92 protein-coding genes and 2 tRNA genes (1 of these 94 running past the window's edge) are annotated in these 115,343 nt (G+C 41.6%); 51 read left to right on the forward strand and 43 right to left on the reverse strand.

Annotation, left to right across the window (positions count from 1 at the left end; all coding sequences use genetic code 11):
- The first annotated feature begins 371 nt into the window (after nucleotides 1-371).
- The 5 genes from BM375_RS09060 to BM375_RS09080 all read left to right on the forward strand — a co-directional run bounded on the left by BM375_RS09060 (nucleotide 372) and on the right by BM375_RS09080 (nucleotide 8,690).
- Entirely contained in the window at nucleotides 372-1,439 is a 1,068-nt protein-coding gene (locus BM375_RS09060) for an efflux RND transporter periplasmic adaptor subunit (RefSeq protein ID WP_093365426.1), read from the forward strand.
- 14 nt (nucleotides 1,440-1,453) lie between these two features.
- Entirely contained in the window at nucleotides 1,454-4,531 is a 3,078-nt protein-coding gene (locus tag BM375_RS09065; RefSeq protein ID WP_093365428.1) for an efflux RND transporter permease subunit, read from the forward strand.
- 1 nt (nucleotide 4,532) lies between these two features.
- Complete coding sequence (locus tag BM375_RS09070) at nucleotides 4,533-5,837, forward strand: TolC family protein (protein ID WP_093365429.1); 1,305 nt, start codon at nucleotides 4,533-4,535, stop codon at nucleotides 5,835-5,837.
- A 278-nt stretch (nucleotides 5,838-6,115) separates the two neighbouring features.
- Nucleotides 6,116-7,531, forward strand: coding sequence for a Gfo/Idh/MocA family protein (locus BM375_RS09075; protein WP_093365431.1), 1,416 nt, complete (start codon nucleotides 6,116-6,118; stop codon nucleotides 7,529-7,531).
- An 82-nt stretch (nucleotides 7,532-7,613) separates the two neighbouring features.
- Nucleotides 7,614-8,690 (forward strand): formylglycine-generating enzyme family protein, encoded by a 1,077-nt coding sequence (locus BM375_RS09080; RefSeq protein WP_093365433.1) that lies wholly within the window; start codon nucleotides 7,614-7,616, stop codon nucleotides 8,688-8,690.
- A gap of 37 nt (nucleotides 8,691-8,727) precedes the next feature.
- On the opposite strand, the gene carB is transcribed toward BM375_RS09080, so the two are convergent.
- Nucleotides 8,728-11,547: a carbamoyl-phosphate synthase large subunit gene (gene carB / locus BM375_RS09085; protein ID WP_093365435.1), complete on the reverse strand. Its 2,820-nt coding sequence runs from the start codon at nucleotides 11,545-11,547 to the stop codon at nucleotides 8,728-8,730.
- A gap of 318 nt (nucleotides 11,548-11,865) precedes the next feature.
- Between carB and BM375_RS09090 the strand changes: the two genes are divergently transcribed.
- A complete protein-coding gene (locus BM375_RS09090; protein WP_093365437.1) occupies nucleotides 11,866-12,363 on the forward strand; it encodes a hypothetical protein in 498 nt (165 codons plus the stop codon).
- A gap of 63 nt (nucleotides 12,364-12,426) precedes the next feature.
- Here the strand turns inward: BM375_RS09090 and BM375_RS09095 are convergent, their stop codons facing one another.
- Nucleotides 12,427-14,676: a glycoside hydrolase family 20 protein gene (locus BM375_RS09095; RefSeq protein ID WP_093365439.1), complete on the reverse strand. Its 2,250-nt coding sequence runs from the start codon at nucleotides 14,674-14,676 to the stop codon at nucleotides 12,427-12,429.
- A gap of 181 nt (nucleotides 14,677-14,857) precedes the next feature.
- On the opposite strand from BM375_RS09095, the gene lipA reads away from it, so the two are divergent.
- Both lipA and BM375_RS09105 read left to right on the forward strand, forming a co-directional pair.
- The gene (gene lipA / locus BM375_RS09100; protein ID WP_093365441.1) at nucleotides 14,858-15,739 is read left to right on the forward strand and encodes a lipoyl synthase; all 882 of its coding nucleotides are present in this window, start codon (nucleotides 14,858-14,860) and stop codon (nucleotides 15,737-15,739) included.
- A gap of 120 nt (nucleotides 15,740-15,859) precedes the next feature.
- Nucleotides 15,860-16,753 carry a hypothetical protein gene (locus tag BM375_RS09105; RefSeq protein WP_093365443.1) on the forward strand — a complete coding sequence of 298 codons (894 nt, stop codon included), beginning with the start codon at nucleotides 15,860-15,862 and terminating at the stop codon, nucleotides 16,751-16,753.
- Nucleotide 16,754: 1 nt separating this feature from the next.
- On the opposite strand, the gene BM375_RS09110 is transcribed toward BM375_RS09105, so the two are convergent.
- Both BM375_RS09110 and BM375_RS09115 read right to left on the reverse strand, forming a co-directional pair.
- Nucleotides 16,755-18,404 (reverse strand): amidohydrolase, encoded by a 1,650-nt coding sequence (locus BM375_RS09110; RefSeq protein WP_093365445.1) that lies wholly within the window; start codon nucleotides 18,402-18,404, stop codon nucleotides 16,755-16,757.
- A 99-nt stretch (nucleotides 18,405-18,503) separates the two neighbouring features.
- Nucleotides 18,504-18,914 (reverse strand): BrxA/BrxB family bacilliredoxin, encoded by a 411-nt coding sequence (locus BM375_RS09115; RefSeq protein ID WP_093365447.1) that lies wholly within the window; start codon nucleotides 18,912-18,914, stop codon nucleotides 18,504-18,506.
- Between the two features lie 173 nt (nucleotides 18,915-19,087).
- Here BM375_RS09115 and ahcY point away from each other — a divergent pair, with 173 nt between their 5' ends.
- The gene (gene ahcY, locus BM375_RS09120) at nucleotides 19,088-20,404 is read left to right on the forward strand and encodes an adenosylhomocysteinase (protein WP_093365449.1); all 1,317 of its coding nucleotides are present in this window, start codon (nucleotides 19,088-19,090) and stop codon (nucleotides 20,402-20,404) included.
- A 32-nt stretch (nucleotides 20,405-20,436) separates the two neighbouring features.
- Here ahcY and BM375_RS09125 read toward each other — a convergent pair whose 3' ends face one another.
- From BM375_RS09125 to upp, 3 genes are all read right to left on the reverse strand, one after another.
- The gene (locus tag BM375_RS09125; protein ID WP_093365791.1) at nucleotides 20,437-20,958 is read right to left on the reverse strand and encodes an AAA family ATPase; all 522 of its coding nucleotides are present in this window, start codon (nucleotides 20,956-20,958) and stop codon (nucleotides 20,437-20,439) included.
- Nucleotides 20,959-21,147: 189 nt separating this feature from the next.
- Nucleotides 21,148-21,621 carry a ribonuclease H-like YkuK family protein gene (locus BM375_RS09130; protein ID WP_093365451.1) on the reverse strand — a complete coding sequence of 158 codons (474 nt, stop codon included), beginning with the start codon at nucleotides 21,619-21,621 and terminating at the stop codon, nucleotides 21,148-21,150.
- Between the two features lie 219 nt (nucleotides 21,622-21,840).
- Nucleotides 21,841-22,485: a uracil phosphoribosyltransferase gene (gene upp / locus BM375_RS09135; protein ID WP_093365453.1), complete on the reverse strand. Its 645-nt coding sequence runs from the start codon at nucleotides 22,483-22,485 to the stop codon at nucleotides 21,841-21,843.
- Between the two features lie 898 nt (nucleotides 22,486-23,383).
- Between upp and uvrB the strand changes: the two genes are divergently transcribed.
- The 5 genes from uvrB to BM375_RS09160 all read left to right on the forward strand — a co-directional run bounded on the left by uvrB (nucleotide 23,384) and on the right by BM375_RS09160 (nucleotide 29,360).
- Nucleotides 23,384-25,414 (forward strand): excinuclease ABC subunit UvrB, encoded by a 2,031-nt coding sequence (gene uvrB, locus BM375_RS09140; protein ID WP_093365455.1) that lies wholly within the window; start codon nucleotides 23,384-23,386, stop codon nucleotides 25,412-25,414.
- A 316-nt stretch (nucleotides 25,415-25,730) separates the two neighbouring features.
- Nucleotides 25,731-26,765, forward strand: a complete 1,035-nt coding sequence (gene proB / locus BM375_RS09145) for a glutamate 5-kinase (protein WP_093365457.1) — start codon at nucleotides 25,731-25,733, stop codon at nucleotides 26,763-26,765.
- 15 nt (nucleotides 26,766-26,780) lie between these two features.
- A complete protein-coding gene (locus tag BM375_RS09150; protein WP_093365459.1) occupies nucleotides 26,781-28,028 on the forward strand; it encodes a glutamate-5-semialdehyde dehydrogenase in 1,248 nt (415 codons plus the stop codon).
- 4 nt (nucleotides 28,029-28,032) lie between these two features.
- On the forward strand, nucleotides 28,033-28,437 hold the full coding sequence (locus BM375_RS09155) for a hypothetical protein (protein ID WP_093365461.1): 405 nt from the start codon (nucleotides 28,033-28,035) through the stop codon (nucleotides 28,435-28,437).
- 287 nt (nucleotides 28,438-28,724) lie between these two features.
- Nucleotides 28,725-29,360, forward strand: coding sequence for a peroxiredoxin (locus BM375_RS09160; protein ID WP_093365463.1), 636 nt, complete (start codon nucleotides 28,725-28,727; stop codon nucleotides 29,358-29,360).
- Nucleotides 29,361-29,398: 38 nt separating this feature from the next.
- Here the strand turns inward: BM375_RS09160 and BM375_RS09165 are convergent, their stop codons facing one another.
- The 3 genes from BM375_RS09165 to BM375_RS09175 all read right to left on the reverse strand — a co-directional run bounded on the left by BM375_RS09165 (nucleotide 29,399) and on the right by BM375_RS09175 (nucleotide 32,769).
- Nucleotides 29,399-30,496 carry a S1C family serine protease gene (locus BM375_RS09165; RefSeq protein WP_093365465.1) on the reverse strand — a complete coding sequence of 366 codons (1,098 nt, stop codon included), beginning with the start codon at nucleotides 30,494-30,496 and terminating at the stop codon, nucleotides 29,399-29,401.
- Between the two features lie 15 nt (nucleotides 30,497-30,511).
- Nucleotides 30,512-31,081: an RNA polymerase sigma factor gene (locus BM375_RS09170; protein WP_093365466.1), complete on the reverse strand. Its 570-nt coding sequence runs from the start codon at nucleotides 31,079-31,081 to the stop codon at nucleotides 30,512-30,514.
- Between the two features lie 125 nt (nucleotides 31,082-31,206).
- The gene (locus BM375_RS09175) at nucleotides 31,207-32,769 is read right to left on the reverse strand and encodes an SUMF1/EgtB/PvdO family nonheme iron enzyme (protein ID WP_093365468.1); all 1,563 of its coding nucleotides are present in this window, start codon (nucleotides 32,767-32,769) and stop codon (nucleotides 31,207-31,209) included.
- 189 nt (nucleotides 32,770-32,958) lie between these two features.
- On the opposite strand from BM375_RS09175, the gene ispF reads away from it, so the two are divergent.
- The 4 genes from ispF (at nucleotide 32,959) to uvrC (ending at nucleotide 40,918) form a co-directional block, all read left to right on the forward strand.
- Nucleotides 32,959-33,435, forward strand: coding sequence for a 2-C-methyl-D-erythritol 2,4-cyclodiphosphate synthase (gene ispF, locus BM375_RS09180; protein WP_093365469.1), 477 nt, complete (start codon nucleotides 32,959-32,961; stop codon nucleotides 33,433-33,435).
- 66 nt (nucleotides 33,436-33,501) lie between these two features.
- Nucleotides 33,502-36,687 (forward strand): type IX secretion system periplasmic lipoprotein PorW/SprE, encoded by a 3,186-nt coding sequence (gene porW / locus BM375_RS09185; protein WP_093365471.1) that lies wholly within the window; start codon nucleotides 33,502-33,504, stop codon nucleotides 36,685-36,687.
- A 19-nt stretch (nucleotides 36,688-36,706) separates the two neighbouring features.
- Nucleotides 36,707-38,953: a penicillin-binding protein 1A gene (locus tag BM375_RS09190; protein ID WP_093365473.1), complete on the forward strand. Its 2,247-nt coding sequence runs from the start codon at nucleotides 36,707-36,709 to the stop codon at nucleotides 38,951-38,953.
- Nucleotides 38,954-39,112: 159 nt separating this feature from the next.
- Nucleotides 39,113-40,918, forward strand: coding sequence for an excinuclease ABC subunit UvrC (gene uvrC / locus BM375_RS09195; RefSeq protein WP_093365474.1), 1,806 nt, complete (start codon nucleotides 39,113-39,115; stop codon nucleotides 40,916-40,918).
- A gap of 38 nt (nucleotides 40,919-40,956) precedes the next feature.
- On the opposite strand, the gene era is transcribed toward uvrC, so the two are convergent.
- On the reverse strand, nucleotides 40,957-41,835 hold the full coding sequence (gene era / locus BM375_RS09200) for a GTPase Era (RefSeq protein WP_093365476.1): 879 nt from the start codon (nucleotides 41,833-41,835) through the stop codon (nucleotides 40,957-40,959).
- Between the two features lie 950 nt (nucleotides 41,836-42,785).
- Between era and BM375_RS09205 the strand changes: the two genes are divergently transcribed.
- The 8 genes from BM375_RS09205 (at nucleotide 42,786) to BM375_RS09240 (ending at nucleotide 52,739) form a co-directional block, all read left to right on the forward strand.
- Nucleotides 42,786-42,858: transfer RNA gene (locus BM375_RS09205), tRNA-Met, on the forward strand.
- Nucleotides 42,859-42,901: 43 nt separating this feature from the next.
- Nucleotides 42,902-42,974, forward strand: a tRNA-Met gene (locus tag BM375_RS09210).
- A gap of 66 nt (nucleotides 42,975-43,040) precedes the next feature.
- Nucleotides 43,041-43,817, forward strand: coding sequence for a RagB/SusD family nutrient uptake outer membrane protein (locus BM375_RS09215; RefSeq protein ID WP_093365478.1), 777 nt, complete (start codon nucleotides 43,041-43,043; stop codon nucleotides 43,815-43,817).
- 259 nt (nucleotides 43,818-44,076) lie between these two features.
- On the forward strand, nucleotides 44,077-47,145 hold the full coding sequence (locus BM375_RS09220) for a SusC/RagA family TonB-linked outer membrane protein (RefSeq protein ID WP_093365479.1): 3,069 nt from the start codon (nucleotides 44,077-44,079) through the stop codon (nucleotides 47,143-47,145).
- Nucleotides 47,146-47,160: 15 nt separating this feature from the next.
- Complete coding sequence (locus BM375_RS09225; protein WP_093365481.1) at nucleotides 47,161-48,870, forward strand: RagB/SusD family nutrient uptake outer membrane protein; 1,710 nt, start codon at nucleotides 47,161-47,163, stop codon at nucleotides 48,868-48,870.
- Between the two features lie 182 nt (nucleotides 48,871-49,052).
- Nucleotides 49,053-50,357, forward strand: a complete 1,305-nt coding sequence (gene der, locus BM375_RS09230) for a ribosome biogenesis GTPase Der (RefSeq protein WP_093365482.1) — start codon at nucleotides 49,053-49,055, stop codon at nucleotides 50,355-50,357.
- 21 nt (nucleotides 50,358-50,378) lie between these two features.
- Entirely contained in the window at nucleotides 50,379-51,848 is a 1,470-nt protein-coding gene (cysS, locus tag BM375_RS09235; protein WP_093365483.1) for a cysteine--tRNA ligase, read from the forward strand.
- Nucleotides 51,849-51,872: 24 nt separating this feature from the next.
- Nucleotides 51,873-52,739, forward strand: a complete 867-nt coding sequence (locus tag BM375_RS09240) for a DUF4440 domain-containing protein (RefSeq protein ID WP_093365484.1) — start codon at nucleotides 51,873-51,875, stop codon at nucleotides 52,737-52,739.
- 91 nt (nucleotides 52,740-52,830) lie between these two features.
- Here the strand turns inward: BM375_RS09240 and BM375_RS09245 are convergent, their stop codons facing one another.
- Nucleotides 52,831-54,198 carry a peptidylprolyl isomerase gene (locus BM375_RS09245; protein ID WP_093365793.1) on the reverse strand — a complete coding sequence of 456 codons (1,368 nt, stop codon included), beginning with the start codon at nucleotides 54,196-54,198 and terminating at the stop codon, nucleotides 52,831-52,833.
- A 501-nt stretch (nucleotides 54,199-54,699) separates the two neighbouring features.
- Here BM375_RS09245 and BM375_RS09250 point away from each other — a divergent pair.
- Complete coding sequence (locus tag BM375_RS09250) at nucleotides 54,700-55,791, forward strand: lactonase family protein (protein WP_093365485.1); 1,092 nt, start codon at nucleotides 54,700-54,702, stop codon at nucleotides 55,789-55,791.
- 43 nt (nucleotides 55,792-55,834) lie between these two features.
- Here the strand turns inward: BM375_RS09250 and mnhG are convergent, their stop codons facing one another.
- From mnhG to acs, 8 genes are all read right to left on the reverse strand, one after another.
- Nucleotides 55,835-56,263 carry a monovalent cation/H(+) antiporter subunit G gene (gene mnhG / locus BM375_RS09255; protein ID WP_093365486.1) on the reverse strand — a complete coding sequence of 143 codons (429 nt, stop codon included), beginning with the start codon at nucleotides 56,261-56,263 and terminating at the stop codon, nucleotides 55,835-55,837.
- Complete coding sequence (locus BM375_RS09260) at nucleotides 56,256-56,531, reverse strand: monovalent cation/H+ antiporter complex subunit F (RefSeq protein ID WP_093365488.1); 276 nt, start codon at nucleotides 56,529-56,531, stop codon at nucleotides 56,256-56,258. Before BM375_RS09260 ends, mnhG begins: the two co-directional genes overlap by 8 nt.
- Entirely contained in the window at nucleotides 56,528-57,004 is a 477-nt protein-coding gene (locus BM375_RS09265; RefSeq protein ID WP_093365489.1) for a Na+/H+ antiporter subunit E, read from the reverse strand. The genes BM375_RS09260 and BM375_RS09265 overlap by 4 nt, the downstream gene beginning before the upstream one ends.
- Nucleotides 57,005-57,018: 14 nt before the next feature.
- Nucleotides 57,019-58,521 carry a proton-conducting transporter transmembrane domain-containing protein gene (locus BM375_RS09270; RefSeq protein WP_093365491.1) on the reverse strand — a complete coding sequence of 501 codons (1,503 nt, stop codon included), beginning with the start codon at nucleotides 58,519-58,521 and terminating at the stop codon, nucleotides 57,019-57,021.
- Entirely contained in the window at nucleotides 58,518-58,874 is a 357-nt protein-coding gene (locus tag BM375_RS09275) for a Na+/H+ antiporter subunit C (protein WP_093365492.1), read from the reverse strand. The genes BM375_RS09270 and BM375_RS09275 overlap by 4 nt, the downstream gene beginning before the upstream one ends.
- Before the next feature lies 1 nt (nucleotide 58,875).
- On the reverse strand, nucleotides 58,876-59,286 hold the full coding sequence (locus tag BM375_RS09280) for a Na+/H+ antiporter subunit B (protein ID WP_093365494.1): 411 nt from the start codon (nucleotides 59,284-59,286) through the stop codon (nucleotides 58,876-58,878).
- Nucleotides 59,287-59,496: 210 nt separating this feature from the next.
- Nucleotides 59,497-61,806 (reverse strand): putative monovalent cation/H+ antiporter subunit A, encoded by a 2,310-nt coding sequence (locus BM375_RS09285; RefSeq protein ID WP_093365495.1) that lies wholly within the window; start codon nucleotides 61,804-61,806, stop codon nucleotides 59,497-59,499.
- Between the two features lie 133 nt (nucleotides 61,807-61,939).
- Nucleotides 61,940-63,856 carry an acetate--CoA ligase gene (gene acs / locus BM375_RS09290; protein ID WP_093365496.1) on the reverse strand — a complete coding sequence of 639 codons (1,917 nt, stop codon included), beginning with the start codon at nucleotides 63,854-63,856 and terminating at the stop codon, nucleotides 61,940-61,942.
- A 186-nt stretch (nucleotides 63,857-64,042) separates the two neighbouring features.
- Here acs and BM375_RS09295 point away from each other — a divergent pair, with 186 nt between their 5' ends.
- Nucleotides 64,043-64,903 (forward strand): UbiA prenyltransferase family protein, encoded by an 861-nt coding sequence (locus BM375_RS09295; RefSeq protein WP_093365497.1) that lies wholly within the window; start codon nucleotides 64,043-64,045, stop codon nucleotides 64,901-64,903.
- On the opposite strand, the gene BM375_RS09300 is transcribed toward BM375_RS09295, so the two are convergent.
- The 3 genes from BM375_RS09300 to rsmA are packed head-to-tail and all read right to left on the reverse strand — an operon-like array spanning nucleotide 64,887 to nucleotide 67,762.
- The gene (locus BM375_RS09300; protein WP_093365499.1) at nucleotides 64,887-65,810 is read right to left on the reverse strand and encodes an NAD(P)-dependent oxidoreductase; all 924 of its coding nucleotides are present in this window, start codon (nucleotides 65,808-65,810) and stop codon (nucleotides 64,887-64,889) included. The two genes, BM375_RS09295 and BM375_RS09300, sit on opposite strands and share 17 nt — an antisense overlap.
- A 7-nt stretch (nucleotides 65,811-65,817) precedes the next feature.
- Nucleotides 65,818-66,993 (reverse strand): FAD-dependent monooxygenase, encoded by a 1,176-nt coding sequence (locus BM375_RS09305; RefSeq protein WP_093365500.1) that lies wholly within the window; start codon nucleotides 66,991-66,993, stop codon nucleotides 65,818-65,820.
- Nucleotides 66,959-67,762, reverse strand: coding sequence for a 16S rRNA (adenine(1518)-N(6)/adenine(1519)-N(6))-dimethyltransferase RsmA (gene rsmA / locus BM375_RS09310; RefSeq protein ID WP_093365501.1), 804 nt, complete (start codon nucleotides 67,760-67,762; stop codon nucleotides 66,959-66,961). Before rsmA ends, BM375_RS09305 begins: the two co-directional genes overlap by 35 nt.
- 648 nt (nucleotides 67,763-68,410) lie before the next feature.
- On the opposite strand from rsmA, the gene pdxA reads away from it, so the two are divergent.
- The 4 genes from pdxA (at nucleotide 68,411) to miaA (ending at nucleotide 72,562) form a co-directional block, all read left to right on the forward strand.
- Entirely contained in the window at nucleotides 68,411-69,466 is a 1,056-nt protein-coding gene (gene pdxA, locus BM375_RS09320; RefSeq protein ID WP_093365505.1) for a 4-hydroxythreonine-4-phosphate dehydrogenase PdxA, read from the forward strand.
- A gap of 103 nt (nucleotides 69,467-69,569) precedes the next feature.
- Nucleotides 69,570-70,988, forward strand: a complete 1,419-nt coding sequence (locus BM375_RS09325; RefSeq protein WP_093365508.1) for a CCA tRNA nucleotidyltransferase — start codon at nucleotides 69,570-69,572, stop codon at nucleotides 70,986-70,988.
- A gap of 57 nt (nucleotides 70,989-71,045) precedes the next feature.
- Nucleotides 71,046-71,630, forward strand: a complete 585-nt coding sequence (locus BM375_RS09330) for an IS1096 element passenger TnpR family protein (RefSeq protein ID WP_093365510.1) — start codon at nucleotides 71,046-71,048, stop codon at nucleotides 71,628-71,630.
- Between the two features lie 20 nt (nucleotides 71,631-71,650).
- Nucleotides 71,651-72,562, forward strand: coding sequence for a tRNA (adenosine(37)-N6)-dimethylallyltransferase MiaA (gene miaA, locus BM375_RS09335; protein WP_093365512.1), 912 nt, complete (start codon nucleotides 71,651-71,653; stop codon nucleotides 72,560-72,562).
- Between the two features lie 72 nt (nucleotides 72,563-72,634).
- On the opposite strand, the gene BM375_RS09340 is transcribed toward miaA, so the two are convergent.
- From BM375_RS09340 to recJ, 4 genes are all read right to left on the reverse strand, one after another.
- Entirely contained in the window at nucleotides 72,635-73,702 is a 1,068-nt protein-coding gene (locus BM375_RS09340) for a branched-chain amino acid aminotransferase (RefSeq protein ID WP_093365514.1), read from the reverse strand.
- A gap of 75 nt (nucleotides 73,703-73,777) precedes the next feature.
- Nucleotides 73,778-75,292 (reverse strand): GH3 auxin-responsive promoter family protein, encoded by a 1,515-nt coding sequence (locus BM375_RS09345; protein ID WP_093365516.1) that lies wholly within the window; start codon nucleotides 75,290-75,292, stop codon nucleotides 73,778-73,780.
- 24 nt (nucleotides 75,293-75,316) lie between these two features.
- Complete coding sequence (lptB, locus tag BM375_RS09350; protein WP_093365518.1) at nucleotides 75,317-76,051, reverse strand: LPS export ABC transporter ATP-binding protein; 735 nt, start codon at nucleotides 76,049-76,051, stop codon at nucleotides 75,317-75,319.
- Nucleotides 76,052-76,154: 103 nt separating this feature from the next.
- A complete protein-coding gene (gene recJ / locus BM375_RS09355) occupies nucleotides 76,155-77,849 on the reverse strand; it encodes a single-stranded-DNA-specific exonuclease RecJ (protein WP_093365520.1) in 1,695 nt (564 codons plus the stop codon).
- A gap of 116 nt (nucleotides 77,850-77,965) precedes the next feature.
- On the opposite strand from recJ, the gene BM375_RS09360 reads away from it, so the two are divergent.
- The gene (locus BM375_RS09360) at nucleotides 77,966-78,748 is read left to right on the forward strand and encodes an MBL fold metallo-hydrolase (protein ID WP_093365522.1); all 783 of its coding nucleotides are present in this window, start codon (nucleotides 77,966-77,968) and stop codon (nucleotides 78,746-78,748) included.
- Nucleotides 78,749-78,783: 35 nt separating this feature from the next.
- On the opposite strand, the gene BM375_RS09365 is transcribed toward BM375_RS09360, so the two are convergent.
- The 5 genes from BM375_RS09365 to BM375_RS09385 form a co-directional block, all read right to left on the reverse strand.
- Nucleotides 78,784-79,527, reverse strand: coding sequence for an SDR family NAD(P)-dependent oxidoreductase (locus BM375_RS09365; RefSeq protein ID WP_093365524.1), 744 nt, complete (start codon nucleotides 79,525-79,527; stop codon nucleotides 78,784-78,786).
- 135 nt (nucleotides 79,528-79,662) lie between these two features.
- Complete coding sequence (locus BM375_RS09370) at nucleotides 79,663-80,274, reverse strand: alpha-ketoglutarate-dependent dioxygenase AlkB family protein (RefSeq protein ID WP_093365526.1); 612 nt, start codon at nucleotides 80,272-80,274, stop codon at nucleotides 79,663-79,665.
- Nucleotides 80,261-81,124, reverse strand: coding sequence for a methylated-DNA--[protein]-cysteine S-methyltransferase (locus BM375_RS09375; protein WP_093365528.1), 864 nt, complete (start codon nucleotides 81,122-81,124; stop codon nucleotides 80,261-80,263). The genes BM375_RS09370 and BM375_RS09375 overlap by 14 nt, the downstream gene beginning before the upstream one ends.
- A 45-nt stretch (nucleotides 81,125-81,169) precedes the next feature.
- The gene (locus BM375_RS09380; protein WP_093365530.1) at nucleotides 81,170-82,282 is read right to left on the reverse strand and encodes an AI-2E family transporter; all 1,113 of its coding nucleotides are present in this window, start codon (nucleotides 82,280-82,282) and stop codon (nucleotides 81,170-81,172) included.
- 88 nt (nucleotides 82,283-82,370) lie between these two features.
- The gene (locus BM375_RS09385; RefSeq protein WP_093365533.1) at nucleotides 82,371-84,746 is read right to left on the reverse strand and encodes a S9 family peptidase; all 2,376 of its coding nucleotides are present in this window, start codon (nucleotides 84,744-84,746) and stop codon (nucleotides 82,371-82,373) included.
- Nucleotides 84,747-85,370: 624 nt separating this feature from the next.
- Between BM375_RS09385 and BM375_RS09390 the strand changes: the two genes are divergently transcribed.
- The 11 genes from BM375_RS09390 (at nucleotide 85,371) to BM375_RS09440 (ending at nucleotide 96,998) form a co-directional block, all read left to right on the forward strand.
- Nucleotides 85,371-86,477: a hypothetical protein gene (locus BM375_RS09390; RefSeq protein WP_093365535.1), complete on the forward strand. Its 1,107-nt coding sequence runs from the start codon at nucleotides 85,371-85,373 to the stop codon at nucleotides 86,475-86,477.
- Nucleotides 86,478-87,021: 544 nt separating this feature from the next.
- Nucleotides 87,022-87,465 carry a 50S ribosomal protein L13 gene (rplM, locus tag BM375_RS09395; RefSeq protein WP_093365537.1) on the forward strand — a complete coding sequence of 148 codons (444 nt, stop codon included), beginning with the start codon at nucleotides 87,022-87,024 and terminating at the stop codon, nucleotides 87,463-87,465.
- A gap of 11 nt (nucleotides 87,466-87,476) precedes the next feature.
- Nucleotides 87,477-87,863 (forward strand): 30S ribosomal protein S9, encoded by a 387-nt coding sequence (rpsI, locus tag BM375_RS09400; protein WP_093365539.1) that lies wholly within the window; start codon nucleotides 87,477-87,479, stop codon nucleotides 87,861-87,863.
- Between the two features lie 18 nt (nucleotides 87,864-87,881).
- Nucleotides 87,882-88,679, forward strand: a complete 798-nt coding sequence (gene rpsB / locus BM375_RS09405; RefSeq protein WP_093365541.1) for a 30S ribosomal protein S2 — start codon at nucleotides 87,882-87,884, stop codon at nucleotides 88,677-88,679.
- Nucleotides 88,680-88,844: 165 nt separating this feature from the next.
- Nucleotides 88,845-89,681: a translation elongation factor Ts gene (gene tsf / locus BM375_RS09410; protein ID WP_093365543.1), complete on the forward strand. Its 837-nt coding sequence runs from the start codon at nucleotides 88,845-88,847 to the stop codon at nucleotides 89,679-89,681.
- 321 nt (nucleotides 89,682-90,002) lie between these two features.
- Nucleotides 90,003-91,214: an exo-beta-N-acetylmuramidase NamZ family protein gene (locus tag BM375_RS09415; protein ID WP_093365545.1), complete on the forward strand. Its 1,212-nt coding sequence runs from the start codon at nucleotides 90,003-90,005 to the stop codon at nucleotides 91,212-91,214.
- A gap of 119 nt (nucleotides 91,215-91,333) precedes the next feature.
- The gene (locus BM375_RS09420; protein ID WP_244525862.1) at nucleotides 91,334-93,040 is read left to right on the forward strand and encodes a tetratricopeptide repeat protein; all 1,707 of its coding nucleotides are present in this window, start codon (nucleotides 91,334-91,336) and stop codon (nucleotides 93,038-93,040) included.
- Nucleotides 93,030-93,809, forward strand: coding sequence for a lipoprotein insertase outer membrane protein LolB1 (locus tag BM375_RS09425; RefSeq protein WP_093365549.1), 780 nt, complete (start codon nucleotides 93,030-93,032; stop codon nucleotides 93,807-93,809). The genes BM375_RS09420 and BM375_RS09425 overlap by 11 nt, the downstream gene beginning before the upstream one ends.
- Before the next feature lie 101 nt (nucleotides 93,810-93,910).
- Complete coding sequence (locus tag BM375_RS09430; RefSeq protein WP_093365550.1) at nucleotides 93,911-95,185, forward strand: murein hydrolase activator EnvC family protein; 1,275 nt, start codon at nucleotides 93,911-93,913, stop codon at nucleotides 95,183-95,185.
- A 73-nt stretch (nucleotides 95,186-95,258) separates the two neighbouring features.
- Complete coding sequence (locus BM375_RS09435; protein ID WP_093365552.1) at nucleotides 95,259-95,477, forward strand: twin-arginine translocase TatA/TatE family subunit; 219 nt, start codon at nucleotides 95,259-95,261, stop codon at nucleotides 95,475-95,477.
- A gap of 81 nt (nucleotides 95,478-95,558) precedes the next feature.
- Nucleotides 95,559-96,998 carry a lytic transglycosylase domain-containing protein gene (locus BM375_RS09440; protein WP_093365553.1) on the forward strand — a complete coding sequence of 480 codons (1,440 nt, stop codon included), beginning with the start codon at nucleotides 95,559-95,561 and terminating at the stop codon, nucleotides 96,996-96,998.
- A gap of 17 nt (nucleotides 96,999-97,015) precedes the next feature.
- Here BM375_RS09440 and BM375_RS09445 read toward each other — a convergent pair whose 3' ends face one another.
- Together BM375_RS09445 and BM375_RS09450 are read right to left on the reverse strand one after the other, a co-directional pair.
- Nucleotides 97,016-97,531 (reverse strand): phosphoribosyltransferase family protein, encoded by a 516-nt coding sequence (locus BM375_RS09445; protein WP_093365555.1) that lies wholly within the window; start codon nucleotides 97,529-97,531, stop codon nucleotides 97,016-97,018.
- A 107-nt stretch (nucleotides 97,532-97,638) separates the two neighbouring features.
- The gene (locus BM375_RS09450; protein WP_093365556.1) at nucleotides 97,639-98,220 is read right to left on the reverse strand and encodes a C40 family peptidase; all 582 of its coding nucleotides are present in this window, start codon (nucleotides 98,218-98,220) and stop codon (nucleotides 97,639-97,641) included.
- 485 nt (nucleotides 98,221-98,705) lie between these two features.
- Here BM375_RS09450 and thrA point away from each other — a divergent pair, with 485 nt between their 5' ends.
- From thrA to BM375_RS09475, 5 genes are all read left to right on the forward strand, one after another.
- On the forward strand, nucleotides 98,706-101,153 hold the full coding sequence (gene thrA / locus BM375_RS09455) for a bifunctional aspartate kinase/homoserine dehydrogenase I (protein WP_093365558.1): 2,448 nt from the start codon (nucleotides 98,706-98,708) through the stop codon (nucleotides 101,151-101,153).
- 138 nt (nucleotides 101,154-101,291) lie between these two features.
- Entirely contained in the window at nucleotides 101,292-102,257 is a 966-nt protein-coding gene (locus BM375_RS09460; protein WP_093365559.1) for a homoserine kinase, read from the forward strand.
- Nucleotides 102,258-102,401: 144 nt separating this feature from the next.
- Entirely contained in the window at nucleotides 102,402-103,709 is a 1,308-nt protein-coding gene (gene thrC / locus BM375_RS09465; RefSeq protein WP_093365561.1) for a threonine synthase, read from the forward strand.
- A 31-nt stretch (nucleotides 103,710-103,740) separates the two neighbouring features.
- Nucleotides 103,741-104,250 (forward strand): GNAT family N-acetyltransferase, encoded by a 510-nt coding sequence (locus BM375_RS09470; RefSeq protein WP_093365562.1) that lies wholly within the window; start codon nucleotides 103,741-103,743, stop codon nucleotides 104,248-104,250.
- A gap of 508 nt (nucleotides 104,251-104,758) precedes the next feature.
- Entirely contained in the window at nucleotides 104,759-105,943 is a 1,185-nt protein-coding gene (locus tag BM375_RS09475; protein ID WP_093365564.1) for a class I SAM-dependent rRNA methyltransferase, read from the forward strand.
- 196 nt (nucleotides 105,944-106,139) lie between these two features.
- Here the strand turns inward: BM375_RS09475 and BM375_RS09480 are convergent, their stop codons facing one another.
- The 7 genes from BM375_RS09480 to BM375_RS09510 form a co-directional block, all read right to left on the reverse strand.
- Complete coding sequence (locus BM375_RS09480) at nucleotides 106,140-106,895, reverse strand: SGNH/GDSL hydrolase family protein (protein WP_093365566.1); 756 nt, start codon at nucleotides 106,893-106,895, stop codon at nucleotides 106,140-106,142.
- A gap of 36 nt (nucleotides 106,896-106,931) precedes the next feature.
- A complete protein-coding gene (locus tag BM375_RS09485; protein WP_093365567.1) occupies nucleotides 106,932-108,119 on the reverse strand; it encodes an aspartate aminotransferase family protein in 1,188 nt (395 codons plus the stop codon).
- A gap of 20 nt (nucleotides 108,120-108,139) precedes the next feature.
- Nucleotides 108,140-108,589, reverse strand: coding sequence for a hypothetical protein (locus BM375_RS09490; RefSeq protein ID WP_093365569.1), 450 nt, complete (start codon nucleotides 108,587-108,589; stop codon nucleotides 108,140-108,142).
- Nucleotides 108,589-109,389: a hypothetical protein gene (locus tag BM375_RS09495; protein ID WP_093365570.1), complete on the reverse strand. Its 801-nt coding sequence runs from the start codon at nucleotides 109,387-109,389 to the stop codon at nucleotides 108,589-108,591. Before BM375_RS09495 ends, BM375_RS09490 begins: the two co-directional genes overlap by 1 nt.
- A 34-nt stretch (nucleotides 109,390-109,423) precedes the next feature.
- The gene (locus BM375_RS09500; protein WP_093365572.1) at nucleotides 109,424-109,969 is read right to left on the reverse strand and encodes an RNA polymerase sigma factor; all 546 of its coding nucleotides are present in this window, start codon (nucleotides 109,967-109,969) and stop codon (nucleotides 109,424-109,426) included.
- Between the two features lie 14 nt (nucleotides 109,970-109,983).
- A complete protein-coding gene (locus tag BM375_RS09505) occupies nucleotides 109,984-110,937 on the reverse strand; it encodes a transketolase family protein (protein ID WP_093365573.1) in 954 nt (317 codons plus the stop codon).
- A gap of 68 nt (nucleotides 110,938-111,005) precedes the next feature.
- Complete coding sequence (locus tag BM375_RS09510; protein WP_093365575.1) at nucleotides 111,006-111,854, reverse strand: transketolase; 849 nt, start codon at nucleotides 111,852-111,854, stop codon at nucleotides 111,006-111,008.
- Between the two features lie 148 nt (nucleotides 111,855-112,002).
- On the opposite strand from BM375_RS09510, the gene BM375_RS17470 reads away from it, so the two are divergent.
- Nucleotides 112,003-112,320 (forward strand): hypothetical protein, encoded by a 318-nt coding sequence (locus BM375_RS17470; RefSeq protein WP_244525863.1) that lies wholly within the window; start codon nucleotides 112,003-112,005, stop codon nucleotides 112,318-112,320.
- Nucleotides 112,254-113,792: a glycoside hydrolase family 3 protein gene (locus BM375_RS09515; RefSeq protein ID WP_244525864.1), complete on the forward strand. Its 1,539-nt coding sequence runs from the start codon at nucleotides 112,254-112,256 to the stop codon at nucleotides 113,790-113,792. The genes BM375_RS17470 and BM375_RS09515 overlap by 67 nt, the downstream gene beginning before the upstream one ends.
- Before the next feature lie 119 nt (nucleotides 113,793-113,911).
- Here the strand turns inward: BM375_RS09515 and BM375_RS09520 are convergent, their stop codons facing one another.
- Both BM375_RS09520 and purB read right to left on the reverse strand, forming a co-directional pair.
- Nucleotides 113,912-114,466: a NifU family protein gene (locus BM375_RS09520; RefSeq protein WP_093365576.1), complete on the reverse strand. Its 555-nt coding sequence runs from the start codon at nucleotides 114,464-114,466 to the stop codon at nucleotides 113,912-113,914.
- 57 nt (nucleotides 114,467-114,523) lie between these two features.
- On the reverse strand, nucleotides 114,524-115,343 hold the 3' portion of the coding sequence (gene purB, locus BM375_RS09525) for an adenylosuccinate lyase (protein WP_093365578.1). Its footprint extends 536 nt past the window's final position; only the last 820 of its 1,356 coding nucleotides appear in the window; the start codon falls outside the window, past its right edge; its stop codon occupies nucleotides 114,524-114,526.

Below are 115,343 nucleotides of genomic sequence, written 5' to 3' on the forward strand. Positions count from 1 at the left end.
GTCGGTGCCTAATTTTACACGGAGGGACGTTCATTCATTTGGACGTCCCTTTTTTGTTTCCCCCGCTGCCGGGCCGATGGTACTGTCCGCCGCTGAGGATGGGAGAGTGATCCGCCGTCTGGCTGGATAATCTTACACGAAAGCCCCTTACAGTTTCCTGAAAGGGGCTGTTTTTTGTTTTTAGGGCTACTTACTGTGGTACATTTTATCTATAAGCTATATTGTCTTTTGTGTGGTTCGAAAAATAGGTCTGCCGATACTGGAATAATCTCAATACGTAATACGCTCTACTCAATACTATATTAAGATTATTACAAATTCCCCGTGGAATAATTGTTAATTTTATTGACTAAATCCATTTTTCTCAATATATGAAAAAGAAATCTATAATTGCCTTATCCTTATTACTTCTGGGAGTGATTGCATTGGTATTTTATCGTATCGACCAGAATAAGAAAAAAGAAGAGAAAAATTCAGGAGGCTTTGCTTCAGGTAATCGGTCTGGAGCAAAAGTTTTTGGAAAAGTTATTTTTGGACAACCATTTTCTGATTATATATCCCTTTCCGGTTCGATTGAGGCCAATGAACAAGTTGATATTCATCCTGAGATAGGAGGAATTATAGAATCGATTAATTTTAATGAAGGTTCACAGGTTTCTCAAGGGCAGGTCTTGGTTCGGATAAACGATGCTGAATTGCGTGCGCAATTGGCACAAGCTAAAACAAGAAACGAGCTCTCTGCTGAGAATGAACGTAGGGCGAAACTTTTGTTAGAGAAAGAAGCAATTAGCCAAGAAGAATATGATATAGCAAGTGCTGATTATCGTACAGCGCAATCTCAAATTCAGCTAATACAAGCACAATTAGATAAGACAGTGGTTAAAGCTCCTTTTTCGGGTGTTATAGGTCTTCGTAATATTTCAAAAGGAAGCTATATTTCATCTACAATTAGCATCGCCCGTTTGGTAAACACTGCCCAGGTTAAGCTCCTCTTTGCAATTCCTGAGAAGTACGCCTATATGGTTGCTAAAAATAAGCCTGTACATTTTACGGTACAAGGTTATGATGTAGCTTATACAGCCAAAATTTATGCGACAGAACCTTCTATAGAGGCGAATACACGAACCCTTTTAGTTCGTGCTATTGCGGAGAATCCTTCAAATAATTTAATACCGGGAGCTTTTGCTAATGTAACTTTTCCTTTGGAGGATGTAGAGAAGGGTTTACTGGTTCCTGCTGAGGCTTTGATTCCGATCCAAAATGGAAAGAAATTATTTGTTGTGAAAAATGGTAAGGCGAAAGAAGTCCTTGTTGAGACAGGAGGAAGAACAGCTGCGGATGTATTGGTGACGAAAGGTATCTACGAAGGTGATACTGTATTAACATCTGGAGTAATGTCATTACGGGATGGATCTGCCGTTGAAGTTAATTTACGCTAAAGCATCGGCTAATTATGAGTTTATCTACACTAAGCATTAAGAGACCTGTTCTTACAATTGTGATGAACGTGATGCTGATTCTATTCGGTATCATAGGTTATACTTTTTTAGGCGTAAGAGAGTTTCCTTCAATTGACCCTGCACAGATTTCGGTACGTACAAGTTATGCGGGCGCGAATCCAGATATTATTGAATCGCAGATTACAGAGCCTTTGGAGAAATCCTTGAATTCTATAGACGGTATTCGCAATATATCGTCTACAAGTAGTCAAGGAAGCAGTAATATTAATATCGAGTTTCATTTAGGAAAAAACTTAGAGGAGGCTGCCAATGATGTTCGTGATAAAGTTTCCCAAGCCATGCGTAGCCTTCCGCAAGATATTGATGCTGCTCCGGTGGTTTCTAAAGCAGATGCAGATTCCGAACCTATAATTACAATGACGTTGCAAAGTTCAGTAAGGAATGTTTTGGAGTTATCAGACTATGCAGAAAATGTTGTTGCTCAACGTTTACAAACTATCCCTGGAGTGAGTTCAGTTCAAATCTGGGGGCAGAGGAAATACGCTATGCGTCTTTGGATAGATCCTGCGAAATTGTCTTCTTATGGATTGACCGTACTGGATGTTCGTTCAGCCCTAAATGCGCAGAATGTCGAATTGCCTTCGGGTAAATTGACTGGGGATAATACGGAATTAACGGTAAAGACGATTGGTAATCTTTCTACAGAAGAGCAGTTTAATAATATCATTATTCGATCTGATCTCACTAAAACTGTAAAATTGGGTGATATAGGTAATGCGGCCTTGGAAGCAGAGAATTTCGAAACGAAGATGTCGGATTCTGGATATCCTATGGTGAGTTTAGCCATTATCCCTCAACCTGGAACAAACTACCTTAATATCGCTAAGAGTTTTTATCAAGAATATGATAAGCTGAAAAGTGATCTGCCGGAAGGCTTTAATATGGATATTGCTATTGATAATACTGTTTTTGTGAAGAAATCAGTCTTGGAGGTTGTGGAGACACTTATTATAGCCGTGGTATTGGTTGTACTCATTATCTTCCTATTCTTCCGTAATTGGTCTATTGCTTTCCGACCTTTGATCGATATCCCAGTTTCCTTGATAGCCACTTTTTTCATTATGTACTTGTGTGGTTTTTCCATCAATGTCCTAACATTGTTAGCTATTGTTTTGGCAACAGGTTTGGTAGTGGATGATGGGATCGTAGTGACGGAGAATATTTTTAAGAAAGTAGAGGAGGGGATGTCGCCGATAGAAGCTGCTGTGAAAGGTTCTAACGAGATTTTCTTTGCGGTGATCTCAATTTCTGTAACCTTAGCAGCCGTATTTTTACCGGTAATTTTTTTAGAAGGTTTTGTAGGGAGGTTGTTCCGGGAATTTGGAGTCGTCATTGGTGCGGCTGTATTGATTTCTGCTTTTGTTTCGTTGACATTGACTCCGATGCTTAACGCCTATCTTATGAAGGGGGGCGAGCAGAAGAGGAGTAAGTTCTATACAAAGACAGAGCGTTATTTTGAAGCAATGAACGCAAGTTATGGTGGAATGTTGAAGGGATTCCTACGATTTAAGTGGTTAAGTTTTGTCGTCTTGATCGTTTGTTTTGGCTTGATTTATTTGTTTTTCCAGTTATTACCCAAGGAAACAGCCCCCTATGATGACCGTAGTTATATCAGTCTTCGTGTTACAGCACCAGAAGGGGTTTCCTATGATTATATGGATCGATTCATGACTGATTTAACGATGCTCATTAACGATTCTGTGCCGGAGAAAAAAGTTAGTTTGGTGATTACTTCCCCAGGATTTGGCTCGTCTTCTGTGAACAGTGGTTTCGTACGTTTAGGCTTAGTGGGGCCAGAAGAGAGAACACGCACACAAGGTGAAATATCGGATCATTTATCGGGTCTGGTACGACAATATTCAGAAGCCCGTGTGGTCGTATCGCAACAACCAACGATAGCGGTAAACCGGAGAGGAGGGATGCCTATTCAGTACATTATTCAGGCTCCTAATTTTGCAAAGCTGGAAGAAAAGATACCAGAATTTATGGAAGAGCTTTCCCATGATCGTACTTTTTCAGTAACAGATGTGAACCTGAAATTCAATAAACCGGAAATATACGTTACCATTGACCGGGAGAAAGCACAAGCGTTGGGGGTATCGGTATTGGATGTTGCCCAAACGCTGAAAATGTCTTTGTCGGGACAGCGTTTTGGGTATTTCATGATGAATGGGAAGCAGTATCAGGTAATGGGCCAGTTTGATAAAAAAGACCGTGCTACACCCATGGATTTAGCGGCTATTTATGTAAAAAATAACCGTGGGGAATTGATACAATTGGATAATATTGTGGAAATGGAAGAACGGAGTAACCCACCTCAGCTTTACCATAATAATCGTTATATGGCTGCTACCGTCTCGGCAAGTTTAGCTCCGGGTAGAAGTATGGGGGAGGGGATTGAGGCTATGGAGCGAATTCGTGAGAAGGTTTTGGATGAAACTTTCACAACCGATTTAGGGGGGGAATCCCGTGATTTTGTCGAAAGCGGTTCAAATACAATGTTTGCTTTTGGTTTAGCTGTTTTGTTAATTTTTCTGATTTTGGCAGCCCAGTTTGAGAGTTTTATCGACCCTATTATCATTATTATTACTGTACCTTTAGCAGTTGCCGGTGCCTTATTTTCTTTATGGCTTTTCGGTCAATCGTGGAATATTTTCAGCCAGATAGGTACCATTATGTTGATTGGCTTGGTAACTAAGAACGGGATTTTAATAGTAGAATTTGCTAATCAGCTGAGAGAACAAGGTTATGATAAATATCGTGCTGTATTGGAAGCTTCAGAAGCGCGTTTACGCCCTATTCTGATGACATCCTTAGCTATTGCTTTTGGAGCTTTGCCTATTGCCATGTCCTTAGGAGCAGCTTCTACAAGTAGAATAGGTATGGGTGTTGTGATTGTTGGAGGAACGGTGTTTTCTTTGATACTGACTTTGTTTGTTATTCCAGGATTTTATTTAATGATGTCAAGAAAAAAAGTACATCGGCCAGAGTTTGATAATATTGAAGATTAAGATGAAAAGACGGATTGTTACTTTTTGCTTGTTGTGTTTTACGATAAGTGTTTCTGTCGGGCAAACATTGCTAACAGCCCAAGAAGCTGTTGAAATTGCGTTGGAAAATAATTATGCGATCAAGCTGTCCGCCAATGATTTGATGGTCGCGAAAGAAAATGTTACTTATGGTAATGCCGGCATATTGCCTTCTGTCACTGCTAATTTTAGCCAGAATAATAGTGTGCAAAACTCGACTCAGGTACAAAATAATGGTGTAGAACGTTCCCTGGATAATGCAAAGAACAACAATATGAGTTATGGTGTTAGTTTAGGCTGGACTGTCTTTGATGGTTTGGGCATGTTTGCTAGGTATGAAAAGCTACAGGAATTACAGAAGCAAGGCGATGTAGCTTTTAAACGGACCGTATTAACGACCATCGGCGATGTCATTGCGCTGTATTATACGATTGTGGAGCAACAGAACCTTTTAGCAGCTTTGGACTCTAATATCGTGATTTCAACCGAACGGTTGCAGACAGCTGAAAATCGTTTTTCCATTGGAAAAGCGTCCAAGTTGGAAGTCTTAAATGTGCAGGTTAATCTCAATGCGGACGTATCGGCTCATTTAAAACAAAAAGAGATTGTCCGTAATCTGAAAACGAATCTTAATAGCCTGTTGGTTCGTGATCTGGATACCGATTTTGAGGTGATTAGCGAGGTGGAAATTGATGAAAGTTTAACGTACCAAGATCTGCTCGACCGAGCCAAACGATATAATCCGGATTTACAGCTTATCTCGATTAACAAGCGGTTAGCTGAATTAGATCTTAAAAATGTGAAATCGGCACGTTATCCTACTGTAAGGCTTAATGGTGGATATAATTTTTCACAATCAGAATCCAGTTTAGGATTCGTTGCCAGTTCAAATTCTCGAGGTTTGACATATGGCGTAACGGCCTCGCTCAATATTTTTGATGGATTTAATCAAAGGAGAAATGAACGGGTTGCAAAATTGCAGATTGATAATGCAGATTTGCAGATGGAGCAACAAAATCTATTGATAACAACGAATATCAAAACGGCCTACGAAACTTATCTAACAACGATAGAGTTAGTTAAGTTGGAAGAACGCAATGAAGATATCGCTAGACAGAATTTACAGATTACTCTGGCAAAATATACCATAGGATCGATTAGTGCTGTGGAGTTCAGGGATGCGCAGGAGAATTTTATCAATGCTATTTCCCGGTATAATTCGGCATTATTGCAGGCGAAATTGTCCGAAGTACAGCTGAAAGAATTGGTTGGTCAAATGGATTTTTAAGGGTGTGTAAATAGTACACAAAGCCCTTAAAATGAGAATGTATCATTTTTGTTAACTAAAAATTGAGCAAACGTTTGCTTTGTTTTTTTGTTTTTTTTTCCATCCGAATACTATTATACTTGTATAAGCAAAAGGCAAATGCCTCTGCTGATAACCATTTGTATCTGCTATAAATAGGTTATGTTGAATGGACTGTTTAGTTTGTTTTAAAATAGGTGATTTTAGAGGGGACGCTTATTTGTCCCCTTTAATTTAAGAAAGAATTTATCTAAACTTTTATGAGCTCTAATAGACGAGAATTTTTAAAGAAGGCTACACTTTTATCGAGTGCTGCTATTGCGTTGCCAGCGATTAACAATACTGCTATGGCAGCTGCACCAGGTTTTAACATGTGGGGATATGCAGCTCCAAAAATCGATAAAGTTCGTATCGCGGTTATCGGTTTGGGAATGCGTGGTCCGGGGGCGGTTGACCGTTTGTCGTATATCGAAGGTACAGAGATTGTAGCCTTGTGTGACCGCCATGCAGAAAGAGTAACTAAAGCTCAAAAAATACTGACCAATAAAGGACTGAAAGAAGCTAAATCTTACTCTGGTGATAACGGTTGGCAACAATTGTTGAAGGACGAGGAAGTCGATTTAGTTTATATCTGTACGCCTTGGGAATTCCATGCGCCGATGAGTATTGCCGCAATGAAAGCTGGTGCTCACGTAGCTTGTGAGGTGCCTATTGGTTTGACAGTGAAGGAATGTTGGGAAGTTGTACGTGTTTCCGAGCAGACAAAAAAACACTGTATGATGTTGGAGAACTGTTGTTATGACTTCTTCGAGATGTTAACTTTGAACATGACTCGCCAGGGTATGTTCGGCGAGTTGGTACATGCCGAAGGAGCCTATATTCATGATTTGTTGGGTTTGAACTTCAACAAAAATGGGTATGACAATATGTGGCGCCTGCGTGAAAACATCAAAATGAACGGGAACCTTTACCCAACACATGGTATTGGACCAATTGCACAGTGTATGAACATTAATGCTGGCGACCGGATGACACATTTGGTGGCTATGCAGACTGCCGATTTTATGATGGGCGATAAAGCGCGTGAGTTGGCTGCTGAGGATTCTTTCTTCCAAGAGTTTGTTGGTAAAAAATACCGTGGTAACATGGATACGACATTGATTAAAACCGAAAAAGGAAAAACCTTAATGGTTCAACATGATGTTACTTCGCCAAGACCATATTCACGTTTGCACTTATTGAGTGGAACAAAAGGCTTTGCACAGAAATATCCTAAAGAAGGTATTGCTTTTGGCCACAGCTTTGTGAAAGAAGACGAATTGAAAGGTCTGTATGAGAAATATACACCTGAATTGATTAAATACATTGGAGAACAAGCTAAACAAGTCGGTGGACATGGTGGTATGGACTTTATGATGGACTGGCGACTTATCGACTGTCTGCGTAACGGATTGCCAATCGATCAACCTATTTACGAAGGAGCAACATGGAGTGTGATTGTACCTTTGAGCTGTGAGTCGGTTGCTAAAAACAGTAAAACGGTAAATATTCCGGACTTTACAAACGGCGCATGGAGAAATAACCAGCCGCATGATATGACACTGAACGGTGGAGGTAATACAGGTATTAGACCAAAAGTTTCCAAAGACCAAAAAAATCAACTGAAAGTTGATTAGTCGATCATAAGATGAGAGATTTCAGAGGCCCAATTTCGATTGGGCTTTTGTTTTTTATGGGGTTTAAAAGTATATTCGTTGTATGGAAATCATATCTAAGCTATCTATCCTTATTGTTATCTTGTTCATAAGCTGTCATTCCGGAAGGGGAAATGTCGATGTTCAGCAGTCTGCAGATTCCATAGCTGTATGTCATATTGGTGCTATCCCTTCGCGTTTTACCGCTTTGCATAAAGACACATTGAGTTATGAAAAAGGAGAAGACAACGTCCGGATGGTTTTCATTCGAGGAGGAAAGTTCAAAATGGGCTCAACGGATTTTGTAGATGCCCAACCTGTACATGCAGTGGAAGTTAATTCATTTTATATGGATGAGCATGAAGTCACTAATGCTCAGTTTGAGGCATTTGTGAAAGCAACGGATTATGTTACTGTAGCAGAAAGGCCATTAGATCCGAAAGAATTTCCTGGCGTGGATCCTGCGATGTTGGTGCCGGGTTCTGCTGTATTCACTAATCCCAGTAAGGTTGATGGCATGGATAATTTTTTGCAATGGTGGCAGTATGTTCCGGGAGCAAACTGGCGTTATCCCGAAGGTCCAAATAGCTCTATTAGAGGCAAGGAAGATCACCCGGTTACGCAACTAGCTTATGAGGATGCCGAAGCTTATGCTAAATGGGCGGGAAAGCGACTCCCCACGGAAGCGGAGTGGGAGTATGCGGCTAAGGCAGGAAACCATACCAGTGAAACGTATTATTGGGGAAGCGAGAAGAAAGAAAATGGGAAATGGTTAGCCAATATTTTTCAAGGCGATTTTCCTATGAAGAATACCAAGGAGGATGGGTTTGAAACAACTTCTCCTGTCAAATCTTTTCCGGCTAATGCCTATGGATTATATGACATGGAAGGTAATGTATGGGAATGGTGTTCGGATTTTTACAGACCTGATTATTATATGCAAAGTCCGAAATCAAATCCGAAAGGCCCCTCCTCTTCACATGACCCTCAGGAACCTGGACTTGTCAAACGTGTACAACGTGGCGGATCTTTTCTGTGCAACGATGAATATTGTGAGCGCTATAAAGCCGGAAGCCGAGGAAAAGGAGAGGTAAATAGTCCGACAAATAATGTGGGGTTCCGATGCGTAAAGGATATATAAAAAGACAGCCCGGCATTTGCTGGGCTGTCTTTTTATATTACTGTGCATTCAAGAACATCGATTTCTTGCTGTACAATTCCCTAAAGTACGGATCCTGTAAATCTTTGATGAAGCGGATAGCTTCACCGGTAGACTTCATCTCCGGCCCTAACTGTTTATCAACTTCTGGGAATTTTGAGAAAGAGAATACTGGTTCTTTAATAGCGTATCCCTTTAGTTTACGCTCAATGGTAAAGTCTTTCAGCTTATTCACGCCCAACATCACTTTTGTTGCAATGTTGATGTATGGCACATCGTATGCTTTTGCGATGAAAGGAACGGTGCGTGATGCACGAGGATTAGCCTCGATTACATAAACATTCTCACCTTTAACAGCAAACTGTATGTTAAGCAGACCTTTTACATTCAGCGCTTTAGCAAGTTTGATAGAATACTCTTCCATTTTCTGTTGTACTGCCTCTGACAAGCTGAACGGAGGTAATACTGCGGAAGAATCGCCCGAGTGAATACCAGCAGGCTCGATATGCTCCATCATACCGATGATATGCACGTCTTCACCATCACAGATAGAATCTGATTCTGCTTCCTCTGCACGGTCTAAGAAGTGGTCAATCAGTATTTGATTACCCGGTAAGGTTTTCAAAAGATTAACTACTGCTTTTTCTAAGTCCTCATCATTGATGACGATACTCATTCCTTGTCCACCCAAGACATATGAAGGGCGCACCAACACGGGATAACCTACTTCATTGGCAACTTTTAAAGCTTCTTCGGCCGAAGTCGCTACACCATATTTTGGATAAGGGATATTTAATTCTTTCAATAAATCAGAGAAGCGGCCGCGATCTTCTGCCAAATCCATGTCCTTAAAAGAAGTTCCGATAATTTTTACACCCAACGCCTCTAAACGTTCAGCCATCTTAAGTGCCGTTTGTCCACCCAACTGTACAATAACCCCTTCAGGTTTTTCCAACTCGATGATTTCGCGAACATGTTCCCAGAATACTGGTTCAAAGTAAAGCTTGTCCGCCATATTAAAGTCTGTTGAAACCGTTTCCGGGTTACAGTTGACCATGATGGCCTCGTAACCAGCTTCCTTAGCTGCGATAAGACCATGTACACATGAATAGTCAAACTCGATACCCTGCCCGATACGGTTTGGCCCTGAACCCAACACGATGATTTTCTTTTTGTCGGACACGATGGATTCGTTTTCGTCTTCGAAAGTAGAGTAGTAGTAAGGTGTTTGAGCCGGGAATTCAGCAGCACAGGTATCCACCATTTTGTAAACACGATTGATGCCTAATTCTTTACGACGTGCATAAACATCATCTTCACTGACGTTGCCCAATAACCATGAAATCTGCGTATCTGAATACCCTTTTTGTTTCAATGTCATAAAGAAATCGCGAGGAATATTGTTCAATTGGTAGCGACGCAATTCAGTTTCCAATTGTACCAATTCCTGAATTTGTACCAAGAACCATTTATCAATACGCGTAACCTTACGGACAGATTCCAAAGGTACGCCTAGCTCGAAAGCATCTTTGATATGGAAAACACGGTCAGCACTTGGATGCTCCAGGCTCTCCATGATTTCTTCCAGATTACGTAGCTGACGACCATCTGCACCTAATCCTGCACGGTTGGTTTCCAAGGATTGACAAGCCTTTTGCAAAGCTTCGATAAAGGTACGTCCGATAGACATGACCTCACCAACGGCTTTCATCTGTAAGCCCAATTCTTTGTTTGCTCCTTTGAATTTGTCAAAGTTGAAACGTGGGATTTTAACGATAACGTAGTCCAACGTTGGTTCAAAGTATGCCGATGTTGTTTTTGTAATCTGATTTTGCAGTTCATCCAGGTTGTAGCCGATAGCCAATTTCGCTGCAATTTTCGCAATAGGATAACCAGTCGCTTTAGAAGCCAAAGCAGAAGAGCGAGACACACGTGGATTGATTTCAATAGCGATAATATCCTCGTTTTCGGGATTTACAGAGAACTGAACGTTACATCCTCCGGCAAAGTTACCAATCGAGCGCATCATGCGGATAGCTTGGTTGCGCATATCTTGATAACATTTATCGGATAAGGTCATGCCTGGAGCTACTGTAATTGAATCTCCCGTATGGATACCCATCGGGTCAAAGTTTTCAATTGTACAGATAATAATGACATTATCATTCGTATCACGCAACAATTCCAGCTCAAACTCTTTCCAGCCTAATACCGCTTGTTCTACCAATACTTCATGGGTTGGAGAAGCGTGTAGTCCTCTGTTTAAAGCAGCATCAAAATCTTCTTTTTTATGTACAAATCCCCCACCTGTACCAGCTAAGGTGTATGATGGACGAATAACCAATGGGTACCCAATTTCTTGTGCAGCTTCTTTTCCTTCAAGGAAAGAATTCGCAATTTTGGATTTAGCGACTCCAACACCAATATCAACCATTAATTGGCGGAATTCCTCTCGGTTTTCGGTTTTCTCGATTGCGGCAACATCCACACCGATCACTTTTACATCATATTTTTCCCATAGACCTAAGTTAGAAGCTTCTATACATAGGTTCAAAGCGGTCTGTCCTCCCATGGTTGGAAGCACAGCGTCGATTTGCTGCTCTTGAAGAATCTGTTCGATACTTTCGCAGGTAAGTGGCAACAGGTAAACATGGTCTGCAATAACCTTGTCTGTCATGATGGTTGCCGGGTTCGAGTTGATAATTGAAACCGTAATGCCTTCTTCTTTTAAAGAAAGGGCTGCTTGAGAACCGGAGTAATCAAACTCACAGGCTTGACCGATAACGATAGGTCCCGAACCGATAATCAAAACGGAATTGATGGAGGTGTTTCTGGGCATTATTTGTTTTTATTCAAAAAATTAACAATCAATGTGTTGTGCGGACAAAAGCAAGGAGATGCCTTTTGTAAAGAAGAGTATTCCGACTGCTTTGTCGGAGTACAAAGTTACATATTTTTTGGTAAATGTATACTTTTTTTGAAAACTAATGTTTCAATCTGAGAACATCGGTTTTCTATTCTTCTTTTGTCAGTAGTGTTTTATACTTTGTCGAAATCGCAGGTCATCGTTTTTTATTGAGAAAGCCTAAATGGAACGGTTTTTGATATTTGAAGGAAAAATAGAATATTTTATAAATTAATTTAAAGAAAAGTAATTATGAAAAAATTTACATTACTATTTGTGGGCGTTCTTTTTGCAGCAGCATCTTTTGCACAGGATTATAAGAACTCTATCGGTATCCGTTTGGGAGAAAGCTATTACGATGTAATCGGTGCGGCTTTTAAAACATTTATCTCTCAACCAGCAGCATTGGAATTTGATTTAGGCATCAGACCTCGTTCAGTCGCTGGGGTAAAATGGACGAACCTATCTTTCTCAGGAGCTTATCAACATCATTTCCCGATTGGTAACATTGATGGGTTTAAATGGTTTGTTGGTGGTGGTGCCGTTTTGGCTAACACATTTTCCGATGAAGATTATTACAAAGGATTTAGTGCAGGTCTATTCCCAACAGGTGGTGTAGATTATAAATTGAAAAATGCACCATTTGCATTTTCAGCTGATGTACGTCCTACTATTCACGTAGTAAAAGCTTCAGGTTATTATGATGGCTTTTACTTTAACGGAGGTGTAACGGCTCGTTATACTTTCTAAGAGGAAAATCATTAAGGTTAAAAGAAGAGCCTGCTGCACAATGTGCAGCAGGCTCTTCTTTCTTTAATACACAATAATTTCGTCAGCAAACAAATAACCTCGCATTGGATTCGTAGCGACAACCTTTACATACCGCGCCATTTGTGGTTTTTCCAATCTCACTTCAAAGGTTTTGAATTTCAGTTGAGGATCTGTCGTATTTTCTGTATTCACGATAGTTCCGACCTCTCTATAATTCTGCCCATTATCGGATAGGAGAACTTTAAATTCTCCCGGATAGTAAACGCCAGGAGCTGGAATTTGCATAAAACGCATGGCGACAGACTTGATTTCTTCTCTTCGCTCGAAATCGATATATACATCCACTCCCTTAGTAAAACCTTGCCATTGCTGATCATGGTAACTTAGCCCTCCTTTGATTCCATTGGTCAAGGAAAGCTCTTTTTGTGCAGGGTAACCCTCCCAAGGTGTATTGTAGAATACTTTTTTGCCAATCGCTTTGTGTATATCCAGTTCCGTTGTCTCAACAGGGCTTACACGAGTAGAATCAAGAAATGACGCGGCTTTTATTACGGTAGAGCTACTAAGTTCGATAGGGGCGGTATATGGTGTTGATTTACTGGTAGGTTCAGAACCATCAATGGTATAGAAAATATTCGGATACATCTGTTCAGACGTCAACGTCACGGTATTTCTCATTTTCTCTTGTTGGAAATCTACTTCGGCTAATACATTGTACGATGGACGGTAATAATTCACATCCATTTGTTGCAGTATTTTATAATGGCTTTGCAATCTCTTTTTGAAATCTGGGAAGCTGCGGGCTTCCTGTGCCGTCCAGTTCACTTCGGATAATGCCAATGCTCTCGGAAAAGCCATGTATTCTACATGTTGGAAAGTCGGGATATATTCTGTCCACAGGTTAGCCTGTGCACCCAGAATATGTTTGGCTTTATCTTTTTCAATTTCTTGGGGAACAGGGTTGTAGGAGTAGACCTTGTCTATAGGAAGGAATCCGCCTAAGGTCTCCGGTTGCGTACGTGGGTCGGTCTGGTAGCTGTCAAAATAGAGGTGACTTCCGGGCGTCATGATGACATCATGCCCCATGTTTGCCGCTTTGATACCACCAGCTTCGCCACGCCAACTCATGACTGTCGCTCCGGCTGTCAATCCGCCTTCAAGAATCTCATCCCATCCAATCAGCTTACGGCCTTTGGATTGCAGGTACTCATCCATCTGCTGTATCGCATAGCTTTGTAGCTCGTCTTCATCTTTTAGTCCTAATTCTGATTTTAACGCTTGGCACTTAGCACAGGTTTTCCAATGCTTTTTCTCTGCTTCATCACCCCCGATGTGGATGTATTCTGAAGGGAAAATCTCCAGCACCTCATCCAATACATTCTTTAAAAATACGAAGGTGCCTTCGTTTCCTATGCAAAATTCTCCTTGTGTATAAGGCTTTCCTGAGCAGGATAACTCCGGGTAAACGGCTAATACTTCTTCGGAATGTCCTGGCATCTCAATTTCGGGAATGATAGTTATTCCCTTACGGGCAGCATAGGTGACCAACTCACGGGCTTGTTCCTGTGTGTAGAAACCTCCACTCGCATTGGGCGTCCCCTGTTCGATATATTGTGTTCCATTATTTGCCCAATCTTTCCAACTGGTGTGTGTACGCCATGCCGCTTTCTGAGTGAGTTCAGGATACTGTTTTATCTCCAAACGCCATCCAGCACCATCGGTAATATGCCAATGAAAATGATTGAACTTGTACAGCGCCATGATGTCGATATATTTTTTCAAAAAATCGAAAGGCATAAAGTGCCTGGACACATCCAAGTGTAACCCGCGATAGTCAAACCGGGGTTCGTCATATATAGTTAATTGCGGGAGCTCTGTTGGGTTTTCTTGCAAAAGGCCTAATTGTATCAACGTATGTATACCTGAAATCATTGCATTTACATTATGCGCTTTAATGAGGATACCGTTGTCATCTATGTCGATCTTGTAGCCATTAGTCGCGATTTTGTCAACAGCTTCTGCGGGAAAAAGTCGAATACCCTGACCATGTTTCTTGCCTATTTTCTTCACGACTTCAATTGGTAGTGCATTGAAGTAAGCATAGGAAGTGAGTAGTTCAGTCGCCAAGGAAAAATCTTCTGTTGTATATATCGAAGAGGTATTGGAAATAGAGTAACGACCTTCGGCTAAAGTTACTTTTTGTGGTTTAGGGATCAATGGAGGTTCACTAAGCTGGGCATAAGCAGATAGGGATAACAACGTAAGAATAAGGGTAAATAATCTTCTGTACATGAGGGATAAGTTTGCTATGGACAAATATCTGAAAAAAAAATGGATATGTGATTGAGGCTCTAGGGAGGAATAAAAACAAAATCTTAGTTTCGCCAGCCTATGCAGGTAAAACGGAGAATATGAGATTTTGACTACAATTGCGGTATAGCTTTTTTAGCGGAATAATGCTTACCTTTGCAGTATGATTGAACTTCCAGTAATTCCGGCTACACAGACTCAGCGTAAACCAGATTGGTTGCGTGTCAAATTACCTGTAGGTAAAGAATATCGTCATGTTAGAAGCTTAGTGGATGAGCATAAGTTGCACACTATCTGCGAAAGTGGAAACTGTCCGAATATGGGCGAGTGTTGGGGAGCTGGAACGGCCACATTCATGATTTTGGGGAATATCTGTACCCGCTCGTGTTCTTTCTGCGCCGTAGCTACAGGTCGTCCGTTAGCTGTAGATATGGATGAGCCTAACCGAGTTGCCAATTCTGTGAAATTGATGCAAGTAAAGCACTGTGTGATTACTTCGGTTGATCGTGATGATTTGAAGGATGGTGGTTCTACTATTTGGGCAGAAACGATTAACGCTATTCGTCGAGAAAGCCCTGAAACAACATTGGAAACTTTAATCCCGGATTTCAAAGGACAATGGGATAATTTGGATCGGGTGCTTGCTGTACGTCCGGAAGTGGTTTCCCATAACCTGGAAACCGTGCGCCGACTAACACGTGAAGTGCGTATTCAGGCGAAATATGATCGATCACTGGAATGCTTACGTCGTATTTCGGAAGCGGGTTTACGTACAAAATCCGGTATTATGTTGGGTTTTGGAGAGACGGAAGAAGATGTAATTGAGGCAATGCAGGATTTATACAATGTTGGTGTGCATATTTTGACACTGGGACAATATCTCCAGCCGACAAAAGCGCACCACCCTGTTGTGGAATGGATTACGCCTGAGCAGTTTGAGAAATATAAGCAAATTGGTTTGGAAATGGGCTTTAAGTATGTAGAGTCTGGGCCGTTGGTTCGTTCTTCTTACCATGCGGAAAAGCATCTTTTCGATATGCAGTAAAATAATGAAGGGGCATCGCCTATATATTTGAAGAAAAATGTAGGCGATTGTTCTCAACTTCTAAGGAAAATACTTCCTTTTATACCCCAAAGGGTTTATTGCAAGCCAATCTTTAAACCCATGATAAAGTTTCAGACATATCGATTACGTCATTTTGCCTTCCCATTGCTGTTGGCAATTCTTCTTATCATAGCAATCTCTACATTTCTTTATGGCATCATAGTGCATTTGAATATCCAGTCAATACCTGATTGGTTGATGCAGATCATTATTCCTTGTATATTGGGAGGGATAGCAATTCAAAGAGTTTATCCACGTTTGTTGAATCGTTTTGAATTTCGTCTTCCTTCATATTTTTCTACTCTTCCTAAGCTCGTGCTGTACTTACTGATGATGGGAATGAGCCTTGTTGTGATACATTATTCCGCTAAAAGTATCCGTTATAATTTTGGGAAAACATTATATGTAAAGTCTGTTAATGATTTGCAGCCTCATGAACAGCCTTATTTCTTAGAAATGGGCGATTGGTATGCGGATCGTCTTCGGGTGATTCCCTTAAACACTTATGAGATGACGGGGCTGTTTACTAAAAAAGTACAGCTGAGAAGTTTGTTCGTCATGCCTGTATTCTCCCGAAATACAGCCTATCGTACTAAGGCAAAGGCGTGGTTGGCTGTAGATTATAAGAAGATTGTCTCCGAAACAGAATTTAAGTCTAATCAAGGAAGGGATTTTTACGAGGAATCGTTGAGCCATTTCAGAAAGATAAATGTGCGGGAGTATTTGTATCTGGAGCAGTATCCGAACAATAAATTTTATCGTATTTACTTAAATCTCGTGCAGACTCATTCCTATTTTCAATCTGGGTATGCTTACATATACAAAGGACAAAATATCCACCGTGATACCTTGTCCCTTTACTATGCTACAGTAACTTCTGTTATTTTGTTGTTGGCGTGTTTTCCTGTCTCGTTACTGATTAGTTTGCTATTTCAGCCTCTGAAAGAGAAATAGCCTACAGTCTAAGAAATACAGTTTCACCAGCGATAACCGTGCGTAACGTTTTGATATTGCGGAGCTTTTGCTCAGGAGCGATCATGATATCGTCCTCTAAAATAACGAAATCCGCATCTTTTCCCTTTTCAATGCTACCTCGTTTTTTCTCCTGGAAGCACGAATACGCAGCCCAAATCGTCATTCCTCGAAGGGCTTCCTCACGAGAAATGGCATTTTCCATCTGAAAGCCTCCTTGCGGAAACCCAGATTTATCTACCCGTGCCACAGCGGCATGAAATCCATATAGCGGATTAAAATGTTCCACCGGAAAATCACTGCCTAGCGCCAACATACCATATTGTTGCAACAGCTGCTTGTATGCATAGGCATGTTTTATCCGGTTATTGCCCAACCGTTCTTCTGCCCAGTACATATCCGAAGTAGCGTGGGTAGGCTGTACCGAAGGAATGATATGAAACTGTGCGAACTTAGAGAAATCAGCCGAATCGATAATTTGCGCATGCTCTATCCGCCATCTTCTTTTTTTCGGGTCTTTTAAATATTTACCGTAGGTATCCAACATAATTCTGTTCGCAGAATCGCCGATAGCATGCGTGTTGACCTGAAAATTCGTGTTGGCTAATTTCTTAATCATCTGTTCAAACTCCTGCGGACTGTGTAGCAGAAAGCCTTTAGTGGGAGAGTCATGATAATGATCCAATAGGCATGCGCCTCGTGAACCTAAAGCGCCATCAGCCATGATTTTAAAGGAACGGATGGTTAGCCGGTCACCTTCATGAAAACCTTCCCTGATTTGCTTGTCAATCTGATGCGGGTCGGCGGCTATCATTGCATAGTCCCGTATTTTTAAAGAATCATGTTGATAGAATTTTTTGAGTAAATCCAATTGTTCGATGGCTAATCCGGCATCAACAATAGAGGTGAGTCCAACGGATAATAAAGAATCCTGCGCTTTTCGTAAAGCAGCCAGCAGTTCATGTTCCTCACTCTCGGGAATATGCTTGGCAACGATGTTCATGGCATTGTCTACGAGAATTCCTGTAGGGTGGTTTAAGCTATCAACGAAAATCAATCCTCCTTCTACGGTTTCAGTGTGGGTGCTATCCAAGCGAGCTGTTTTCATCGCTTTGGAGTTGACCCATGCCGCATGGTAATCCACGCGGGAGAGGTAAATGGGTGTTTCGGGGAAATACTTATCCAAGCTATCCTTTGTCGGAAATTCTTTCTCTGACCAGAGGTTCTGATCCCAACCGCCGCCTACGATCCATTTTTTTTCAGGATGGGAGGCATGGTATACCTGTAGTCGCAGAATAATATCGGCTATCGATTTGCTGCCGCTTAGGTCAACTTGCTCCAATAGGTCTGCCAACATGAAAAAATGAGCATGAGCATCGTAGAACCCTGGATACACAGCTTTGCCCTGTGCGTCTATCGTCTCTTTTGCAATGTATTTCTTTTTGATTTCTGCGGTAGTTCCTATATCTATGAAAATGCCGTTTTTGACTGCAAAAGCCTCCGTTTGAGAAAATGCAGAATCTACAGTATAGACCTTGGCATTGTATACAATCAGGTCCACCTCTTTGTTGGTCGTACAGCTGCTCAGACCTATAAGAAGGATAGCAAAAGTCACAAAATATAGAAGCTTCATGGTGTAGTTGAACTAATTTTTGGTCTACAAGATACTAAAAAAGCCCGTCCAAAGGAAGTTGGGCGGGCTTTTTAATTCAAAAAATTAAAAAATACTTGCTTAACAATATTCTTCGAAGGCAGCAACCAAGTTGTCTGCAATCATTTGAGCAGGACGGCCTTCAATCATGTGTCTTTCGATGATATGTACTAATTTACCATCTTTGAAAAGTGCCATTGCCGGAGAAGAAGGAGGATAAGGAAGCATGTATTCACGTGCTTTGTCTACAGCTTCTTTTTCCATACCGGCAAAAACGGTCACTAATTTGGCTGGTTTTTTTCCGTTCTCTACTGCGAAGCGTGCTGCTGGTCTTGCATTGGCCGCTGCACAACCGCAAACAGAGTTTACCACCACAAAAACGGTTCCTTCTGAAGGAATGGCTGCATCTACGTCAGCAGCAGTTTTTAATTCTTGAAAGCCAGCGTCTACCAATTCTTGACGCATTGGGGCTACTAAATATTCTGGATACATTTCTTTATATTAAAAAGTCAAAAAATTACACTACTCAATAAGGTACAAATATAATCCTCTCGTCGTGTAAAATCAACCCTGCACTCTTAAATGAATGTCACAATATAACAGTCTGGTTTTGATTTACGTTGTTTATCAGCTATTTTTGCAATTCGATTTAAAAAAGAAATACTATGTCGTCAGTAGAAACTACTTATGTCCCTTACCGTGTTAAAGACATCTCTTTGGCCGAGTGGGGTAGAAAAGAAATAGAATTGGCAGAAGCTGAAATGCCGGGTTTGATGAGTTTGCGTAAAGAATACGGTGCTTCAAAACCATTGAAAGGGGCGAGAATTGCAGGTTGTTTGCACATGACCATTCAAACGGCAGTTTTGATTGAAACATTGGTAGAGTTGGGAGCAGAAGTAAGTTGGTCTTCTTGTAATATTTTTTCTACGCAAGACCATGCCGCTGCTGCGATAGCTGCTGCTGGTATTCCGGTTTACGCATGGAAAGGATTGACCGAGGAGGAATTTAACTGGTGTATTGAACAAACGTTGTTCTTTGGAGAGGAGCGCCAGCCGTTGAATATGATTTTGGATGATGGTGGCGATCTGACGAATATGGTTTTTGATAAATTCCCTGAGCTCATTGATGGTATCAAAGGTCTTTCTGAAGAAACGACAACTGGTGTGCACCGTCTTTATGAGCGTATGAAAAACGGTACGTTGCATTTGCCTGCCATTAATGTGAATGACTCGGTTACAAAATCCAAGTTTGATAACAAATATGGTTGTCGCGAATCATTGGTGGATGCTATCCGCCGTGCTACGGACCTGATGTTGGCAGGTAAAGTTGCTGTGGTAGCGGGTTATGGCGATGTGGGTAAAGGTTCGGCAGAGTCTTTGCGTTCTGCCGGTGTGCGTGTTATCGTGACCGAAATCGATCCTATCTGTGCTTTGCAGGCTGCTATGGAAGGCTATGAAGTGAAGAAAATGGCGGATGCAGTGAAAGAAGCAAATATTGTTGTGACAACAACTGGAAACTTTAATATTATTCGTCCGGAGCATTTCTTGGCAATGAAGGATAAAACTGTTGTTTGTAATATCGGACACTTCGACAATGAAATTGATGTGGCTTGGTTGAACACAAACTACGGTTCGACAAAAGTAGAGATCAAACCGCAAGTAGATAAATACACTATCGATGGTAAAGATGTTATCTTGTTGGCTGAAGGACGTTTAGTCAACTTGGGATGTGCGACTGGTCATCCATCCTTTGTGATGTCTAACTCGTTCACTAACCAAACTCTGGCACAGATTGAGCTATGGGTGCATTCGGACAAATACGAGAAGCAAGTTTATACTTTGCCGAAACATTTAGATGAAAAAGTAGCACGTTTACACTTGGCGCATATTGGCGTAGAATTGGAAACGTTGACAGAAGAGCAAGCTGCTTATATCGGTGTGACGGTAGATGGACCTTATAAACCGGAAGCTTACCGATATTAATTATTGCTGTAGAGACGTAGCATGCTACGTCTCTACATTTTAATAGCACCTAAAGCATTACTAAACCTTTCCTCTCCTTGTCCTGAGATTACAGTGTAATTCGCATTCAGGGCATTTAATTCTTTTTCCCACACCTGCATAAAATGTTCGCGTTGTTCGGGGAAATCACGTAATGGGTCATCCTGCCAAGGCAGATCAATATCCATTAGGAGATAATGGTCATATTTTCTGGTCATAATTTCCTGTTTGACCTCCTGTGGAGTATCACCAAAAAGATGGTCACACCATATTTTAACCGTGAGGATAGTGGTGTCGCAAACCAAAATCCCATTCTGGGCCAATGGTGTCAATGCGTGCTCCAGTGCCAATTGCCCATAAAACATATTCACTTCATCCTGTAATGTGTATTGCTTGTTTAGGTTGGCACAGTAATATCTGGCGTATTCCGGTACACAAACGGTGTGGAGGGTTTGGGCAAGATATTTTGCCATGGTTGACTTACCTGTTGACTCCGGGCCGACTACGGCTATTTTTTTTAAAGAAGTGTTCACTATTTCTGAAGGCTCTACTTGCAATTACAATAATACTAAAAGTGGTGGAAAGAAAGTTTATTCCTGTAAAGAAAATGGGAATGTGCCGTAAAAAAGCATGTTGAAGAAGAGGTGAAAAAGCCATTTATATCTTTAAAAGGGATTTAAAGATACATTCCCGATATCGGTATAGTTGCGTTAGCCTAGATGTGCCTATTGCACGATGCGGTCTGCGCAGCTGGTGCTGGCAAAAGACTCGGGCTTCGCTTTAAACTGAAATCCCATTCCCAAAATATAGCCCATGGCTTCTTTCAAAGCGATATTGGATTCAAAATGAGGATTGGTGTTAATGTCTGCGTGGACTTCTAAATCGATATGGTATTGGTCTAATAAGGGACAAAGCTGATAAGCTATGTCAATGGATTTTTGTACTTCGTACAGCATCCGTTCTTTGAGGCTCATTTTGTGTTCTTTTTTATCACGGTGGATGAACATAAAACCGCCTCGGTGTTCACGTAGGAAAACGATAACAGTTGCAAACTCGATTATTCCTCTTTTTACCTGAGAGTCCGTTCCGATATACACTTTTAGTTTGTTCCCTAAGTGTGCTTCCGTGCGGATGATTTCCTCAACGGCTTCGGTAATGGGCTTGTGGATGGTTTCGCCATTGTATTTTTGCCAGTTCATAATGGATGTAATTTTGTAGTGAAGTTAATATTATGTTGTTCATTTTCTGTTAATTTCGTTTTAAGTTTTTGTGTCCTCTCCCTCAGTCCCTCCCCAAAGGAGAGGGAAGCTAAATTAGTTACCTGTATAGTTTATCTGCAATCGCAAAGCATTTTCCACTTTCAATTGATCATTTTCCACTCTCAAATCTTCTCATTTCCAAATTCCCTCATTTCCAAATTATTCCTTATTGCCATATGCCAAATCCCCAGCATCTCCTAAGCCCGGCACAATATAGGCTTTGGAGGTTAGTTCATTGTCGACTGCTCCAATCCAAAGATGTACTTCGGGCAAGAACGCACGAACATGTTGCAGGCCTTCCTCAGAGGCAATGACGGATGCAATGTGCATTTCCTTGATATTGTAATCGGCTAGTAAATCCTTGCAGCATAGCACTAAACTTTTCCCCGTAGCCAGCATTGGGTCAGCTATGATAACGATTTTATCATCCAGATTGGGCGTATTACAGTATTTTTTGTGGATTTCCATTTCGCCACTTTTCTTGGTGTGTCGATAGGCTGCAATAAAAGCATTATCAGCTTTGTCAAAAACGTTCAACATACCTTGGTGAAATGGCAATCCTGCGCGGATAATGGTAGCTAAAACAGGTTGTTCTTCCAATAAATTGTGTTCTGCGACACCCAATGGTGTTTCAACGGATTCTGGATGATAGGTTAAAGTCTTGCTGATTTCGTAGGCCATAACTTCGCCCAGCCGCTCCAAATTTCTCCGAAACCGCATACGGTCTTGTTGTATCTGAATGTCTCGCAGCTCTGCTAGATAATGGTTGGCAATGCTGTTCTCTTTGGTCAAAATAGTTACCATAGCAGTTAGATTTAGTACTACTAATTTAATAAAAAAAAACTGAATTATTGTTTTTATACGGTATATGGACACAGGGAAAACGCATCTTAATTTTTATACTTAAAAAATATGGACGTTTTATTTAATCAATGTTTTGTCGCTCAAGCTCCCGAAAGCATTCGGGACACGGCACGACTGGCTCATACTTTTGTCTTGCCAAAAGTATGCAAAAGCGTGTCGCTGAAAAGCTTTGACCAAATGGATAGTGCAAAAAGTATCTTTCTACATGGTCAAAACGTTTGATGCGTCCCACATCCCCGCACTTATCCCGCATCGAGAATAGTTTAAGGCGACATTTATTGTTAAGGAGGGATTGGTGCGAGTAGAGGAAGACGATTCTCATCGCCTCTTATACTAAGCAACGCGAATTCGGTATCTGTCTCATCCCAGTGGCGGAAAAACCAAGGAAATCGCGATGGGATGTGGAGGAGGGAAAGGCATGGAACTATTGTACGAAGCTAACTAAAGAGCTTCGGGCAGTTGTTTCAGCTTTGGGAGGGATTTCCTTTGTGAGCGTTGGGATTGTGTGCCGTGTCTCGGCTCTGACGAGGACAAGCCATCCGCCGACCGGCGGAGACAAAGGGTTTTGATTACTTTTGGCCTCAAAATTGCAAAGCAATCATCCATTCCCTTGAAAATAAACACGAATGGATAACTAATGCCTTGTCCCGGCGAGGGACGGAAAGGTTGTGAGGTGGGAAAAATCGACAATTGTCGAATGAAGACGTCCGTTTTCATCCAATACAACTCGCTATAAAAAACTATTTTTGATACGTTTAGCCTTTCTTCATGACAATCTTTCGATAAACTATGTCGGATTTTTGAGTAACTTTATATTTCGTTCAGTGAGATCAGATAAATGAAATTTAATTTAACTTCCGAATATCGGCCGACAGGCGACCAACCACAAGCTATTAAACAGTTAGTTGAAGGTGTGGATCAAGGTGAAGAATACCAAACACTATTGGGCGTAACAGGATCAGGTAAGACTTTTACTATTGCCAATGTTATTCAAGAGACACAGCGACCTACATTGATATTGAGTCATAATAAGACCTTAGCTGCACAACTTTACGGAGAGTTCAAACAGTTTTTCCCCGACAATGCCGTCAACTATTTTGTGTCATATTACGATTATTACCAGCCCGAGGCATTTATAGCTTCTTCCAATACCTATATCGAAAAGGATTTACAGATTAACGAGGAAATTGAGAAGCTCCGATTGGCAACGACTTCATCGTTGATGTCCGGTCGTCGTGACATTGTGGTCGTTTCGTCTGTCTCCTGTATCTACGGTATGGGTAACCCGGAGGATTTTTCCCGTTCGATTTTCCGCTTTGCAGTCGGTATGACCATTAGCCGAAATGCGTTCCTACATCGCCTGGTGGAAATTCTGTACGCACGGACGACCGCTGATTTCAAGCGGGGGACTTTCCGGGTGAAAGGCGATATTGTTGATGTGTATCCAGCCTATTTGGACAATGCCTTCCGTATTTCGTTTTTTGGAGACGAGATTGATGAAATCAGCGAAATTGACCCAATTTCAGGGAAGACTATTTCGCGTATGGAGGACATCGCTTTATTCCCTGCGAATCTATTCGTTACACCTAAAGAAAAATTCACGCAGTCCATTTGGGCAATACAGGAAGAATTGGTGCAGCGCAAAGCACAATTAGAGGATGAGGGGAGGATGTTGGAGGCAAAACGTCTGGAAGAACGCGTGAATTATGATTTAGAGATGATGCGGGAATTGGGTTATTGTTCGGGTATTGAGAACTATTCACGTTTCTTCGACGGACGGAAACCAGGGATGCGTCCTTTCTGTTTGTTGGATTATTTTCCGGAGGATTATCTGTTGGTTATCGATGAGAGCCATGTAACCTTGCCGCAATTGCGGGCGATGTATGGAGGGGACCGTTCTAGAAAAATTTCTTTGGTCGAACATGGGTTCCGTCTGCCTGCTGCTTTGGATAACAGGCCGCTGAACTTTCCGGAATTTGAATCGTTGACGAATCAGACGATCTATGTTTCTGCTACGCCCGGAGATTATGAGCTCCAGCAGACTGAAGGTGTGGTTGTGGAACAGGTTATTCGACCGACAGGTCTTTTGGACCCTGTTATTGAGGTTCATCCTGCCATCAACCAAGTGGATGATTTTCTGGAAGAGGTTGATAAAACGATAAAAGAAGGAGGTCGTATATTAGCGACTACACTGACCAAGCGGATGGCAGAGGAACTCACCAAGTATATGAGTCGGTTGAATATCAAGGTGCGTTATATACACTCCGAAATTAAGACATTGGAGCGTGTGGAAATTCTCCGGGGTTTGCGTTTGGGTGAATTTGATGTATTGGTAGGTGTAAATCTGTTGCGTGAAGGACTGGATTTGCCAGAAGTAACATTGGTGGCTATTTTGGATGCAGATAAGGAAGGGTTTTTGCGCTCGGAGCGTTCGCTGATACAGACTATTGGGCGGGCGGCCCGTAATGAAAAAGGGCGTGTTATTATGTATGCGGATCACATGACAGATAGCATGCGTGTCACGATAGAGGAGACCAACAGGAGGAGAGAAAAGCAGATTGCTTATAATACGGAGCATGGTATCGTACCGCGTACTGTCGGTAAGACCAGAGAGGAGATCCTAGAACAAACTTCCGTAGCTGACTTTAAGCCCGGAGAACCAAAAGCTTATGTTGAACCGGATGCTGCGGCAGCTATTGCAGCAGACCCAGTGATGGAATATATGGGTAAAAATGATATGAAAAAGGCTCTTGATAACGTTCGGAAGAAAATGGAAAAAGCAGCAAAAGAAATGGATTTTCTGGAAGCAGCAAAATTGCGGGATGAGATGTTTGCTATGGAGAAACTTTTCGAAGAGCGTTTTGGGTAAAAGTGTATTCGTTTGAGCTTCTTTCTCGTACTCGTTTGAGCGTAGCGGTAACGAGTATGGAAAAAACAACACCCTCGTTTCAAAAACGAGGATGAGATGAGGGGGGTAGAAGACCGAAAGACAACTCTATCCTTAGTCTGTCGCGATGGACTGTTGCGTAGGGGACTCAGGACTTTTATATCCGGTAGTCTGAGACTACCCTTATTTCGTATCCTTAGAATGCTTCGCTAATTCTAAGGATAGTGGCGGATTTTGTTAAAAACATTCTTATATTTAGATTTTTGTAATAATTTAAAGTTTTTGTTAAGGATTTTTAATGAAAAAACCTGTTTTAGTTATAAAATTTGGTTCGGCAGCTATCACCACCAAAGAGGGCGAAATTGATGAGCGTACCGTGTTGGAAATAGCACGACAAACGGCTCAATTGCAGTCAAGGTATAATATTGTATTGGTTTCTTCAGGAGCGGTAGCAGCGGGAAAACGCTATCTGAAAAGTTATTCGGGTACTTTATCCGAGAAAAAAGCAGCAGCGGCTATAGGTAACCCTTTGCTCATTCGGACGTATAATACTTATTTCAAGCCTTTTAAAATCTCGCTTGCACAGAGTCTATGCGAGCGGCAGCACTTTGCTAACAGAGGTCAGTTTCTGCAATTGAAGAGCACCTATGAAGAGCTTTGGAAAAATAATATCATTCCAATCGCAAATGAGAATGATGTGGTGAGTAACAAAGAGTTGAAATTTTCGGATAATGATGAACTTGCGACTTTGATTGCGGTGGGATTTGGTGCAGAACAGGTACTGTTTACGACCTCCGTAGCCGGGTTATTGGATAGTAAGGGGAATGTTGTCCGAGAAATTCAAAAAATAGATAAAGAGGCTTTTGGTTTAGTGCGTAAGGATAAATCTTCTGTGGGTTTGGGAGGTATGGTATCCAAGTTAAATTTTGCCCATTTGGCGAATCAGATGGGTATAAAAGCTGTGATTTTCAGTATGCAAGAGCCTGATGGACTCCTAAAAGCGGTGAAAGGGGAGATAGGAACGGTTTGTTTGCCTGCGGAGAAGAAAGTGTCATCCCGTAAAAAATGGCTTGCCAGCGGTAGCCTGATTAAAGCGATGGTGAAAATTGATGCCGGAGCAGAACAAGCGCTCCAAAGCCGGAAAAGCTTATTGGCAGTTGGTGTTGTGGCAATCAATCAATCTTTCGATGCCGGCGAAGTTTTTCAGATAGCCAATGATGCTGGGGAAGTGTTGGCAGTAGCAAAAGCGAAGGTGGATGTATTGGATTTGGCTTCTATCCAAAAGAAAAAGAATATGGCGATAGCACATGCGGATGATATTGTCTTGTTGTAAAATAAAAAAATCAAAATGCAAACTCTGGAAAATCAATTGCGATATGCGCAAAAAGCAACAGGAGCATTGAAACGTTTGTCGGATAAGGATAAACAAGATGTGCTGGAAATATTCGCGGATACATTGGCAGTAAATGTGGATACTATTTTGGCTGAAAATATGAAAGATTTACAGCGAATGGACCCAAAGGACGCTCGATATGATAGGTTGTTGCTCAACCGGGAACGCATTTTGGCACTGGCGCAGAGCGTTCGGGATGTTGCTCTTCTAACCGATCCAACCAATGTCTTGTTATCTTCGAAAACGCTTCCGAATGGATTGCTGGTAGAGAAGAAAACCGTGGCACTGGGCGTGGTGGGCGTGATCTACGAATCGCGTCCGAATGTTACCGTTGATGTAGCAGCACTTTGTATCCGTTCGGGGAATGTATGTGTCTTGCGCGGTGGTTCCGATGCTTGGTTCACCAATACAGTATTGGTACAGTTGATACAGGAAGTGCTGGAACGACAGTCCTTGGATGTGCATATTGTTCAGTTGCTTCCTACAGACCGGGCGCTTGTTGCTGAACTGCTGACCGCAACAAAGTATGTGGATATTATCATTCCGCGAGGTTCGCAAGCCTTGATTGACTTTGTACGGGAAAACGCAAAAGTTCCGGTTATTGAGACAGGAGCGGGAGTTTGTCATACTTACGTAGAAGCTACAGCAGACTTAGATAAAGCAGCCAAGATTGTTGCTAACGCGAAGATATCGCGACCATCTGTTTGCAATGCTTTGGATACTGTATTACTGGATCGTGCGATTGCAGCGGACTTGTTAACGAAACTAATGCCTTATTTTAACGAAGCAGAAGTGAAAGTCTTTGCGGATGCGGATAGCTATTCGATATTAGAACAAGTGGAGTATCCCTATCTGGCACAAGCGGATGCAGAAGATTTCGGAAGAGAATTTTTGTCTTTACAATGTTCGTTAAAGGTTGTAGACTCTTTTGAGGAGGCGCTGGAACATATCGCACGCTACTCATCGAAACATTCAGAGTGTATCGTCACGGAAGATGCGGAAAAAGCAGCTATCTTTATGGATACCGTTGATGCGGCGGCAGTATATGTGAATGCGTCAACACGATTTACGGATGGAGGAGAATTTGGATTAGGAGCAGAAATCGGTATTTCCACGCAGAAATTACATGCACGGGGTCCTTTTGCTCTAGAAAAGCTGGTTACGGAGAAGTGGTTTGTTACGGGAAACGGACAGGTGAGATAGTGTTATGGGAATACGATTCGAAAAGGGAACTTTGATGCAATGGCAAAACGAAATGGCGAAGTATTTAAGGCTGTTGACGGATAAATACGATGCTTTTGATAATGATTGGGATTTAACTTTGTTGGAAGAAGGCTATCGAGAATTTTTTCATCAGCAACGTTCCTGGATGCTGGGACTGTCAAATGAAGCATTGCAGAAATATGTAGAGACGGAATTGGAAGAAGAGCAGATTCGTCCCTTAGCTTTGCTTTTTCTGCGTGACGCGGTGTTGCTGGAAGAAGGAGAGGAACAACAAAATTTATTGAAAAAATCCAAATTCTTATTGGAGTATGTATCTATTAAATTAGGTAGCTTTTCCTTTGAGGATTACGGTAACTTGTCATTAATCGATAGCAAGCTTAAAAAGTAATGGGAGTTGTTCGTAAAGGTTCAACTACTTAAAAACGCGTTCCCGAAAGCATTCGGGACGAGGAAGTATGACGACCGCGAAGCAGCTCCGAAGGAAAGCAATCTGCGTGTTCGTCTCACCAGATTGCTTCGTTGACTCGCAATGACGGTGACGACGAACTTTTCGAATACTTGGATTACCTATTATCACATTTTTGTTAAAAACAGGCATCGATTTTTGTTACTCATTAAAATCTACTATCTTAGTAGAGTAAATCAACTAAGTGTTTAATTTAATTCTAAAATAGTATGAGTTTAAGATTAGGAGATGATGCGCCAAATTTTCAAGCGCAGACTTCAATAGGAGAAATTGATTTCTATGAATATATCGATGGTAAATGGGTGGTTTTATATTCCCATCCTTCGGATTTCACCCCTGTTTGTACAACGGAATTGGGACGTACAGCACAGTTGAAGTCTGAATTTGAAAAGCGAAATGTTAAAGTGTTGGCATTAAGTGTGGATCCTGTAGAAGACCATCTTAATTGGATAAAAGATATCAACGAAACGCAAAACTGTGAGGTTGACTTCCCGATTATTGCAGATAGCGACCGTAAGGTAGCAGAATTATACGATATGATCCACCCGAATGCGTCAGCTACAGCGACTGTACGTTCTGTGTTTGTCATCGGTCCAGATAAAAAGGTGAAGCTTACGTTAACCTATCCCGCATCTACAGGACGGAATTTCTACGAAATCCTGCGTGTTATAGATTCTTTGCAGTTGACAGCTGACTATTCTGTAGCTACGCCTGCAGATTGGAAAGATGGTGAGGATGTTATCGTGGTGCCTGCTATCAAAACGGAGGATATACCTGCTAAATTCCCGAAAGGATATACAGAAATTAAACCTTATCTGCGTGTAACACCACAACCGAATAAGTAGTTAAAAGAAATGGCGCCACAATTGCGGCGCCATTTCTTTTAATATACTTTTACGATGTAGATGTAATCCTGCAAACGCTTAATCTGTTCTGTTCTTGAAAATCCACTAAGATTGTTTTTGTTATTTAGGATAATGTTTCCGCGCAAAGAATCGGCAGGGATACTATTTAGTGTTTCTACCAATGCTTTGGCTTTGATGGCAAATGCTGCTCCATCCAATCCTTTTTGTTTCCCACTGATGATTCCAATGACATTTCCTTCTTTATCCAAGACAGGGCCACCACTGTTTCCGGGATTTACCGGAATAGAAATCTGATAGGCTAGCGTATCGCCGGAGTAGCCCGTAGAAGAGCTAAGGTAGCCCTGGCCGTAAACAGCTTCATCACGAGGGAAACCAATCGTATAGATGTCTTCACCCAAATCAGAATCCGATTTTTTGAAAGTATAAGGGATGTTCTTGCTCGATTTGAAGGTCGAGTCGCTGATATGCAAAATTGCCAAATCTTTATCAGGATTCGTAAAGATAATATCTGCCTTGAAAGACTGCCCCTTGCTGTTCTGCAGATGTACAGAATCCGCTCCGTGGACTACGTGATAGTTAGTAACAACATAACCATTCCTAGTAATCATAAACCCTGTAGCACCGTAATGTGTAGCCTCTTTAGTTCCAGAGTTGCTATTGATGTTATTGATAGCCGCTTTTTGAGCATTCACGTTGCGTTTTACATTGTTCATCTCTCTCCGCAATTCACTATAACCAGAAGTTGTTTTCTTGAGATTGGAATAGTAGCCCGATAGCCATAGTGTAGAAAATACCGAAACAATGGCAATAGCTGCAGCCATACCCGCCGTAAACTTCAATTTATCCCAAAGTTGGATTACACGACCTTTTGGTGCGGCAGCAGGATGTGCTTTATGGTAAGTAGATGCTGTTTGATTTAAAGCGCTTTTAAACTGACTTCTGGCATCTGCTTGTTTGAAATTCTGGATAAATTGTTGATGTTGTTGAAAAAGGATGTCAAAACTGGGATACTCCTTACAAAAAGCCTCGAAACGCAAACGATCTGTTGCGGTCAATTCATCTTGCAGGTATAAATCTGCCCACTCTATAAACTCCTGTTGACTTAAACTCTTCATGCGTTGCTTAATGACTCACGATTTAAAAAATATTTTTTTTAGACGTTGAAGGCATTTGTATTTCTGTGTTTTAGCATTATCTGTATTGGTGTACCCAAATCGCTCGCAGATATCTGCCATAGACCTGTTCAAGATATAAAAATCCTGTAGAATAGTTTTGCAAGGCTCGCCGAGCCCCTCCAAAGCCTCTTCCATGTGAAGCAGGTTGTTTTCCAACACTTCATGCTCTTCTATTGCCTCGTCAGCTATCAAACGATCTTCATGATCGTCGATCAAATCGGTGTGATAACGTGACTTCCCTCGAGTAAGCTGTTTCAGCCACAAACGTTTCGAAACAGCATATAAGAATGTTTTGAGCTTGCTTGATAATTGAAAATTTCCCTGAGCGACTTTATCGTATAACACCATAACCGTCTCCTGAAAAATATCTTGTGCCTCCTCGTGGCTACCTTGATTATTGATAATCATCTTTGACACCACTGGGTAATAAGCTGTATACAGCTTTTGTATAGCTATGCTATCACCCGATTGGATACCAGTGATGATTTCTTCATCAGCTATGCTATCATTTTTCTCCTTACTCACTTATTAATACCTTAAAAGACAAATAGTAACCTTTGTATGATGAGAAACTTTTTTAAGTAGATGAAGCAGTATGGTGTACCGCTTAAAAAAAGCTCTCCATTTATTTGGAGAGCTTTAAGTATTCGCTAATGTTTAGAACCTGCGCGGCCTCCTGAGCTCTTGCCTTTAGTCGGGCCGAATATGTTGCCAACCATGGTCATCGCACAGCGGAAGCCTGTCATTGCACTAGATTCATCCTGTTGCATAAATCTTCTGGTTGCTGGATTTAACCAATAAGCACGATCATTCCATGAGCCTCCTTTATATACGCGACTTTTATCATTGACCAATGTCGTTTTGCCATAAAGTTCTTTCATCTCTTCATCGTCAAAGCCTCGCGCATCATATTGATAAGATGACGTCGTAGATTCATCGGCATTGGCAGCTTGAGCCTGCAGTTCTTCCCAAGTCTGTTTGCGTGGAGCTTTCGCAGGAACCTTTATAGGACGACCGTATTTATCTTTAGCTAAGACTCTTCCTTCCGTGTTTTCGTATTTGTTGTCCATGAAAACATTTCCGCGAAAAGGATTGAAATCTTCAAAATCTTCGAATGAGAGTTGGCGATATACGTCATTTACCCATTCATTTACATTGCCCGCCATGTTGTAAAGACCGAAATCGTTTGGTGCATAGCTGGTCACTGGTACAGTAATATCCCCACCATCGTTCAAATCGCCGGCTACGCCCATGTTATTACCGCTTGAAATCTTGAAGTTTGCCAACATGCGACCCTGGTTTTTGCGTCTGTCAGAGCGTACACCCAATCCACTCCATGGATAGATACGGCTGTTTTCGATATTTCCTTCCACGGTATTACCTATCAATCCCAAAGCGGCATACTCCCATTCTGCTTCTGTCGGCAAGCGGTAAGGTTGCTTCAATACACCATCCTCCATGCGCACAGTGCGTTTGGCTTCAGCCTCCGCTCCCGGCCGGTTGTCCTTCGGCATATTAGGTCCATCGATACCTTCGCCTTTCAATTGACCATTCAGGTAAATTTCCGTATTGAATGCATCGCCACTTGTTTTATTTTCCGAACGTGTTTTATAGTCTACCAAAACACCGGATTGTCTCAATATATTTTCATTTACACGGTCCGTACGCCATTGACAGTAGGCTGTAGCCTGTTCCCATGAAACACCCACTACAGGGTAATCCTGGAAAGATGGGTGACGGAGATATAGATTGACGTAGGGTTCATTATAAGAAAGGGGATGGCGCCAAACAAGAGAATCCGGTAGGGCATCGTAATAAAGTTTACCATCGTCCGGGAAATTTTGTGCTATCCAGTGGAGATACTCCAACCAATCTGCATTGGAAACCTCGGTTTCGTCAATATAAAAGGAAGCGACTGTAACCCGACGTCTTAGATTGTCATGTGAATAGCCCAAATCTTCATTTAAGCTACCGCCCATGACAAATGTGCCACCTTCGATGGCGACAAGTCCTGGTCCCGGAGTTTCCTTTATCTTTCTATTGATATGTAGACCACCATTATGAGGGTCATTATAAGTTACGCCTGTTTTACTCGATACATCACCACCTCGTCCGGAGCGTTTACTGCTGCAGGAAGATAGCGCTATGACCGTTGATAAGGCAACGGTTAGTGGGATAATCCCCTTGATCGAAAAATATTTCTTCAACATCATAAAATGTAATTATGCATTGTACGCTCCAAAAATAAGAAATAAAACTATATCCTTTTTATTTAAAAAGCTGTAAACCGTAGTAATTTAGCTACTTTAAATCTTAAAATTTGTTAAAATTAAGATTCGTGCAAAGGATGGAGGGATTTTTATGTTGAGTTCGTCAGGAATTGCATATTTTAGCCTGTAATTATGAAGATAAAGGTAGGTTTTGGTTTTGATGTTCACCAGATGAAGGAGGGGCATCCGTTTATTGTTGGAGGGGTACAGCTTAATCACCATGCTGGGGCATTTGGTCATTCGGATGCTGACGTTTTGGTGCATGCAATCTGTGATGCTATATTAGGGGCTGCAAATCTGGAGGATATTGGTTATCATTTTCCCAATACAGATCCAAAATGGAAGGGCGTGAGCAGCTTGATACTATTGGAAGAATGTGTGAGGTTGATTAAGGAAAAAGGGTTTTCATTAGGGAATATTGATGGAATGCTTTGTCTAGAAGCTCCCAAGATTAAACCTTATATTCCGGCGATGAAGGAGAATATTGCAAAGGCTGCCGGAATCGATATGGAAGATGTATCGATTAAAGCGACCACAAACGAGACTATGGGGTTTATCGGAAGAGAAGAGGGAGTGGTTGCTTACGCCGTTTGTCTACTGGAAAAATAATGCGGAGAGTTTAAAATTTTTAGCAGTGATATTACCGCGATTTGTGGTATTTTTGCAAATAGTATATTGGCTTTAAAATTCAGTAAGCCACTACAGTTAGTTGTCGCACACATGGTCACGAACCCACGTTATAGCAGGTCGAAACGTTTTCCCTTATACATAATAGGGATGCTGTTTTTAATGGTTTTTGTTTCTGCTTGCCAGACTTTTAAAAGCAAAGGTGGACGAAGACCATCTCAAGAAACAGATAGTACAAAGACGGATTTCGTTCAGAATTTCACTTCCAAATATAACATTCTTTACAATGCTAACCTCATGTTGGAGGGGGAGCGTAAAGGGATTTATAACGCTGCAAATAAGAATTATCAGGTTCGGCTGACCGTTTTTGACGAGCCCACGGCTAATGGTGATCCACATAAGGCAATGGACTCTCTTATACAGAAAGCCTATAAAATCGTTAATACGAAACAGGAAAGTAAGTATATTAATGAAGCCTACTATATTATAGGTCGAGCTTATTACCTCAAAGGAGCCTATTATACTGCTGCAGAATTTTTTGATAAGCTCATCAAAGACGCAGATGACGAACCGAAATATAAACCATTGGCTTACGCTTGGAAATCACGAACACTTTTGCAGATTAACAAACTGGAAGCGGCTGGAAAGGTAATCGATTCCGCATTTATGTTCTTGGATGGTAATGAAAAAAGCCGCACGTTTGTCAATGCCGCTATGGCTAATTATTTGGTTCGAGTAGGAAGAGTAGGAGAAGCTATACCTTTTCTAGAATATGCCTTGGAATCAAATAAAGACAGGTATGATAGAGGGCGCTGGCGTTTTTTGCTGGCACAATTGTACCGTGATAATGGACAAAAAGATAAAGCTTATCAATTGTTCAATAAATTAGCTAAGAGCAATGTGCCATTTGATATGTCGTTTGAAGCGGATCTGCAGGCAGCTTTTCTTGTCGGTGACCGTGGAGGATCGGGAATTGAGGGACGGGTAAAACCTTTGCGAGCAATGCTGAAAGAGGGAAAGAACATGGATTATAAAGATCAGATTCTTTACCAGATAGGCAGGATATACCTAGAGGAAGATGATGAGGAAAATGCTTTTAAGTTTTTCAATCTATCACTAGCCGAACCCAACGGAAGTGCGTACCAGACCACGGAAACATATTTGACTATTGCGGATTATCGTTTCGCACAAGAAAAATACCGCCAAGCTCAAAATTACTATGACAGTACCGCAACCGTTTTGCCGGCAGATTATACCGATGTGAACAAGGTGCGCCGAAAGTTGGTGTATATGACTGAATTGACTAATCTATATGAAGAAAACCTCTGGTTGGATACCTTGATTAGCTTAGGTAAGCTTAGTGAAGTCGATAGAACGGAACAAGCTTTGAAATATGCAGGTGCTAGTTTAATAGAGAAACAAAAGGAACTGGATAGACAAACGTATTTGGCGAAAAAAGGAAAAAAAGTTCAAGGAAATTCCAATAGTGTAAATTTTAATAATGCCTTTGCGACTCAACAAAATACGACGATGAATACCGGGATATCCAGTAATCAGTTTTATTTTAATAACCAGGATGCTTTGCTTTTGGGCGCATCCGAGTTTAAGCGCAAATGGGGAAATCGACAGCTGAAAGATGATTGGCGCTTTTCGGCTGACAATACGCAGCCTTTGGCCGCACAAAGTGGACAAGTACAAGATGATCAAGCGAAGCTTGCACCAAAGGACAGTTTTGATGCTGTTGGTTTTGTAGAGGCAGAAAAAGCACGCTACTTAAGTGCAGTACCAACTACGCAGGAAGGATTCGACACAACCTTGAAAACGATCCATGATAATATGGTGGTTATCGGGAATATATATCGAGATTATACACGAGATAATCAGGATGCGATTTTGGCTTACGAGGCTTTCTTAGCACGTTTTCCAAATACAGAAGCCGGAGCAGAAGTGTATTATTCCCTTTATCGTATGTATGACGGTATTGACCAAACGAAAAGTTTAGTTTATAAAAACCGTCTATTGGAGCTATTCCCGAATTCACTGCATGCCATGGTTGCTAAGGATCCATATTACATGGATAAAATCAATCGGGATAAACGAATTCTCGATCGCACATTTGAAAAACTGTTTGCGCTCTATACTGCAGGAGACCATGTGGCAGTGATTAGACAAGCGAATGAAGAGTTAGAAGGTGTTTTTCAAACCTCTGGTATGGTTGCTCAGATTGAGTACTTGAAAGCATTGGCTATAGGTCGGGTGGGGCGAGTGTCGGATTTTACCAATGCGTTGGAAAAAATCATCGAAAAATACCCAACGGATAGTTTGGTTGTACCTTTAGCTCAGGAAAACATTGCCTTTATCGAGAAAAATCCGGGGTTGTTTGTTAATCGGGTAAATGCTTTGCAGGATATTGATAAAAGTAGGATTGCATTTGTCGATGAACCGGATATGACGCCTTGGCCGGCTTTGCGTATCGATGGAGACTATCGTACGGGAGTAGCGATAGCACAGGTAAAGCCAAAGGAAGAGCCTGTTGTTGTTCCAGAAGAGGTTAAACAACCAGAACTCACGGAAGAAAAACGGCAGGAGATAGAGATGCTGTTGGCAGGCGAAATGGCTACCAAGCCGAAAGAAGTGAAATCAGGAACAAATATCGATGTGACAGGAGTATCTGGACCGCAGAAGAAAGCGGACGTGATTGTGGCAGATTTAGGAACGATTGAAGAAGAAAAAGTCGCTGCCCAATTGGAAACAGGAAATATCGCATCATCCAATGTTAATGGGGCTGGAATCAATGCCAACAAGAAGCTGGATGCCGGTGCGATGAATATCGGCAATATTCAGATAAATTATGGCCCTAATGAATACCGTGATAAAAAACTATTTCCAGACACGGCAACTTATTTCTTTACCGTCAATGTGATGGATCCTAAAGTAAATTTAGCACCAAGCCGATACGGAATCGGGCAATTTAACCGTTCTCGTTATGCACGGACGAACATCAACCACCAATTGCGTTTGGTTAATGCAGAAAACCAGTTGCTTTTTGTCGGCCCGTTCGAAACATACGAAGAAGTGAAGACTTATGAATCCAGAATCTTACCTTTGCTTCTGGAAATCATGAAAGTGCCAGAGGAAGATTATAATACATTTATCATCACGAGAGAAACAATCGGCACATTAACGGATGGTATACAGATTAAAAATTACCATCAAGTATATACAGAGCAATAATAGTTGTATTTAGCGTTCCATGAAGAGAGAATCAAAAAAAAATAAATTAACAGAAGAAGATGTAAAACGATATAACCGTACCTTTTGGGGGGTGTTGTTAGGTTTTGTAGTGTTTGGGGCTTTATTTATATTGAGTGTAAGGATTGGTGTGTTCGGGAAGTTACCATCCTTTCAAGAACTGGAAAATCCTAAGAGCAATCTGGCATCGGAAATATTGTCGGATGACTTAAAGGTATTGGGAACATATTACAAACATAATCGTTCGAATGTAAAATATAGCGAGCTGTCTCCGCATTTGATCCATGCATTGATTTCTACAGAAGATAAGCGTTTTTACGATCATTCAGGGATTGATTATTCCCGTATGATAACCTCGGTTTTCTACACGTTGATGGGAAATAAGCAGGGAGGGAGTACGATTACGCAACAGTTGGCACTTAACCTGTTTTCCGAGAAAAGGGAACGTAGTACCTTGAAACGTATCAAGCAAAAATTTCAGGAGTGGATTACAGCTGTGCGTTTAGAGCGTAGCTATACCAAAGAAGAGATTATCACGATGTATTTCAACACGGTTGATTTCGGTGCGTATAATACATTTGGTATCAAGTCGGCAGCGCGTACATATTTCAATACCACACCAGACTTACTTACGCCAGAGCAAGCAGCTCTTTTGGTCGGTATGCTCAAAGGGACATATATCTATTCGCCGGTTAAATTCCCTGAAAATGCAAAATCCAGAAGGAATACCGTATTGAATAATATGGCTGGACAAAAATTCCTGACCAAAGAAGAGTCCGAGAAAGCAAAGGCTACCCCTATTGATCTGCAATTGCGGATTTCTAATTATGGTGAAGGCTTGGCACCTTATTTTCGTGCGGTGTTAAAAGAGGAGATTAAGAAAGAGTTTCAACGTCTATCCATTACGAAAGCAGATGGTACACCATATGATCTGGATAAGGACGGTTTGAAAGTTTATACGCCGATTAATTACGCGATGCAGCAATATGCGGAAGAGTCGCAAAAGGAATGGATGAAAAAGCTGCAAAAGGATTTTGATAGGCAATATCGGAATTCAGATCCGTTCAAAGGTGATAATGCGCGGTTGTTGGTTAGCGGTATGCGCCGTTCTGATCGTTATCGTGTGTTGAAAGAGGCAGGTTTATCGCAGGAGGAAATCGAAAAAGAATTCAACAAGAAAGTGCCGATGAGCTTGTTTACTTATGAAGGCAACGTTGATACGGTGATGACACCCATGGACTCCATCCGCTACAATAAACTGTTCCTTCGCAATGCTGTAATGTCCATGGAACCGAAAACCGGTCATATTAAGGCCTGGGTTGGAGGGACGAGCTTTGAGCATTTTAAATTCGACCATGTGAAATTGGCTGAAAGACAGGTTGGTTCTACGGCGAAGCCATTTGTGTATGCATATGCTATAGATAATGGTTTTTCACCTTGTAACTCTGTTCCTAACCACATGCAGACATACGGGAACTGGACACCGCGAGGTACGGTACAAGGTGGTGATCCCATTACGCTGAAGAACGCTTTGAAATTCTCGCAAAACTTTGCGACCGCTTATATTATCAATGAGGTGGGGGCTGCCAATGTTGCGTCGCTTACCAAAAAAATGGGAATAACATCTAATGTGCCTAATTATCCGTCTATTGCTCTAGGCGCTTATGAAGCTTCGGTATATGATATGGTAGGCGCTTATTCGGCGTTGGTTAATCATGGAACGTGGATTGAACCTACCATGATTTTACGGATAGAGGATAAAAATGGAACCCCTATATACGATAAAGCACCGAAAGTAGTCAAAGCGTTGAATAGCGAAACGGCTTATATCATGGTGGACATGTTGAAAGGCGTAGTTGATGGAGGTACAGGGTCTCGTTTGAGACGTGCTGAATATGGTGGCTTGACCAATCCTATCGGTGGTAAAACCGGTACGACAAATGATAACTCGGATGCTTGGTTTATCGGCATCACCCCAGAATTAGTGACTGGTGTCTGGACAGGGGCTGAAGATAGAGGTATCCGCTTTTACAGCATGGCTTCAGGACAAGGTGCATCGGCTGCATTGCCAATCTTCGGTTTGTATATGAAGAAAGTATACAACGATAAGGAGCTGCATTATACGAAAGATGATTTTCCTTTGCCTCCTGGGGGGGTGACCCGAGAAGTAGACTGTAGCAAGTTTGTGCCTTTTCATGGTACTCCACAGGATGATGGACCATTGAATGATGACAGATTAGGTTTTTAAATAAGTGTGATGGGTACTGGCCTCGTCCATGTCCTCGTTCTCGTTTGTAACGAGGGTGTCTAGAGCACCATATTTAATAATCAAACTCATATATAACTTATGGGTCAACAGTAGGTCCCGGGGAGGGACGAAAAGAGATTGCAGGGATAAGGAAGGATAATGTCTACATTCGATTATAGAGAAGAGCTAAAGAAAATACCCCATAAGCCCGGTGTATATCAATATTTTGATAAGAATAACGAACTGATTTATATTGGTAAGGCAAAAGACCTTCGTAATCGTGTAGGTTCGTATTTTGTCAATGATCATCAGTTAAACGGTAAAACACGTGTCTTGGTGCGGAAAATAAACCGTATCGCTTTTACCATTGTGGATACCGAGATCGATGCTTGGCTTCTGGAGAATAACTTGATAAAGAAGCATAAGCCTCGCTATAATGTCTTGTTGAAGGATGATAAGACCTATCCTTGGATTGTCATTAAACAGGAGCATTTTCCCCGTGTATTCTGGACTCGAAAATATATTAAAGACGGTTCTCGCTATTATGGTCCCTATGCTTCCGTAGGTATGATGCATATCATTCTGGACATGATTCGGGAACTGTTCCCTCTAAGAACCTGTAATCTGAACTTATCTCCAGAAAATATTGCCAAAGGAAAATATAAGATATGTTTGGAATATCAGATTGGGAACTGTAAGGGGCCTTGTGAGGGTTATCAATCAGAAGAAGATTACGAGCAAAATTTAGCTGACATTAAAGATATCTTGAACGGGAAGATTTCCGTGGTCACCAATAGACTGAAAAGTCAGATGCAGGCTGCGGTAGAAGAACTCGATTTTGAAGGAGCTCATCGTTTGAAAGTGAAGTTAGATAAACTGTCCAATTATCAAAGTAAATCCACCGTGGTAAGCTCATCCATTACCAATGTCGATGTATTCAGTATAGCATCAGATGAAAGCTATGCGTTTGTCAATTATTTGAAAGTGGTACATGGAGTCGTCATACAGACTCAGACTGTGGAGATGAAAAAACGATTGGATGAAACCGAACAGGAATTGCTGTCTTTGGCAATCCCTGAAATCCGTAACCGATTTAAAAGTACCTCTCGGGAGATTATTATCCCTTTTGAAATGGATATTGAAACGGATAGTAGCCTAAAATTTACTATTCCAAGAGCAGGAGAGAAAAAAAATCTACTCGATTTATCGCTTAAAAATGTCGCTTATTTCAAGAAGGAACGTATGCTACAATACGAAAAGTTGAATCCGGAAATCAAAACCGAACGCATTCTCCAACAGATGCAAAAGGATTTACGAATGAATGTGCTTCCTCGTCATATCGAATGTTTTGATAATTCCAATATACAAGGGAATTACCCTGTGTCGGCCATCGTTGTGTTCAAAGATGCAAAACCCTCTAAAAAGGATTATAGGCATTTTAATGTGAAAACGGTTGTGGGACCCAATGATTTTGCAACAATGGAGGAAGCTGTATTCCGGCGTTATCGTCGTCTGTTGGATGAAGACCAAGAGCTACCCCAGTTGATTATTATTGATGGTGGAAAGGGACAGCTTGGCGCGGCGTTGAAAAGTCTCAAACTATTGGGTATTGAAAAGAAAGTGACTGTTATTGGTATAGCAAAACGTTTGGAAGAGCTGTACTATCCTGGGGATCAGTATCCGCTTTATCTGGACAAAAAATCAGAGACGTTGAAGATCATACAACATCTTCGAGACGAAGCCCACCGTTTCGGGATTACCTTTCACCGCAATCAACGTAGTCGAAAGACTTTTGTTTCCGAATTGGAGAATATCCCAGGGGTAGGGAAGACTTCTGTCGAAAAATTGTTGAAGACATTTAAGTCTGCAAAGAAAGTTAAGGAAGCTTCAGATGAGGAGCTAAAAAAAGTGCTTAACCTTAAACAGGTTAAAGCACTTCGTGAATATTTTAGCGATAAGCAGTAAGCTTTAAGCAAATGGCTTATAGCCTATAGCTTAAGGTCTTAGTCCTCATACCCAAATCTTTTGAGCATATTCTTTTTGGCTCTCCAGTCTGGGATAACTTTTACGAAGAGTTCTAAGAAAACCTTTCCTCCAATAAACTCTTCAATGTCCTGACGAGCGTATGTTCCTACTTTTTTAATCATAGACCCAGCCTTTCCAACGATGATATTTTTCTGTGAATCCCGCTCTACATATATTTCGGCCGCTATACGGGTAATATTAGCTTCCTCTTTATAGGATGTAACGGCAACTTCTGTACTGTAGGGAATTTCTTTGTCGTAAAGTTTGAAAATCTTTTCTCGGATCATCTCCGACACAAAGAAGCGCATATTTTTGTCCGTCAACTCATCTTTTTCATAATAAGGCGGATGTACAGGCATCTTTTCTTTGATGTAGTCCATAATATTGGCTACTCCATACTCATGCAGTGCGGAGATAGCGAAAATAGTATCGGGGTTGATCTTTTCTTTCCAGAACTCAATTTTTGCCTTTACCTCTTCTTCCGAAGATTTATCAATTTTGTTGATCAATACGGCAACAGGAGAGGAAGTCTTGCGCAATCTTTCGATGACATCGTTTTCGTCATACTTTTCATGAATATCGGTAACGAAAAGAATCACATCGGCATCAATAAGTGAGCCTTGAACAAAGTTCATCATGGATTCCTGTAGCGAGTAATTGGGCTTGATGACGCCAGGAGTGTCGGAAAAAACGATTTGATAATCTTCCTCATTGACGATACCAATGATGCGGTGACGCGTAGTCTGCGCTTTGGGAGTGATAATAGACATCTTCTCACCAACTAAGGAGTTCATTAACGTGGATTTCCCGGCATTGGGTTTTCCGATAATACTTACAAATCCTGCTTTATGCGTCATATATTTATTTTTTACCAGTACAAAGAAACGAAAAATATGTGAATCATTAAGAAGATAACAAAGTTCACACTTGCTATTAGAGTCTGTCAAAAAGAATCCAATACATGGTGATGTGTCTATCTCAGAGCCAAATTTAATGCATATGGATTGGGAAAATTGGGGCCTGGTGTCTAAATTGATTCATCAAAAAGGCCAAATAATTCCATGTCTAGTTCTTTCAATATAGACCTATAAGGTTTCCAAAACCTTATAGGTCTTTTTCGCTTTTAAGGTCAATTTCTGAGGTTTGAACCAATTATATTTAAGCTATTATAAAGCTATGTCAGTACGCTATTGTATGAAATCAGGGTGCTGATGACTCAATAGCGGATAATACATTCCCATAACTTACTGACCAAGAATCGGGACATAGCTTTGCTTAATGTCGACGAGACCACATATAAACGAGATGTTGAATAGGGATCACCCAGCCTGATGAAACGGTCCGGTATCGTTATGTATCGAGGGGAGAACCTGTTTAAAAAGTCTGGAAAGAGCGATGGAAAAAGACGATGTTAAATGACAAAATAGAAAAACATGCTCATTCGCAGCACACACATAGTGATGATGTCATGTGCATGAACCATCATGTAGGTATACATAAGCATGATGTATGCTTACAGGGGTATGTTGCCTACGGACAACATATCCATGTCACGAGACACTGTATCCATGTCAGCTGACTATATAACCAAGTCTCGTTACACTACGGTAAAGTAACGGGACTTGGTTATGTTGATGACTTACATCGTCTTATTGTCATTATACTTTATGGTATTGTCAAGAGACCTGACGTCCATGTATTGAGACGCCAAGTCTATGTATAGACTGGAAATGGTGCTTTTTTACAATTTTTGATTTTATATTTTGTTTATAACTTAAAAAGTCCTACCTTTGTGCCACCAAAACATTGCGGGGTGGAGCAGTTGGTAGCTCGTCGGGCTCATAACCCGAAGGTCATCAGTTCGAGTCTGGTCCCCGCTACTAAAAAGTCTAAGCAGTGTAGACTTATCACAAAAAGAAACATTGCGGGGTGGAGCAGTTGGTAGCTCGTCGGGCTCATAACCCGAAGGTCATCAGTTCGAGTCTGGTCCCCGCTACTAAAAGCTCTAAGTTAACTTAGGGCTTTTCTTTTAATACTACCATGATTATATTGTAATCGGATCATGTTGCCTAACTCCTTAGGAGGCTGGAGTTCTATTGTACCTACGCAAAGTTTAGTGGATGCATATGAAACCAAAGACGGAGAGGAAATAACAGCTTCGTCTGCATATAACCCCGCGAAACCATTCGAAAATAGGGATCCGCGTTTTGAAGCAACAGTCATTTATCCAGGAGCTTTGTATACAGGCAAATATTTTGATCCCCTGAATCCCAACTCTATTGATTACCCTTCGGGACCAGACAATGCGTCAAGTACAGGTTATAACTATCGTAAATATATCCAGGAACCTTCATCCTATGCCAATGTATGGAATGTAGGAACAAATATTATTGTTCAGCGCTATGCAGAGATTTTGCTTTTGAATGCTGAAGCAAAGATTGAATTGAACCAAATTGATAATAGTGTTTATGACAATATTGATCTGGTGAGAGAAAGAGCGGGTATGGGTAAAGTCAATAAAGCTGTTTATAGCGGACAGGCAAAACTAAGGGAATTAGTTCGTCGTGAACTGCGTGTAGAATTGGCAGGAGAAGGGCGTAGAAGATTTGATATCATCCGTTGGGGAATAGCAAAAGAGGTGATGAGTGGTCCAGTATATGGCTCTTTGTCAAAAGGTACAGTTAATTCTGCTACTGGAGAGGTAACATTTACTTCTTTGACAGACAGATTTTTTGTGGAAAACAGGACTTTTGTTGATGGGAGAGATAATTTGTGGCCAATTCCGCAAAATGTCATTGATCGCGGTAAAGGTACGTTGGATCAAAATCCAAATTACTAAGCATTTGTTGCTTTTTATCTTGAAAAAAGGGCAATCGTTATTCGATTGCTCTTTTTTTGTTTGCTTCTTCTTTTCTTGGAGAAACAATAAGGTAGAAAACAGAAGCGTTACATCTTTTTATTGGTACAAACGATTGCGTTATTTTACGCAATCGTTTTCGTTTAATGTAAAATTCTCATTTGCATAACATTTCCTTAGCTTGCAAAAGCTAAATAATCATAGCTAACTAAATTTTTTTGAAAACCTTAAAAATTGTTTTATGATAAAGAGATTTACAAAACCTTTCTTTATTGGTAAAAACGTTCGATTGGCATCTGTCTTGATGCTGGGTGTTATCGCTCATACAGAGTTGGCATTCGGTAGCGGATCGATCGCTTACGAACATGTATTTTACCAGCAAACAGTAACAGGCCGTGTTACCTCATCGACAGGTGCTGTAGCAGGTGTTACAGTAAGTGTAAAAGAAAATCCATTTGTATCGACTTCTACCGACGATCAGGGAAACTTTACTATTTCTGCTAATCGCGGACAAACCTTAGTCTTTACTGCTGTAGGCTACAACCGTATAGAACAGGCTGTTACGGGTAACGTTCTTTCGGTTATTCTACAGGAAAGTGACCAATCTTTGGAAGAGGTTGTGGTCGTAGGTTATGGTGTGCAACGTAAGGAGAGCTTAACTGGTGCGATGCAGGTAGTAAAAGGCGATGAGTTGCGTGATATTACCAACCCATCTGTGGAGAACATGCTAAACGGTAAAGTTGCCGGAGCTTTTGTTTCTCCAGGTTCAGGACGTCCAGGTTCTGGCGGTGCGGTTGTTATCCGTGGGCAAGCGACCCTGAATGGTACAACAAGTCCATTGTGGGTTATTGATGGTGTTATCGTTGGATCGGGAGCAGGTGATCTGAATCCGGATGATATCGAGACGATGACTGTATTAAAAGATGCGGCTTCAACCGCTATCTACGGTTCACAAGGTGCAAATGGAGTAGTCGTTGTAACGACCAAAAGAGCCAAAGCTGGTGTTACCAATATCAACGTGTCTACACGGATGGGTTTCAATCAGTTGACAAACGGTAACCTGAAGGTGATGAACGGAGAAGAGCTGTATGATTATTATGCAGCCTTTGCCAATGCCAATGAAATTTCTTTTCCGCGTTGGAAACCAGAGTTGCGGAATAGCAACTTCGACTGGTGGGATCTGGCTACACAAAGTGGATTTGTCCAGAACCACAATGTGTCCATTTCCAGCGGTACGGAAAAATTACGTTCTTTCTTGTCTGTAGGTATGTACGATGAGAAGGGAGCAGTCAAAGGTTATGATTACAGACGTTACAATGTACGATTGAATCAAGAATATAAACCCTTTGAATGGTTAACAATTAAGCCATCTATCGTAGGTGCACGTCGAGGTATTGAAGATCGTGAGTATTCGGTGACAGCGATGTATTCGAACCTTCCTTGGGATAGCCCGTTTGATCCTGATGGTAATTTAGTAGGGCACCGTTCCAGTTCTTGGGTAAATAGTGCCAGTACAAATTACTTGTATGATTTGCAGTGGAATAAATCTGCCGCAACTAACTATGAATTGATGGGTAACTTGGATTTTGTGGTACAATTGACAGATTGGCTAACATTCAATTCCGTGAATAACTACCGTTATATTAACTACGGGAGTAGTGGGTATACTGATCCACGTTCGAATGGTGGTTTAAGTGTTCAAGGACGTATTTCAGACTATCGCTCTGAAGTTGCCAGACGTTATACCAACCAAATGTTGACGGTGAATAAAACTTGGGGTGCGCATGCTTTATATGCTGTAGGAGGATATGAGTTTAATGATTATCAGTCTAAAAATCTTGATGTCTACGGTACAGGCTTTGTACCAGGTTTTGAGATATTAGACGTGGTTGCCAAGCCTGAGCGTACAAAGGGAGGTATTAGTGAATGGGCTGTACAGTCCCTTCTATCTAAAGTAAACTATACTTATGATAACCGCTATATGGTAGAAGCTTCCTTGCGTAGAGATGGTGCTTCAAACTTTGGCGATAATGCGAAGTATGGTAATTTCTTCTCTATCAGTGGAGGTTGGAATATCCATAACGAAAGCTGGTTCAAGGCTGACTATGTAGATGCCTTGAAACTTCGTGCGTCTTATGGTTCTTCTGGTAACAGACCAAGTTCGCTATATCCACAATATGACTTATATGCCATTTCAGCGGCGGCTAGTTATGACGGTGATCCCGGAGCATTAATTAGTCAAATTGGTAACAGAAATTTGACTTGGGAAAAAACGATGACTACAGGTATCGGGGTAGATGCTGCATTCTTGAATAACCGCATCCGCACTACAGTAGATTTCTATAGCAAAGATACTGATAACGTCCTATATCATGTGCCAATCAGTGGTCTGTCAGGAGTGACAAGAATCTGGCAGAACATTGGTGAAATGAATAACAAAGGAATTGAGGTCTCTATTGGAGGTGATATCATTCGTACTAATGATTGGTTGTGGAGCTTAGATGTGAACTTAGGGCATAATGTGAATAAATTAACCAATTTGTTCCCAACACGGAATGCAGATGGTTCTTATTCGGTAAAACCTGTGTATATCGGTACGGGGATGAATATAGCGGGGTCTGCACAATATGTTTTAGAACCGGGTAGACCTGTCGATACATATTACGTGAAAGAATGGGCAGGCGTAAACCCTGATAATGGAGCGCCAATGTGGTATAAAGTAGCGAGAGATGCCGATGGTAATGAAACCTCCCGCGAGACAACCTCTAAATATGCGGATGCTACATTCGAAAAATTAGGTCGTGCTGCACCTAAACTATTTGGTGGTTTTGCAACTGCATTACAGTATAAGCAATTTGATTTAGGTGCTACTTTTAGTTATTCTCTAGGAGGAAAATTGTACAACTACTCTCGTCAAGAGTATGATTCAGACGGTACATATACCGATAGAAACCAAATGAAGCTGATGCCAGGATGGAGCCGTTGGGAAAAACCGGGTGACAATGCTACACATCCTATCGCCAAATACAACAACAAAGATCAAGGGAACTTAGCTTCTTCTCGTTATATAGAGAAAAATGACTTCTTGAGATTGCGTTCTTTGAGTCTGGGATACAATCTGAAACTAAACCAATATGGCGTGAAAAATCTACGTGTATTTTTTACCGGTGAAAATCTATGTGTAATCACCAACTATTCAGGGGTAGATCCAGAGATTCCGGCTAATGATGGGGCGGTTCTATTATCTACAGGGCCAGGAGTATATCCGGCTACGCGTAAATATATGTTTGGCTTGAATGTTTCATTTTAAAACGAAGAAAACTACATGAAAAAGAAAATATTAATAGCATTACTGGCTTCGGCTACTCTTGCTTCTTGTGATTTGGATCGTTTACCCTATGGATCAATGGATTCTGGAAGTATAACAAATGATCCAGCAAGCTCCTTAGATGCCTTGCTTAACGGGACTTATGCGCAATTGAAGGCATGGTCCGACCCTATGCACCGTGCGGGTGAATATGCAGGTGACAACATGATGATTCGTGGCTCGTCTACGGATGCTTTTTATGAATTTATCTCTTTCTCACGTTCTCCAAATAATTACCGTTTGGCTCAGTTTTGGGATTCTGGATATAAAGCTATTGCCCAAGCTTCTAACATCATCAAGATGGTGGAAGAAGGACAAAACGCCGAAATAGACAGTCAATTGGGTGAGTGTTATTATATCCGAGGAATGATGTACTTCTATCTGGTTCGTGCGTATGGACGCCCATATTATCAAACTCCGGAGACAAATTTAGGGGTGCCTATCGTAAACGGTACACCGGAAGATGTCATCAATATGACGTTACCTGATCGAGCCACGGTAAAAGAGACCTATGAACAGGTTGTTGCAGATTTGAAAAAGGCGGAGGAATTGTTGGCTGGAACAAGTCATATTCGTGCGTCGAAAGGGGCTGCGCAGGCAATGTTATCCCGTGTATATCTATATATGAGCGGTACGTATGAATCTCCTAACCGGGAGTATGCGCAACTATCTGTAGATTATGCAAATAAAGTGATTAACTCTGGAGAGTATGCTTTGCTACCTCGTGAACAATTTATGAAGTATAATACCTTAACGCCAGAAAACAATCCGGAAACCATCTTTGCAGTGAAACGTGTTGCAGCAGAGTTTTCTGGCTATGATCATTATTACGGTGTGGGAGGTATGTATGCAAACATTGGAGGCATGGGCTGGGGAGAGATGTATGCAAGTGCGAAATACATTGATTTGTTGAATGAAACAGGTCGTAATGACTGGCGTCCAGATAACTATAAAATAGTAGATGCGCGTGCCGCTTTTATCGAACCGACTTATTCTAAAAATGATGCGGGAGCATACACAGAAGTATTCCGTTTTATCAAAGAAGATGGGACAAATATTGTGAACTATGTTCAGGCTAATATCACACGTAGTGGCAGTACAATCACCGCTAAGGATGGTGATGATACTTATACATTGACACCAGTAGATGTTGCGCAGGAAATCTATAGTATTCAATACAAAGATGGCAAGACCTATACTGGGGTGGTTGATAATTTCATCTCCTTGAATCGTGTATATCCACAATTTTATATTACAAAATGTTCACGTGAAGGAGAAGATTCTCATCTGCATTCACCAATTATTAGTCGTTTGGGAGAAGTCTATTTGAATCGTGCTGAAGCTTATGCTAAATTAGGCGATTATCCGTCTGCTTTGAAAGATTTGAACGAAATCAGAACGCGTTCTATCGTAAATGGTGCATACGCTTCTTTGGATGCATCTAATGCGGGAAGCCGAATTGATAAAGAACGTCAATTAGAATTGGCTTATCAAGCTGAGCGTAGTTATGACGTATTCCGTAACGGCAAAGCTTTAACCCGTCAATATCCGGGTCCGCACGCACAATTCGAAACGATTCCGGCTACGGATTATCGTGTGATATATTATATTCCACAAGATGCTATTAACTCATATCCGGGTACGTTAACCCAAAATCCAACAAATTAAAGAATAAACGTATCTTTTCGGGGAAATGATTTTCCGAAAAATTCTAAAATGGCTTTGCAACATCGCAAAGCCATTTTTGTTGATAGACCTGCATAATCCTTTAATTTATTGTAACTTTGTAACCTTAGTAAAAAAAGCATAATTTTAAAGTTGCCGTGAGGTAACAGATATATCAAATATATATGGCAAATATTGTTGCAATTGTTGGTCGGCCGAATGTAGGCAAATCAACCTTATTTAATCGATTGACAGAGAGTAGAAAGGCCATTGTCGATGACTTTAGCGGTGTAACCCGCGACCGTCACTACGAAACGGCCGAGTGGATAGGAAAGAAATTTACAGTAATCGATACCGGTGGTTTTGTGCATGGATCGGATGATGTCTTCGAGGAGGCTATCCGAGATCAGGTACATATTGCTATTGATGAGGCATCGGTTATTATTTTTATGGTGGATGTAACTACCGGTATTACAGATTTGGACGATGAAATCGCTGATATGTTGCGCCGTACGTCCAAACCGGTATATGTTGTGGCGAATAAAGTTGACCATGCTAAGTTGCACCATGATTCGGCGGAATTCTATGCTTTTGGTCTTGGAGAAATCTATAATGTATCTTCAGCTACAGGATCTGGTACAGGTGAGTTATTGGATGCTGTGGTATCTCATTTCCCGGCACAGGAAGAGGAAGAGGAGGACAGCTTGCCAAGGATTACCATTGTTGGACGGCCGAATGTCGGCAAGTCTTCTTTGACCAATGCGCTGCTTGGGGTAGATAGAAATATTGTGACTGATATTGCCGGAACAACACGTGATTCTATTCGCATTCATTATAATCAATTTGGGCATGAATTCCTATTGGTCGATACGGCAGGACTTCGTCGCAAAAACCGTGTAAATGAAGATATTGAATTTTATTCTGTCATGCGTACAATCAAGGCGCTGGAAGATTCTGATGTCATCATCTTGATGTTGGATGCCAAAGATGGTATTGAGTCACAGGATATCAACATCTTTCACTTGGCGGAGAAAAATAAAAAAGGTATTGTCGTGGTTGTCAATAAATGGGATACTATAGAAAAAGACAATAAGACGATGAAGGAGTTCGAAACCCGTATCAAGGAAAAGATAGCTCCTTTCACGGATGTGCCGCTTATTTTTACTTCCGTTACGGAAAAACAGCGTATTTTTAAGGTGGTAGAAACTGCGATGGAAGTTTATGAGAATAAAACGAAAAAAATCCCGACATCGAAGTTAAATGAGGTGATGCTCGATATTATCGAAAACTATCCGCCACCATCGACTAAAGGAAAGTATATCAAGATTAAATATGTTACCCAGATTCAGGGGAGATCCCCGATGTTTGCATTCTTCTGTAACCTTCCGCAATATATCAAAGACCCTTACAAGCGATTTATAGAGAACAAATTACGCGATAATTTCGACTTCAAGGGGGTACCTATCCAAATATTTTTTAGACAAAAATAATAATCGGCTATTCAAGATTTTATGAGCAGTAACCTGGTTCTTTACAATACTTTAACAAGGACAAAAGAAAAGTTTGACCCTTTGAATCCACCTTTTGTGGGCATGTACGTATGCGGCCCTACGGTCTATAGCGATGTGCATTTAGGAAACTGTCGTACTTTTGTTTCTTTCGACTTGATTTTCCGCTATTTGTTGCATTTAGGCTATAAAGTGCGCTATGTGCGTAATATCACGGATGCCGGGCATTTGGAAGGGGACCGCGATGAGGGGGATGATAAGTTTGCAAAGAAAGCCCGTCTGGAACAGGTAGAACCCATGGAAATTGTGCAAAGATATACTATCGGTTTTCACGATGTGCTTCGGTTGTTCAATACTTTGCCACCGAGCATTGAGCCGACGGCAACGGGACATATCTCCGAGCAGATTGAGATGGTGAAGCAGATCATTGATAACGGTTATGCTTATGAAGTGAACGGAACAGTCTACTTTGATGTAGAGAAATATGTCAAAGAGCACGATTATACGATGCTGACCAACCGCAAACTGGAAGATATGCTCAATAACACTCGCGAATTGGGTGGACAGGACGAGAAACGTGGACGTTTAGATTTTGCTTTATGGATAAAAGCAAAACCTGAACATATTATGCGTTGGCCGGCTCCTTGGAGTGTTGGTTTTCCAGGTTGGCATATCGAGTGTTCCGCAATGAGCAGCAAATATTTAGGGGCAGAATTTGATATTCATGGCGGGGGAATGGATTTGGCGGCAACGCACCATACCAACGAGATTGCCCAGTCGCAAGCTTGCCATCATGTGCAACCCGCTAAGTATTGGATGCATACGAATATGTTGACAGTCAACGGTGCGCGTATGTCTAAATCTGCCGGCAATGGGTTTTTACCGCACGAGCTTTTCACGGGAAACCATCCTTTGTTAAAACGTGGTTACTCTCCAATGGCCGTACGTTTCTTCATGATGCAGGCCCACTACCGCAGTACATTGGACTTTTCCAATGAAGCGTTGGAAGCTGCGGATAAAGGTTACAAAAGGCTGATGGCTGCCATTGCGCTTTTGGACAAAATACAGCCTTCTTCTAAAACATCGGACTTTGATTTGCAGGCTGTCCGTGAGCGTTCGTATGCTGCAATGAACGATGATTTCAATAGCCCTGTGCTGATTGCCGAATTATTCGAAGTTGTGCGTTTTATTAACGCAACTTACGATGGCAAAGCCACGATGGATGCTGCTACTTTAGAAGGTATACGCAAATATCTACAGGTTTTTGTACAGGATATTCTTGGCCTTCGCGACGATACAGCTGGAGCGGATGGTGATAATATGGACGATCTAATGCAGATTATCATCAAAATACGCAACGAAGCTAAGAAAAATAAAGACTTTACGACCTCTGATCGTATCCGTGAAGAGCTTGCTGCTATTGGGGTACAACTGAAAGATAGCAAGGACGGCACACTTTGGAATAAGATTTGATTAGTAAGAGGCAAAGTAATCTGAATGAAGTTTAAAAAAATCTATACGGTAGTTGCGGTGGCTTTATGTGCCTCTACGCTGACCGTGAAGGCACAACTCCCTGATAAGGTAGGAAGCGTGATATCAGCGGATAGGGCCGCGGGAAGTATTTCTAAAAATAGTGGGCCGCATCAGGCGCTAACCTCTATCGTGGATAAGGAATCGACATTGTACGTTCCATCTCCTGTCAACGCCTTGAATTACCTGAACAACCGTCCGAATATTCCCGATGTGATGTCGTGGGAGCCAAATTTTGCTTTGGTGTCTAAAAGTCTGGATTGGGGCGTAACTTCCGGCTCTGTACAGTTTCAAAAGGTAGGTTCTATTAAGCGTTATGGACAATACCTAACTGTTTGGCGTAGGGATAAGAAAGGGAATTGGAAAGTGCATCTGCGGGCGGAAGTAGAGAATTATGGTAAAGGGAAAAAGTCAGATTTGGTTTATCACGAACCTGATGACTCTTGGTATCTGAAACACCGTTCGAAAGTACGTTTGCAGCAAAGGGAAGAAGTGGTGCTACAAAGTGATGAGCTCTTTTCAACTATCCTGAAGGCAAACAATGATGCAGCTTTTAAAGAGTTTCTTGCAGAAGATGTTCGCTACTATTATCCTTGGGAAGAGGAAATGGAAGGGAAAAAGACAGTGATGGCCTTCATGAAAAAGAAAGGTATTGAAATTACTACTGAACCAGCTAACGTTGGGAGGGCTTATAGCGGAGAATATGCTTACACTTCCGGTACAGCTACCGTACGCACAAAAGAGAAAGTGGTTAAGTTCAATTATGTAAGAATATGGCAGCTCAATGAAGATTATCAATGGCGCGTGATGATCGAAATGATGTTTGAGCGTTAATAATATTAAAAAAAGGCAATCGATTCGATTGCCTTTTTTAATGATGATAGGAGACTTCTGAAGTTTTTAAAACTTCGGAAGTCTAATGCTTTTATTTCGTTTGCGCCAATTGCTCAACACTAATCCAAGGTTTTAGCTCATCGCATTTGAGAAAATCTGGATTGATATCGATGAATGTATTTTCCTTACGGTCTTGGAACCATTCACTCAATTTACGGTTCACCTTGTCCTGTCGGGCAGCTTCCTGTATTTTAGCAAAATCCTGATCTAGATTTGCTTTATGTGGAGCGATGCGGGACTTTAAGAATACAAATTTATAAACAGGTCTTCCCATTCTATCCTTGGAAACGAATGATTTAGAGTATTGTCCAACTTCCAACGGATCGATAGCTGTAAAGGTTTCCCTATCCAATTGGTCTACCGGAATTAAGCTGGAACGATCTTCTTGATTGGTCAACATACCTCCGGTATATTTGGATTCGTCACTATCCGAATAAATAGAGGCCGCCGTGTTGAAGGTCATTTTTCCCTGCGTGACTTTGTCGTAAATACTGTCAATCTTTGCTTTGGTACGATTCAAGCTGGCATCCGTAGGTTTCGGGATAACAACGATATAGCGCACATTAACTTCTTCGCCGCGGCGTTGGAGTACCTGTAAAATATGAAAACCAAATTGGGTCTCGAACACAGGGGATACTTCACCTTCTTTTAGTTTAAAAGCCATAGCCGAAAATTCCTTTGCCCAATAATCTCTGGTTTGGAAGCCTGATTCACCTCCAAATGGAGCCGCGCCATCTTCTGAATATAAGCGAGCAATTGTTGCAAAGTCTGAACCGTTTAAGACCTGCTGTCTGTAACCCTCTACTCTCTTGCGATAAATATCCTTTTCTTCCTTCGTCAGAACAGGGTTAATCACGATTTCACCGATTTCCACTTCCGTGTTAAAGTAAGGCAAGCTATCTTGGTTAAGTGCATCGAAATAACGCTTTACCTCCTGTGGTGTTACATCGATTGCTGATACGATATTGCCACGCATTTTCCGAGCCTTAAGCTGTTCATGTACGTTGCTACGCATTTCTTCTTTATATTGCAGTAAAGAACGGTTCAAGAATTCTTCCAAACGCTCCTTCCCTCCGGCCTGGCGTACCATCATCTGCATACGTCCGTTGAGTTCGTCGTCCACTTCTGCTTCCGATACTTCCACGGAGTCGATAACCGCCTGCTGCGAGAGCAATTTTTGTGTGAGCAATTGCTGAAGAATGACACATTTCATATTCTCGTCGGGTTTCATACCCTGCGCTAGGCTTTGTGCATATTCCATTTCCAGATCGGACTGCAAAATAATGCTTGAGCCCACAGTAGCTGCAACCCTATCAATCAATTTGTTTTGCGCCAAAATATTTTGTGTCGTTAAGACGCTGATAAACAGTATGAATAAACTGATGTATTTCTTCATCATAAATGTGTTTCTCTCTTTTAATCTTCTTGCTCGTTTTGAAGCAAGAAACATACTTTTCAAAGTTACTAAATCTTGCGCGCTAAGCTATCAAAATTCCTGAAATTATATTTTTTATTAACCATATTTAACAGGCATTCGGTTTAACAAATTAATGTCACTCTTTCAGGGTTTCTGTTGTAATTTATCAGAGTCTTAAATAATTTCACCACTTCGTGGTTTAGCTTTAGGCATGAAAGACTGATGTTATTATAGACAAAGTTAAGTTAATGACTCTCGTTGTCGTCATTGTGAGGAACGAACCCCTTACTGTCCTTAGACTTCCGAAGGGCGTCTAAGGACTTTACTATGATGGTAGTCTCAGACTACCTGTTATTTATTCCATCCGTAGTGCGCTTCGCTCAACACTACGGATAGTAAGGGAGTGTTGTTTGCGAGTAGTGAGCGGAGGGGAATTTTCGAAAAAATACTTATCTTGTATCCCCACAAGAAAAATAAAATGATATGAAATCTATTTTCGCCGTATTACTCAGTCTGTCGGTCGGGGTGCTTTCAGCACAACAGCGACCTATGTTTATCGGTACGTATACCAATGAAGGTAGCCAGGGTATTTATCAATATACTTTTGACACCAAAACAGGAGAAGCCGAACTCTACAGTACGACAAATGCTGAACACCCTTCTTTTTTGGCCCTTGCTAAAGGAGATAAAATGTTATATGCCGTCAATGAGACCGGAGATAATACAGCTGCTTTATCAGCCTTTACCTTTGATGGAGAGATTCTTTCTTTTGTGAATACTGTTCCTACGCATGGGACTTACCCCTGCCATGTGGCAGTTAGTCGTAAATACCCACTTGCTGTAGTCGCAAATTATGGTGGAGGTTCATTGACTGTTTATCGTTTAGAACCGAATGGTGCAATAGGGGAAGTTATTCAGCAGATTAAGCAGGAGGGAGTTGGCCCAAATAAGGATAGACAAAATGCTTCCCATGTACATTCTGCATTTTTCAGTCCTGATGAAAAACAGGTATATGTACAAAATTTGGGTACAGATGAGATAAGCATTTATAAGATACAGAAAGATAAGGATGATTATCAACTGATTGAAGAGGTTGTGTTAAAAGCACCAGCTGGTGGAGGCCCACGACACTTGGCGATAGATAAAAAAGAGAAAAATCTTTATGTGCTGATGGAATTGACCGGTGAAGTTGCCCATTATCAAAATAAGGGTGGAAAATGGGAGCTGCAGCAAAGCCTATCGATGAATGAAGATGGGTTTGCAGGAGAAAATGGTGCCGCGGAGATTAAACTGTCTGCTGATGGAAAATTTGTTTATGCTACAAATAGGGGGGACGCGAATAGTATTACGGTGTTTGAAGTCTTGAAAGGAGGGGCTTTGCAGAAAAAAGTGGTGTATTCAACAAAAGGAGAAGGTCCGCGTAACTTCAACTTTTCGCCGGATGGAAAATATATATTGGTCGCTAATCAGGGAAGTCATAATATTGTGGTGTTTGAACGCGATGCGAAAACAGGAGAGTTAAGGGATATAGAAAAGGAAATCCAGGTGCCTACCCCAGTTTGTATTGTGTTTTAAAAAACGGTCATGCTGAGTTTGTCGAAGCATGACCGTTTTTTATCTACTCCGTTTCTTCCTCTGTCGTGGCAATATTTCCCCTATCTGAACTCTCCCCTTTATTCTCCGCTGTCTCATTCGGTTCGCTTTCCAATGTATGTGTCTCCTCATCGTACATTCCGGCAAGTTCATCGATGACAGTACCTTTCCATAGTGGCGTTCCGATAAAATAAGCCGCACGACCAATCATGTGTGCACCAATTGGAGCGGTGATAATCAAGAAGAATATAATAGCAATAACCTTCGTCGTTACCGATACGTCCGGGAACATGATTGCCGCGCATATTAACAATAACCCTACACCCAATGTGGAAGCTTTGACCGTGACAGAAAGCCGCAAGTAAAAGTCGGGCATCCGGAGGATGCCTATGGAGGCGAAAAGGATAGACAGTGCACCTACAGTGCTGAATAATGCTAAAATAATATCAATCATCTTTCTGTTTTTCTATATAATAAGCAAAAGCCACTGTGCCTAAGAAAGCAATCAGCGCCAAGATAATAGCGACATCCAGAAATACCTTTTGGTTAGTACGAATACTATAAACAGTGATAATACCAATACCTATTGTGATAATCAAATCGAGTGCCACAACCCGGTCTACAACAGCTGGTCCCCTAAACAACCGGATAAAAACCAATATGACCGAAATGGCTAATATGGGTAATATGAAATAATCAAAATATGCCTCTAGTGTTATCATCTTAAAATCTCCAATAATCTACGTTCCAATCCCAATTTTGTTTCCCGCACGAACGTTTCCGGATCCGTTAAATACATCACGTGGATATATATAGTCTTTTTGTCTTCGCTAATATCCAAGATAAGTGTTCCGGGGGTTAGCGAAATCATCGTTGTTAGCAAGTTAATCTCAAAATCCGTTTTGGCATTCATTGGGTAACGTACAATGCCGGGTTTGAAAAAATAACGAGGTGTAACCACATCGAATGCGACCTGAATATTAGACTTTATCATTTGATACAAGAAGTAGAAGATAAAACTAATGACTTTGGGTACACGGTAAAAGTAACGCTGATCGGTTTCATTGCGGTTCATTATCCAGAGGACGAAAAAACCCAGCATAAAACCAAAAACGAAGTTGGTGTAATACATAGAACCTGTCAAGGCGACCCAAATGCCTGACAGTAACAGGTTCATTAAAAAATTCTTTATCATATCAACCTTCCTGTTTAATTGCCCAATACCGCTTCAACATACGGTCTTGTATCTATCAATTGTGTTGCTATCTGTTCTGATATTTTAACAATGCTTTCCGCATTCAATCCTATATATAAGGTGGCCGCCGCTAAGATACCAACAGGCAGCACCATCATGATCTTTCTGTAAAGTTCCATGGAAGCGAACTTGTCTTCTATTTCCACATTTTCAGGAACATCCTTCCAAAATACCTTTGACCACATTTTGGCAATAACAAACAGGGTAATGAAACTTCCGAATATAAGAACGCCGACGAAGAAATACTGATGCTGTGTGAAAGCTTCCTGAAAGAGAAATATCTTCGGCCAAAATCCAGATAAGGGAGGGATGCCCACTAAAGAGAATAATACCAAAGCGATTAACAAGGAAATCTTAGGATACTCTTTGTACAATCCACCCAATTTTTCCATATCCATGGTGCCGCGTAATTGACGAATGACACCTGCAATCAGGAACATATTAGTCTTCACCATAATGTCGTGGATGAGGTAAAATACAGCTCCCATCAAGGCAATTTTACTAAACATCGCAATACCTCCCATCATGAAACCGATATGACAGACAATCAGGTAAGAAAACAATCTGCGGATATTGGTTTTTATCAATGCACCAAATGCGCCGGTCAGAATGGTGAGAACCGCCAATACCATCAATAACGTACAGATAAAGTCGTCAGGGATAAAGATCAGGCTGAACACGCGTAGCATAGCATAGATACCCACTTTTGTCAGTAAGCCGCCAAATGTAGCTGCCACCGCTGATGGAGGAGTATGATAGGAAGAAGGAAGCCAATAGTACAGAGGGAATACCGCCGATTTAATTCCAAAGCCTATGATAAAGAAGCAGGAGGTGATTCCAACTAAAGTCTGATTCTGCACATCCTTAATCTTGAAGGAAAGATCCGCCATATTTAAGGTGCCCGTAATGCCATAGAGAATGCCAATTCCTGTCAGGAAAAAAGTAGAGGCAAGGATATTCATCGCCATGTATTTTACGGCACCCTCCAATTGTGCTTTGCGTCCTCCCAAGGTCATCAGCACAAAAGAAGAGATAATGATAACCTCAAAGTATACGTATAAATTGAAGATGTCTCCTGTTAAAAATGCGCCGTGCAGGCCCATAATTAAGAAATGGAAAATAGGAAAATAACCATACAGCATGCGTTGCCGGCTAAGCCCTACAGAAGAAAAGATGGACACAGCAAAAGCGGCTATGGATGTCAGTACGACCAAAGTCACACTCAGTAGATCGGCGACAAAGACAATTCCGAAAGGGGCATCCCAATCGGATGCATTCATCGTTAATATGCCTTCCTGATGCACCTTGCTGAACAGTCGCATCGCCACCAATAAACCAATAAGGCTGCCTCCCACGCTGATAAAGCGTTGGGTGATGGTCTTTCGCCAAAAGATGAGCTGGACGATAGCTGCAAACAGGTGGACAAAAACAGGTGCTAAAATATGGTTGTCTATCATAAATCTTCTTCTTCAGGGGTATTTAAGTCATCCAAATCATCAGAATCTACCAATGCGTAGACCCGCTTTAAAAGTACGATGGCAAATGATGTCAAGCCAAAGCTGATGACAATGGCGGTCAATATCAATGCTTGTGGAATAGGATCGGCATATATTTCTTGGAATACCTTGTAGGCTTCGTCGATAACAGGAGGTTTTCCTTTGGTGATCGTACCCAACAGGAAAATCAGAATATTTGTTCCATTCCCCAATAACATAATCCCTAACAGCAACTTCACCATACTCCGTCGGAGAATAAGGTAAACACCTGCTGCGTATAATAACCCGATAACAAATACTAACAGTAATTCCATTTTAGTCGTTTAAAGAAATGGTAAATAAAATGGTTAAGACTACGCCAATTACGACCAGATAGACCCCAATGTCAAAGAAAAGAGCCGAGCCAATCATTCCGATAACTGGGATAGGCTCTTCAAACCAAAGTCCAGTCATCGGTGGCAATCCCGCAATCATCGGTGCCACCACACTCAATGCTGAAATTCCCAGTCCTATCGGAATAAGCGATAGGGGCTTGTAGCGTAGGATTTTCATGGTGTTTTCCGTCCCGTGGGCAAAACTATGTAACACGAATGCAATGGAAGCTACCAGCCCCCCGACAAATCCACCTCCGGGATAATAATGCCCTCTTAACAGAAGAAAAAAGGAGAATAACAATAATATGGGAAGTAAATAGCGTGAAGCTGTTTGTAATATCGCACTTTTCATTTTCTTATAGTTATGAGTGGGGGTGCCTAAAAAGGTTCTCGAAACTTAAAAACGCGTCATTGCGAGAAGCGCAGCGACGAAGCAATCTGCGTTTTTAACATCATTCCCGCCTCAGGCGGGACTTCGTTGCCTCGCAATGACGATGATGTTGAGCCTTTTAGATACCCTCAGTTGTTTTCAAATTCTTTATTTTTCAAATTTCCAAATTATTTATTCCTTCTCCGATGACTTTAACCGTAACTTAATCAAACTATATACCCCCAATGCTGCAATGGATAGTACCACGGTTTCAAACATGGTGTCAATACCCCGGAAATCTACCAGAATCACGTTGACCACATTTTTTCCCTTGGCTAATAGATAAGAGTTCTCCCCATAAAAATCACTGATTTCCGTTGTCGTTGGTTCGTAAAGTACCTTTAGCATAATCAGTGAAATAATGACCCCAAAACCAAGAGCTACAATCGCATCTCGAATCTGTACACCCTTCTTTGCAAAGTTGATAAAGCCAGGAAGTTTATAAAGAACAAGAACAAAAAGTACAGTTGTTAAGGTGTCAATCGTAAATTGTGTCATCGCCAAATCCGGAGCGCTGTAGAACACAAAAATCAAACAGATACAATAGCCGATGACACTTGTCGAGACTACGGAGGTTAACCGGGATTTAGTCGTTACAATAAGGTAGACAGCTCCGATTAAAATCAGTACAAAGGCAATCTCATACCAAGTAATGGGCGTTAATTTTTCAAAATCAATCTGTATAGGGCCACTTAACCAAAGCTTATAAGCCAACAAGAGTTCTGCAAAAACAATGATTTTAAAATGATAGGATCTCAAGAAGCCATCATGTACATTATTGGTATATGCTGTAGAAAAGCGCTCGACGAGAGAAGCTAATTTTAGAATAATATGCTGTGGAGAAATATTGTTGAGTCTTTCTACAGCGTTTAATTTCGCTGCACTTGGCTTATTAAATAGGTAAAGTAGCGTTCCTGCGGCTAAAGTGCACAAGCTTAAAATCAGCACCGTATTAAATCCGTGCCATATTTTGAGATGCATTTCCGTCTCTGCTCCGAATATGCTATCGGCAGCGCGGTGATTAAAAATATCACCTATCATGCCCGGCATACATCCGAATACGATACCCAGTACACCCAGGATTAGTGGAGGAAGCCACATGGATGAATAGGGTAGGTGTATTTTTTCAAACTGTGTAGGCAACTTGCCTACAAAAGGCTTAACCCCGGCCATAAAACCTGCCGCGACCAAGGCTGTATTTGTCGCTACGGCTAGAATCGTTAACCATAATGCCCAATTATTCGCGTAGTGGAGTGTGGCTTCGTATATCAAGTCTTTCCCGATGAAACCGAAAGTTAATGGCAGTCCAGCACTTGATAAAGCCGCTAATAGTGCAGCAATAAAAACGGGAAAGAGTACTTTGCGTAAGCCGGCAAGCTGGGTGATGTCGCGTGTATGCGTTTCATGGTCAATAATCCCCGTCACCATAAATAGGGTAGCCTTGTAGAGCGCATGCACTAAGATAAATACACTGGCCGCAATGATGGCATCTTTTGTGCCCAGCCCCAACAAGAACGTCAGGATACCCAATGCGGAAATGGTCGAATAGGCTAGGATACCCTTTAAGTCAATCCGAAATAGAGAATGTACCGCGGCATAAATCATGGTAATGCCTCCGACAATCATTAAGGTGTAATTCCAAAAGTCCGTGTTGCCCAAGATGGGGGTGAAGCGTGCTAGTAAGTAAATACCCGCTTTTACCATCGTTGCAGAATGCAGATACGCAGATACCGGCGTAGGTGCTTTCATTGCTCCTGGAAGCCAGAAATGGAAAGGGAACTGTGCTGATTTGGTAAATGCCCCGAGAAAAATCAACCCGACAAACAATGGATACAAAGAGTGGTTAATGATAATATCTCGACGATCTATCAATTCGCTGATGATGAATGTTTCCGCAATATTGCCTAATAATAGCAATCCGGCTAAAAGGAAAAATCCGCCTATACCGGTGATGCTCAACGCGGTAATGGCGCTCTTTCGTGAATCTTTGTTGTCGTTGTTGAAGCCAATCAGAAAGAAAGAACTGATACTGGTCAATTCCCAAAAAATAAACAGTGTAATGATATTATTTGCCAGCACAACCCCTAACATCGCACTCATAAAGAGCAGCAGATAACCGAAGAAACGGTCAAAGTAAGGATGACCTTTCAGGTACGTACGTCCGTAAAAAAATATCCCTGAACCTATTCCTGTAATCAATAGCGCAAACAACAAGGACAACCCATCAAGCCGAAAGTCGAAATTGACACCTAAAGACGGAACCCAGCTGATGTGCTGGACAAAATTAATTCCACTGGCTACAGATGATACCTGTAGAAGATAGAAAATAAATAGAAAGACAGGTATAAATGGAAGCACAATGCTCCACTTGGTTTTAATAAATTTGCCAAATGGAATTAAAAGGCTTGATGTTATTAACCCTGTTAAAACAGTAAATAGCATGCAGTCTTAATGTTTAATAGTGTTGGAAACGCTATAAAATTAAGAAAAAATGTGGTTTTTTTAGGACGTTATCCCAATAATATTAAAATTTATGGCAGGGATTAAGCAATCCCTGCCATATTAAAACTGTCATCTATTTTTTAAATGCTTTTGCACCTTCAATGATCGCATCGACTACAGTAGGATCCTGTAACGTTGATATGTCACCTAATCTGGATAAATCATCCTCTGCGACTTTTCGTAGAATACGGCGCATGATTTTACCTGATCGTGTTTTCGGTAAGTCATCAACAAATTGGATGATATCCGGTTTGGCAATTGCGCCAATCAAGCGGGATACCGTTTGCAAGATATCACGACGTGTACTTTCCTCATCGATATGGTGATTCGCTATGACATAAGCATATATTCCTTGTCCTTTTACAGGGTGAGGATAGCCTACGATAGCAGATTCCACAACGTCCGAGTGCATGTTGATGGCGTTTTCTACTTCAGCCGTTCCGATCCGGTGGCCAGAAACATTCAATACGTCATCCACACGACCCGTGATGCGGTAATAGCCCTCTGGACTACGGTAACAGCCGTCGCCTGTGAAATACATATTTTCGTAGGTAGCGAAGTAAGTTTGCCTACAACGTTCATGGTCTCCCCAGGTTGTGCGCAACATGCCAGGCCAAGGGAACTTAATACATAAGTTACCAGAAACATCGTTGCCTTCGATTTCCTTACCATTTTCGTCCATTAAGCAAGGCTGTACACCCGGCAAAGGTAGCATCGCGTAACCTGGAATTTCCGGTGTTACACCAGCGATAGGCGTCATTAAGTGTCCACCATTTTCTGTTTGCCACCAGGTATCAGCAATCGGACAGCGTCCTTTACCTACTTTTTCATGATACCAGTTCCAAGCTTCTTCGTTGATGGGCTCACCTACTGAACCTAAAACTCGTAAAGAAGATAAATCCTTATTGTCTACATATTCATCGCCAAAAGCCATCAATGAACGAATAGCTGTAGGTGCTGTGTAGATGATATTAACTTTATATTTATCAACTATATCCCAATAACGACCAGCATCGGGGAAGGTAGGGATACCTTCAAACATTAATGAGGTTGCACCTTGTGAAAGTGGGCCGTAAACGATATAACTGTGTCCGGTAATCCACCCGATGTCAGCGGTACAAAAATAAACTTCACCAGGTTTGTACTGGAAAGTGTTGGCAAAGGTATAGCCTGTGTAGACCATGTAACCGGCAGTGGTATGCACCACTCCTTTAGGTTTGCCAGTAGAGCCTGAGGTATATAGAATAAATAGGGTGTCTTCTGCATCCATTTCCTCTGCAGGACAAGCTGGATTCCCTTGTGTTTCCACCTTTCTGATCTCATCTTCCCACCAAACATCACGTCCCTTGATCATGGATACGGGAGTCCGTGAACGTGTCAACACGATGACCTTCTCTACAGATTTGCATTGCATTAAAGCATCATCAACAATGGTTTTCAGTTCCAATACCTTTGTTCCGCGGAAACCTCCATCAGCGGTGATGACTAATTTGCACTCAGCATCGTTGATACGGTCGGCAATGGATTGTGCCGAGAAACCGCCAAATACCACTGAGTGGATAGCGCCGATACGAGCACAGGCCAACACTGCGATGACTAGCTCAGGTACCATCGGTAAGTAGATACAGACACGATCACCTTTACGGATACCGTTGTTTTTTAGAACATTGGCAAACTGCTCTACTTTACCCAATAATTGCTTGTAGGTCAAAATACGGTGAGCTTCATTAGGGTCGTTGGGCTCCCAGATAATAGCAGGGGTGTCACCATTCTGATAGATATGACGATCCAAACAGTTCTCTGTGATATTCAGTTTACCACCTTCAAACCACTTTATATTAGGCTCTTTGAAATTCCATTGCAAAACGTTATTCCACTTCCTTTTCCAGAAAAACTGGTCTGCAACCTCTCCCCAGAATTGCTCAGGGTTTTCGACGCTTTTCTTGTAGGCGTCTTGATACTCCTCAAAAGTTTTGATTTGAAAACTCATCTCTTGCTACTTAAATTTTATTATAGGTCTATATTTTTATTCAAATCAGCCAACTATTTATCTATCGCAGAAAAATGGCTGACTGTTAGTCTAATTTATATTTTTTATCCAAGAAATGCTAATTTTTATCGGGATAAGCTTTTAATTTGTTTTCTTAATAAGGATTGACAAAGTTTTTTAACAGACATGCAACAGCTCTATCGGTTTTTGGTTTATAGTAACCTGTTGATTGCCTTGGCAGCAGTTGCACAGTGTCTGCTGACCTATCTGATCTTGGATAGGAGTCCGCATGTTGCTATTCTAGCCATAGAGTTCGCGTCAACCTTATTGTTGTATAATGTAAGCCTGTACATTTCCAAACCAAAAAATCCCGAAACGTCACCTTTTGAGCGAACACGATGGTTTTTTCAACATATTTGGTTGTTTTGGCTGACGTCTTCTATTGCGTTTTTTGGTTTGTTATTTTCATTGTTTTATGTTCATTGGACTACAGTTGCTTTTTTAGGCGGAGTAGGGTTGGTTAGTTTGGCTTATGGTTTTCCACTGTTTGGTTTTCGAGGGAGAAAGGTGGGACTACGGCAAATTCCTGGTTTAAAAGTATTTCATATTGCTGTGATATGGTCGCTGAGTGGGGTAGGGTTACCGGTCGTGGAAATGTGGGCAAATGGGGATAGTATAGATTGGTATGTGGCAAATTACTTAGGGGTTATTAAAATAGTGTTTTTGTTGATCTGCACACTGCCTTTTGATATTCGTGATATGAAGCAAGATGCCCTGTATGGATTGAAAACATTACCCAATATGTTGGGGGAATTTCGGGCAAAACAAATGTGTTATCTCTTGTTGGGCTTGCATGCCATTTTAGTGATTTTTGCACCTTATGTCCTGATGATTAAAATCGGATTGCTCTTGACGAACTTCTTCGTATTGTTGATTTACGGTAAGCTCTTTCGTGCGACAGTAAGCTCCTATGAATCTGTTTACCTGCTAGATGCGGTATTGGTTTTGCAGTATGTGGTTGTTGCCGTCATTATCCAAATTTATTGATAATCTTATCTGCCAGTACATCAGAAAGCTTGTAGTAACTCTCAAAAGTCCAACCGGCAACATGTGGACTAAGGAGGGCATTGTCGCGGGAAATGAGATCTTCGTACCAGTTTTGTTCGCCTAATACCGGGAATTTCTCCACAGGCAAGACATCAAAAGCAGCACCCAGAATACGTCCTTGATCCATATACTTTAGTACAGATGGAATATTGACAATGCCGCCACGCGCACCCATCAGCAGGAAAATCGGTTTGCGGAAGTGAAAGAGGTATTCATCATCTACAAGCCCCTTAGTCTCTCGTGTCAGGGGAATATGAAAACTCAGTACGTCAGCATGTTTGACAACCTCTTCCATGGAGACCTCCCGCACATAATTATCTGAAAAACCTGTTTTGTATTTGTCGTATGCAATGACATTGACATCAAAGCCCGATAGTTTTTTTGCCATAGCCTGGCCATTATGTCCATAGCCAATCAAAGCTACAGTGCGACCTTTAAGCTCATAACCACGATTTTCCTCCCTAAACCATTTTCCTGCACAGATTTCCCTATGTCCACGATTGAGGTTGTTCATTAAACTCAGTAACATCCCTATCATGTGTTCCCCGACTGCATCACAATTCCCTTCATTTGCCGGGATTAAGGTAATGCCTTTACTTTGGGCATATTGCTCATCGATGTTATCCATGCCGGCACCAGCTCGGGCAATAAATTTTAGATTTGCACCCAGATCAATGAAGTTTTGATCTACCTGGAATTTGGAACGGATAATTAAGCCCTCATAATCGGAGATAACGTTCTCTGCATCTGTTTTTACAAAGTCGGGTTGATAGTCAAATGCAATATCGGCTTTCTGCAGCTTCTGCAATAGAATCTCGTGTATATCGTCAACAATTAATATCTTCATATGAGCATTAAATTTTCATGAAATCTTCAGATAATAACTTATTTAAGTTCTTTTGTGCAAATTGTGCAGGCATAAATTGCATTAGTGTATTGCGTACGGCGACTAATAGGCTATTATCCCATTGTGCGATTTCGCCAATCAATTTAGAAGTATTTGTAATATATTTTGTTCGGGACAACCTTCTCTGTTCAAAAGAGGAAAAAGCCTCTTTAACTTTTGTTCTTAACCGCAATTCATCCAGTAATACCGCCACATCTTCTAAAGCCTGACAGGCTCCCTGTCCCATATTAGGGGTGGTGGCATGCCCCGCATCACCAATAAGAAGGATATTGTCATAAGCCAATTGTTTGAGGGGCTGAATGTCCATGATGTCATTCCAGATCAAATCCTCATCTTTGGTATGTGCTAAAATAGTGGGGATAGGGTTATGATAAGATCGGAAGTGTCTGAGCAAATCGTTGACTTTATATGCTTTATATATCGGATTATTTGGAATAGAATTTATACAGGCATACCAATAAATACGGTTGTTGATTAAAGGAGTCATCCCAAACCGACCTAATTTCCCCCAGGTTTCAGTTCCCTTTTCTAATTTTGTCTCCGCATTCCCGATAGTCGCACGCCAGCAGGTATACCCTGAATAACGAGGAAGTGATGAAGGTATAAGTTGTTGTCGAAGCGGGGATTTTATACCGTCGGCAATAATTAAAAATCGGGAGGTATGCTGTGTGCCATCTTCGAAAAATAAAGTGACATGATCTGTGTGCCGCTCTAACCGAATAGCCCTCTTATTTAATTGTAGTTTTTCAGATTTTATTTTTGATAAAAAAAAGAGGTGTAAATCTGCACGATGAATGGCAAAATTTTGTTGTTGGTATTTTTTATGAATAGCACTTGTATCGGGAGAGACCAACACGTGCCCTTTTTGATCAAGAATATTGTAACTATCCAGATAAAATCCAATCTTTTCTACTTCACTTCTTATGTCAAGTAACTCTAAAGCATACATCGCATTTGCAGCTAAACCAAAACCGGCACCTATCCCTTTGATTTCCTTTGTTTGTTCAAAAAGTACGAAGTCCTTGTCTATCTGTTGGAATGCTATGGACATAGCAAGCCCTGCTACGCCACCACCGACAATGGCAAATTCACTGTTTATCGTTTGTGGACGTATGTAAGGCATGAGTTATCTCGTTCGTTAATTCCACAAAATCAGCAACGCTTAGGCGTTCTGCCCGAAGCTCGTATAATTTGTTGTCGCTCATTTTATCCTTGGGCACAACTGCTGATAATGCATTTCGAAGGGTTTTGCGACGTTGGTTGAACCCAGCTTTCACCACGCGCCAGAATAATTTCTCATCACAGTCAAGCTCCTCTACTGTGTTGCGGTTCATACGCATAACGCCAGATAATACCTTTGGAGGTGGGTTGAATGCTCCAGCTTTTACCGTAAAGAGGTATTCTACATCGTAATAGGCTTGTAAGAACACACTTAAAATGCCGTATTCCTTGCTTCCAGGTTTGGCCACACAGCGTTCAGCTACTTCTTTTTGGAACATGCCTACCATTTGCACTACCCGTTGGCGTTCATCCAGGATTTTGAAAAGGATCTGCGAGGAAATGTTGTAGGGGAAATTCCCGATAACAGCCATTTTTCCATCAAAAACGGTAGAAAAATCCAATGCGAGAAAATCGCCATGTACCAAGCGGTTTCCCAACTGCGGATATTGATCGGCCAGAAATTCTATCGACTCGTCATCAATATCAATGAGCCAGGTTTCGTAGGCTTCTTGTTGTAAAAGAAAATCAGACAATACACCCATTCCAGGCCCCACCTCCAATACTTGTTTGAACCCTAACGAAGGGGTTAGCGCATCCACAATTTTCTGTGCTGCGTTTTTGTCGTTAAGAAAGTGTTGTCCTAAATGTTTTTTTGCGCGTACTGTACTCATGTTCTCGATTTATGCAAACTTAAATAAAAAATGTAAGTCGTATTGATATATTGTTTTTTTAGTGATAAAAGTGGAGGTTTTATTAGACATTTCTTTATGTCGCTCGCCCTCTCCCCGAAAGCTTTCGCTTTGGTGTCAAGAGTAAGTTTCCTGCATTGTTATCCTCTCCCCAACCCTCTCCGAAGGAGAGGGAGCGTATAGTCTGCTACCTGTCTAACTGTCAAGGAAACTAATTGGTCTCCCTCTCCTTTGGAGAGAGCCTGTCCCGGCTTTGAAGGGAGATTAAGGGTGAGGACTATAACAAGAAGCTTTTTGGTAACGATTGCTTTATTTATAATCGCACCTACCACTCCTTAAAGGACAATGGCGCCTCATTTTTGTGAAGTAATGTACCAATTAGCCCTTTGTAGAAACAACATTTTCACAAAAATCAGCGCCGAGTTTTTGTTTCTTTTTGCGGTCAAAAAGAAAAGCCAGCCACGGCTTGAGTGGCAAAAAATATTTGAATAAACAAAACCTCTTTTTATTTTGAAAAATAAAAGCCTATAATATTTTGCCAGCATTTCGGCTATAACGGAAATATCCTGCAATACTATTCCTGCTTTATCTAAATTTTGCTACTTTTGGGTATCAAATGCTTTTCAGGATATGAGTGAAAAAATAAAAATTGGTATTACCATAGGAGATGTAAACGGCATAGGCTTAGAAGTAATTATTAAGTCGCTGGTAGACAGTCGTGTGTTGGAATACTTTACACCTATTGTATATGGCAGTACCAAAGTCGCTTCATTCCATAGAAAAGCTATCGGCATACAGGATTTCAGCTTTAATGTGATCTCCTCACCGGAACAGGCAAATTCCAAAAGGCCAAATATGATTAATTGCTGGCAAGAAGATGTGAAAATCACCTTGGGCGAGCAGAACGAAGTAGGAGGCAAATATGCCTTTCTTTCGTTGGAAAGAGCTGTGGAAGATTTGAATGCCGGAAAGATTGATGCTTTGGTCACTGCACCTATCAATAAACACAATATTCAGCAAGATGGCTTTGAATTTCCGGGTCATACGGAATATCTACAAGCAAAGACAGCCTCTGAAGATGTCTTGATGTTTATGATCTCTGACGAATTGCGTATAGGGGTGGTTACTGGACATATTCCTGTAAAAGAGATCGCTGCAAACATTACGCAGGAAAGTATTGTCGAGAAATTAAAAATGATGAATCAAAGTCTAAGAACTGATTTTTGGATTCAAAAACCTAAAATTGCTGTTTTGGGATTAAACCCACACGCAGGTGATAATGGACTGATCGGGACTGAAGACGACGAAATAATACGTCCTGCTATCGAAAAAGCTACACAGGAAGGCGTGTTCTGCTTTGGGCCGTATCCAGCAGATGGCTTTTTTGCATCTGATACCTATACGAAGTTTGACGGTGTTTTGGCGATGTACCATGACCAGGGCTTAATTCCGTTTAAACATATCGCTTCAAGAAAAGGGGTAAACTTTACCGCAGGCTTGCCTGTGGTTCGTACTTCGCCTGACCATGGTACTGGTTACGATATTGCAGGTAAAAATATTGCTTCTCATGAATCGTTTATGGAAGCTATTTTTACAGCGGTGCATATTGTAAATCGTCGGAGAGAGCAAGCGGAGTTAAGTGCCAATCCTTTGGCATTCCGTCGCTTGTCAAGAGACCGTGATTAACAGACTGTTTAGTGTAAGACGAAAAGCAGAACAGTTCCCCTGATTCTGCCGAAAAATCCGTAATTTTGGCCTCTTTAATAGGCTTCGGCCTAATAAGTTTGTCATGCAAGAAAATTTACAACATCCTATTTTTCAAATAATCAGACGTTTAGCCGACCAAGAGCAGGTCGAATGTTATGTTATCGGCGGTTATGTGCGTGATAGAATTATGGGACGCCCCTTTAAGAATGATGTGGACATTGTTGTATTGGGGAGTGGAATTGATTTCGCCACCGGATTAGGAGAAGTGTTGCATGCCAAGGTTGCCGTGTATAAAAGCTTTGGTACCGCTATGTTGGTACATGAGGGCATCAATATAGAGTTTGTGGGTGCGAGAAAGGAGTCCTATCGTTCGGACTCACGTAACCCAATTGTAGAAGACGGAACCCTTGAGGACGACCAGAACCGACGTGACTTCACCATCAATGCGATGGCTTATTGCCTGAATGGAGAACGTTTCGGAGAATTGGTAGATCCATTTAAAGGACTTGAAGATATACAGAATCGTATCATCCGTACACCTTTAGACCCTCATATTACGTTTTCGGATGATCCTTTGCGCATGATGCGTGCCATCCGTTTCGCGACGCAACTTAATTTCAAGATCGATATAAAGGCTATCCAGGCTATCGCTGAAAATGCAGAGCGGATAAAGATCATTTCGAAAGAACGTGTAGCTGACGAATTGAATAAGATTATCCTTGCCAAAAGACCATCCGTCGGGTTCAAATACTTGTTTGATACGGGCTTGTTGAAATATATATTTCCTGCCATGGTAGAACTTCATGGTGTGGAAATCATCAATGGCAAAGGTCATAAAGATAATTTTTACCACACGTTAGAAGTATTAGATAATGTGGCTGAAATGTCGGAAGACCTATGGCTGAGGTGGGCAGCTATCATGCATGATATCGCAAAACCTGCTACAAAAAGATTTGATAAACGTGTAGGTTGGACCTTTCATGGACATGAAGACCGTGGTGCGCGTATGGTACCTAAGCTGTTTGCTGAATTGAAATTACCTTTGAATGATAAGATGAAATTTGTGCAGAAACTGGTTCAATTGCATTTGCGCCCCATCGTATTGGCACAAGATATCGTAACCGATTCCGCTGTTCGTCGATTGTTGTTCGAAGCAGGAGATGATATAGATGACTTGATGTTGCTATGTCACGCCGATGTAACAACGAAGAACGAATTTAAGAAAAAGAAATATAGGGAGAACTTTGAACTGGTCAAACAGAAACTGAAAGATGTAGAAGAACGTGACCAGATTCGCAATTGGCAACCACCAGTATCGGGGCAAGATATCATGGAGTTATTCGATCTGTCGCCGGGAAAAGTGATTGGAAATATTAAAAATGCTATGCGTGAGGCTATTCTTGAGGGAGAAATTGCCAATACCAGAGAAGAAGCTAAGGCATATGTCATCCAAAAAGGTAAGGACATGGGTTTGACCTTGAAAAACAATACCGTACAATAATATTTGAAAAATATCGTATTTTTATCTTTATTAAACCATTAAACAACAGGACAAGAAATGGCTATTTATAGATTTCGAGTAACCTTTGAAGATTATGAAGATGTATATCGCGAGATTGATATGCCTTCGAAAAGCACTTTTGTAGAATTGCATGAAGCAATTCATAAATCTACAGCATACCCCGTTGAGGTGTCTTCATCTTTTTATGTGAGTAATGACCAGTGGAAAAAAGGAACCGAGATTGCTTTTTTGCCTACCGAGCGTAAAACTGCCAACGGTGTGTTGAAGATGGAAGATATACGATTGAGTAAATTTATTGATGACCCTCATCAGAAATTCTATTATATATATAATTTCGATCGTCCTTATGATTTCCATGTAGAGCTGATTAAAATTCTAAAAGAAGAGGATGGTAAAGAATATCCAAGTGTATTCAAATCGGTAGGTACTGCGCCAAAAAATGCAGCTGCGGCCAATTTCCCATTGTCTACAGGTTTAGAAGATATTGACGACGATGAAGAGGTAACTGTTGATGAGACAGAATATGGTGTTGACGACGAGGATGAATTTGACTTGTTCGATGATGAAGAAGAGGGTGGAGAAGAAGAGGAACAATCAGGAGGGGGAGAAGACGAGTACTAAATCGTCTCTATCTATAGCCTATGGGAAATAAAAGCAGAAAACTTATCGTTGTTGTAGGGCCTACGGCAGTAGGCAAAACAGCCTTGGCCATCAGCCTGGCGAAGCATTTTCGTACGGAAATTATTTCTGCTGATTCCCGCCAATTTTATAGGGAGATGTCTATTGGGACGGCAAAACCAACCGCTGAAGAATTGGCACAGGCTCCCCATCATTTTATAGATTCGCACAGTATCGCTGAGGAATATTCTGCCGGCGATTTTGAGCGTGATGTATTGGATTTGTTGGACAAGCTCTTTGAACAACATGAATACGTAGTCATGGTAGGTGGTTCAGGTCTGTTTGTGAGGTCTGTGTGTGAGGGATTGGATGATCTCCCCAAGGCTCCGGTAGAAGTGCGTAATAGGCTCAATACAATCTTTGAAATGGAAGGCATTGAACCTCTTCAACAACGGCTGAAAACAATCGATCCTGCTTATTATCAATCCGCTGATGTTGATAATCCTCAGCGAGTTATTCGCGCACTGGAAGTTTATGAAGCCACGCGAAAACCTTTTTCTTCTTTTCTCGTAAAGGCTACTGCTAAGCGATCTTTTGAGATCATTACTATTGGTCTGAATATGGAGCGGGAAAGATTATACGAACGTATTAACTTGCGCGTGGATAAGATGATGGAAGAAGGTCTTTTGGAGGAAGTAAAATCTTTGGTTGCTTATCGGAATAAACCGGCTTTATTGACGGTGGGATATGCTGAGCTCTTCGCTTATCTTGATGGTGTATTGTCTTTGGAGGATGCGGTCGATAAAATCAAACAGAATTCCAGACGTTATGCTAAACGGCAGATAACTTGGTTTAAAAAATACGGCGGTACGGTATGGTTTGAGCCAGATAATTTAGAAGATATATTGGCTTTTATTGAGGGAGAAAAAAGATAAAAGAGCAAAAGAACAAAGACAAAATCGTCCTCATTCTATGCTCTTTTCTAAATACTTTGTACTAAATACTCTCTAAACTATAAAATTCCAGCCGAAAGGATCTTCACTTTTTCCATAACGGAGGTCATTCAGATAATCCAATACCTTATTGGAGAATTCACGGCCTTCTACAGGTGGTAAAGTGTAGTCCTTTCCGTTAAAACCTATACGGTCGATATGGGTAATTGTGGCCGCAGTTCCGGCAGCAAAAGCTTCGGAAACAACGCCCGCTTCAATTCCATCAATTAGTTCCTGTACGGATACTTTGCGTTGTTCTACTTTGTAACCCCATTTTTCAGCTAGTTCCATAATGGTACGACGGGTTACCCCATGTAAGATAGTGTCACCATGTGGGGTGATGATACTATCACCAATACGGAAAATCAAGTTTGCCGTACCGGCCTCCTCAATGTATTTATGTTCCTTTGCATCGGTCCACATAATCTGGTCATAACCTTCGTTATTGGCTAACTGTGTAGGATATAATGAAAGGGCATAGTTTCCCGCATTTTTTGAGAAACCGACACCGCCTTCAGCAGCACGTGTATAATGTGTCTCAACTTTCAAGGAGATAGGCTTGCTGTAATATGCACCTACCGGACAAGTAATCACAGCAAAGGTATAAGATTTCGAAGGGTGTACACCCAAAGCTGCCTCAGTGGCAAACATAAACGGACGGATATACAATGAAGTGCCATTGTTAGAAGGAACCCAATCACGGTCTATATCCAAGAGCTGTTTAAGTCCGTCAAGGAATATTTCTTTGGGTACTTCTGGCATCTGCAAGCGAGCTGCAGATTTATTGAAGCGTTCCCAGTTTTTATCTGGTCGGAAAATGCTGACAGTGCCATCGGCAAATTTATAGCCTTTAATTCCCTCGAAAATAGCCTGTCCATAATGCAGTGCTGACATCGATGGGCTGACTTTTAAATCGCCGTAAGGGACAATGGCTACATCTTGCCATGCGCCGTCGTCGTATGTGGCTACTAACATGTGGTCAGACATAATTTGACCAAATTTCAAATTGTTGAAATCTACCTGCGAGAGTCTTGAAGTATGGGTTGGCTCTACGCGAATGGAATGTGTATTCGTTTCGCTCATCACTATGTATTTATGTTGTGCAATTTAGGAAAAAAGTAGCAATAATAGTAATAGCGTTGTGAAAAACAAGCTTACTTAGTCGTTCATCGATTTTAACAGGGAATCCAAATACTCTCTGCTATTGGCTAAGCGTGGAACTTTGTTTTGTCCGCCTAATTTACCCCGAGATTTCATCCATTGATAGAATGCATTGGCTTTGGCATTGTGTATAATAGGAAAACCTAAAGCAAGGTTTTTATAACGTTTAGCATCGTAGTCGGAATTGATTTCACGTAGGGTATTATCTAAAATTTCACAGAACTGTTGAAAATCTGAAGGTTGCTTTTCGAATTCAATTACCCATTCATGGGCTCCAGCTTCGCCTTCCTTGAAGTAAACAGGTCCGGCTGTATAATCCTTTATAATTGCCTCGGTGGCTTTGCAAGCCGCGTCCAATGCATGTTCTGCATTGTCCACAATAACCTCTTCCCCGAAGGTGTTGATATATTGTTTGGTACGTCCCGAAATTTGGAAACGGTAAGGAGTCAATGAGGTAAATTTGATGGTATCCCCAATCTTATAACGCCACAGTCCCGCATTGGTGGAAATGATAAGCGCATAGTTTTTCCCGATCTCCACTTCGTGCAGACCTAAGGTTTTCGGATGTTCATCATTGAGGTTCTCCATCGGTAAAAACTCATAGTAGATACCATAGTCTAACATGAGAAGCAAATCTTCGGAATCAGAACGGTCCTGGAGACCAAAATAGCCTTCCGAAGCATTGTAGTTCTCCAAATAGTACATGTTTTCGGAGGGGATAAGCTTCTTAAACTGTTCGCGATAAGGTTTAAAACTTACGCCACCATGTCCGTAGAATTCCAAATTCGGCCATACTTCCAATAGGTTGTCCTTCCCCGTAATTTCTAATATGCGTTTGGCCATCACAATGTTCCATGTGGGCACACCAGCTAAGCTGGTGACATTTTCTTTGATGGTAATCTGGGCGATTTGCTCTATTTTTTCTTCGAAGTTGGGGTTTAAGGTAACCTCTAAGTTAGGAGTACGCTTAAATTCTGCCCAGAAGGGTAGATTGCGTATCAATATAGATGACAAATCACCATAATAAGAGTCCGGACTGAAATTGTTAATCTGCGATGAACCTCCGATGACGACCGATTTCCCTGTGAAGAGCTGATTGTCTGGCTGGTTGTGGCAGTAGATGGATATCATATCCTTCCCGCCTTGGTAATGGCAGTCTTCCAAGGCTTCTACACTAACTGGAATAAACTTGGAGCGGTCGGATGTTGTTCCCGATGATTTGGCAAACCATTTGATATCTGAAGGCCAGATTAGGTTTTGCTCACCTTTTATCATGCGATCCACATACGGCTTGATGTCGTCGTACTCTTGAATAGGAACGCGGTTTTTATATTCTTCAGGAGTTAAGATACTGTTGTAGTCATATTTCTTCCCCCATTCCGTCGCTTCAGCAGTGGAGATAAGGCTTTGGAACCATTCTTCTTGAACATCGTGTGGATATTTCATAAAAAGCTCAATTTGGTGCATGCGCTTTTTCATAATCCACGAAAAAATCGAGTTCAATAATGCCATGGTTCTCTTATCTGAATTGCTAATTTATAGTTTTTTTCTTCTTAATTCAAAATGTCTTCCCAAATAGAATTTACGTGCCAGTTCATTGTCTGCAATTTCCTCAGGTGTACCGGTCAGCATGATTTTTCCTTCGGTCAAGAGGTAGGCTCTATCCGTGATGGAAAGTGTTTCCTGTACGTTGTGGTCTGTGATGAGTATACCGATGTTCCTACGCTTTAGTTTGGATACAATGGTTTGGATTTCTTCGACCGCAATGGGGTCAACCCCGGCAAAGGGCTCATCCAACAGAATGAAATGCGGATTGGCGGCTAAGGCACGAGCAATTTCCGTACGACGGCGCTCTCCTCCGGAGAGTAAATCACCACGATTCTTGCGTACACGGTGCAAACTGAACTCCGTGAGTAGCTCTTCAAGCTTCTCTAAACGTTCTTGTTTGTTGGGATAATGTATTTCCAAGACAGCCAAAATGTTGTTTTCGACGGATAGCTTCCGGAATACAGAAGCTTCTTGGGCAAGATAGCCGATGCCTTTCTGTGCCCTTTGATACATGGCGTCTTGTGTGACTTCCTGGTCGTCAAGGTAAACATGCCCATCGTTTGGTTTAATCAGTCCTACAATCATGTAGAATGAAGTGGTCTTTCCGGCTCCATTAGGTCCCAACAAACCCACAATTTCCCCTTGTTCCACATGGAAGGAAACATCGTTTACTACAGTTCGTTGTTTATATTTTTTGATTAAATGCTCAGCCCTTAAAATCATCTATCTCTTTCATTACTAATCGCAGCATATAACATTTTCATCAAACCACGCTATGCTGTTATGTGATTGTAATTTTGTTATATGCTTAGATTACAAATATATCCTAATATCGAATAGCTTTGATATTTAATTGTAAATTCTTTTTGCCTCGCCAGTGGTTTTCCTCAATCGTGTAGCAGATGTCGATTTTTTTTCCGGCATTGATATGGTCGATATGTTCGGCAAGGCCGAAACCTATACAATCGAAAACTGGTGAATCGTCTTGCTTAACACTGACTTTTATATGGTTGGAGCCTACGATATACCCTGTGCCGACCAAGCCTTCTGTAAGGAAGATAGGCGCTTCATTTTCTGGCCCAAAGGGTTCAAACTGCCGAAGCAGGCGATGAAATTTGGCATCTATGTCCTGTAGCTTTATGCTGGTCTCCAGCAAGACTTCTTGTTGGAGCATTTCCGGTTTGATGCTATTGCTAACTACTAATTCGAATTTCTCTTGAAAGGCAGGGACATTTTCAAGAGGCATGGTAAGTCCTGCGGCATATTTATGTCCACCGTACTGGTCCAATAGATCACTGCAGGCACTCAAAGCTTCGTATAAATCAAATCCGAGCACCGATCGGGCTGACCCTGCAATATGTCCGTTGGTTTGTGTTAATATGATTGTTGGTCGGTAATATTTCTCCGTTAATCGGGAAGCGACGATACCTATCACGCCTTTGTGCCAGTCTTTTTTGAATAATACCGTGGATTTACGAGTCTTCAGGATTTCATTGTTGTCTATTAGCTCCAAAGCTTCTTCCGTAATGCGTAAATCAAAGTCCTTGCGAAGATTGTTTTGGTCATCTACAGTAGTCGAATAGTCGGCGGCCTCCTGTAAGGATTTTGAGATAAGGAGTTTGACAGCATCCTTCGCGTGCTCTATCCTTCCTGCTGCATTGATGCGCGGACCGATTTGGAAGACGATATCGCCTACAGAAAACTGGCCCGTTTTGTTCGAAGAGAGATTGATTAGCGCTTGTAGTCCACAATTCGGGTTGGTGTTCAGCTTCTTTAGCCCAAAGTGGCAAAGGATGCGGTTTTCTCCCGTGATGGGTACGATATCTGAGGCAATGCTTACAGCCACTAAATCCAGATATTGATAAGCCAGTTGGATATCCATGCCGTTCTTCTGGATAAACGCCTGAATAATTTTAAAACTTATTCCACATCCCGAGAGCTCTTTGTAGGGGTAAGGACAATCTTGACGTTTGGGGTCAAGTACCGCTACGGCATCGGGTAGCCTATCTCCCGGCAGATGGTGGTCGCCAATAATAAAATCAATCCCTTTGGATTTGGCGTATTCCACTTTTTCGATGGCTTTGATGCCACAGTCCAAAGCAATGATGAGCGTGAAACCATTTTCAGCTGCATAATCAATACCTTGTGTGGATATTCCATAACCTTCCTTATAGCGGTCGGGTATATAATACTCCATGCCTGTGTGGAAATCCCTGAAAAAACTATACATGACCGATACGGCGGTGGTTCCATCGACATCGTAATCGCCATAAATTAAGATTTTTTCCTTATTGCCTATTGCCCTTTCGATTCTGGAAATAGCTTGCTCCATATCTTTCATCAAGAAGGGATCATGCAGATGTTCCAAGGAAGGACGGAAGAATAGTTTGGCTTGTTCAAAGGTGCTGATGTCGCGGTTGAGAAGTAACTCGGCGATGATGGAGCTAACTCCCAGTTCATCGCGTAATTTGTTTATTCTCTTAACATCATTTTTTGGCTTTACTACCCACCTTTTTTGCATATCTTTGCAGCTGTATTGACATGTAAAGATACGTTTTGTAAATTGGTTTACCTAATGCGTATCGGCGGAATGATTTTAATATTCTGTAAATTACTTGTTTACAATTCAATTTAAATATGACGCAAGCATACTCCCTTTATGAGGGGTCTTTTTCGGTGGATGCATCGAAAGCTTTTGTACCTTTTGACCCCGCAAAAGATGACCCGTTAAGTAGAAAAGGTTCTATTTTTGTCCATGTGCATCCCTTTGTTATCGTCTCAGAGAACGGTTTGATACTCTGTGATACCGGTTTGGGGTTTCGTAATGCTCAGGATGAACTCTTGTTGCATCAGAATATCCGCAAGCTGGGCTTTGAGCCTGAGGATGTCAAATGCGTGTTGATGTCGCACTTGCATAAAGACCATACGGGTGGCATGGTGGATTTTAAAGACGGTGTTGCCCGGATAGCTTTCCCGAATGCCGAGTATTACGTACAGCGTGGAGAATGGGAATATGCGTTCAGTGGTGATAATCCTTCTTATCGGACTGAAATTTTTGATGTGATACAGCGCAGTGGAAACTTAGTGCTATTGGAAGGAAACGGAGAAATTGACCATCAGATTTCTTATGAAGTGAACGGGGGACACACGCCATACCATCAAGCTTTTCATATTCATGTGGGCGGTGAGCATTATTTCTTCGGAGGTGATGTATTGCCTGAACCGGAAGAAATCTTCAAAAACTTTATTGCCAAATATGATTACGATGGCCGTGCTTCCCGGGATTTGCGTAAGCAATATTGGGAAGAGGGGAGAGATAACGATTGGACATATTTGTTTTACCACTCCAAAAGTATCGTGATAGGTAAGGGCCAAAAACAGGAAGACGGTAGCTATAGAATGATTGATGTCAGTAAATAAAACAATAAAGGAGCGATTATCGCTCCTTTATTGTTTTATTTGGCAAGATATCCACCATCAACTGGGTAGTAACTTCCAGTGACGAAACTGGCCTTTTCCGTAGCTAACCAAAGTGTCAATTCGGCAACTTCTTCAGGTTTGCCCAAACGTTGCATGGCGTGTTGACTCGCAAGGTAATCTAAGGTTGGTTTGTCCAAAGCGTTGTCCACAAGTGGTGTAGAGATAAAACCTGGGCCTATGGCATTGATGCGTACACCTTTCGTCGCATATTCCCACGCAGCGGTTTTGGTTAGACCGACAACACCATGTTTGGCGGCTACATATCCAGAAGAATTAGCGAAACCTACCTGTCCCAAAATGGACGCCATATTGATAATAGCACCCCCAACTTTCTCGATTTCCGGCAACTGATAGTGCATACCATAGAATACACTGTTTAAGTTGACGGCGATGATTTTATTCCAAGACTCGATGCTGAGTTCGCCAACAGGAGCGGCATCGCCACTGATACCCGCATTGTTGACAGCGATATGTAATGCGCCGAACTTTTCAAGTGCTACATCGACTGTTTTTTTATTGTCTTCAGGAGAAGATGCGTCAGCTTTAATGAATACGGTATTGCCTTCACCTAATGTATTGACAAGTTCGCATCCCAATTGCTCATTGAGGTCAGCGATAACAACTTTTGCACCTTCTTTTACAAAAAGTTCAACAATAGCTTTGCCTATACCGGATGCTCCTCCAGTAACGATGGCTACTTTATTTTCTAATTGTTTCATGGTATTACTGCGTTTTGTAATTGATGACAAGTTAGGAAACATTCGCTGTTAAAATTATGACGAAAGGCATTATAATAAGTGAGTTTTAACTTTCAGCGTTTTTTAAATAAACTATCCGCCTATCACTAACAGCTACTAACTGTGTTGAATACTTCGAAATGTGAGGTTAATCCGTGGCGTATGGACTTTTGTAGTAGGAGGTAGACGGTGCAACCAGAAGTCCTGCGTTTCATCCTTCATGACGAGTAGACTTCCGTGTTCTAACACGATATTGATAGTTTCCTTACTGCTCTTATGTTTGAAACAGAATTTACGTTCTGCCCCTAGTGTTACAGAGGCTATAGCCCCGTGTTTCTTGAGATCCTTTTCAGCGTCACTATGCCAAGCCATACCTTCGTCACCGTCATGATAGAGATTGCAGAGGCAGGAGTTGAATGTCTCTTTTGTTCTTTTCTCAACGATGCTTTTAATGCTGAGTAGTGTATCTATCCATGGAAGAGCTGTTTTCTGAATCCCCGAATAGGTATAAGAAAAGGCACTGTCTCCATACCAAGCTACTTTTCTTTTGGTCGTGATGTGTTTTCCGAAGATGATGGCTTCATCCGCCTTCCAGTCCACTTCCTGCATCAAAGTCATATAGTAAGCATCCGCTTGTAGTGGTGGGAATATCGGACCATAGTAGTTTACCGTTCCATCGTAGGGGAGATGATTCTTGTAAGAGTCGATATCGTCTTCAAATAGTTTCATTCTGTTCATGATAGGTTAATGCACTCTCCCAGCCAATAAGAGCGGATTTGCGTTCTGTCCCCCAACGGTAGCCACTGATTAACCCGGAACTTTGTATAACCCGATGACAGGGGATGAGAAAAGCAATGGGATTGCTGCCTATGGCTGTCCCTACTGCTCTGGAAGCTTTCTCGTGCTGTATATTAGTCGCGATTTCCTTGTAGGTGGAAAGTTTGCCGGTTGGTATCTTTAATAAGGCTTCCCATACCTTTAGTTGGAAGGGAGTACCTCGCAAATGGAGTTTAATCTGTGGTAAATTCTTCCAATCTTGCTTGAAGAATGCAAGCAACTCTTGATGCATAGGTTGGTCTTGCTGTACAAATTTGGCTTGTGAAAAATTGCTGAAAAGTTGCTTTTCCAGAGGTATGTCTTCTGTCTCAAAAGCAACAAAACAAACGCCTTTAACGGTAGAAGCGATTAAAACATCTCCAAAAATTGTAGGGTAGACATTATAGCTGATATATAGATTTTTGCCTCCATGCTTATATTCCGCAGGAGTCATTCCCTCAACCTGTATAAACAAATCGTGCAGACGACTGGTGCTAGACATGCCCAATGCAAAGGAAGTGTCAAACAATGTTGCCTGTTGCTGACCAAGTAGCTTTTTGGCGTGGTTTACTCCTATATACTGTAAAAACTTCTTCGGACTTACGCCTGCCCACTCCTGAAACATGCGTTGGAAATGATCCGGGCTCACGTGTACATGTGCAGCAATTTCAGACAACGAGGGTTGCGAACGATAGTGTTGTTGCACAAAAGCAATAGCCTTGGCTATGCGATTATAGTTGAGTGTCTCCTGTGAATTTTCCATACCCAAATTTCCCTCCTTTTGTACAGAATAAAAATCTGATTCTTGCTAAATTTTATTAGGGTCGCTTTCTTCTTCTTCTGGGGGAATGTCCGGGACATTTGTTCGTTGCTGCCGTATGACCCGAGGGTTACGCACGATGCCCTTTCCGTATTCATTGCTATATACTTTGACCAGTACACCAATAGAAGAAAGAATGAGCGGGCCGAAAATCAACCCCAACATGCCGAACAGATTTAATCCCAGAAGAACCCCGAATACGGTAATTAAAGGGGGGACATTGCCAATTGTTTTGAGGATAGTAAAGCGGAGAACATTGTCAATTCCACCCACGATTATAAAACAATAGAGAAACAACCCTATACCGTTCGCTGTATTGCCTGTTGCCAAGGTGATAAGACATATAGGAATATAAATCGTCATTGTTCCCAAAATCGGGATAATGGAGGATATGCCCGTAAGCAATCCCAGAAGAATATAATTTTCCACACCGAAAAACCAATAACCACCCATAGCTACCAAGCCCTGAAAAAAACCTAAGATAGGAATGCCGATGGCGTTGGATCGTACCATCATGTTCACCTCGTCCCAGATCTCCTTCTTACTGACTCTAGTGAAGGGGATTGCACGATAGATGGTTGTTTCCATCCTTTTAGCATGTACTTGCATGAAAAAAAGAACAAAAAATGTAACCAGTAAATTCACGGCAACCTCTGCCACAGAGTTAATGATACTGGGAACATACCGTGTCAATCGTTGCAAAAAGTTGAACAAAGCGGCATCTGACATATCTATATCACGCAGTAAAGGTTTATCGGCCATATAGGCTTTCAACATGTTGAACTGGTTAATGATTTCATCGCGGTTGCCTAAGAAATTAGTAATCTGTGGCACGAGATAGTCAATCAGTGCCCACATTGGCAGAACTATAAACACAATGGAAAGGACAATGAATAATACGCTTGTCAGCGACTTGTTCCATCGCCGTATCTCTGTAAGATGAAAGTAAGATCTTCTAAAGAGAATGTATAACGTTATCGCTCCTAAGAAGCCAGGAAGGTAGTAGAGTAAATTTTTGAAGACAAGTATACAAATCAAGATGATGATGACAATCAGCATGATTTGGTTGATGGAATTATTGTTTATCTGACGGTATTTCATGAAGGCCTCTATTTTCCTTACAAAATAAAGAAAAATATTGTTTTTCCATTGTGCGCAGGTTCAAACCTGCGCACAATGGAAAAAATTATTACTTTAATGTGTTTTCAAATAATTTAAAGATACGTTTGTATTCATCGGTCCAGCTGGAAGGCTGAACGAATCCGTGATCTTCTACTGGATAAACAGCGAGATCCCAATTATCCTTGCCCAATTCGATAAAGCGTTGAGTCAGGCGAACAATATCTTGAAATTGTACATTAACATCTACCATGCCGTGGAGCATTAATAAATTGCCTTGTAACTTGTCTGCAAAGTATATCGGAGAGCTACGCTTGAAAGCCAATGGATCTTCCGCGGGAGTATTCAGGATATTGGCGGTATAGCCATGGTTATAATGCGCCCAATCGGTAACCGAGCGCAAAGCCGCACCAGATTTGAATACTTCGGGCTCGTGAAACAAAGCCATCAATGTGATAAACCCACCATAAGAACCACCGTAGATACCTACATTCTCAGGATTGATACCGTAGTTGTCCACGAGGTATTTTACGCCATCCACCTGATCGGTCAAGTCTTTTCCACCCATGTGCCGATAGATGCCTGTGCGGTGATTTCGACCATATCCCGAGCTTGCGGTATAGTCAATATCGATGACGGTATAGCCTTCATCAGCCAACATGTTGTTGAACATATACTCCCTGAAATATTGGCTCCACCAGTAATGCACATTCTGCAGATAGCCCGCGCCATGCACAAATACCACTGCTGGTTTGCTTGGGTGTGGGTTCTTTGCAGGATATACGCGTGCATATACATCGTCACCATGTCTGTTCTGGAATTTCACCATATCCGGCTCCCGCCAGGCATAGCTTTCGAACTCTGCTGTGGTCGAATGGGTGATACGCTCTGCGTTCGCATTGTTCTTATTCTCCTGTAGGTACAGTTCCCACGGAGTATTCATGTTAGAGTGGTTAATCGCGAGCCATTTCTCGTCAGGGGATAAAGTAACTTCATTACCGCCCTTCTGCGTAGTGAGCTGCTGCAGATCACCACCTGCTACCGGTAATTTATAGAAATGCGTAATGCCCGGATGTTCCTTGTTGGCTTGAATGTAGAACGATTTTTTGTCATCAGAGAGCTGCACGCGTTGTATCTCCCAGTTTCCTTGTGTCAGTGCTGTGGTCTGTCCTTTGTTCAGGTCGTGTACGTAAAGATGAGAATATCCGCTTTTCTCGCTTTGGAAGTAAAAGCTTTTGGCATCAATCCAGGTGATGTCTCGCCCGATACCTGGCCCTGCTATCCAAGCCTCATCACGTTGACGGTCGATAAGGGACAGATCCCCTGTAGATGGGTCAACGCGTAGTATCCAGAAATCTTTGTTGTCGATGGCTTTAGCGGTTACTACAGCATAACGTCCGTCAGCATTCCAGCTGATGGAACCCCAGTTGACCGAGCGGTTTTCGTTGGTTTTTTGACGTTCGGCCAATCGTTCCGGATAATCAGTGAGATAATCCGGCAAATCTTTAATGCCTGGAATCTGCTCTACTTTTAGCTCGATAATGGTATCGCGTTCTGCATCGTAGATAAAACCTTTGGAATAGTAGACTTGCGTGCCTACTTTGGGACGAGACACTAAATCTTCAATATATCCGGACTCCGTAACGAAGTTAGGAACATCGGTGTTTTTTGATTCTTTGTCGCGCACAAAAAGACGATAGCCTACATAGCGACCTTCCGGGCTAACCCGTAAGCCACTGAGCATGTCATCGCCATAGTATTGCGGTTTTAGTTTGCGTTCTTCCTGCTGGTTGGCCTTATTGAGACTGTCCCGAAGTTTTTTCTGTTTGTCGTTATCCTTTAAGACGTCGAAAAGCTCCATCTGGTCTTTTTTTAACCAGCTATAATGTTCATTGATGGAAGAATTGCGCTGCGCTGCAGTGGCAGGTTTGTTACCCCGAACGAAGTTGGTCAATTGTGTTGTCCTTCCATCCTGTGGATGTATAAGGTATACGTTATCGCCTCGTTGATAAGCCAACTCACCACTATTCAGAAAACCTAAGAGTTGTTCGCGGTCTTGGGTTTGAGTTAAAGCTTGAGAAGTCTTTGTTTTGGTGTTGTATAGATATATGTCTCCTGACTTTTCAAAAGCTCCATAGCTTTTGTCGTGGCTGTAAATAGCGGGGCGAGTACTGTTTTCTTCCACTTCGGTCTCGGAGGCTTTGCTGTACTGCCGGGTCTTTACATCCAATCGGTATACCTCTGCATAGTCCTTACGTTCAGGATTCCAGTTGAAATAGAGGTGTCGACTGTCTGCCGACCAGCGGAAATTGCTGGGTGATTCGCCAATCCACTTTGGATCGCGCATAATTTTCTCGACTGAAAGACGTCCTAATTCCTGTGCCTGCCCGGAATGTGACAGGGTAAATGAAAGCAGAAAAAGACCTACAATATATTTTTTCATCATGATTAAGATTTGAAGGCTTGAAATTAGGGATTAATTATGGGTTCTGGAGGGTTTAGTTGGAATTTTATACTTTGGGGAGGAGTAAGCGATGACGTTGGTAGTGGAAAAAGCAGTTTTTCGTAAATCCTTCGGGAGATCTTCGGCCTTGCTTCGTACCTTCCTCGGGAATGCGTTTGGGTGAGTCCGTAATAAGTCCGTGTTGACTCCGAGGTGAGAGTGTATATATCATAGTTTCATTACGGAAACATAGCGTTCAGGAGATTCATACATCTCGAAGCTATTGTGAACCAGTCTCAAAGCAGTCTTAAAGCTATGTCGAAGAAAATCTCAGATAAAAGTAAATGCGAATTTTGAATGTATTCTTTGCGATTTTTATACTAAAAGTCCGTGTTTTTCCTGGTGAATTTATAACAATATCCCATGTTATTTGGGATTTTATCAAAAAAAGAAAAAATTGGGGAAAAGGTAGTTATAATTAGTTTTGGAATTTATCGATTTATTGTTTGCCGGTTAATTTCCATATTTAATAATATTTTTGCTTAAAGTTAAGGGTTGATGTCCCAATACTGGTACACAAGCATTCTTTTTGGATTTATTTGTAGGTACAGTAAAAATTGTAGGTTCATGTTAGGTTGGAGAAGTAAAATATTTTTGATTTTTCTGTTTGGTTTTAAGGTTGGGTTTGCTCAAATCCGTTTTGTTGATGACGAAACACAGCTTTCTGTCCCGGCATTAAATATCTATCACGAGAAAGGGACTTTAATCGGTTTTACGGATAAGGACGGCGTATTACGTTTTCTCGCAGGCACGGAGAAGTACCAGACGCTTCCATTGTCAATTACAGTACAGCACATTTCCTATGAAGATGCAACTTACAACCTGAAGGATCTTCATGGAGAGCAGGTCTATATGCTCAATCCTCGTACGAATAGTATTGAAGACATCATCATACAGGCAAAGCCAAAGGAAATCATAGTCCTGAAAGGTTATTTTAGGTCGTTGGAAACCTTTGACCTGCAACACAAATATTTCGCAGATGGATTGATGGAATTTTATATTCCGGTTGGAAAAGGTAAACCTAAGTATCGTCTGTTGGACTATCGGGTGTTTCGAGATTCTAATGTTGTGCAAGATTATGATGCTAAAATGGGACCTTTTTTTCAAATAGCTCGGGTGGCAGAACTACATGTGGATGCTTTGCCAAAGCGATTGATGAGCTATCAAGTGGAAGACCAGGAAAGGTATCGCTCTAGATTACTTAAAGACGGTATAGAGGTAGGGCATATTACCACGAGAAAGGAGGATGGCCTGCAGATGTATATAGATTTGGTTCTACCTGATACAGTAAAAAAAGAGAAGATTTTTAGACTGGAAGCACTTATAAAGAATGAAGTACATGTTGAACGTTATTCTTCAAGCAATGTAGCCGCTGTTTCCTACGCTGATTTACAGAGTACCTATCAGAATCTTGTGGGCAGTATTAAACGTAAAAAGGAACTGGGGCATGTGCCGTATGAGGGATTAAACGAGTTTTATGTACTTGAACGTTCATTTATCAGTCTGGAAGAATATAAAACCTTTGAAAAAGAATTGATCAGAAGTATCTATAAAACGCCTGAGAAAAGTAGATACAGCCAGAAATACTGGGAGAATCTGGACGAATTTCATATTCCGTCGGTTCAATCTGGGCTTGCAGAAAAGTTGGGGAAAACCTTAAAATTAGTGGAATGATATTATTGCGAGCATATTAGCTGTTGCAATTTATAATGTAGGATATGATTTTTTGAAGATTAGGGTTTTTCCTAAAGATACTACTACAAGCTTAAATTAATTGGAATAAAATATAACCAAATATGGGAATCATAGATATTATCATCGTCATTTGCCTGTTGGTAGGGGCCATGACGACTAAAATCAAGATATTAAAGATACGCAATGATTGTCTTAGCTATCCTCTTTATCTTATATGGTCTGTTTATTAGCAATTGGGTAAGCCAAGGGGAATTGTAATCACATAACTTTTTTCAAATATAACCACAGGTTGTGGTGGAAGCCAATCGTATGGGGGATATTTGCAATATGATTATATTAATATTTCGATTGGTAAAAGAGTTGGTGGATTTTCTATTGAAAATGCTCAGTTAAAATCTAATCCCTGAAAAAGAAAAAAACAAAAACCATTTTCATATTCCAAATAATTGTTCTACTTTTGCAGACCTTATTGTAGGGATTACAAGAGGGGATAATAGTTTATTAATTAATTAAATAAAAGCAAGTGAATACGTTAAGTTACAAAACTGTCTCTGCCAACAAGAACACCGTTAACAAAGAGTGGATCGTTGTTGACGCTGAAGGAGAGATTTTGGGGCGCTTGGCAAGCGAAATTGCGAAAGTAATTCGTGGTAAGCACAAGCCTACGTTCACCCCACACGTAGACTGTGGAGATAACGTGATTGTTATCAACGCAGACAAAATTAAGTTGACTGGAAACAAATTGGGCGACAAAGTTTACGTTCGTTACACAGGTTATCCAGGTGGTCAACGTTTTATTTCTCCAAAAGAATTAATGGCGAAACACCCAGAGCGCATCATTGAAAAAGCCGTTCGCGGGATGTTACCTAAAAACCGTTTAGGTCGTCAATTGTTCAAAAACCTTTATGTTTATGCCGGAACTGAGCACAAACATGAGGCACAGAATCCAAAACCAGTTAAATTTTAAGGAGAGCTAAAATGTCAACAACGAATACTTCAGGAAGAAGAAAAACAGCTGTTGCCCGCATTTACTTAACTGCTGGTAGCGGAAACATTACCGTAAACGGTAAAGACTATAAAGAATATTTCCCAACATTGCCATTGCAATATATCGTTACTCAATCTCTTGAAGTAGCAGGTGTTGCTGGAAATTTTGATGTGAAAGTTAACGTGAATGGTGGTGGTGTCAAAGGACAAGCCGAAGCAGTACGTTTAGCAATTGCTAAAGCGTTAGTAGAGCTTGACCCAGAAGCAAAACCAGCTTTACGCGCGAAAGGTTTAATGACTCGTGATGACCGTATGGTTGAGCGTAAGAAACCAGGACGTCGCAAAGCACGTAGAAGATTCCAATTCAGTAAACGTTAATCAAAGGAGGATCAAAAAATGGCAAGAGCAACATATCAAGAATTATTGGATGCAGGTGTTCACTTTGGTCACCTTACTCGTAAGTGGGATCCGAAAATGGCTAAGTACATTTTCATGGAACGCAACGGTATCCACATTATCGACTTGAACAAAACTTTAACGAAATTAGAAGAAGCTGCTTCAGCTATCAAACAAATCGTTAAATCTGGTCGTAAAGTATTATTCGTAGCTACGAAAAAACAAGCGAAAGAAATCATCGCTCAACAAGCGAAAGAAGTGAACATGCCTTTCGTTACAGAAAGATGGTTAGGTGGTATGCTTACAAACTTTGCAACAGTGCGTAAGTCTATCAAAAAGATGTCTAACATCGATAAAATGCAAAAAGATGGTACATACGATGTATTGTCTAAAAAAGAGAAGTTGATGATTCAGCGTGAGCGTATCAAGTTAGAAAACCTTTTAGGAGGTATCGCTGACTTGAACCGTTTGCCAGCTGCTTTGTTCATTATCGATGTGAAAAAAGAGCACATCGCGGTGGCTGAAGCATTGAAACTGAGTATCCCTACTTTTGCTATGGTCGATACAAACTCTGACCCTTCTAACATCGATTTCCCTATCCCGGCAAACGATGACGCAAGCAAATCCATCAGCCTAATTGCAGGTATCATTGGAAAAGCTATCCAAGAAGGTTTGGACGAGCGTAAACGCGACAAAGAAGAGGACGCTGAGAAAGAAGCAGCGGCAGCTAAAGCAGCTATCGACAACGGTGATGCTGAAGAAGCTAAACGCCCTCGCAAAGCGAAAGACGGAGAATAATATTCCCTAATAAGCCGGATAAACAAGTGTTCGTTTTTTGAAGCTTTGGCTCTCGAGAATCAGCGCATGTTTGTCCGGTTTTTTGTTATTTAACACAGGCTTAATAAAGGATTTCGTAATCTTGTTGAGCTTTCAATTGGTAAAACATTAAAAAAAGAAATAAACATGTCAGTACAAATTTCTGCATCAGATGTAAACAAATTGCGTCAGCAAACTGGCGCTGGTATGATGGATTGTAAAAAAGCTTTGGTAGAATCCAATGGTGATTTCGAAGCTGCTGTAGATTACTTGCGTAAAAAAGGCGCTAAAGTAGCAGCAAGCCGTCAAGACCGTGACTCTAACGAAGGTGTAATCATTGCTAAAGCAACTGCTGATGGCAAATCAGGTATCGTTGTTGAAGTAAACTGTGAAACAGACTTCGTAGCTAAAAACGCTGATTTCGTAGCATTCGCTGAGAAAATTGCTGACGTAGCTTTGCAAAACAGCCCGGCTTCTTTGGAAGAATTGAAAGCTTTGACTGTAGACGGTAAAGTTATCGCTGAAGCATTGATCGAGCAAACAGGTGTTATCGGTGAAAAAATCGACGTATCTAAATACGAGTCAATCACTGCAGAGAAAGTTGTAGCTTATATCCACGGTAACTACCGTTTGGGTGTATTGGTAGGTCTTTCAGCTGATGCGGCTGGCGTTGAAGAGGCAGGTAAAGATGTAGCTATGCAAATTGCTGCGATGAGCCCTATAGCTATCGACAAAGATGGTGTTGACCAAAACACGATTGATCGCGAAATTGCTATTGCAAAAGAGCAAATCATTGCTGAAGGTAAACCTGCTGAAATGGCAGAGAAAATTGCTCAAGGTAAATTGAATAAATTCTTCAAAGATACGACGTTGCTGAACCAAGAATTCGTAAAAGATTCTTCGAAAAGCATCGCTCAGTTCTTGGATTCAGTTTCTAAAGGGTTGACTGTTACAGCATTCAAACGCGTACAATTAGGAGCGTAATTAATAGTATTGAGTAGTGCGTATTGAGTATTGAGACTCTATATCACGCAATATGATAACAAAGCCTGTTCGAAGATCGGACAGGCTTTTGTTTTTAAAAGGTATTTTTTAAGCCGAATCATTATATTTGTTTTTAGAGCCTGTTTAAATTTCTACAAAAGCCCAAAACGCGTCATTATGAGGAGCGTTAGCGACGTGATAATCTGCGTTTTGAAGCTGTGAGGAGAAGCTTATCCATAGATTTCTCCTCGTCCCTCATCGAAATGACGTATGAATTTTATTTTTAAACAGGCTCTTAGTGTTGTTTAAATTCCAATAATCATGAACTTAAAGACTAGAAATATTTGGTTATTCTGTTTTATTTTGTTGCTTGGTGCAAGCAGTAGTAATGCCCAATCTCTCGAAACCGAAATACGTACCGGTGCTGATCAAACCGAAAACTATGTGCCTTATTTGAAAGGAAAGCGAGTAGCTGTAATGGCTAATCCGACGACAATTATCGGAAACAGACATTTGGTCGATAGCCTGCAAGCACTTGGAGTTAATATCGTAAAAGTGTTTGGTCCAGAACATGGTTTTCGTGGAAATGTAAGTGCCGGAGAGCATGTAGGGGATGAGAAAGACCTTGCAACCGGTATTCAGATTATTTCCTTGTATGGGAAGAAAAACAAACCTACGAAAGCAGATATGGCTGATGTGGATATTATGCTGTACGATTTGCAAGATGTGGGCGTTCGGTTTTATACCAATATCAATGCCTTAGTGCGATTAATGGAAGCCTGCGTAGACAGTGACAAGGAAATGCTGATTCTTGATCGTCCGAATCCGAATGGCTATTTGATTGACGGGCCAATTTTGGATATGAAATATAAGTCAGGTATCGGGATGTTTCCGCTACCCATGTCGCATGGATTGACTGTTGGCGAATTTGCGCAAATGGCAAATGGGGAGGGTTGGCTTTCTAATCAAGCCCGATGTAAGCTGAAAATTATTCCAGTTGCCAACTATAATCACGATATGCCTTATACGCTTCCTGTGAAACCATCACCTAATCTCAATACGCAGCAAGCTATTCTGCTGTATCCATCCACCTGTATGTTTGAAGGCGTTTATATCAACCATGGTCGAGGGACGCAATACCCATTTACAGTATTGGGTAGCCCGGAACTTAAAGGTAAATATTCGTTTTCGTTTACGCCTACCTCCATCAAGGGGATGGCCGAAACACCTATTTTTATGGATGAGGTTTGTTATGGGCTTGACCTACGCAATTATGATACAGAGGAATTGCGTAAAAGCGGAAAAATCAACATTCAATGGATTATGGAGCTGTATAAAGCACATCCTCACAAGGAAAAATTTTTTGAATCCAAGTTCAGCAACCAAATGAATAATATTGAAATTCAGATCGGAAATGGTCTGTTCCGTCAACAGATTATTGACGGTGTTTCGGAAGAAGAAATTCGGAAAAGTTGGGAGCCAGGTTTGAGTCAATATAAAGAAATGCGGAAAAAGTACTTGTTATATCCATGAGGCCGTGCGCTTAGGCTTGGTATTTAATATGATACAACTCCAAATTTTAACCTATTTTAAGATAGAATCACTAAACTTTTGCTTTTTTTTGTCATCTTTATAAGATGCGAAGAATGTTCATGAAGAAATATATAAGAATAGTTTGTTTGGGTTTGTTGATGCTGGGATGGATAGGAGTAGAACAAGCTATTGCACAAACAGCTGAGGACAAACCTTACAAAGCCCAGTTGGCATTGGTAGAGAATAGATTGCGGCAAGGTAATGTGTCAGGAGCAATCGAAACCTTGGATGAGATTATCCGTGAATACCCTAACGCAGCAGAAGCCCACTATGCGAAGGCGCTGATGTTTGGCCAACTGCGTAATTATGAACTGGCTATAGCATCTGCTATATTGGCGGTGGAAAGTGAGCCGTCCAATCTGCTATATGCCAATTATCTACTAGAACTGTACAAAGGAAGCAATAATCTCCCTGCCGCACTCGGATTGCTGGACGAAAGCATTGCCAAGCATAGCGATAATATCGTGCTTTATCGTGAGAAAATCATGATGCTGCATGCCAACAAGCAATCGGATGAGGCATTGCGGGCCTACGAACTGACGAAAGAAAAATTTGGTGTATCCGATACGCTGGATGTCATCAAAGCCGAAATCCTGTTAGACTTGGAGCAACTTCCCGAAGCAGAACAATTGTTGACCCCTTGGGTAGCCAAGCAATCTCCGGTACGTCAGGTATATAGTAGTTTGGGTTATATCTATACGCAGCAAAAGAACATAAAGAAAGCTACACAGATTCTGGAAAAAGGTCTGCAAGTGAGTAAAGACCCACTGTTGCACTTTGACTTGGCAGATGCTTATACTGCGAGTAAAAAAGATAAACAGGCTTTCGATGCACTATTGAAGGCCTTTGAGTCGCACGAAGTCAACTATGGTGATAAACACCGTGTGATGTTTACCATCTTGGGCGGAAAATCCAATATCACTCTGGATCAGATGCAGGAACTAGCGAATATGATGGTACTGCGTCATCCTCGAATTGCCGACAGCCATGTGGCGAAAGGGGATGTGTTGTGGCGTAGAGGCAACCTTCAGGAAGCACGCTCTCTTTTCTTGACTGCAGTAGGGATTAATCCGAACCATGTAGATGCTTGGCGCATGTTGATGAATGTAGAACTGGGACTTAATGAGGTGGATGCTGCCATACAGCATGGACAGGAAGCTTTGTCGGTGAATCCTAATAATGCGATGTTGTTGTATTTCACAGGGCTTTCATATATGGTGAAAGATGATACCGATAATTCCCGCAAGATGTTGGAAGCGGCGTTGGATAACAGCGGTGAGGAAAATGCGTTTTTACAGTCCTTGATTTATGCAGGTTTGGGTGATCTGTACCATAAACTTTCCATGAGTGATGTGTCGGATGTAGCCTATGAAGAAGCAATCAAGTTGGACAGTACAAATGCTACAGCGATGAATAATTATGCGTATTATTTGGCTGAGCGTAATGAAAAGTTGGATGTCGCGGAGAAATATTCTCGTCTCTCCAATGAGTTGGATCCGAACTCTGGTACTTTTCAGGATACCTATGCATGGATATTGTTCAAGAAGGGCGACTATAGCGAAGCATTAAAATGGATACAGAAAGCACTGGCAGGTTCTGAGCCATCGGCTGTTCTGTACGACCATTATGGAGACATCCTATATAAGAATAATCAGTCAAAAGAAGCCGTAAGACAGTGGGAAAAGGCATTAGCATTGAAAGAAGGAAGTGATCTTGATGTGGAGAAATTAAAAGAGAAAATTACAAAGAAGAGTTATGTGGAATAAATATATCTATTTGGGATTGATCGGGCTGTTATTTTTCGCGTCCTGTAAGACGAAGAAGATTGCTGTGCCGAAAACAGGTAAACCGGTAGAAACAACTGATGTCAGCAATGCCACTATCAAAAGTTTCGAACTGAACAATCTCGATTTCCATACCTTTTCGGGCCGGGCAAAAACAAGGGTGCAGATGAACAAAGAATCACATGATGTGACCGCGAATGTGCGTGTGCAGCGTGATAAGGCTATTTGGATCTCGGTGACGGCTATATTGGGCGTAGAGGTTGCTCGTGTGATGATTACACCCGATAGTGTCAAAATATTGAATAAACTTCAAGGTGAATATATCGTTAAGCCATTTAATTACATCTATCATTACACCAATAAAGGCGTAACATTTGCTACCTTGCAGGATCTTTTATTGGCTAATGTGTCCTCCCGGTTACTTCGCACCGATCAAGTTCAAGTGGCAAGTGCTACCGATGAATTCATCGTTGTTGGTTTGAAGGATGAATTGGCTTATCAATACCGTATCAACAAAGAAAATAGGCCTTTTGTCTTTTCATTGCAGGAAGTGGGAGCAGGGCAGGGCTTGGAAGCCTATTATCAAGATTATACCAAGACCAACGGTTACAATTTTCCACAAGGATTAACGTTAAATATTACAGGTGATGGCTTTGTAATGAAAGCCCAGTTGTCTTACAATCGGGTTGCTTTCAATGAAGAGATTGAGATGCCTTTTTCAGTATCAGGTCGGTATAAGGTAATAAATTGATGATTATCACATAAAAAAGGTGAAATTAATTGCTTTAGTGCAACGTATATTTTTATTTTTGTAGGCTTTGATATAAGACCGAGCACAGAAAAAAACGGTTCATGGATTTTAAGAAATTACTATTTAGCTTCTTTTGTATAAGTTTATTGGGATTAGGTATAGTATCTGCGCAGAGCAGTGCTGAGCTGAAAAAACGTCTGGAGAAGATAGACCAGGAGATTTCAGAATTAACGAAAGTCTTGAGTGCCAAAACCCAGGAAAAGCTCCTTTCACAAAAAGAAGTAACGGCTTTGAGTCGCCAATTGAACCTGCGCGAGGATAAAATCAATACCATCAATGCCGAGCTTCGCATCATCAACAACAATATTCAATCGAATACCAAAGCCGTCAATGAGCTTAAAGCCGAATTGGAGAAGATGCGCAAGGATTATGAGAAAATGATCCTCTTTGCGTTCCGCAATAAAAACGGCTATAATAAGATGATGTTTATCTTCGCTTCCAAAGACTTTAACCAAGCTTTTAAGCGGGTGAAATACTTACAGCAGTTCAACGACGCTCGAAAAGTAAAAGCCTCCGAAATTGAAGAAACCAAGAAACAAATCGAGCTTAAAATTGCACAGCTGGAGCGTGATAAGGCTCGTCAGAATACCTTGCTGAAAGAGCAACAATCCGAACGGGACATCATCGCTAAAGATCGTGCTGTACATGCGAAAGAGCTTAGTCAGTTGAAGAAAGAAGAATCCAGTTTCCGTGGTCAGTTGACACAAAAACAGCAAGAGAAAAAGCGAGTCAACGCAGCGATGCAGGCAGCTATCCGTAAGGAAATTGAAGATGCGCGGAAAGCGGAAGAAGAAAGATTGCGTCGTGAGGCTCAGGCAGAGGCAAAGCGCACCGGTAAAACCGTTGAGGAAGTAGAGAAGAAAACACCGCGTAAATCAGATAGCGAAATCTTGCGTTCTACCCCAGAGGCAGCGAAGCTATCTGCTGACTTCAAATCGAACAGAGGGCGATTGCCTTGGCCAGTTGCACAAGGTAATATAGTGACAAACTTTGGCTTTGAAAAAGTAGAGCGCAACGTAGGGATAGATAATATCCAGGTCACGATGCGCACGTCCAATAATGCAGCCGTGAAAGCTGTATTCGATGGGGAGGTGGTGCAGGTTTGGGGCAATTCGATGGTTGTCATCCGACATGGGGAGTATTTTACCTCCTATTCAGATATGAAGAGTGTATCCGTTCGGAAAGGGCAGAAAATCGCTCGTGGTCAACAAGTTGGTGTAGCCAGTGAAGACCCCGACTTGGGCTTCTCGGTGGTGAGTTTTGGAGTGTTCCAAGGGCAAACAGCGATGAACCCAACCTCCTGGTTAGCAAATTAGTTACAAGGATTTAAAGAATAAAATTATATATTTGTGATACGCCTACATGGAATGGCGTTAAGAATTGAAGATTATGTACACATCGGGATTATTATTTATCGGGACACAAGAGATTATCATTATCGTTGTTCTTGTATTGTTGTTGTTTGGCGGAAAAAAAATTCCGGAACTTATGCGTGGTTTAGGCCGTGGTGTGAAAGAATTTAAAGATGGTCAGCGTGAAGAGCCTAAACAGGACGAGCCTACCACCAATACAACAACCAATGTATCCAACAATAGCAATCAAAACTAACTATTGCACATTGTAAAGAAGAGTTAAAGAGTTTCGCCACGAGGGTTTGGAACTCTTTAGCTTTTATAAAAACAACAATATATGAAGAAGCGTCATTTGTGGGCGTTAGCTTTATGTCTGTCCGTTCTTTCACCGAAGACATACGCTCAGGATATAGCCTATTCTGATTCGGAAGATTTCGAATTACAGCTTCTGGAATCCATATCTGTACAAAAACAGGTACTCCTGCAAGGACTGGATTCCTTGAAAAAACTTAGTTACGTTACAGATATATATTCGGCTGAAGACTCTCTTATTGCCGATCGTATCCGTAAGATACAGCGTAATATCCCTTTGGGGTATAACGAACAGATTCGTTCGTATATCGATAAATACATTTCGCGTAATTACAACCCCTACATGAGTAAGCTGCGTGGCATGTCCCAACATTATTTCCCTATTTACGAGCAAATCTTGGCGGAAAACAATCTACCAGAGGAAATCAAATATATTTCTGTGGTTGAATCTTCTTTGGATCCACATTTGGTATCCCGTTCGGGAGCCGTTGGTCTTTGGCAGTTTATGTACCCTACAGCCAAGATTTATAATTTGACAATGGATGGTGAAGTGGACGAGCGCAAAGATCCTTATGCAGCAAGTCGTGCGGCGAGTCGCTATTTTTTGGATGCCTACGACGAGTTCAACGATTGGTTGCTGGCTTTAGCCTCTTATAATTGTGGCCGAGGCGCTGTGCGTAGAGCGATTCAACGTTCAGGGCTGCATAATCCTACTTTCTGGGAACTTTCACCCTACTTGCCACAGGAAACCCGAAACTATATCCCCAAGTTTATTGCGATGACCTATGCGATGAAGCACGCCGAAGAGTATGGAATAGGCGTGGGGCAAACCGAACTGGCTTGGGAAGCAAATCCGATAATGTTGGATCGACCAGTAGACTTGAGACAGATTGCTGCGGCAGTGGATCTGCCAGTGGAAACCATACGGAAATTTAATCCGGCCTATAAGCGTCTTGTAGTAAGCGCAAGTTCGGAAAATCCAAAAAGGTTGTTGTTGCCCCAGACCCCACAGTTAAATGATAGCCTGCTGTATGCCGCATTGCATAACCAATTGCCGATGGACAAGCTGCCTATGGCAGGAGAAGGGCAGGCCTTGGCCGCAACTGACCGATATAAAGTGAAACGTGGAGAAACGCTGGCATCTGTTTCCCGCAAGTTTGGGGTCAGCGTGCAAAATCTTCGTGCTTGGAACGGTTTGACCGCCCGTAGCACTGTTGTTGGGAGAACCTTAATCGTAAAAAAAGAACCAACGCAGTTGGTCTCGACGAATAGTAAGAAACAGCAACCTAAAACTTCGAGCACCCGTACAGCTTATGTAAACTATACCGTGCGGAAAGGGGACACACTATCCGGTATTGCCGCGAAACATAAGGGCAGTACAGTGTCGCAGATTAAGTCGGACAACGGAATGCGAAGTACAAACCTGAAGGTTGGTCAGAAACTTAAGATTAGGAAAAAAGCATAGAAAAAGAAAGATGCGGCTTAGGATAACCAAGCCGCATCTTCTTTTTTATCAAACTCTTCTAGTTCTACTTCCACATGCTCTTTGAGGATCGTAGATAGCTTCAATCCATAATAATCACTGTATAATGGGAATTGGTGATGTGATCGGTCAATAAGTACCGCTGTACGCATTTTCTTTAACGGAATGTTCAGGAACATCCCCAAACCATAAGCCAAAGTACGTCCGCTATTCAATACATCATCAACCAGAATGATGACTTTGTCTTTCGCTGTTTCTATTGGTAAATCAGTTGACGCCTCTAAGCTTCGTTTGGTCTTTTCAATTGTTACTTTTATGAGTTCGAAACTCTTATCGGGTGCAATCTCCTGTAAGATTTTTTGGAGACGTTTTGCAAACACATAGCCTCTGTCTGCAATTCCCACTAAAACCATGGATGCTTCCTCAAAATTGTCCTCTAATATCTGATAAGCAATGCGAACAGATTTCTGATGAATTTGATTCTTGTCTAATATAAGTGTTCTTTTATGAGGCATCTTCTTGTGTTTATGTGCTGCGTAAAAATACAAAATCTTATATAAAGAATAAAAGGTTCCGATGACTTAAATCGGAACCTTTTATTAGATTTATAAATTTCTTAACCTTAGTTGAGATTTTTGTCTTCGTTGTCAAGACCGCTATTTGCCGTCATGGTTCTGCTACTTTCCTCAAATGGACGACCGCCATTATAATAGTAGCGTTTCCAGTAAGCTTCGTTCAAGTCACTAATCATTACGCCTCTGCTGGATGCAGCGTGAGCAAATTTATCATCCCCAAGATAAACACCTACGTGTGTGATTTGGCGACTACGGATTTTGAAGAAAACCAAATCACCCGGTTGCAAATCTTTCTTGTTAACCTGCTTTACATTCGCATATTGATTTCGGCTGTTGTAGCCAATGGTTGTATTGAATACATTCTCGTAGACAGCCAAGGAGAATTTTGAACAGTCAATACCGTTCTTAGAATCACCACCTAAGCGGTAAGGTGTGCCAAGCCATTCGTATACAAACTGATAAAGTTTGGTATTCGTCATCGCATTGTTGGCAACGCCCATGATTTGTGAGAAATATTCTTTAGCTAGGTTATCAGGATCAGCTGAGGCATTTTTTTTAGATGTTTGTGCTTGGGATATAAGACATGCGCCTATCAAGAGCATTCCCGCTAACATTTTTTTTGTGTTCATTTGTTCGCTTTAATTACAACTATATAAGTGCCGTCTTCTATTTTGTACAAGACTGGAGCAAATCTACTACATAAAGACTTTCTTTCCAATCTTTTTCGTGATTATTTAACACTTATTTAACGATTTTTAACAATGATGTTTATTGCTTGCCAATAAAGGAAGAAAAACCGTATGTAGAGGAGAGGCTACAATTAGAAATATGTTTTTATAAAAATGTCAATGAATGTGAAAAAATATTTGATATTTTAAAATGAAATGTTTTATCTTTAAACCGATTTACAAAAATACAATGATTTTACACGGAATTATTACATCGATTATTATTACCACCGGGCAAAACTATCGGAGGAAGTAATCTATTGTATAAGAAAGTGTACACAAAATATAGAGAGCCTTCCTCCATTGGATGGCTCTTTTTTGTTTTTCGATAATTTGTAAATACAGTTTTTAGAAATCACTATTTTAACATTATAATAAATTAAAAAATGAAAGTATTAAAGTTCGGTGGAACATCGGTCGGCACAGTGGACAGCATCAAAGCTGTTCTGGACATCGTAAAAGAAGCCTACGATCAAGGCGAAAAGCCGTTGGTCGTGCTGTCGGCGATGTCAGGAGTGACCAACCTGTTGACGTCGATGGCAGAAGGTGCAGCAGAACGTAAACCTTTTGAAGATGACCTAAAGTTATTGGAGGAAAGGCATTTTGAAGTGGTCAAGAAATTGATTGCCATAAAATATCAAAATCCTGTTTTTACGCGTCTAAAGCTCATGCTTAATGAGCTGGAAGAAATCCTGCAAGGGGTTAGTTCCTTGAAAGAGCTGAGCCTGCAAAGTAAAGACCTGATCGTTTCCTTTGGTGAGCGCCTGTCCAATTATATGGTTTCCAAAATCATGGAGCAATATATTCCCCAAACAGAATTTATCGATGCATCGCACTATGTCAAAACCGACTCCAACTTCGGTAATGCACATGTGAATGAGGAACTAAGTACGCAACTGATACAGGCTCTGGCGCATACCCATGCCGATAAACTTTTGTTTGTGACAGGGTTTATCGGTTCTAATGAGAAGGGAAGGGTAACCACCCTGGGAAGAGGAGGTTCGGACTATACGGCAGCTATTTTTGGTTCAGTATTGGGAGCTTCTGCTATCGAAATCTGGACAGATGTCAACGGGATGCTGACAGCAGATCCACGCATCGTAAAAAAAGCTTTTTCACAACCGATTCTATCTTATACGGAAGCGATGGAGCTGTCATATTTTGGGGCAAAAGTGATTTACCCACCAACAATGGTTCCTGCGTTCCTCAAAAAAATTCCGATTGTTATCCGCAACACCTTTGAACCTGCTTTCCCCGGCACGGTTATACAATTTGAAAGTGGCAAATCCGCCTATCCGATTAAGGGGATTTCATCTATTTCCGATATTTCGGTGATTAACCTGTCCGGTAGTGGAATGATTGGTAAGTCTGGATTTAGTGGAAGGCTATTCACGCTGTTGGCGAGGGAGCAGATTAATGTCGTATTGATTACACAGTCCTCTTCGGAGCATAGTATCACGTTTGCCGTACACCCGGATGATGCCAAGAAAGCAGTGAAGCTGATTGCTATTGAATTTGAATTGGAACTGGAAGCCAATAAACTGCAACTGCCGGTGGTGGAAGAGAATTTATCTGTTCTGGCTATTGTTGGAGAGAACATGAAACGTACGCCGGGCATGTCTGGACGCCTGTTCTATGCTTTGGGAAGAAATGGCATCAATGTAAGGGCTATAGCGCAAGGTTCCTCCGAACTGAATATCTCGGTTATCATCGGCAAAGAACATTTGGCAAAAGCATTGAATGCCGTTCACGATGCCTTCTTCGCACAGCTGAATAAGACCTTGTATGTGTTCAATGTAGGAACGGGGAATATTGGTGCGACTTTGTTCAAACAGATTCATGAGCAGCATAGCTTCCTGTTGGAGAACAATGATATTGACATCAAGGTCGTGGGGATTTCAAACTCCCGGAAAATGCTCTTTAATGCGGATGGTGTAGATCTGGCCGTATGGCAAGAGGAATTGGATAACCAAGGTGAAGTAGCCGATTTGGCAGCCTTTATCGATCGTATGAAGTCCATGAATCTACCGAATTGTGTTTTTGTAGACAACACAGCAAGTCGGTTGCCATCCACTTATTACGAAGACATCTTTAAATCGAATATCTCTGTGGTCACCTGTAATAAAATTGCGAACTCTGGAGAATATGCACAATATAAAAATCTGCACGATACCGCCCGTAAGCATGGTGTAGATTTCTTCTATGAAACCAATGTGGGGGCAGGGCTACCTATCGTTCGAGTGCTTAAGGACTTGATGCTCAGTGGTGACCGTATCCTTAAAATAGAAGCTATACTTTCAGGAACCATATCCTATATATTTAATAACTTTACGGGAGAGGCGTCCTTTTATGATGTGGTGAAGAAGGCACAAGAATTGGGCTATACAGAGCCGGATCCTCGTGATGATTTGGGCGGTATAGATTTTATGCGGAAGATGCTCATCTTGGGACGAGACGCAGGATATGTTATTGAACCTGCAGATGTTGCCTTGGGGGCTATTCTTCCCGAAGCTTGCCTGAAAGCTACTTCGGTAGATGATTTCTATACAGAGCTATTAAAAGCGGATCAATATTTCAACGCACTGAAGGAGAAAGCTAAACAGGAAAACAAAGCAATACGTTACATCGGTAAATTGGAGGATGGTAAAGTATCTATCGCCCTTGAAATGGTCGATGAATCCCACCCGTTTTTCACCTTGTCCGGTAGTGATAATATTATCTCTTTTACGACAGAACGGTACAAAGAACGCCCGTTAGTCGTTAAAGGCCCGGGAGCAGGAGCAGAAGTTACAGCAGCAGGTGTATTCGCTGATCTGGTAAATGTAGGAGCGTAAGAGTATAGCGTGGGTATCTGAGTATTGAGAAGAGAGCCAAGAGTAAAGAATCAAGAGAAAAAACATAAAACAAAGAGAAAAAAGTATACAGATAGGGAGATGATTTATAATCTTCCAAATCTGTGTGATCACAAGAATATGAATGAGAAGAAAATAGATTTTGATAAGATCCTTGACCAGATTCGCGTATTTGCACCGGCAACGGTTGCCAATATGATATGTGGATTCGATATTTTAGGTTTTGCGGTAGATTATCCAGGGGATGAAGTCAATATGTACCGGGTGGCTGAACCGGGTGTTCGGATTCGGTCAATTCAGGGGGATGACGGTCGCCTTCCTTTGGATGCCGATAAAAACACCGTCAGTGCCTGTGTAAAGATGCTATTAAAGCATTTGGGTATCGAAAAAGAGTTGGGTGTGGAGATTGAACTGATTAAACACATGCCTATTGGCAGTGGTTTAGGCTCCAGTTCGGCGAGTACAGTAGCGGGTTTGTTTGCGATCAATACCCTATTAGGAAATCCTTTAAGCAAAGAAGAACTGCTTCCTTTCTGTGTGGAAGGCGAACGATTGGCATGCGGACATGGTCATGCGGATAATGTCGCGCCGGCTTTAATGGGCGGTATTACGTTAGTTCGTGGATATGAACCATTGGATGTGATTGCTTTACCCGTGCCAGAGGAATTGTATGCAGGAGTTGTCTTTCCGAAAGTAGATGTACCGACCCGGGATGCCCGACAACTTATCAAAGAGAAAGTATTATTGAAAGAGGCTGTCACCCAGTGGGGAAATATAGCTGGGCTGGTGGCAGGATTGTACCGCAAAGACTATGATTTGATAAGCCGCAGCATGCAAGATGTGCTGATCGAGCCAACGCGTGCGATTCTGATTCCAGAGTTTTATGCGATGAAGCAGATTGCTTTGGATGCAGGAGCACTCAGCTTTGGGATTTCCGGCTCAGGACCTTCAGTAGTTGCCATTGCAAGAGGACAAGAAATTGCCGAGCAAGCCGCAGCACGTATTCAGCAACACTTAACCGATTGCGAAATAGATAGTTTTAAATATGTTTCAGCTGTCAACGTTGGAGGGCCAAAAGTTCTTTAACGAAGTTAGTTTAAAGTTTCTTTTGTTTAAGGTTTAAAATTAATGAATGTAACGCTAAGCCCTAAACTTTAAACATCAAACAAAAAAGAATAATCCGTGTAACCGAGCTTGCGAGCTCATCGTAGATAATCACAATAAAAAACAATGAAACTATATAGTACGAACAATAAAGATTTACGTGTCTCTTTTCAAGAGGCAGTTTTCAATTCCTTACCCACAGATAAGGGCTTATATATGCCGGAGATAATTCCACAATTGGATCCAGCATTTATTCGCAATATCCAGCAATATTCTTTGCAGGAGATTGCTTTTACGGTGGCAAATGCTTTGATTGGCGACGATATTCCGGAAGTCGATTTGAAAGCAATTATTGCAGATGCCATCAATTTTGATGCACCGGTCAAGTTCCTCAGTGCTGACACAGCAGTATTGGAACTTTTCCATGGACCATCTTATGCCTTTAAGGATTTTGGGGCAAGATTTATGAGCCGTGTGATGGGGTATTTCTCCACCCAAGGTGATAAGTTATTAGATGTTTTGGTCGCTACGTCGGGAGATACAGGCGGAGCCGTTGCTCTTGGCTTCTTGGGCGTAGAAGGCACCCGTGTAACTATCCTTTATCCGAAAGGAAAAGTATCCAAAGTGCAGGAAGAGCAATTGACAACCAATGGACAGAATATTCGTGCATTGGAAGTTGAGGGGACTTTCGATGACTGTCAGGCGTTGGTAAAAACCGCTTTCAATGATAAGGATTTGAATGAAGCGCTCCGTTTGACTTCGGCAAACTCTATCAATATCGCACGTTTGATTCCACAGACCTTTTACTATTTCTGGGCGTATGCACAGTTAAAATCACAAGGGATGTCTGAAGTTGTCTTTACAGTGCCGAGTGGCAACTTTGGAAATATCGGAGCAGGTTTGCTGGCATACAAAATGGGACTACCCGTGAAACATTTTGTAGCTGGAACGAATGTGAATGATACCGTGCCTCGTTTCCTACAATCGGGTGCTTATACACCTAAGCCTTCCGTACAGACACTGGCAAATGCCATGGATGTCGGAAATCCGAGCAATTGGGTACGTATACAGGATATGTTTCACAATAATTTAGAAGAGCTGCGCGCGATAATATCCTCTTATACCTATAATGACGAAGAAACGGTCAAAGCAATGGCTGAACTTTACGAGAGATACAAGTATATCGCTTGTCCGCACACTGCTATTGCTTATCTGGCATCCAATCAATATTGTCAGGATGAGCCTGGCGAATATGCTTCGGTGTTCTTGTCCACTGCTCATCCTTGCAAGTTTCCGGATGCTATCTCGGAAGATGTATTTGCTAAGATTGAATTGCCAAAAGGTGCAGAGGATTTGGCTGGAAAACCCAAACTGGCGACGGAGATTCCCGTGGATTATGAGGTCTTTAAAAGCTATTTGTTAGTGAATAATTGATGTAAATTGCACATCGATAAGTAAAAAAATAATGGAGAGCTATAAAACCGAAAGGTTGATATTAAAGCCAGCATCCGTGGATGATGTTGGCTTTTTTCTGAAACTTTATAATATGCCGAAGTTCATTAAATACATCGGAGATAGAAATATTCGTACAGAAGAAGACGCAAGAAATTACATTGAAAATCGATTTCTTCCTCAATTGGAAAAACGAGGTTTTGGAAATTACGTCGTAAGTCTAAAGGAGAATGGAGAGAAGATAGGTGCTGTAGGTGTTTTTGAACGGGAGGGATTGGACGTTGTTGATATTGGTTTCTCCTTTTTTGAAGAATACGAAGGGAAAGGCTATGCCTTTGAATCAGCTAATAAACTGAGTCAAGTAGTGAAGCAAAAATTTGGTATAGAAAAGCTGTCGGCGATAACCACAAAGGATAATTTATCCTCTCAGAAGTTGATAAGGAAACTTGGTCTAAAGTTTCAGAAATATATCATGCTTCCCGATGACCCAGAAGAATTGATGTATTTTGAAGGGGATTTGTAAGGTTTTCTCATAACCTAAGGTTTGCTACACAAATATAATCTATATCTCTCAATAATCAAAAGCCACATTATCAATAGCCAAGGCAAAGGCATCTTATTTTTATGATTAAAATAAACGGAGGCTTGATTTCGACAGTTTTTTATGTCACTCAGGCCTCCGAAAGCTTTCGCTTTGGCGTCAAGATAAGTGTGCCTGCATTATTATCCTCTCCCCAGCCCTCTCCAAAGGAGAGGGGGGATATAGTTTACTAACTGTCAAGGGAACTAATTAGTCTCCCTCTCCTTTGGAGAGGGATTAAGGGTGAGGACTATAACAAAAAGCTTTTTGATAACGAATGCCCTGTCCCGGCGAGGGACGGAAAGGTGTTGTGCGATGGAAAAAAATCAACATATTGTCGAAATCAAGCCTCCTTTTACTTATCATTAAGTATAAACTTTTTCTGACATTAACTTGTCTGTCATTGTGTAAGTCGTGCTGTTTATCTTTGCAATTTTCTATTTTTGTAGGGATGAATAAGATAATCCTTAATAAAGGTAAAGACAAAGCTGCTTGGCAACTGCATCCTTGGGTGTTTTCGGGGGCTATCCATAAGGTGATTGGTAAAGTGCAAAACGGCAATATCGTGTCCGTTTTCAATATAGACGATGAGTTTATAGCTTACGGTATGTATAATAATACCTCTCGTGTGGCGGTGCGGTTGTTGGAGTGGAATCCCGCATACGAGATTGATGAAAAGTGGTGGAGAAAGCGTGTGCAGAAAGCTGTAAAAAACAGATCACATTTGTTGACGAAGGAGAATGACACTGTTCGCTTGATCTTTGCAGAAGCTGATTTTTTACCTGGATTAATCGCCGATAAGTATGCCGATTTTATTTCTGTGCAGGTGCACGCTGCAGGAATAGAACATGTCAAACCGATTATTGTCGATGAGTTGGTTCAGCTCTTAGCACCTAAAGGCATCTATGAGCGCAGTGACTTGAAATCCCGTGAGCATGAAGGTTTGCCTGATGTGAACGGACTGCTTTGGGGCGAAACACCTCCCGAATTTGTGGATATTGTCGAGAATGGGATTCACTATAAAGTAAATATTATTGACGGACAGAAATCAGGATTTTATTGTGATCAGCGGGAGAATAGATGGCTAACAGCACAATATGTAAAAGGCAAAAAGGTCTTGGACTGTTTTTGTTATTCAGGGGGCTTCACACTAAATGCATTCCGTGAAGGAGCTGCAGAGGTTACTTCGGTTGATAGTTCCGCACTGGCGATTGAAACCCTGAAGAGCAATATTCCCCACAATAGTTTTGATGCTGGCAAACATGTCGCGGTACAATCTGATGTCAATAAATATTTACGGCAACTGGGAGAGCAAGGAGAAAAATTTGATGTGATCGTATTGGATCCACCAAAATATGCCCCATCCCGATCCACATTAGAAAAGGCTTCCCGTGCTTATAAGGACTTAAACAGAAGAGGGTTGCTTTTGTTGGAAAGTGGAGGCCTTCTGGCTACTTTTTCCTGCTCAGGCGCGATGGATATTGATACGTTCAAACAAGTAATTGCTTGGGCTGCATTGGATGCAGGGAAAGAAATTCAGTTTATCCGACAGTTTTCGCAACCCGAAGACCATCCCGTTCGAGCATCCTTTTCTGAGGGAGAGTATCTAAAAGGACTGTTGGTGCGCGTGGTTTAGCTTGTACGAAAAAAAGTTAAAACTATGTCGTCATTGCGAGGAGAAGGTACGACGACGAAGCAATCTAAAAGCTATACCAATTTCATCCAGTATAAGTATAGTTCGGAGATTGCTTCGTCGTGCCTCCTCGCAATGACGATAAGATTTAGAACTTTCAGATTCGTTTTTAAACTATACGCTGAAAGTCCATAGTGGTTTATTTAATCAACTTCAACCAAGACTCCGCCATGAGGTTTGCTCCGGCCATGGAGGTATGTACGCCATCTGTCGTCCAATAGTCTCCTGCACCACGCCTTGCAGCCTCGTCAAAAACCTGCTGGTAAGGAAGGAATACAGCACCAAATTCTTGCGCCACTTCCTTGGCCACTTGTTGATATTTAGGGAAATCAGGATACCAATCGTCCGTAACATGTTTTACCCCCTTTACACCAAATGGTTCACAAATAATCAATCTGACATTCGGTAGTTTCTCCAAGGTCAATCGTAACAGTTGTTGGTACTGTTCCTTATATGCTTCGGGTGTATTGTGCGCTCCACTGTCTTTCGTCCGCCAGAAATCATTCACCCCAATCATAATACTCAGAATAGTTGGGCGTAAAGCTAAAGTATCTTTCTCCCAGCGTTCCAAGAGGTCAGGAATCCTGTTTCCACTAATGCCTCGATTGTATACTTTGATATTTTTAGCAGCATGCGTATTTAAGAGTTGTGCTGCCGCCATCATAGCATATCCACTTCCAAACGCATTGGTATCGTTGGGTTGTAGGTTTTCCTTATTTCGTCCTGCATCTGTGATAGAATCTCCCTGAAACAAGATGACATCATTGGACTGTATTTGTATTTTCTTGGCAAGGTTCTGTTCTTCCTCTTCGGAAGCCAACAGCACTGGACTGGCCAGTGTGACAGCACCTAATCCAAATAGACCTTTTGCGATAAAATTTCTTCTTGATTGCATATACGTTGTAGGTTTATGACAAGCAAGTTAGGAAATTCAACAGAACTTTTCAATACCCGCCCGAATAATTTTGCAGGCTGCTTTAATTTCATCTTCATTGATGGTAAGCGGAGGAGCCACACGTAGAGCCGTTTCACAGTGCAGGTACCAGTCAACCATAACACCATTTTCAGCGCAATAGCTGCTTACGGCATATACCTGTTCGAAGTTGTCCAATTGTAGGCACATCATAAGCCCTAAGCCACGAATCTCACGAATTTGCGGAATAGCCAATTCTCTACGGAAAAGCGCTGCTTTTTCAGTCACTGTATCGACCAGTTTTTCTTCCTGGATAAGGCGGAGGGATGCCAACGCCGCTGCACACGAAACCGGATGACCGCCAAAGGTGGTAATATGCCCAAGCATAGGGTTGTCTTTGATGACATCCATGATTTCCTTGCGCGCTACAAAAGCACCCAAAGGCATGCCGCCACCAATACCTTTTGCCAGCATCAATATATCCGGTACCACGTCAAAATGTTCAAAAGCAAAGAGCTTTCCTGTACGTCCAAAACCAGTTTGGATTTCGTCGAAGATCAGTATCGCCCCTGTTTCATCACATTTACGACGTAAAGCCTGCATAAACTCCTTGCTGGGAACACGTACGCCGGCTTCACCCTGTATCGCCTCCACAATGACCGCAGCAGTCTCCGAACTGATGAAGTCCAGCGAATTCATATCATTAAATTTGATGAAATTGATTTCAGGTAGGAGAGGAGCGTAAGCTTCCTGATAAGCAGGGTTACCCATTAAGCTGAGTGCACCTTGTGTACTGCCATGGTAAGCTTTTTCAGCTGCAATAATCTGGCGTCGGCCTGTAAATTTCTTGGCTATCTTCATTGATCCCTCTACTGCTTCCGCTCCGCTGTTGGTCAGATAGACCGAGCCAAAAGAAGGAGGCAATGTCGCCAAAAGCTCCGTCGCAAACTGTACCTGCGGAGCTTGTACAAATTCACCATAGACGGTTACATGCAGATACTTGTCTAATTGTTCTTGAATAGCACGGATCACCTTAGGATGGCGGTGCCCGATATTGCTGACATTGAATCCCGAAACCAAATCGATGTATTGCTGGCCTTCGGGGCCGTAAAGATATACACCCTCCGCTTTAACAATCTCAAAAAGACGAGGCGTGTTGGAAGTTTGTGCGGTATTTTGTAAGAAAAGTTCTCTGTTACTGATCATGCACAAAGATAAGAAAGAACCTATTCGTTTCGTTTCCTATTCTGTAATTCTTTGTATAGCAGCTCCCGGAAGTTTTGTTCGACTTCAAAAAATTGAGAAGCCCTCGATTGCCCGATCACCTCGGCAAACTTTGCGCGGTATTCTTTTTTGATGTTCAGTTCTTTTGCATCATACGATAGCACGTCTCGTTGCCCACTGGATCGGTTGAACGAATTTGTCCCTTTCGGTGAAGGCGTTGAGTCGTCTTGACGTTGCGAACGTACATTCCAAACAGCTTTGCTGTATTGATTATATATCGGGAAAAATCGTTGAGCTTCGGCTGTTGTCAGATTTAGCTCTTTTGTGATATAGGCTATTTTTTCGTTTTCAATTGCTGCAAAACGTTTAGAATCGCGTGGTTGTGCTTGTGCAGACAAAACGCAAAGTGCAAGACCAACAATCGTAACAAATAAATGTTTAAAACGTAACATTATAACATATAATTTAAGTAATCTTCAATATCCTCTTCCTTGACATGCGTACAGATACCCCCCGTACCTTCGTGATCCTCCATGCACTCCATGATATACAGCATATCCTGACTGTTGTGTGAAGCGCTAAGATAGTTGATAATCTCATCTTCAGAGATAGTCGCTAATGTGGATTGTGCAGTGTCAGGCTGATCCACAACAGCATTATAAGAACCAATACCTAAAACGACTGCCACACAAGCCGCAGCAGCATACTGTATCCACTGTTGGATTGGTAAGCGGCGTACCGGTGTTTCACGGGGAGCAACAACCTTTGTCGTTATTTCCCGGGTCAGCTTGTCAAAATATGCAGGCGGAACATCAAAGCCCGATGTTGGGCTCATATCCTTCAATTGCTCTTCAAAAATTCTGGAAGAGATGCGGTCTTGAAGCTGCTCAAAATATCCGTTAGGAACCGCAAAATCATTTTCCTCACGGAAAGGCTCTAATTTAACCTGTGCCTGTATCTGCTCTTCCAATTTGGAGAAGTAATCTTCAGGCACTTCAAAAGCAGGGCTGTTTTTCAAACACTCCAGTTTAGCCTGTGTTTTCAGATGGCTTTCTGCATCCTCAAAATACCCTTGCGGAACAGAAAACCCTCCGTTAGAGCTTCCTTTCCACTTATCCAATTGAATACGGGCATGAATATTGGAGGAGAGGTCGTTGAAATAATCGTTAGGTACTGTGAAAGGATTCACACGACACGATTCAGGGAGGTTAAAACCTCCTGTTCCTTCATGATATGTGTTGTTCTCGTTCATAGTATCTGTATAGAGTCAAAAACGTAGCTAAGGTTTAATCGTTAGACGCAAAAAAAAGCTCAATTTTCTTTACGGCCAAATGGTAGGATGCTTTTAACGCCCCAACACTGGTTCCAACGATTTCAGAAATCTCTTCGTACTTTAAATCCTCGAAATATTTCATGTTAAACACCAAGCGTTGTTTCTCCGGTAAGGTAAGCAATGCTTGCTGTAATTTCATCTGCGCCTGATCGCCATTGAAATAGGATCCTTCGGCCAAGGTGTCGGCTAAATAAGCAGAACTGTCGTCATCCAACGACAGGTTCTGCTTTTGCTTTTTCTTGTTCAGGAAGGTGATACATTCATTGGTCGCAATACGGTAAAGCCAGGTGTAGAGCTGTGAATCCTCCCTGAATTTTTCCAGATTGCGCCATACTTTGATGAAAATATCCTGAACAACATCATCAGCATCGTCGTGGTCAATGACCATACGGCGGACATGCCAATATATTTTTTGTTGATATTTTTTGAGCAAATAGCCAAACGCCTCTTCGCGTGTGCGCTCGTCAGCAAATTTGGAAATGATTAAGGCGTCTTCCATTTGTTTCAAAAAAATTATTTTCTGGTAATTACTTTTCTTGCCGCGGCAACGATAGCAGCTGCATTCAAACCGTATTTCTCCATCAATTGTGCAGGAGTTCCTGACTCACCGAATGAATCGTTAACGGCTACAAACTCTTGAGGAGTCGGACGTTTGCTCACCAACAATTGTGCTACACTGTCACCCAAGCCACCTAAACGGTTGTGCTCCTCAGCGGTAACCACGCAACCCGTTTTAGTTACGGACGCTAAAACAGCTTCTTCGTCCAAAGGTTTGATGGTGTGGATATTGATGATTTCAGCACTGATGCCTAATTTTTCCAATTCCTCACCAGCTTGGATGGCTTCCCAAACCAAGTGACCAGTCGCGATAATGGTAACGTCAGTTCCTTCGTTCAAAAGAATAGCCTTACCAATTTCAAATTTTTGGTCTGCAGGAGTAAAGTTAGGCACTACTGGACGACCGAAACGCAAATATGCCGGACCTTCGTGGTCTACCAAGGCCAAAGTCGCGGCTTTGGTTTGATTGAAATCACAAGGATTGATAACCGTCATGCCCGGAAGCATTTTCATCAAGCCGATGTCTTCCAAGATTTGGTGTGTTGCGCCATCTTCTCCCAAAGTTAAACCCGCGTGCGAAGCACAGATTTTCACATTCTTGCCAGAGTAGGCAATAGATTGGCGGATTTGGTCATAAACACGACCAGTAGAGAAGTTAGCAAAAGTTCCTGTGAAAGGGATTTTGCCTCCGATAGTCAAACCTGCGGCAATGCCCATCATATTGGCCTCAGCGATACCGATTTGGAAAAAACGCTCAGGAAACTCTTTTATAAAGTCATTCATTTTTAACGAACCGATAAGGTCCGCACATAAAGCTACTACGTTTTCGTTTTGTTTACCGGCCTCTAATAAACCAGCACCGAAACCAGAACGTGTATCTTTAGATTCTGTATATGTGTATTTTTTCATTTTAGTTGCTATGTGCGTATTGCGATATACTACTCAATACGCAATACTCATTACTCAATACTAATAAATTAATAATCTCCGATAGTTCTTGGCACTTGATTTAAAGCACTTTCTAATTGCTCATCGTTAGGAGCAACACCATGCCATTTGTGTGAGCCCATCATGAAATCCACGCCTTTACCCATTTCGGTGTGCAATAGGATAACCACTGGTTTGCCTTTTCCTGTACGGGTTTTAGCTTCGTCCAAACCATTGATAACAGAGGCCATATCGTTACCTTTAGCAACTTCTAATACATCCCATCCAAAAGCTTCCCATTTTGCACGTAAGTCACCTAATGATAATACCTGATCGGTAGAACCATCGATTTGCGCATTGTTGTAGTCTACTGCAGCAATCACGTTATCCATCTTGTTGTGCGGAGCATACATAGCAGCTTCCCAAACTTGACCTTCCTGTAGCTCACCATCACCCATCAATACGTACACTAAGCTGTTGTCTTTATTCAACTTTTTAGCCTGTGCCGCACCGATAGCAACAGATAACCCTTGTCCCAAAGAACCAGAAGCTACACGGATACCCGGAAGACCTTCATGTGTAGTTGGGTGACCTTGCAGGCGGGAGTTGATTTTACGGAAAGTAGCTAATTCGCTTACAGGGAAATAGCCGGCACGTGCCAATGTACTGTAAAACACAGGAGAGATGTGTCCGTTGGATAAGAAGAACAAATCTTCACCTACACCGTCCATATTGAATGATGGGTCGTGTTTCATAGCATGAAAATACAAGGCTACGAAATAATCCGTACAGCCCAAAGAACCGCCAGGGTGTCCAGATTGGCATGCATGTACCATGCGAACAATGTCGCGTCTTACCTGCGAAGCAATCTGTTCAAGTTTGTTTATATCTGCGCTCATTTCTAAATATAAATGTTTCGATTATTTTGAGGGTAAAGGTAATGATTTTTAGCTAAATTGAAAGTTTTCAATGAAGGAATACCTTGTCCTTTTGGGCACATGATGAAAAAAATAGTATCTTGCTTTCTCATAATACAAGAATATAAACATGCCGAAACCTTTTTACCTGTCCATATTGGGCGTAGCACTGTTCGTATCCACCTCCTATGCACAAAAAATCAAGGACATATACCATGATAATTGGATTGATTTCAATAAGAATGGCGTCAAAGATATTTATGAGGATGTCAATCAACCAATCGAAAAACGTGTAGAAGACCTGATAGCACAGATGACACCGCAGGAAAAGGCCAATCAGACCGCCACTTTATACGGCTATGGACGTATACTGAAAGCGAATTGCCAACACCGGAATGGAAAAACAAGATTTGGGTACACGGACTGGCAAATATCGATGAGATGCTGAATAGCTTACCCTACAACAGGGGAGCGAAAACCGAATATTCCTATCCATTCAGCAAGCACGCCGATGCGTTGAATACCGTACAGCGTTGGTTTATCGAAGAAACCCGATTGGGAATACCAGTTGATTTTACGAATGAAGGTATACACGGGTTGACCCATGATAGAGCCACACCCTTACCCGCGCCTATCAACATCGGTAGCACGTGGAACCGAAAATTAATAAGGCAATCAGCCGAGACGATAGGCCGTGAATCAAAATACTTAGGTTACACCAATGTCTATACCCCGATCTTAGATGTATCGCGCGACCCACGTTGGGGACGGGTAGTAAAGACATACGGCGAAAATCCATATCACATTGCCGAATTAGGTAAGCAGGTTGTTTTAGGCATTCAGCAGCATGGCGTTGCCTCTACGTTGAAACATTATGCCGTATATTCCATACCCAAAGGGGGAAGGGATGGGAATGCCCGTACCGATCCACACGTAGCACCCCGCGAGATGCATACGCTGCATCTTTATCCCTTTAAGCGTGTGATTCAAGAAGCACATCCTATGGGCGTAATGAGCAGTCATAATGATTATGATGGAGTTCCCGTGAGCGGAAGCCGTTATTTTATGCACGATTTGCTACGTACGACCTACGGCTTTAACGGTTACGTCGTTTCCGATAGTGATGCACTTGAGTTTATCTCCGATAAGCATAAGGTGGTCGATTCCTATCCACATGCGATTAAGCGAGCGTTGGAATCAGGTTTGGATGTGCGGACAACTTTCACAGAACCGAATGACTACCTCACACCGCTGATGAGTATCATCAATAATGGCGAATTGTCTGAAGAAATGCTGAATGAACGTGTGCGTGCGGTGCTGACCACCAAGTTTAGATTAGGCCTTTTTGATACACCGCTTCAGCACAACACACAAGACGCCGATAAGATGGTCCATACCGCCGCTGACGAAGCGATGTCTATGGAGATGAATAGGCAGTCGATGGTTTTGTTAAAGAACGAGAACAACATTTTACCTTTGGATGCCTCCAAATGGAAGGATATCTTGATCACAGGGCCTTTGGCAGAAGCCGAGCGATATACGACGAGCAGATACGGTCCTTCCAATAACCCGATAACCACGGTGAAGGACGGACTTTCTGAACGTGCCACTGCGGAGGGGATGCATGTCCGTTATGCCAAAGGCGTGGAGATTATCGATAAGAACTGGCCGGAAAGCGAAATCATTCCCTATCCTTTGACTGCAGAAGAAGAAGCGATGATGGAAGAAGGCGTTCGATTGGCGCAGGAAAGCGATATTATTGTGGCGGTGATGGGTGAATCCCATCTGGAAGTAGGCGAAAGCCGCTCGCGTTCCGCATTGGATTTACCCGGCAGACAGCGGGAATACCTGATGCGGTTAAAAGCTACCGGTAAACCCGTGATTTGGAATTGCTGGACGAGAAAATGGAGTGGACTGTAGAGCCCTGTGAATTTAAGATTATGGTGGGTAACTCTTCCGAGAATATTTTGCTGCGAGATAGCTTGTGGGTGAAGTAAAAAAATAAGGCGATGCAAAAACATCGCCTTATTTTTTATGTTTTACATCGCCTCAGCGACGACTTCTTCTACTTCTGGTACCATACGTTTCAGCAAGCCTTCGATTCCCGCTTTCAAAGTAATGGTGGAAGAAGGGCATCCACTGCATGAACCGCGTAGCTCTACCGTAACTGTTCCGTTTTCAAAAGATTTGTAGGCTATCGCTCCACCGTCTTGCTCTACAGCAGGGCGTACATAGTCATGCAACACCTGTTGGATTTTAATTTCAGTTTCCGTGCCTTCAAATTGTACATCCTCATCATGTGCTATCGGTTTGACCGCTAATTCCGATTCGACCGCACCTTTCACGAAGTCTTTCAATAAGCCTTCGATGTCCGACCATTCTACTTCATCCGCTTTGGTGATTGTGACGAAGTTGCTGGCAAAGAATACACCCGTTACGAAGTTGAACTTGAAAAGCTCACGTGCAAAATCCGATTCTTGTGCTTTTTCTTTATTCGGGTAGTCCAAGCTCCCGTTGATCAACAGCTTGTTGACCAAAAACTTCATGGTAGCCGGATTCGGCGTTAATTCTGTATATACGTTAATTGTTGCCATAGTTTTCTAAAAAAAATCAGATACAAATATACGTCAATTGTCCTGTTGCCCCGTCATCTACACGTCAAAGCTTACACCTGTATAGTTGCTCGGAGAGATAGCTTTGATTTCGTTTTTAATTTCTTCCGATACATGCAGGCCATCTACAAAGGTCGCAATGGTGTCCTGTGTGACGTGCGTATTCGTGCGGGTCAATTCCTTCAAAGCCTCGTACGGTTTTGGGTATCCCTCACGGCGTAAGATTGTTTGGATCGCTTCTGCCACAACAGCCCAGTTGTTTTCCAGATCTTTTGCCAAAGCGCTTTCGTTAAGGATAAGTTTACGTAAGCCTCTCAATGTAGATTTAATAGCAATCAAGGTATGGGCAAAAGGCACGCCGATGTTACGTAATACGGTAGAATCGGTTAAATCGCGTTGCAAGCGGGATATAGGAAGCTTAGCGGCCAAATGTTCAAATAGTGCGTTGGCTAAACCAAGGTTTCCTTCCGCATTTTCGAAATCAATAGGGTTCACTTTGTGTGGCATAGCCGAAGAGCCAATCTGTCCGGCCGTAATCTTCTGTTTGAAGTAATCCATCGAGATATAAGTCCACACATCGCGACAAAGATCGATAAGGATGTTGTTGATGCGTTTAAACGCATCACAGCTTGCAGCAAAGTTGTCGTAATGTTCGATTTGCGTGGTCGTCTGCGAACGGGATAAGCCCAGTGTTTCGTTAACGAACTGATTACCGAAAGCTACCCAATCATTGTTTGGATACGCCACATGATGCGCGTTGAAGTTACCCGTTGCTCCCCCGAATTTGGCAGAGAACGGAACCTGCTTAAGCAATTTCAGTTGCTTTTCGATACGCTCGATAAATACATAGATTTCTTTG

The organism is Sphingobacterium wenxiniae, from assembly GCF_900116225.1.
Lineage (GTDB): Bacteria > Bacteroidota > Bacteroidia > Sphingobacteriales > Sphingobacteriaceae > Sphingobacterium > Sphingobacterium wenxiniae.

Excerpts from the sequence above, each read along its gene's own strand:
- BM375_RS09060 (WP_093365426.1), top strand. The coding sequence starts at position 372 with ATGAAAAAGAAATCTATAATTGCCTTATCCTTATTACTTCTGGGAGTG.
- BM375_RS09065 (WP_093365428.1), top strand. The coding sequence starts at position 1,454 with ATGAGTTTATCTACACTAAGCATTAAGAGACCTGTTCTTACAATTGTG.
- BM375_RS09070 (WP_093365429.1), top strand. The coding sequence starts at position 4,533 with ATGAAAAGACGGATTGTTACTTTTTGCTTGTTGTGTTTTACGATAAGT.
- BM375_RS09075 (WP_093365431.1), top strand. The coding sequence starts at position 6,116 with ATGAGCTCTAATAGACGAGAATTTTTAAAGAAGGCTACACTTTTATCG.
- BM375_RS09080 (WP_093365433.1), top strand. The coding sequence starts at position 7,614 with ATGGAAATCATATCTAAGCTATCTATCCTTATTGTTATCTTGTTCATA.
- carB (WP_093365435.1), bottom strand. The coding sequence starts at position 11,547 with ATGCCCAGAAACACCTCCATCAATTCCGTTTTGATTATCGGTTCGGGA.
- BM375_RS09090 (WP_093365437.1), top strand. The coding sequence starts at position 11,866 with ATGAAAAAATTTACATTACTATTTGTGGGCGTTCTTTTTGCAGCAGCA.
- BM375_RS09095 (WP_093365439.1), bottom strand. The coding sequence starts at position 14,676 with ATGTACAGAAGATTATTTACCCTTATTCTTACGTTGTTATCCCTATCT.
- lipA (WP_093365441.1), top strand. The coding sequence starts at position 14,858 with ATGATTGAACTTCCAGTAATTCCGGCTACACAGACTCAGCGTAAACCA.
- BM375_RS09105 (WP_093365443.1), top strand. The coding sequence starts at position 15,860 with ATGATAAAGTTTCAGACATATCGATTACGTCATTTTGCCTTCCCATTG.
- BM375_RS09110 (WP_093365445.1), bottom strand. The coding sequence starts at position 18,404 with ATGAAGCTTCTATATTTTGTGACTTTTGCTATCCTTCTTATAGGTCTG.
- BM375_RS09115 (WP_093365447.1), bottom strand. The coding sequence starts at position 18,914 with ATGTATCCAGAATATTTAGTAGCCCCAATGCGTCAAGAATTGGTAGAC.
- ahcY (WP_093365449.1), top strand. The coding sequence starts at position 19,088 with ATGTCGTCAGTAGAAACTACTTATGTCCCTTACCGTGTTAAAGACATC.
- BM375_RS09130 (WP_093365451.1), bottom strand. The coding sequence starts at position 21,621 with ATGAACTGGCAAAAATACAATGGCGAAACCATCCACAAGCCCATTACC.
- upp (WP_093365453.1), bottom strand. The coding sequence starts at position 22,485 with ATGGTAACTATTTTGACCAAAGAGAACAGCATTGCCAACCATTATCTA.
- uvrB (WP_093365455.1), top strand. The coding sequence starts at position 23,384 with ATGAAATTTAATTTAACTTCCGAATATCGGCCGACAGGCGACCAACCA.
- proB (WP_093365457.1), top strand. The coding sequence starts at position 25,731 with ATGAAAAAACCTGTTTTAGTTATAAAATTTGGTTCGGCAGCTATCACC.
- BM375_RS09150 (WP_093365459.1), top strand. The coding sequence starts at position 26,781 with ATGCAAACTCTGGAAAATCAATTGCGATATGCGCAAAAAGCAACAGGA.
- BM375_RS09155 (WP_093365461.1), top strand. The coding sequence starts at position 28,033 with ATGGGAATACGATTCGAAAAGGGAACTTTGATGCAATGGCAAAACGAA.
- BM375_RS09160 (WP_093365463.1), top strand. The coding sequence starts at position 28,725 with ATGAGTTTAAGATTAGGAGATGATGCGCCAAATTTTCAAGCGCAGACT.
- BM375_RS09165 (WP_093365465.1), bottom strand. The coding sequence starts at position 30,496 with ATGAAGAGTTTAAGTCAACAGGAGTTTATAGAGTGGGCAGATTTATAC.
- BM375_RS09175 (WP_093365468.1), bottom strand. The coding sequence starts at position 32,769 with ATGATGTTGAAGAAATATTTTTCGATCAAGGGGATTATCCCACTAACC.
- ispF (WP_093365469.1), top strand. The coding sequence starts at position 32,959 with ATGAAGATAAAGGTAGGTTTTGGTTTTGATGTTCACCAGATGAAGGAG.
- BM375_RS09190 (WP_093365473.1), top strand. The coding sequence starts at position 36,707 with ATGAAGAGAGAATCAAAAAAAAATAAATTAACAGAAGAAGATGTAAAA.
- uvrC (WP_093365474.1), top strand. The coding sequence starts at position 39,113 with ATGTCTACATTCGATTATAGAGAAGAGCTAAAGAAAATACCCCATAAG.
- era (WP_093365476.1), bottom strand. The coding sequence starts at position 41,835 with ATGACGCATAAAGCAGGATTTGTAAGTATTATCGGAAAACCCAATGCC.
- BM375_RS09215 (WP_093365478.1), top strand. The coding sequence starts at position 43,041 with ATGTTGCCTAACTCCTTAGGAGGCTGGAGTTCTATTGTACCTACGCAA.
- BM375_RS09220 (WP_093365479.1), top strand. The coding sequence starts at position 44,077 with ATGATAAAGAGATTTACAAAACCTTTCTTTATTGGTAAAAACGTTCGA.
- BM375_RS09225 (WP_093365481.1), top strand. The coding sequence starts at position 47,161 with ATGAAAAAGAAAATATTAATAGCATTACTGGCTTCGGCTACTCTTGCT.
- der (WP_093365482.1), top strand. The coding sequence starts at position 49,053 with ATGGCAAATATTGTTGCAATTGTTGGTCGGCCGAATGTAGGCAAATCA.
- cysS (WP_093365483.1), top strand. The coding sequence starts at position 50,379 with ATGAGCAGTAACCTGGTTCTTTACAATACTTTAACAAGGACAAAAGAA.
- BM375_RS09240 (WP_093365484.1), top strand. The coding sequence starts at position 51,873 with ATGAAGTTTAAAAAAATCTATACGGTAGTTGCGGTGGCTTTATGTGCC.
- BM375_RS09245 (WP_093365793.1), bottom strand. The coding sequence starts at position 54,198 with ATGATGAAGAAATACATCAGTTTATTCATACTGTTTATCAGCGTCTTA.
- BM375_RS09250 (WP_093365485.1), top strand. The coding sequence starts at position 54,700 with ATGAAATCTATTTTCGCCGTATTACTCAGTCTGTCGGTCGGGGTGCTT.
- mnhG (WP_093365486.1), bottom strand. The coding sequence starts at position 56,263 with ATGATTGATATTATTTTAGCATTATTCAGCACTGTAGGTGCACTGTCT.
- BM375_RS09260 (WP_093365488.1), bottom strand. The coding sequence starts at position 56,531 with ATGATAACACTAGAGGCATATTTTGATTATTTCATATTACCCATATTA.
- BM375_RS09265 (WP_093365489.1), bottom strand. The coding sequence starts at position 57,004 with ATGATAAAGAATTTTTTAATGAACCTGTTACTGTCAGGCATTTGGGTC.
- BM375_RS09270 (WP_093365491.1), bottom strand. The coding sequence starts at position 58,521 with ATGATAGACAACCATATTTTAGCACCTGTTTTTGTCCACCTGTTTGCA.
- BM375_RS09275 (WP_093365492.1), bottom strand. The coding sequence starts at position 58,874 with ATGGAATTACTGTTAGTATTTGTTATCGGGTTATTATACGCAGCAGGT.
- BM375_RS09280 (WP_093365494.1), bottom strand. The coding sequence starts at position 59,286 with ATGAAAAGTGCGATATTACAAACAGCTTCACGCTATTTACTTCCCATA.
- BM375_RS09285 (WP_093365495.1), bottom strand. The coding sequence starts at position 61,806 with ATGCTATTTACTGTTTTAACAGGGTTAATAACATCAAGCCTTTTAATT.
- acs (WP_093365496.1), bottom strand. The coding sequence starts at position 63,856 with ATGAGTTTTCAAATCAAAACTTTTGAGGAGTATCAAGACGCCTACAAG.
- BM375_RS09295 (WP_093365497.1), top strand. The coding sequence starts at position 64,043 with ATGCAACAGCTCTATCGGTTTTTGGTTTATAGTAACCTGTTGATTGCC.
- BM375_RS09300 (WP_093365499.1), bottom strand. The coding sequence starts at position 65,810 with ATGAAGATATTAATTGTTGACGATATACACGAGATTCTATTGCAGAAG.
- BM375_RS09305 (WP_093365500.1), bottom strand. The coding sequence starts at position 66,993 with ATGCCTTACATACGTCCACAAACGATAAACAGTGAATTTGCCATTGTC.
- rsmA (WP_093365501.1), bottom strand. The coding sequence starts at position 67,762 with ATGAGTACAGTACGCGCAAAAAAACATTTAGGACAACACTTTCTTAAC.
- pdxA (WP_093365505.1), top strand. The coding sequence starts at position 68,411 with ATGAGTGAAAAAATAAAAATTGGTATTACCATAGGAGATGTAAACGGC.
- BM375_RS09325 (WP_093365508.1), top strand. The coding sequence starts at position 69,570 with ATGCAAGAAAATTTACAACATCCTATTTTTCAAATAATCAGACGTTTA.
- BM375_RS09330 (WP_093365510.1), top strand. The coding sequence starts at position 71,046 with ATGGCTATTTATAGATTTCGAGTAACCTTTGAAGATTATGAAGATGTA.
- miaA (WP_093365512.1), top strand. The coding sequence starts at position 71,651 with ATGGGAAATAAAAGCAGAAAACTTATCGTTGTTGTAGGGCCTACGGCA.
- BM375_RS09340 (WP_093365514.1), bottom strand. The coding sequence starts at position 73,702 with ATGAGCGAAACGAATACACATTCCATTCGCGTAGAGCCAACCCATACT.
- BM375_RS09345 (WP_093365516.1), bottom strand. The coding sequence starts at position 75,292 with ATGGCATTATTGAACTCGATTTTTTCGTGGATTATGAAAAAGCGCATG.
- lptB (WP_093365518.1), bottom strand. The coding sequence starts at position 76,051 with ATGATTTTAAGGGCTGAGCATTTAATCAAAAAATATAAACAACGAACT.
- recJ (WP_093365520.1), bottom strand. The coding sequence starts at position 77,849 with ATGCAAAAAAGGTGGGTAGTAAAGCCAAAAAATGATGTTAAGAGAATA.
- BM375_RS09360 (WP_093365522.1), top strand. The coding sequence starts at position 77,966 with ATGACGCAAGCATACTCCCTTTATGAGGGGTCTTTTTCGGTGGATGCA.
- BM375_RS09365 (WP_093365524.1), bottom strand. The coding sequence starts at position 79,527 with ATGAAACAATTAGAAAATAAAGTAGCCATCGTTACTGGAGGAGCATCC.
- BM375_RS09370 (WP_093365526.1), bottom strand. The coding sequence starts at position 80,274 with ATGAAACTATTTGAAGACGATATCGACTCTTACAAGAATCATCTCCCC.
- BM375_RS09375 (WP_093365528.1), bottom strand. The coding sequence starts at position 81,124 with ATGGAAAATTCACAGGAGACACTCAACTATAATCGCATAGCCAAGGCT.
- BM375_RS09380 (WP_093365530.1), bottom strand. The coding sequence starts at position 82,282 with ATGAAATACCGTCAGATAAACAATAATTCCATCAACCAAATCATGCTG.
- BM375_RS09385 (WP_093365533.1), bottom strand. The coding sequence starts at position 84,746 with ATGATGAAAAAATATATTGTAGGTCTTTTTCTGCTTTCATTTACCCTG.
- BM375_RS09390 (WP_093365535.1), top strand. The coding sequence starts at position 85,371 with ATGTTAGGTTGGAGAAGTAAAATATTTTTGATTTTTCTGTTTGGTTTT.
- rpsI (WP_093365539.1), top strand. The coding sequence starts at position 87,477 with ATGTCAACAACGAATACTTCAGGAAGAAGAAAAACAGCTGTTGCCCGC.
- rpsB (WP_093365541.1), top strand. The coding sequence starts at position 87,882 with ATGGCAAGAGCAACATATCAAGAATTATTGGATGCAGGTGTTCACTTT.
- tsf (WP_093365543.1), top strand. The coding sequence starts at position 88,845 with ATGTCAGTACAAATTTCTGCATCAGATGTAAACAAATTGCGTCAGCAA.
- BM375_RS09415 (WP_093365545.1), top strand. The coding sequence starts at position 90,003 with ATGAACTTAAAGACTAGAAATATTTGGTTATTCTGTTTTATTTTGTTG.
- BM375_RS09420 (WP_244525862.1), top strand. The coding sequence starts at position 91,334 with ATGAAGAAATATATAAGAATAGTTTGTTTGGGTTTGTTGATGCTGGGA.
- BM375_RS09425 (WP_093365549.1), top strand. The coding sequence starts at position 93,030 with ATGTGGAATAAATATATCTATTTGGGATTGATCGGGCTGTTATTTTTC.
- BM375_RS09430 (WP_093365550.1), top strand. The coding sequence starts at position 93,911 with ATGGATTTTAAGAAATTACTATTTAGCTTCTTTTGTATAAGTTTATTG.
- BM375_RS09435 (WP_093365552.1), top strand. The coding sequence starts at position 95,259 with ATGTACACATCGGGATTATTATTTATCGGGACACAAGAGATTATCATT.
- BM375_RS09440 (WP_093365553.1), top strand. The coding sequence starts at position 95,559 with ATGAAGAAGCGTCATTTGTGGGCGTTAGCTTTATGTCTGTCCGTTCTT.
- BM375_RS09445 (WP_093365555.1), bottom strand. The coding sequence starts at position 97,531 with ATGCCTCATAAAAGAACACTTATATTAGACAAGAATCAAATTCATCAG.
- BM375_RS09450 (WP_093365556.1), bottom strand. The coding sequence starts at position 98,220 with ATGAACACAAAAAAAATGTTAGCGGGAATGCTCTTGATAGGCGCATGT.
- thrA (WP_093365558.1), top strand. The coding sequence starts at position 98,706 with ATGAAAGTATTAAAGTTCGGTGGAACATCGGTCGGCACAGTGGACAGC.
- BM375_RS09460 (WP_093365559.1), top strand. The coding sequence starts at position 101,292 with ATGAATGAGAAGAAAATAGATTTTGATAAGATCCTTGACCAGATTCGC.
- thrC (WP_093365561.1), top strand. The coding sequence starts at position 102,402 with ATGAAACTATATAGTACGAACAATAAAGATTTACGTGTCTCTTTTCAA.
- BM375_RS09470 (WP_093365562.1), top strand. The coding sequence starts at position 103,741 with ATGGAGAGCTATAAAACCGAAAGGTTGATATTAAAGCCAGCATCCGTG.
- BM375_RS09475 (WP_093365564.1), top strand. The coding sequence starts at position 104,759 with ATGAATAAGATAATCCTTAATAAAGGTAAAGACAAAGCTGCTTGGCAA.
- BM375_RS09480 (WP_093365566.1), bottom strand. The coding sequence starts at position 106,895 with ATGCAATCAAGAAGAAATTTTATCGCAAAAGGTCTATTTGGATTAGGT.
- BM375_RS09485 (WP_093365567.1), bottom strand. The coding sequence starts at position 108,119 with ATGATCAGTAACAGAGAACTTTTCTTACAAAATACCGCACAAACTTCC.
- BM375_RS09490 (WP_093365569.1), bottom strand. The coding sequence starts at position 108,589 with ATGTTACGTTTTAAACATTTATTTGTTACGATTGTTGGTCTTGCACTT.
- BM375_RS09495 (WP_093365570.1), bottom strand. The coding sequence starts at position 109,389 with ATGAACGAGAACAACACATATCATGAAGGAACAGGAGGTTTTAACCTC.
- BM375_RS09500 (WP_093365572.1), bottom strand. The coding sequence starts at position 109,969 with ATGGAAGACGCCTTAATCATTTCCAAATTTGCTGACGAGCGCACACGC.
- BM375_RS09505 (WP_093365573.1), bottom strand. The coding sequence starts at position 110,937 with ATGAAAAAATACACATATACAGAATCTAAAGATACACGTTCTGGTTTC.
- BM375_RS09510 (WP_093365575.1), bottom strand. The coding sequence starts at position 111,854 with ATGAGCGCAGATATAAACAAACTTGAACAGATTGCTTCGCAGGTAAGA.
- BM375_RS17470 (WP_244525863.1), top strand. The coding sequence starts at position 112,003 with ATGCCGAAACCTTTTTACCTGTCCATATTGGGCGTAGCACTGTTCGTA.
- BM375_RS09520 (WP_093365576.1), bottom strand. The coding sequence starts at position 114,466 with ATGGCAACAATTAACGTATATACAGAATTAACGCCGAATCCGGCTACC.